Origin of the sequence: Micromonospora sp. SH-82 (assembly GCF_051132485.1) — a bacterium.
Taxonomy (GTDB): domain Bacteria; phylum Actinomycetota; class Actinomycetes; order Mycobacteriales; family Micromonosporaceae; genus Micromonospora.
The window spans coordinates 170,766-286,108 of sequence record NZ_CP148049.1 but is presented as its reverse complement, the minus strand read 5'-3'; the positions used below and the strand labels follow the sequence as shown (position 1 = coordinate 286,108).

At 71.9% G+C, this 115,343-nt stretch carries 94 protein-coding genes and 4 pseudogenes (2 of these 98 cut by a window edge); 60 read left to right on the top strand and 38 right to left on the bottom strand.

The window, feature by feature from the left end; translation table 11 throughout:
- Nucleotides 1–443, top strand: the 3' portion of a protein-coding gene (gene groL, locus WHN02_RS01230) for a chaperonin GroEL (RefSeq protein WP_434741683.1). It extends 1,204 nt beyond the left edge of the window; the window shows 443 of its 1,647 coding nt (coding positions 1,205–1,647); the start codon falls outside the window, past its left edge; the stop codon is at nucleotides 441–443.
- A 70-nt stretch (nucleotides 444–513) separates the two neighbouring features.
- Here the strand turns inward: groL and WHN02_RS01225 are convergent, their stop codons facing one another.
- Both WHN02_RS01225 and WHN02_RS01220 read right to left on the bottom strand, forming a co-directional pair.
- Nucleotides 514–1,749: a hypothetical protein gene (locus tag WHN02_RS01225; protein WP_434741682.1), complete on the bottom strand. Its 1,236-nt coding sequence runs from the start codon at nucleotides 1,747–1,749 to the stop codon at nucleotides 514–516.
- Nucleotides 1,750–2,007: 258 nt separating this feature from the next.
- A pseudogene (locus WHN02_RS01220) lies at nucleotides 2,008–2,367 on the bottom strand (WhiB family transcriptional regulator); the annotation flags it as partial.
- Between the two features lie 252 nt (nucleotides 2,368–2,619).
- On the opposite strand from WHN02_RS01220, the gene WHN02_RS01215 reads away from it, so the two are divergent.
- Nucleotides 2,620–3,471: a response regulator transcription factor gene (locus tag WHN02_RS01215; protein WP_434741681.1), complete on the top strand. Its 852-nt coding sequence runs from the start codon at nucleotides 2,620–2,622 to the stop codon at nucleotides 3,469–3,471.
- A gap of 135 nt (nucleotides 3,472–3,606) precedes the next feature.
- Here the strand turns inward: WHN02_RS01215 and WHN02_RS01210 are convergent, their stop codons facing one another.
- Complete coding sequence (locus WHN02_RS01210) at nucleotides 3,607–4,020, bottom strand: DUF5319 domain-containing protein (RefSeq protein ID WP_434741680.1); 414 nt, start codon at nucleotides 4,018–4,020, stop codon at nucleotides 3,607–3,609.
- A gap of 196 nt (nucleotides 4,021–4,216) precedes the next feature.
- On the opposite strand from WHN02_RS01210, the gene guaB reads away from it, so the two are divergent.
- Nucleotides 4,217–5,779 carry an IMP dehydrogenase gene (guaB, locus tag WHN02_RS01205; protein ID WP_434741679.1) on the top strand — a complete coding sequence of 521 codons (1,563 nt, stop codon included), beginning with the start codon at nucleotides 4,217–4,219 and terminating at the stop codon, nucleotides 5,777–5,779.
- 33 nt (nucleotides 5,780–5,812) lie between these two features.
- Nucleotides 5,813–6,931: a GuaB3 family IMP dehydrogenase-related protein gene (locus WHN02_RS01200; protein ID WP_350898444.1), complete on the top strand. Its 1,119-nt coding sequence runs from the start codon at nucleotides 5,813–5,815 to the stop codon at nucleotides 6,929–6,931.
- Nucleotides 6,932–7,077: 146 nt separating this feature from the next.
- Here the strand turns inward: WHN02_RS01200 and WHN02_RS01195 are convergent, their stop codons facing one another.
- Together WHN02_RS01195 and WHN02_RS01190 are read right to left on the bottom strand one after the other, a co-directional pair.
- Nucleotides 7,078–10,362: a ThuA domain-containing protein gene (locus WHN02_RS01195; RefSeq protein ID WP_434741678.1), complete on the bottom strand. Its 3,285-nt coding sequence runs from the start codon at nucleotides 10,360–10,362 to the stop codon at nucleotides 7,078–7,080.
- A 221-nt stretch (nucleotides 10,363–10,583) separates the two neighbouring features.
- Nucleotides 10,584–11,729 (bottom strand): sugar phosphate isomerase/epimerase family protein, encoded by a 1,146-nt coding sequence (locus WHN02_RS01190; protein ID WP_434741677.1) that lies wholly within the window; start codon nucleotides 11,727–11,729, stop codon nucleotides 10,584–10,586.
- A gap of 497 nt (nucleotides 11,730–12,226) precedes the next feature.
- Between WHN02_RS01190 and WHN02_RS01185 the strand changes: the two genes are divergently transcribed.
- Nucleotides 12,227–13,678: a M1 family metallopeptidase gene (locus WHN02_RS01185; protein ID WP_434741676.1), complete on the top strand. Its 1,452-nt coding sequence runs from the start codon at nucleotides 12,227–12,229 to the stop codon at nucleotides 13,676–13,678.
- Between the two features lie 164 nt (nucleotides 13,679–13,842).
- On the top strand, nucleotides 13,843–15,396 hold the full coding sequence (gene guaA / locus WHN02_RS01180; RefSeq protein WP_434741675.1) for a glutamine-hydrolyzing GMP synthase: 1,554 nt from the start codon (nucleotides 13,843–13,845) through the stop codon (nucleotides 15,394–15,396).
- 15 nt (nucleotides 15,397–15,411) lie between these two features.
- Here the strand turns inward: guaA and WHN02_RS01175 are convergent, their stop codons facing one another.
- The gene (locus WHN02_RS01175) at nucleotides 15,412–15,804 is read right to left on the bottom strand and encodes a PspC domain-containing protein (RefSeq protein ID WP_434741674.1); all 393 of its coding nucleotides are present in this window, start codon (nucleotides 15,802–15,804) and stop codon (nucleotides 15,412–15,414) included.
- Nucleotides 15,805–15,979: 175 nt separating this feature from the next.
- Here WHN02_RS01175 and WHN02_RS01170 point away from each other — a divergent pair, with 175 nt between their 5' ends.
- The 3 genes from WHN02_RS01170 to WHN02_RS01160 all read left to right on the top strand — a co-directional run bounded on the left by WHN02_RS01170 (nucleotide 15,980) and on the right by WHN02_RS01160 (nucleotide 19,374).
- Complete coding sequence (locus tag WHN02_RS01170; protein WP_350898450.1) at nucleotides 15,980–16,927, top strand: NUDIX hydrolase; 948 nt, start codon at nucleotides 15,980–15,982, stop codon at nucleotides 16,925–16,927.
- A gap of 131 nt (nucleotides 16,928–17,058) precedes the next feature.
- Nucleotides 17,059–17,949 (top strand): NUDIX hydrolase, encoded by an 891-nt coding sequence (locus WHN02_RS01165; RefSeq protein WP_434741673.1) that lies wholly within the window; start codon nucleotides 17,059–17,061, stop codon nucleotides 17,947–17,949.
- A 489-nt stretch (nucleotides 17,950–18,438) separates the two neighbouring features.
- The gene (locus WHN02_RS01160; protein ID WP_434744120.1) at nucleotides 18,439–19,374 is read left to right on the top strand and encodes a CDP-alcohol phosphatidyltransferase family protein; all 936 of its coding nucleotides are present in this window, start codon (nucleotides 18,439–18,441) and stop codon (nucleotides 19,372–19,374) included.
- A gap of 68 nt (nucleotides 19,375–19,442) precedes the next feature.
- On the opposite strand, the gene WHN02_RS01155 is transcribed toward WHN02_RS01160, so the two are convergent.
- The 3 genes and pseudogenes from WHN02_RS01155 to WHN02_RS01145 all read right to left on the bottom strand — a co-directional run bounded on the left by WHN02_RS01155 (nucleotide 19,443) and on the right by WHN02_RS01145 (nucleotide 22,902).
- Nucleotides 19,443–20,696, bottom strand: a complete 1,254-nt coding sequence (locus WHN02_RS01155; RefSeq protein WP_434741672.1) for a phosphatidylserine decarboxylase — start codon at nucleotides 20,694–20,696, stop codon at nucleotides 19,443–19,445.
- Between the two features lie 215 nt (nucleotides 20,697–20,911).
- Nucleotides 20,912–21,163: pseudogene (locus tag WHN02_RS01150) on the bottom strand (hypothetical protein); the annotation flags it as partial.
- Nucleotides 21,160–22,902: a PspC domain-containing protein gene (locus tag WHN02_RS01145; RefSeq protein WP_434741671.1), complete on the bottom strand. Its 1,743-nt coding sequence runs from the start codon at nucleotides 22,900–22,902 to the stop codon at nucleotides 21,160–21,162. The gene WHN02_RS01145 and the pseudogene WHN02_RS01150, both read right to left, overlap by 4 nt.
- A gap of 188 nt (nucleotides 22,903–23,090) precedes the next feature.
- On the opposite strand from WHN02_RS01145, the gene WHN02_RS01140 reads away from it, so the two are divergent.
- The 9 genes from WHN02_RS01140 to WHN02_RS01100 all read left to right on the top strand — a co-directional run bounded on the left by WHN02_RS01140 (nucleotide 23,091) and on the right by WHN02_RS01100 (nucleotide 33,123).
- Nucleotides 23,091–24,338, top strand: coding sequence for a PspC domain-containing protein (locus WHN02_RS01140; RefSeq protein WP_434744119.1), 1,248 nt, complete (start codon nucleotides 23,091–23,093; stop codon nucleotides 24,336–24,338).
- A 2-nt stretch (nucleotides 24,339–24,340) separates the two neighbouring features.
- A complete protein-coding gene (locus tag WHN02_RS01135; RefSeq protein WP_434741670.1) occupies nucleotides 24,341–25,027 on the top strand; it encodes a response regulator in 687 nt (228 codons plus the stop codon).
- A 186-nt stretch (nucleotides 25,028–25,213) separates the two neighbouring features.
- A complete protein-coding gene (locus WHN02_RS01130; protein WP_434741669.1) occupies nucleotides 25,214–26,425 on the top strand; it encodes a thioester domain-containing protein in 1,212 nt (403 codons plus the stop codon).
- An 806-nt stretch (nucleotides 26,426–27,231) separates the two neighbouring features.
- Entirely contained in the window at nucleotides 27,232–28,869 is a 1,638-nt protein-coding gene (locus tag WHN02_RS01125) for a peptide ABC transporter substrate-binding protein (RefSeq protein ID WP_434741668.1), read from the top strand.
- A gap of 145 nt (nucleotides 28,870–29,014) precedes the next feature.
- Nucleotides 29,015–29,941, top strand: a complete 927-nt coding sequence (locus WHN02_RS01120) for an ABC transporter permease (protein WP_434741667.1) — start codon at nucleotides 29,015–29,017, stop codon at nucleotides 29,939–29,941.
- Nucleotides 29,934–30,089, top strand: a complete 156-nt coding sequence (locus WHN02_RS01115; protein WP_434741666.1) for a hypothetical protein — start codon at nucleotides 29,934–29,936, stop codon at nucleotides 30,087–30,089. The genes WHN02_RS01120 and WHN02_RS01115 overlap by 8 nt, the downstream gene beginning before the upstream one ends.
- A complete protein-coding gene (locus WHN02_RS01110; protein ID WP_434741665.1) occupies nucleotides 30,086–31,069 on the top strand; it encodes an ABC transporter permease in 984 nt (327 codons plus the stop codon). Before WHN02_RS01115 ends, WHN02_RS01110 begins: the two co-directional genes overlap by 4 nt.
- Before the next feature lie 25 nt (nucleotides 31,070–31,094).
- Nucleotides 31,095–32,117 (top strand): ABC transporter ATP-binding protein, encoded by a 1,023-nt coding sequence (locus tag WHN02_RS01105; RefSeq protein ID WP_434744118.1) that lies wholly within the window; start codon nucleotides 31,095–31,097, stop codon nucleotides 32,115–32,117.
- Entirely contained in the window at nucleotides 32,110–33,123 is a 1,014-nt protein-coding gene (locus WHN02_RS01100; protein ID WP_350899596.1) for an ABC transporter ATP-binding protein, read from the top strand. The genes WHN02_RS01105 and WHN02_RS01100 overlap by 8 nt, the downstream gene beginning before the upstream one ends.
- A gap of 109 nt (nucleotides 33,124–33,232) precedes the next feature.
- On the opposite strand, the gene WHN02_RS01095 is transcribed toward WHN02_RS01100, so the two are convergent.
- Nucleotides 33,233–33,589 (bottom strand): chorismate mutase, encoded by a 357-nt coding sequence (locus WHN02_RS01095; protein WP_434741664.1) that lies wholly within the window; start codon nucleotides 33,587–33,589, stop codon nucleotides 33,233–33,235.
- Nucleotides 33,590–34,012: 423 nt separating this feature from the next.
- Between WHN02_RS01095 and pcrA the strand changes: the two genes are divergently transcribed.
- Nucleotides 34,013–36,409 carry a DNA helicase PcrA gene (pcrA, locus tag WHN02_RS01090; RefSeq protein WP_434741663.1) on the top strand — a complete coding sequence of 799 codons (2,397 nt, stop codon included), beginning with the start codon at nucleotides 34,013–34,015 and terminating at the stop codon, nucleotides 36,407–36,409.
- A gap of 43 nt (nucleotides 36,410–36,452) precedes the next feature.
- On the opposite strand, the gene WHN02_RS01085 is transcribed toward pcrA, so the two are convergent.
- Both WHN02_RS01085 and WHN02_RS01080 read right to left on the bottom strand, forming a co-directional pair.
- Nucleotides 36,453–37,244, bottom strand: coding sequence for a M23 family metallopeptidase (locus WHN02_RS01085; RefSeq protein ID WP_434744117.1), 792 nt, complete (start codon nucleotides 37,242–37,244; stop codon nucleotides 36,453–36,455).
- A 385-nt stretch (nucleotides 37,245–37,629) separates the two neighbouring features.
- Entirely contained in the window at nucleotides 37,630–38,346 is a 717-nt protein-coding gene (locus tag WHN02_RS01080; protein ID WP_434741662.1) for a M23 family metallopeptidase, read from the bottom strand.
- 411 nt (nucleotides 38,347–38,757) lie between these two features.
- On the opposite strand from WHN02_RS01080, the gene WHN02_RS01075 reads away from it, so the two are divergent.
- From WHN02_RS01075 to sucD, 3 genes are all read left to right on the top strand, one after another.
- Nucleotides 38,758–39,162: a cobalamin B12-binding domain-containing protein gene (locus WHN02_RS01075; RefSeq protein ID WP_434741661.1), complete on the top strand. Its 405-nt coding sequence runs from the start codon at nucleotides 38,758–38,760 to the stop codon at nucleotides 39,160–39,162.
- Between the two features lie 415 nt (nucleotides 39,163–39,577).
- Nucleotides 39,578–40,756, top strand: coding sequence for an ADP-forming succinate--CoA ligase subunit beta (sucC, locus tag WHN02_RS01070; RefSeq protein WP_350898351.1), 1,179 nt, complete (start codon nucleotides 39,578–39,580; stop codon nucleotides 40,754–40,756).
- 2 nt (nucleotides 40,757–40,758) lie between these two features.
- Nucleotides 40,759–41,646 carry a succinate--CoA ligase subunit alpha gene (sucD, locus tag WHN02_RS01065; RefSeq protein ID WP_434741660.1) on the top strand — a complete coding sequence of 296 codons (888 nt, stop codon included), beginning with the start codon at nucleotides 40,759–40,761 and terminating at the stop codon, nucleotides 41,644–41,646.
- 73 nt (nucleotides 41,647–41,719) lie between these two features.
- Here sucD and WHN02_RS01060 read toward each other — a convergent pair whose 3' ends face one another.
- Nucleotides 41,720–41,977, bottom strand: coding sequence for a hypothetical protein (locus tag WHN02_RS01060; protein ID WP_350898353.1), 258 nt, complete (start codon nucleotides 41,975–41,977; stop codon nucleotides 41,720–41,722).
- 450 nt (nucleotides 41,978–42,427) lie between these two features.
- On the opposite strand from WHN02_RS01060, the gene WHN02_RS01055 reads away from it, so the two are divergent.
- The gene (locus WHN02_RS01055; RefSeq protein WP_434741659.1) at nucleotides 42,428–43,672 is read left to right on the top strand and encodes a cell division protein PerM; all 1,245 of its coding nucleotides are present in this window, start codon (nucleotides 42,428–42,430) and stop codon (nucleotides 43,670–43,672) included.
- A gap of 187 nt (nucleotides 43,673–43,859) precedes the next feature.
- Here WHN02_RS01055 and WHN02_RS01050 read toward each other — a convergent pair whose 3' ends face one another.
- The gene (locus WHN02_RS01050; RefSeq protein WP_434741658.1) at nucleotides 43,860–44,489 is read right to left on the bottom strand and encodes a DUF4190 domain-containing protein; all 630 of its coding nucleotides are present in this window, start codon (nucleotides 44,487–44,489) and stop codon (nucleotides 43,860–43,862) included.
- 268 nt (nucleotides 44,490–44,757) lie between these two features.
- On the opposite strand from WHN02_RS01050, the gene purN reads away from it, so the two are divergent.
- The 5 genes from purN to WHN02_RS01025 all read left to right on the top strand — a co-directional run bounded on the left by purN (nucleotide 44,758) and on the right by WHN02_RS01025 (nucleotide 50,499).
- The gene (gene purN, locus WHN02_RS01045) at nucleotides 44,758–45,378 is read left to right on the top strand and encodes a phosphoribosylglycinamide formyltransferase (protein ID WP_434741657.1); all 621 of its coding nucleotides are present in this window, start codon (nucleotides 44,758–44,760) and stop codon (nucleotides 45,376–45,378) included.
- Nucleotides 45,375–46,946 (top strand): bifunctional phosphoribosylaminoimidazolecarboxamide formyltransferase/IMP cyclohydrolase, encoded by a 1,572-nt coding sequence (purH, locus tag WHN02_RS01040; RefSeq protein ID WP_434741656.1) that lies wholly within the window; start codon nucleotides 45,375–45,377, stop codon nucleotides 46,944–46,946. The genes purN and purH overlap by 4 nt, the downstream gene beginning before the upstream one ends.
- Nucleotides 46,947–47,061: 115 nt before the next feature.
- Entirely contained in the window at nucleotides 47,062–47,919 is an 858-nt protein-coding gene (locus WHN02_RS01035) for a bifunctional methylenetetrahydrofolate dehydrogenase/methenyltetrahydrofolate cyclohydrolase (protein ID WP_350898358.1), read from the top strand.
- Between the two features lie 113 nt (nucleotides 47,920–48,032).
- Nucleotides 48,033–48,983: a malate dehydrogenase gene (locus tag WHN02_RS01030; RefSeq protein ID WP_434741655.1), complete on the top strand. Its 951-nt coding sequence runs from the start codon at nucleotides 48,033–48,035 to the stop codon at nucleotides 48,981–48,983.
- A gap of 298 nt (nucleotides 48,984–49,281) precedes the next feature.
- Nucleotides 49,282–50,499 (top strand): NADP-dependent isocitrate dehydrogenase, encoded by a 1,218-nt coding sequence (locus tag WHN02_RS01025; RefSeq protein WP_350898360.1) that lies wholly within the window; start codon nucleotides 49,282–49,284, stop codon nucleotides 50,497–50,499.
- Between the two features lie 417 nt (nucleotides 50,500–50,916).
- On the opposite strand, the gene galT is transcribed toward WHN02_RS01025, so the two are convergent.
- Together galT and cysC are read right to left on the bottom strand one after the other, a co-directional pair.
- Nucleotides 50,917–51,993, bottom strand: a complete 1,077-nt coding sequence (galT, locus tag WHN02_RS01020; protein ID WP_434741654.1) for a galactose-1-phosphate uridylyltransferase — start codon at nucleotides 51,991–51,993, stop codon at nucleotides 50,917–50,919.
- Between the two features lie 78 nt (nucleotides 51,994–52,071).
- Nucleotides 52,072–53,598: an adenylyl-sulfate kinase gene (gene cysC / locus WHN02_RS01015; RefSeq protein WP_434741653.1), complete on the bottom strand. Its 1,527-nt coding sequence runs from the start codon at nucleotides 53,596–53,598 to the stop codon at nucleotides 52,072–52,074.
- Nucleotides 53,599–53,838: 240 nt separating this feature from the next.
- Here cysC and WHN02_RS01010 point away from each other — a divergent pair, with 240 nt between their 5' ends.
- The 4 genes from WHN02_RS01010 to WHN02_RS00995 are packed head-to-tail and all read left to right on the top strand — an operon-like array spanning nucleotide 53,839 to nucleotide 57,304.
- On the top strand, nucleotides 53,839–54,753 hold the full coding sequence (locus WHN02_RS01010; RefSeq protein ID WP_434741652.1) for an ABC transporter ATP-binding protein: 915 nt from the start codon (nucleotides 53,839–53,841) through the stop codon (nucleotides 54,751–54,753).
- A complete protein-coding gene (locus WHN02_RS01005; RefSeq protein ID WP_434741651.1) occupies nucleotides 54,746–55,627 on the top strand; it encodes an ABC transporter permease in 882 nt (293 codons plus the stop codon). Before WHN02_RS01010 ends, WHN02_RS01005 begins: the two co-directional genes overlap by 8 nt.
- Nucleotides 55,624–56,592: an ABC transporter ATP-binding protein gene (locus tag WHN02_RS01000; RefSeq protein WP_434741650.1), complete on the top strand. Its 969-nt coding sequence runs from the start codon at nucleotides 55,624–55,626 to the stop codon at nucleotides 56,590–56,592. Before WHN02_RS01005 ends, WHN02_RS01000 begins: the two co-directional genes overlap by 4 nt.
- Nucleotide 56,593: 1 nt before the next feature.
- Nucleotides 56,594–57,304 carry an ABC transporter permease subunit gene (locus WHN02_RS00995; protein ID WP_350898366.1) on the top strand — a complete coding sequence of 237 codons (711 nt, stop codon included), beginning with the start codon at nucleotides 56,594–56,596 and terminating at the stop codon, nucleotides 57,302–57,304.
- A gap of 6 nt (nucleotides 57,305–57,310) precedes the next feature.
- On the opposite strand, the gene WHN02_RS00990 is transcribed toward WHN02_RS00995, so the two are convergent.
- Genes WHN02_RS00990 through WHN02_RS00975 form a run of 4 tightly spaced genes read right to left on the bottom strand, consistent with a single transcriptional unit; the run spans nucleotide 57,311 to nucleotide 63,063 of the window.
- Complete coding sequence (locus WHN02_RS00990; protein ID WP_434741649.1) at nucleotides 57,311–59,194, bottom strand: ABC transporter ATP-binding protein; 1,884 nt, start codon at nucleotides 59,192–59,194, stop codon at nucleotides 57,311–57,313.
- On the bottom strand, nucleotides 59,191–61,095 hold the full coding sequence (locus tag WHN02_RS00985) for an ABC transporter ATP-binding protein (RefSeq protein WP_434741648.1): 1,905 nt from the start codon (nucleotides 61,093–61,095) through the stop codon (nucleotides 59,191–59,193). The genes WHN02_RS00990 and WHN02_RS00985 overlap by 4 nt, the downstream gene beginning before the upstream one ends.
- Nucleotides 61,096–61,132: 37 nt before the next feature.
- Nucleotides 61,133–61,651: a methylated-DNA--[protein]-cysteine S-methyltransferase gene (locus WHN02_RS00980; protein ID WP_434741647.1), complete on the bottom strand. Its 519-nt coding sequence runs from the start codon at nucleotides 61,649–61,651 to the stop codon at nucleotides 61,133–61,135.
- Nucleotides 61,648–63,063, bottom strand: a complete 1,416-nt coding sequence (locus WHN02_RS00975; RefSeq protein WP_434741646.1) for an AlkA N-terminal domain-containing protein — start codon at nucleotides 63,061–63,063, stop codon at nucleotides 61,648–61,650. The genes WHN02_RS00980 and WHN02_RS00975 overlap by 4 nt, the downstream gene beginning before the upstream one ends.
- A gap of 183 nt (nucleotides 63,064–63,246) precedes the next feature.
- Here WHN02_RS00975 and WHN02_RS00970 point away from each other — a divergent pair, with 183 nt between their 5' ends.
- Nucleotides 63,247–63,723: a hypothetical protein gene (locus WHN02_RS00970; protein WP_434741645.1), complete on the top strand. Its 477-nt coding sequence runs from the start codon at nucleotides 63,247–63,249 to the stop codon at nucleotides 63,721–63,723.
- A gap of 95 nt (nucleotides 63,724–63,818) precedes the next feature.
- On the opposite strand, the pseudogene WHN02_RS00965 reads toward WHN02_RS00970, so the two are convergent.
- Nucleotides 63,819–64,595, bottom strand: a pseudogene (locus WHN02_RS00965) (EamA family transporter); the annotation flags it as partial.
- A gap of 94 nt (nucleotides 64,596–64,689) precedes the next feature.
- On the opposite strand from WHN02_RS00965, the gene WHN02_RS00960 reads away from it, so the two are divergent.
- From WHN02_RS00960 to WHN02_RS00940, 5 genes are all read left to right on the top strand, one after another.
- Nucleotides 64,690–65,190: a MarR family winged helix-turn-helix transcriptional regulator gene (locus WHN02_RS00960; protein WP_434741644.1), complete on the top strand. Its 501-nt coding sequence runs from the start codon at nucleotides 64,690–64,692 to the stop codon at nucleotides 65,188–65,190.
- Between the two features lie 64 nt (nucleotides 65,191–65,254).
- Nucleotides 65,255–66,340, top strand: coding sequence for a redox-regulated ATPase YchF (ychF, locus tag WHN02_RS00955; protein ID WP_434741643.1), 1,086 nt, complete (start codon nucleotides 65,255–65,257; stop codon nucleotides 66,338–66,340).
- A 919-nt stretch (nucleotides 66,341–67,259) separates the two neighbouring features.
- Nucleotides 67,260–67,622, top strand: a complete 363-nt coding sequence (locus tag WHN02_RS00950; RefSeq protein ID WP_434741642.1) for a hypothetical protein — start codon at nucleotides 67,260–67,262, stop codon at nucleotides 67,620–67,622.
- A gap of 219 nt (nucleotides 67,623–67,841) precedes the next feature.
- The gene (locus tag WHN02_RS00945) at nucleotides 67,842–68,555 is read left to right on the top strand and encodes a D-Ala-D-Ala carboxypeptidase family metallohydrolase (protein WP_434741641.1); all 714 of its coding nucleotides are present in this window, start codon (nucleotides 67,842–67,844) and stop codon (nucleotides 68,553–68,555) included.
- Nucleotides 68,556–68,813: 258 nt separating this feature from the next.
- The gene (locus WHN02_RS00940; RefSeq protein ID WP_434741640.1) at nucleotides 68,814–69,071 is read left to right on the top strand and encodes a hypothetical protein; all 258 of its coding nucleotides are present in this window, start codon (nucleotides 68,814–68,816) and stop codon (nucleotides 69,069–69,071) included.
- A 31-nt stretch (nucleotides 69,072–69,102) separates the two neighbouring features.
- Here the strand turns inward: WHN02_RS00940 and WHN02_RS00935 are convergent, their stop codons facing one another.
- Nucleotides 69,103–69,813 (bottom strand): SanA/YdcF family protein, encoded by a 711-nt coding sequence (locus WHN02_RS00935; RefSeq protein WP_434744116.1) that lies wholly within the window; start codon nucleotides 69,811–69,813, stop codon nucleotides 69,103–69,105.
- 55 nt (nucleotides 69,814–69,868) lie between these two features.
- A complete protein-coding gene (locus WHN02_RS00930; RefSeq protein ID WP_434741639.1) occupies nucleotides 69,869–70,723 on the bottom strand; it encodes an SDR family oxidoreductase in 855 nt (284 codons plus the stop codon).
- Between the two features lie 120 nt (nucleotides 70,724–70,843).
- Between WHN02_RS00930 and WHN02_RS00925 the strand changes: the two genes are divergently transcribed.
- Together WHN02_RS00925 and WHN02_RS00920 are read left to right on the top strand one after the other, a co-directional pair.
- The gene (locus tag WHN02_RS00925) at nucleotides 70,844–71,272 is read left to right on the top strand and encodes a winged helix-turn-helix transcriptional regulator (protein WP_434741638.1); all 429 of its coding nucleotides are present in this window, start codon (nucleotides 70,844–70,846) and stop codon (nucleotides 71,270–71,272) included.
- 44 nt (nucleotides 71,273–71,316) lie between these two features.
- Nucleotides 71,317–71,736, top strand: coding sequence for a VOC family protein (locus tag WHN02_RS00920; RefSeq protein ID WP_434741637.1), 420 nt, complete (start codon nucleotides 71,317–71,319; stop codon nucleotides 71,734–71,736).
- Here WHN02_RS00920 and WHN02_RS00915 read toward each other — a convergent pair.
- Both WHN02_RS00915 and WHN02_RS00910 read right to left on the bottom strand, forming a co-directional pair.
- Complete coding sequence (locus WHN02_RS00915; RefSeq protein ID WP_350898247.1) at nucleotides 71,724–72,086, bottom strand: PH domain-containing protein; 363 nt, start codon at nucleotides 72,084–72,086, stop codon at nucleotides 71,724–71,726. The two genes, WHN02_RS00920 and WHN02_RS00915, sit on opposite strands and share 13 nt — an antisense overlap.
- A gap of 113 nt (nucleotides 72,087–72,199) precedes the next feature.
- Nucleotides 72,200–72,511, bottom strand: coding sequence for a 4a-hydroxytetrahydrobiopterin dehydratase (locus tag WHN02_RS00910; protein WP_350898246.1), 312 nt, complete (start codon nucleotides 72,509–72,511; stop codon nucleotides 72,200–72,202).
- A gap of 180 nt (nucleotides 72,512–72,691) precedes the next feature.
- Here WHN02_RS00910 and WHN02_RS00905 point away from each other — a divergent pair, with 180 nt between their 5' ends.
- On the top strand, nucleotides 72,692–73,135 hold the full coding sequence (locus tag WHN02_RS00905) for a (deoxy)nucleoside triphosphate pyrophosphohydrolase (RefSeq protein WP_434741636.1): 444 nt from the start codon (nucleotides 72,692–72,694) through the stop codon (nucleotides 73,133–73,135).
- A 168-nt stretch (nucleotides 73,136–73,303) separates the two neighbouring features.
- On the opposite strand, the gene WHN02_RS00900 is transcribed toward WHN02_RS00905, so the two are convergent.
- From WHN02_RS00900 to WHN02_RS00885, 4 genes are all read right to left on the bottom strand, one after another.
- A complete protein-coding gene (locus WHN02_RS00900) occupies nucleotides 73,304–74,374 on the bottom strand; it encodes a succinate dehydrogenase/fumarate reductase iron-sulfur subunit (protein WP_434741635.1) in 1,071 nt (356 codons plus the stop codon).
- Nucleotides 74,374–76,326, bottom strand: a complete 1,953-nt coding sequence (locus WHN02_RS00895) for a fumarate reductase/succinate dehydrogenase flavoprotein subunit (RefSeq protein WP_434741634.1) — start codon at nucleotides 76,324–76,326, stop codon at nucleotides 74,374–74,376. Before WHN02_RS00895 ends, WHN02_RS00900 begins: the two co-directional genes overlap by 1 nt.
- 10 nt (nucleotides 76,327–76,336) lie before the next feature.
- Nucleotides 76,337–77,143, bottom strand: a complete 807-nt coding sequence (locus tag WHN02_RS00890) for a hypothetical protein (RefSeq protein WP_434741633.1) — start codon at nucleotides 77,141–77,143, stop codon at nucleotides 76,337–76,339.
- Between the two features lie 283 nt (nucleotides 77,144–77,426).
- Complete coding sequence (locus WHN02_RS00885) at nucleotides 77,427–79,541, bottom strand: prolyl oligopeptidase family serine peptidase (protein WP_434741632.1); 2,115 nt, start codon at nucleotides 79,539–79,541, stop codon at nucleotides 77,427–77,429.
- An 85-nt stretch (nucleotides 79,542–79,626) separates the two neighbouring features.
- Here WHN02_RS00885 and mshB point away from each other — a divergent pair, with 85 nt between their 5' ends.
- The 3 genes from mshB (at nucleotide 79,627) to WHN02_RS00870 (ending at nucleotide 81,625) form a co-directional block, all read left to right on the top strand.
- A complete protein-coding gene (gene mshB / locus WHN02_RS00880; RefSeq protein ID WP_434741631.1) occupies nucleotides 79,627–80,628 on the top strand; it encodes an N-acetyl-1-D-myo-inositol-2-amino-2-deoxy-alpha-D-glucopyranoside deacetylase in 1,002 nt (333 codons plus the stop codon).
- A gap of 17 nt (nucleotides 80,629–80,645) precedes the next feature.
- Nucleotides 80,646–81,077, top strand: coding sequence for a hypothetical protein (locus WHN02_RS00875; RefSeq protein WP_434741630.1), 432 nt, complete (start codon nucleotides 80,646–80,648; stop codon nucleotides 81,075–81,077).
- A 77-nt stretch (nucleotides 81,078–81,154) separates the two neighbouring features.
- Nucleotides 81,155–81,625 carry a hypothetical protein gene (locus WHN02_RS00870; protein WP_434741629.1) on the top strand — a complete coding sequence of 157 codons (471 nt, stop codon included), beginning with the start codon at nucleotides 81,155–81,157 and terminating at the stop codon, nucleotides 81,623–81,625.
- A 61-nt stretch (nucleotides 81,626–81,686) separates the two neighbouring features.
- Here WHN02_RS00870 and WHN02_RS00865 read toward each other — a convergent pair whose 3' ends face one another.
- Entirely contained in the window at nucleotides 81,687–82,649 is a 963-nt protein-coding gene (locus WHN02_RS00865; RefSeq protein WP_434741628.1) for a GNAT family N-acetyltransferase, read from the bottom strand.
- 79 nt (nucleotides 82,650–82,728) lie between these two features.
- Here WHN02_RS00865 and fdxA point away from each other — a divergent pair, with 79 nt between their 5' ends.
- The gene (fdxA, locus tag WHN02_RS00860; protein WP_350898236.1) at nucleotides 82,729–83,055 is read left to right on the top strand and encodes a ferredoxin; all 327 of its coding nucleotides are present in this window, start codon (nucleotides 82,729–82,731) and stop codon (nucleotides 83,053–83,055) included.
- The gene (gene dapC / locus WHN02_RS00855; protein ID WP_434744115.1) at nucleotides 83,052–84,167 is read left to right on the top strand and encodes a succinyldiaminopimelate transaminase; all 1,116 of its coding nucleotides are present in this window, start codon (nucleotides 83,052–83,054) and stop codon (nucleotides 84,165–84,167) included. Before fdxA ends, dapC begins: the two co-directional genes overlap by 4 nt.
- 180 nt (nucleotides 84,168–84,347) lie before the next feature.
- On the opposite strand, the gene WHN02_RS00850 is transcribed toward dapC, so the two are convergent.
- Nucleotides 84,348–86,189: a M48 family metallopeptidase gene (locus tag WHN02_RS00850; RefSeq protein WP_434741627.1), complete on the bottom strand. Its 1,842-nt coding sequence runs from the start codon at nucleotides 86,187–86,189 to the stop codon at nucleotides 84,348–84,350.
- A 224-nt stretch (nucleotides 86,190–86,413) separates the two neighbouring features.
- Here WHN02_RS00850 and WHN02_RS00845 point away from each other — a divergent pair, with 224 nt between their 5' ends.
- From WHN02_RS00845 to WHN02_RS00835, 3 genes are read left to right on the top strand one after another with little or no spacing between them, the layout of a single operon-like run.
- Nucleotides 86,414–87,478 carry a prephenate dehydrogenase gene (locus WHN02_RS00845; protein ID WP_434741626.1) on the top strand — a complete coding sequence of 355 codons (1,065 nt, stop codon included), beginning with the start codon at nucleotides 86,414–86,416 and terminating at the stop codon, nucleotides 87,476–87,478.
- Between the two features lie 9 nt (nucleotides 87,479–87,487).
- Nucleotides 87,488–88,132, top strand: a complete 645-nt coding sequence (locus WHN02_RS00840) for an SIMPL domain-containing protein (protein WP_434741625.1) — start codon at nucleotides 87,488–87,490, stop codon at nucleotides 88,130–88,132.
- A complete protein-coding gene (locus WHN02_RS00835; RefSeq protein WP_434741624.1) occupies nucleotides 88,129–88,779 on the top strand; it encodes a nucleoside/nucleotide kinase family protein in 651 nt (216 codons plus the stop codon). The genes WHN02_RS00840 and WHN02_RS00835 overlap by 4 nt, the downstream gene beginning before the upstream one ends.
- Here the strand turns inward: WHN02_RS00835 and WHN02_RS00830 are convergent.
- Nucleotides 88,756–91,404 carry a hypothetical protein gene (locus tag WHN02_RS00830; protein WP_434741623.1) on the bottom strand — a complete coding sequence of 883 codons (2,649 nt, stop codon included), beginning with the start codon at nucleotides 91,402–91,404 and terminating at the stop codon, nucleotides 88,756–88,758. The two genes, WHN02_RS00835 and WHN02_RS00830, sit on opposite strands and share 24 nt — an antisense overlap.
- Before the next feature lie 323 nt (nucleotides 91,405–91,727).
- Here WHN02_RS00830 and WHN02_RS00825 point away from each other — a divergent pair, with 323 nt between their 5' ends.
- Entirely contained in the window at nucleotides 91,728–95,012 is a 3,285-nt protein-coding gene (locus tag WHN02_RS00825; protein WP_434741622.1) for a S8 family serine peptidase, read from the top strand.
- A 55-nt stretch (nucleotides 95,013–95,067) separates the two neighbouring features.
- Here WHN02_RS00825 and dapD read toward each other — a convergent pair whose 3' ends face one another.
- Nucleotides 95,068–96,027, bottom strand: a complete 960-nt coding sequence (gene dapD, locus WHN02_RS00820; RefSeq protein WP_434741621.1) for a 2,3,4,5-tetrahydropyridine-2,6-dicarboxylate N-succinyltransferase — start codon at nucleotides 96,025–96,027, stop codon at nucleotides 95,068–95,070.
- A gap of 146 nt (nucleotides 96,028–96,173) precedes the next feature.
- Here dapD and dapE point away from each other — a divergent pair, with 146 nt between their 5' ends.
- The gene (gene dapE / locus WHN02_RS00815) at nucleotides 96,174–97,247 is read left to right on the top strand and encodes a succinyl-diaminopimelate desuccinylase (RefSeq protein ID WP_434741620.1); all 1,074 of its coding nucleotides are present in this window, start codon (nucleotides 96,174–96,176) and stop codon (nucleotides 97,245–97,247) included.
- A gap of 66 nt (nucleotides 97,248–97,313) precedes the next feature.
- On the opposite strand, the gene WHN02_RS00810 is transcribed toward dapE, so the two are convergent.
- A complete protein-coding gene (locus WHN02_RS00810) occupies nucleotides 97,314–97,481 on the bottom strand; it encodes a hypothetical protein (protein ID WP_350896656.1) in 168 nt (55 codons plus the stop codon).
- 152 nt (nucleotides 97,482–97,633) lie between these two features.
- On the opposite strand from WHN02_RS00810, the gene WHN02_RS00805 reads away from it, so the two are divergent.
- The 6 genes and pseudogenes from WHN02_RS00805 to WHN02_RS00780 all read left to right on the top strand — a co-directional run bounded on the left by WHN02_RS00805 (nucleotide 97,634) and on the right by WHN02_RS00780 (nucleotide 108,563).
- Complete coding sequence (locus WHN02_RS00805; RefSeq protein WP_434741619.1) at nucleotides 97,634–98,497, top strand: TIGR00730 family Rossman fold protein; 864 nt, start codon at nucleotides 97,634–97,636, stop codon at nucleotides 98,495–98,497.
- A gap of 4 nt (nucleotides 98,498–98,501) precedes the next feature.
- Nucleotides 98,502–99,029: pseudogene (locus WHN02_RS00800) on the top strand (TIGR00730 family Rossman fold protein); the annotation flags it as partial.
- A gap of 265 nt (nucleotides 99,030–99,294) precedes the next feature.
- Complete coding sequence (locus tag WHN02_RS00795) at nucleotides 99,295–102,819, top strand: ATP-dependent helicase (RefSeq protein WP_434741618.1); 3,525 nt, start codon at nucleotides 99,295–99,297, stop codon at nucleotides 102,817–102,819.
- A 37-nt stretch (nucleotides 102,820–102,856) separates the two neighbouring features.
- Nucleotides 102,857–106,621 carry an ATP-dependent helicase gene (locus tag WHN02_RS00790; protein WP_434741617.1) on the top strand — a complete coding sequence of 1,255 codons (3,765 nt, stop codon included), beginning with the start codon at nucleotides 102,857–102,859 and terminating at the stop codon, nucleotides 106,619–106,621.
- 211 nt (nucleotides 106,622–106,832) lie between these two features.
- Complete coding sequence (cspE, locus tag WHN02_RS00785) at nucleotides 106,833–107,036, top strand: transcription antiterminator/RNA stability regulator CspE (RefSeq protein WP_007464836.1); 204 nt, start codon at nucleotides 106,833–106,835, stop codon at nucleotides 107,034–107,036.
- Between the two features lie 216 nt (nucleotides 107,037–107,252).
- Entirely contained in the window at nucleotides 107,253–108,563 is a 1,311-nt protein-coding gene (locus WHN02_RS00780) for a DEAD/DEAH box helicase (protein WP_434741616.1), read from the top strand.
- Between the two features lie 68 nt (nucleotides 108,564–108,631).
- Here WHN02_RS00780 and WHN02_RS00775 read toward each other — a convergent pair whose 3' ends face one another.
- From WHN02_RS00775 to WHN02_RS00760, 4 genes are read right to left on the bottom strand one after another with little or no spacing between them, the layout of a single operon-like run.
- The gene (locus tag WHN02_RS00775; protein ID WP_434741615.1) at nucleotides 108,632–109,561 is read right to left on the bottom strand and encodes an ABC transporter permease; all 930 of its coding nucleotides are present in this window, start codon (nucleotides 109,559–109,561) and stop codon (nucleotides 108,632–108,634) included.
- The gene (locus WHN02_RS00770; RefSeq protein WP_434741614.1) at nucleotides 109,551–110,345 is read right to left on the bottom strand and encodes an ABC transporter ATP-binding protein; all 795 of its coding nucleotides are present in this window, start codon (nucleotides 110,343–110,345) and stop codon (nucleotides 109,551–109,553) included. Before WHN02_RS00770 ends, WHN02_RS00775 begins: the two co-directional genes overlap by 11 nt.
- Nucleotides 110,342–111,430, bottom strand: a complete 1,089-nt coding sequence (locus WHN02_RS00765) for an ABC transporter substrate-binding protein (RefSeq protein WP_350896664.1) — start codon at nucleotides 111,428–111,430, stop codon at nucleotides 110,342–110,344. The genes WHN02_RS00770 and WHN02_RS00765 overlap by 4 nt, the downstream gene beginning before the upstream one ends.
- 38 nt (nucleotides 111,431–111,468) lie before the next feature.
- Nucleotides 111,469–111,957: an RrF2 family transcriptional regulator gene (locus tag WHN02_RS00760; RefSeq protein WP_434741613.1), complete on the bottom strand. Its 489-nt coding sequence runs from the start codon at nucleotides 111,955–111,957 to the stop codon at nucleotides 111,469–111,471.
- Between the two features lie 239 nt (nucleotides 111,958–112,196).
- Between WHN02_RS00760 and WHN02_RS00755 the strand changes: the two genes are divergently transcribed.
- The 3 genes in view from WHN02_RS00755 to nudC are tightly spaced (each overlapping or abutting the next) and all read left to right on the top strand, a layout consistent with a single transcriptional unit that may run on beyond the window.
- A complete protein-coding gene (locus WHN02_RS00755; RefSeq protein WP_434741612.1) occupies nucleotides 112,197–113,549 on the top strand; it encodes a M16 family metallopeptidase in 1,353 nt (450 codons plus the stop codon).
- Entirely contained in the window at nucleotides 113,546–114,877 is a 1,332-nt protein-coding gene (locus tag WHN02_RS00750) for a M16 family metallopeptidase (protein ID WP_434741611.1), read from the top strand. Before WHN02_RS00755 ends, WHN02_RS00750 begins: the two co-directional genes overlap by 4 nt.
- Nucleotides 114,874–115,343: the 5' portion of an NAD(+) diphosphatase gene (gene nudC / locus WHN02_RS00745; protein ID WP_434741610.1), read on the top strand. 499 nt of this gene lie beyond the right edge of the window; only the first 470 of its 969 coding nucleotides appear in the window; its start codon is at nucleotides 114,874–114,876; its stop codon lies beyond the right edge, outside the window. Before WHN02_RS00750 ends, nudC begins: the two co-directional genes overlap by 4 nt.

Genomic DNA, 115,343 nt, shown 5'->3' with positions numbered 1-115,343 from the left:
AGGCCGCTGTCGAGGAGGGTACGGTCCCCGGCGGCGGTGCCGCCCTGGCGCAGATCCTGCCGGTGCTCGCCGACGACCTCGGCTTCACCGGTGACGAGAAGGTCGGTGTCTCGATCCTGCGCTCCGCGCTCGTCGAGCCGCTGCGGTGGATCGCCTCGAACGCCGGTCACGACGGGTACGTCGTGGTCCAGAAGGTCGTCGGCCAGGAGTGGGGCAACGGCCTCGACGCCGCCACCGACTCCTGGGTCGACCTGGCCAAGAGCGGCATCATCGACCCGGTGAAGGTGACCCGCAACGCGGTCACCAACGCCGCTTCGATCGCCGGCCTGGTGCTCACCACCGAGAGCCTGGTGGTGGAGAAGCCGGAGAAGGCCGAGCCGGCCGCCGCCGGTGGCCACGGCCACTCGCACGGCCACGGCCACCAGCACGGGCCGGGCTTCTGACCCACCCGTACCTCGTGCAGTAGGAGAACCCCTTCTCGCCGGTCGAGGAGGGGTTCTTCCGTGCCGGAGGTCAGACCAGGTCGGTGAAGGGCGGCGGTGGCCCGAGGTAGGCGACCTCCGGGGCCAGCAGGACACCCCAGGCGGGCCGGAAGGCCGGACCCCGTCGGTCCAGCTCCTTCCGCAACTCGGTACGCCCCGGTCCGCCGTGCCTGTCGACAGGGAGTCCGGCGGGCCACGAGTCGTAGTGGCGTTCGACAGTGAAGTCGTCGGCGGTGGTCTCGACCCGGAGGAAGATCCACCGGCCGTGCTCCTGGTCCGCCTCCGCCCGGTGCAGTCGGCGTACCCGTTCCACTGCCTCCTCGAAGACCGCCCACCGGTCCTCGTCGGGCCGGGCGGCCGGGGGTGTGCCGCCGCTGTGCTGGCGCAGCGCCCCGTCGGTCACCGTGAACGTCACCGAGCACCGGCCGTCACCCGCCGGGGCGCGATCGCGGGCCCACCCGACGAGCGCGGCGAGCTCCGGGGTCTCGGCCGGGGCGGGACGCTCCGCCTCCACGGCCTGTCGCATCGCCGCCCAGACCAGTGCGTCGTGCCCGTCGTCGCTGAGGGCGCGGACCAGCCGGTCCGGGACCTCGGTGCCGGCGGCCACCGTCGGCGGCACCGTCGTGGGGGTGAGCCCGAAGCGGGCGGCCATCGCCGCTCCCGCACCCGGATCGACAGCGGCCCCGGGGCGGATCCGGCCGAGCAGCCGGTCCAGGGCGGACTCGTCGACGGTGGCGGCGGTGGCGGCGGCGAGCAGCCGGTCGGCCTCGACTGTCACCTCCGCCCGTTCGGTCGGCTCGTCGGTCGGGTGGTGTCCGCCCCACTCGAAGACCACCTCGCCGAGTTCCCGCCGGGCCTGCTCGGCGTCGAGGACGGCCCGGGCGCAGGCCCGCAGACCGTCGTCGAGGGACGGGTCCGGGTACGGCACCCGGGTCCACCCGTCGTCGTACCAGTAGACGTAGCCGAGCTCGTCGCTCTCGGCGTACCGGGTCAACTCGGGCCAGGGCAGCCAGGCGGGTGCCCCGGCGAGCAGGTCGAGCGGAGGGCTCGCCCAGGTGGTGTCGCTGTACTCGTGGTCGTAGCCGAAGAGCACCGCCCGGCCACCCTCGACGAGCACCAGCCGGGCCCAGTTGCCGCCGTGGTCGTCATGGTGGGCGCCGTTCGCGTCGCACCAGTACACGTCGTCGTTGCCGAGGGTGGTCAGGGCGGCGGCGAGGGCACCCCACCGGGCCCACAGCGTCGGGGGATCCGCGATGTCGATTCGCATCTGCCGGATCCTCGCAGAACCCTCCGACACCGGTGCCGGGCACCGGGCCGACACCGGTGTCGGGCACCGGGGCCGGTGACACGACGAAGCGCCCCGGGATCCGGGGCGCTTCGGTCGACGTGTGACGCCGGTGGCGTCGTGTGGTCAGACGGCGGTGGGCTGCGCGGGCACGTTCGCCGGGGCCGGCACGCTCGTCTGCACGGTGGCGGTCGGTCCGGCCGGGATCGCGGCGGTGGTGGGCACGGTGCCGGTCCCGGTCATCGCGGACTTGTGGCTGCCGCCCAGCCGGGCCTCCAGGCGGGTGACGTCGACCCGGGCCAGCCGCCGGTCGGCGGTGTCCTCCCAGCCGACGGCGAGCAGACGCAGCCGCTCGGACTCGCTGAACCCGCCCCAGACGCCGTACGGCTCGCGCACCGACAGGGCGTGGGCGGCGCACTCGGCCCGTACCGGGCAGGCGCGGCACACGGACTTGGCACCGGACTCGCGGCGCAGTCGGGAGGAGCCGCGTTCCCCGTCGGGGTGGAAGAACTGCGCGCTGTCGCGTCCCCGGCAGGAGCCGAGCCGCTGCCAGTCCCACAGGTCGACGATGGGTCCGGGCAGTCTGCGTACGTTCGACATCAGCACCCCTCCTCCCGCGCGGCATCGCGCGAATTCGTATCCGGCCGGCTCCGGTCGGCGGGCCGCGCTGGCGCACCGTCCCCGGCTCGACACTCCGGTACCCGGGCTGCTCACCGCTCACACGTGTCTGATCGAAAACCTCTCGCTACTCGCGGCATTTGTCCGAAAAGTCAGAAAAGTTCCGAGGATTGCCGGGAACCCCCTCCCGACGGGACGTCGCCGTGGTCTGCTCGTTCTCGGAGAGGAGACACAGTGCGTACTGTTCTCGTGTGCGTTCGGACACCGCTCGCCGCCCAGCACCTCGCGGCGGCCGCCGCCCGGCTCGGTCTGTCCTCCGTCGTCCGGACCGCAGTCTCCGATCCCGAGGTGATGCTGCGGCTCACCGAGCGACCGGCCGACGTGGTGCTGGCCGACACGGCGTTGACCCGGCCGGACAGTGCCGGGTTCGTCCGACGGGTGCTGGCCCGGGCCCCCCAGGCCGCCGTCCTGCTGCTCGGGGTGGAGGAGGGTGAGGCGGCGGCGGCCACCATCAGCGCCGGTGCCCGGGGCCTGATCCAGGGCGCCGACCACGACCTGACCAGCGCGGTGGCCAAGGCGCTGCTCCTGCTGGCCGTGCCCGGTCGCAGCGCCCGCCCCCGGGTGGGCGACCCGTCGCGGGACACCGCCGCCGTCGGCGGGTCGGCGGCGAGGGGTGGCCGGCCGCCGGCCGCCGGTGGCCCCGGATGGTCACCTGCCGCCCCGGAGGCGACGGCGGGAGCGCCGACGGTGGTGCCCGTGCAGCGTGGCGACGACGAGGCCGAGGCCGAGCCGACCCCACCCGGGGTCACCTCGTCGGGGACCACCTCGTCGGGGGTCACCGAGCCCACCCGCCCCCGCGCCGGCGTGCCCCCACGGGGCGGTCGCAACGCGGTGGGGCTCACCGAACGGGAACTCCAGGTGCTGCTCGGGATGGCCGAGGGCAAGAGCAACGCGGAGATCGGACGGGAGTTGTTCGTCTCCGAGGACACCGTCAAGACCCACGCCCGTCGGCTCTTCCGCAAGCTCGGTGCCCGGGACCGGGCGCACGCGGTGGCGGCCGGCTTCCGCGCCGGTCTGGTCGCCTGACCACCCCGTCGGCAGCCCGTCCGTGACCGGCCCGCTGTCCGTGACCGGCCCGTCCGTCCGTGACCGGCCTCCGTCCCTGGGCAGCCCGGTCGTCAGTGACCGGCCCGCCGTCCGTGGCGGTCCGCCCGTCGGTGGTCAGTCGGCGGACGTCGGCGGGTCCTCCTCGGTGCCCTCGGAGAGGGTGTCGTGTACGCCGTCGGCGTACCCCCGGGCGTAGTCCCAGGTCACGTAGTGGTCGGGATCCGGGTCGTAGGCCGGCTCGTGCACCCGGGGACGCCCCGAGTTGAGCAGGTGCCGCAGGTTGCCCCGGAGCAGGTCCCAGTCGAAGTAGTGCGGCTCACGACAGTCCTCACAGTCGATCACCAGCCCGCGTACCCCGATCGGCGTCAGCAGTGCCTGGTAGATCTCCAGGTCGGCCAGGTCCTCCAGTACGTCCTGTCGCTCGACCTCGGTCAGCGGGTCGAGGGGGGCGTCGTCGCCCGGATCGTGCAGGCCGGCTGCCGGATCCGCCGGGTCGCCGTTGAACGGGTCGATGGGCTCGTCTTGCACCCCCTCACCGTAGACCCAACGCCGACCGGACGCCCGCCCCCCGGCGGCGTCGACCCCCCGAGCCTCGGTGGACCCGCCGCCACAGGCGGTGGGCAGCTCACTGGGTACGATGAGGCGATGCGCGGGGTCCGGTGGCCCGGCGGACCACCTCACCACCCCTCGCTGAAGCCCGTTCGACCAGCTCAGGAGAGCAATCGTGGAGAATTCGCCCGGTCCCGACGTTGCCGCAGGTGCCGAGAGTGGCGAGCTGGGCGGTCACCTTCCGGAACTGCCTGCCGGCTCGGCGCGGGTGGTGCCGCTCGGTCTGACCTTCGACGACGTGCTCCTTCAGCCGGGCGAGTCGGACGTGGTGCCGAGCCGGGTGAACACCGTCACCCAGCTCACCCGTAACGTGCAGCTCACCGTCCCGCTGCTCTCCAGCGCGATGGACACGGTGACCGAGGCGCGGATGGCGATCGCGATGGCCCGGATGGGCGGCATCGGCGTGTTGCACCGCAACCTCTCCGTCGAGGACCAAGCCCTCCAGGTCGACCTGGTGAAGCGCTCCGAGTCCGGCATGATCACCAACCCGGTGACGGCCAGCCCGGACGACACCCTCCAGGAGGTCGACCAGCTCTGCGGGCGGTACCGGATCTCCGGGGTCCCGGTGGTCGACGGTGACGGGCAGCTCGTGGGCATCGTCACCAACCGGGACATGCGCTTCGTCTCCGAGCCGGCCACCCCGGTCCGCGAGATCATGACCCGGACGCCGCTGATCACCGCCCCGGTCGGGGTGAGCAAGGACGACGCGCTGAGCCTGCTCCGCCGGCACAAGGTGGAGAAGCTGCCGATCGTGGACGGCTCCGGCAAGCTGCGTGGCCTGATCACCGTGAAGGACTTCACCAAGAGCGAGCAGTACCCGAACGCCACCAAGGACGACGCAGGTCGGCTGCGGGTCGCCGCCGCCGTCGGGGTGGGGGAGGACTCGTACAAGCGGGCCCGGACCCTCGTCGACGCCGGTGTCGACGTGGTGATCGTCGACACCGCCCACGGCCACCAGCGGGCCGTCCTCGACATGGTCCGCCGGCTCAAGAAGGACGTCACCGTCGACGTCGTCGGCGGCAACATCGCCACGTACACCGGGGCGAAGGCCCTCGTCGACGCGGGCGTCGACGGGGTGAAGGTCGGAGTGGGGCCGGGCGCCATCTGCACCACCCGGATCGTGGCCGGGGTCGGGGTGCCGCAGATCACCGCGATCATGGAGGCGGCCCGGGCCGCCCGCCCGGCCGGGGTCCCGGTCATCGGCGACGGCGGCATCCAGTACTCCGGCGACATCGCCAAGGCCCTGGTGGCCGGGGCGAACACGGTGATGCTCGGCAGCCTGCTGGCCGGCTGCGAGGAGAGCCCCGGCGACCTGATCATCATCAACGGCAAGCAGTACAAGGCGTACCGGGGGATGGGGTCGCTCGGCGCGATGCAGTCCCGTGGTCAGGCCAAGTCGTACTCCAAGGACCGCTACTTCCAGCAGGACGTCCTGGCCGAGGACAAGCTGGTCCCGGAAGGCGTCGAGGGTCAGGTGCCCTACCGTGGCCCGCTGACCCAGGTCGCCCACCAGCTCATCGGCGGGCTGCGCGCCGCCATGGGATACGTCGGCGCGGAGAGCATCGCCGAGCTGCACCAGCGGGGCCAGCTCATCCGGATCACCGCGGCGGGGCTCAAGGAGAGCCACCCGCACGACATCCAGATGACCGTCGAGGCGCCCAACTACCACTCCCGCTGACCGCCACCCCGACGAACAACTGGAGCCCCCATCATGCGTGACGTGGTCGAGATCGGGCTGGGTAAGACCGCGCAGCGCGGTTACCACCTGGACGACATCGCCATCGTGCCGAGCCGGCGTACCCGGGACGTCGACGACGTCTCCACGGCGTGGCAGCTCGACGCGTACCCCTTCGCCATCCCCTGCGTCGGGCACCCCTCGGACGCCACCATGAGCCCGGCCTCGGCCGTCCGGCTCGGCGAGCTCGGTGGGCTCGGCGTGCTCAACGTCGAAGGGCTCTGGACCCGGTACGAGAACCCGGCGAAGGTCCTGGAGGAGTTGGCCGCCCTGGGCGAGGACGCCCGCGCCACCAAGCGCCTCCAGGAGGTGTACGCCGAGCCGATCCGCCCCGACCTGATCGCCGAGCGGGTACGCGAGCTGCGCGCCGGTGGGGGCACCGTGGCGGTCCGGGTCTCCCCCCAGCACACCCTGGCGCTGGCCCCGGTGATCCTCGACGCCGGGGTGGACATCCTGGTCATCCAGGGGACCATCGTCTCCGCCGAGCACGTCTCCACCACCGACGAGCCGCTGAACCTCAAGGAGTTCATCGCCGACCTGGACCTCCCGGTCATCGTCGGCGGGTGCACCGACTACAAGACCGCCCTGCACCTGATGCGGACCGGGGCGGCCGGCGTCATCATCGGCACCGGTGGGGACGAGTGGTCGACCACCGAGTCGGTGCTGGGCATCAGGGTGCCGATGGCCACCGCGATCGCCGACGCCGCGGCGGCCCGCCGGGACTACCTCGACGAGACCGGTGGCCGGTACGTGCACCTGATCGCCGACGGCGACCTGCGTACCTCGGGTGACATCGCCAAGGCGCTGGGGTGCGGGGCCGACGCGGTGATGTTGGGCGAGCCCCTCTCGCTCTGCGCGGAGGCCCCGGCCGGGGGTGCCTGGTGGCACTCGGCGGCCAGCCACCCGTCGCTGCCCCGGGGGGCGTTCGAGGTCGCCGGTGAGCCGATCGGTTCGATGGAGCAGCTGCTCTTCGGCCCGGCCGACGAGCCGGACGGCCAGCTCAACCTCTTCGGTGCGCTGCGCCGGGCGATGGCCAAGTGCGGCTACCGGGACCTCAAGGAGTTCCAGAAGGTCGGCCTGGTCCTGGACCGCTGACCTGCGGCTCGACCCGGACGGGGCCGTCGACCTCCGACGGTCCGCCTCGGGCGGGTCCGCCGACCTCCGGTCCGCCGACCAGGGAAGACGAACGGAACCGGCCCCCGCCACTGTGGCGGGGGCCGGTCCTCGTCGTACCTCGGGGGTCAGTCGGTGTTGAAGTTGACCCAGTTGAAGTTGAACAGGTTGCTGGTCGGCCCGCCCTCGACGCCCCGGAAGACGAAGTAGAGCTTGTGTGAGCCGGCCGGCTGGTTCACCGCGACGTCCGTGCTGGTGAACGCGTTGTTGCCGGTGGTGGCGTTCAGGTTCGCGGTGCCCACCAGAGGCCCGTCGGGTGCGTCGAGTCGCAGCTCGACCTGGGCCCGGGGCTGACCGGCGGTGGCGGCCGACCCGCCGGAGTGCCGCAGGGTGATCGAGGTGACCCCGCCCAGGTTGATCGGGTCCATCGCGATGTGGTCACCCGGGTCGATGCCGTTGACGTGCTGGCCGCCCCCGGCGTCGGCGGTGTTGCCCACTCCCACGCCCTGCTTGATCTGGGCGAACTCGGCCTGCTGACGGTAGAGCTGGATGATGGTCTGGCCGGTGCCGGTCAACGGTCCCTGACCGCCCCCACCGAGGTCGGTGTAGGAGGCGCTGAGCCCGCCGTAGAGGTAGCTGCCGGCGTGGTCGGCCCCGTCGGCCGGGGTCGGGATGGTGCCGGTGCATCCGGTCACCGAGCCGTCCGGGTGGCCGTGGTCGTCGTGGCCGAGGACGAAGGTGACGGTGACCCGGGAGCAGTCGATCGTCCCGTCCTCGGGGTCGGTCACGGTGACCACGTACGGGACGTCGTCACCCCAGTTGAACAGGCTGCCCGGGATGGGCGAGGTGACGGTCACCGTCGGGGCGGTGTTGCCGACGGTGATCTGTCGGGTCAGCACCGCGGTCTTCCCGCTGGAGTCGGTCACCGTCAACCGGGCGGTGTAGGTGCCGTTCTCGGTGTAGGTGAACGAGGTGACCGGGTCGGCCGAGTCGACAGTGCCGTCGCTGGTGAAGTCCCAGGCGAAGGAGATCGACTCACCCGGGTCCGGGTCGTAGCTGGCCGTCGCGTCGAAGTTGACGGTCAGCGGGGCCTGCCCCGAGGTCGGGCTGGCCTGGAGGTCGGCCACCGGGGCCCGGGTGCCCTTGACGTACCGGATCACCGAGAGCTGGGCCTCCGGGTTGGCCCGGAAGAAGCCCTTGCCGTACTCCAGGACGTAGAGGGACCCGTCCGGGCCGAACTCCATGTCCATCGGGCTGCTGAACGGGGTGTTCGGGACGAAGGACTCCACGTCGAAGAGCCGGTCCCGGCCGTTGGTCCGCATCATGAAGAACTTGTCGCGGGTGAACTCGCCGAAGACCACGGCGTTGTCGTAGTACTCGGGGAACTTGACCTCGGAGGTCGAGTCCCTGTCGTACTTGTAGATCGGGCCGCCCATCGGGCCGACCCCACCGGTGCCGATCACCGGCCACGTGAAGTCACAGGCCTGGGCCGGGTTCTGGAGGTACGCCTCGGGACACGGGGTGGTGGCGTTGAAGGTGTACCAGAACTGCACCGGCTCGACCTTCGGCAGCTCCCGCAGACCCGTGTTGCGCGGCGAGTCGTTGATCGGGGCGGCGCAGTCGAAGGCCCCCTTCGGCGTACGGGTGGCGAAGTCGAAGTCGATGTACGGCTGGTCCGGGGTGTTGCAGTACGGCCAGCCGTAGTTGCCCGCCTTGTTGGTGGCGATCCACCTGCCGGTGCCCTCCGGGCCACGGTCCGGGTGGGGGAGCCGGGCGTCGGGGGAGTAGTCACCGATGTAGACGAAGCCGTTGTCGGAGACGTCGAACCGGAAGGGGTTGCGCAGACCCATCAGGAAGATCTCCGGGCGGGTCTTCGCCGTACCCTCCGGGAAGAGGTTGCCGCGCGGGATGCTGTACGTCCCGTCGGCCTTCATCTTGATCCGGATGACCTTGCCCCGGAGGTCGTTGGTGTTGGCCGAGGAACGCTGGGCGTCGTAGGCCGGACCCTGGGTGGGCATCTCCAGGATCGGGGTGTACTGGTCCGACCCGGCGGCGTTGGTGTCGTCCCCGGTGACCAGGTAGAGCAGGCCCTTGCCGTCGAACCGGATCTCGCCGGCCACGTGGCAGCAGGCACCCCGGTCGACGTCCACCCGCAGGATCTGCTGTTCGGTGCTCAGGTCGAGGCGGGGGGTCGGCTCCTCCACGAACTTCACCCGGGAGAGCTGGTTCCAGCCCTTGTACGCGTCCCACGCGGTCGGGTCGTTCGAGGTGGCCGGAGCGGTGCCCTCGTTGGTGCCCGGGATCTTCGGGGAGTAGTAGATGTAGACCCACTTGTCCTTGGCGAAGTCCGGCCCGATGGTGACGTACTGGAGGCCGTCCTCGTCGTGGGTGTAGACCGGGATGGTGGTGATCACCGGGCTGGCGCCGGTGGCCGGGTCGTAGAGCCGGACCTCGCCGCCCCGGGTGCTGTGCAGGACCCGGCCGTCGGGAAGCACCGACAGGTTCATCGGCTCGCCGGGCTCGTCGTTGAGGGTGACCTTCTCGTAGTTGGCCCACACCGTGGCGCCGCAGTCGCCCTCGACCACTCCGGCCGCCCACCGGATGCCACCGAGGATCTGCTTGCGGAAGGGGTTGTACCGGAAGGTGTCCCCGGTGTGGCCCAGACCGGTGTAGAAGGACCGCCCGCCCTGGTAGTCCTGGCACCAGGTGATCGGGTGGTCGAAGCCCATCGTGCCACCGGTGTAGCTGGCCTCGTCGAGGGTGGCCAGGACGTGCGCCTTGCCCCGGACGTTGGTGGAGAAGTTGTACCACTGGTCGGTGTGCTGGAGCTGACGCGGCAGGGTCTCGGTGGCCGGGTGGGCCCGGTCCGCCACGTCGATGATCGCCTCGGTGACCGAGGACTTGCCGGTGGCCTTCGCCCCGATCAGGTCCTGGTAGAACTGCCAGTCCGGCTCGGTCTCGGCGGCGGAGTGGATGCCGACGAACCCGCCACCGGTCTTGATGTACTCCTCGAAGGCGGCCTCCTGGGCCGAGTTCAGGATGTCGCCGCTGGTGTTGAGGAAGACGATCGCCCGGTACTTCACCAGCTCGTCGGCGGTGAAGAGGCCGGCGTCCTCGCTGACAGTGACGTCGAAGCCGTTGTTCTTGCCGAGGTTGCGCAGCAGGAGCGAGCCGTCCCTGATGGAGGCCCGGCGCTCACCGGCGGTCTTGGTGAAGACCAGGACACCGAAGCTCTCCGGTGCCCTGACGTCGGAGCGGAGCGCGGCCGGGCCGTTCTCGGCGGCGACCATGTCCTCGGGCGGGGTGTCCGACTCCGGGTTGGCGGCGGCGGCGGTGGTGGCGGGTACGAGCGATACGGCGAGCATGAACCCAGCGGCGACGGCGAGCCATCGTCGGCCGGTCGAGACTTTCATGGTGCCTCCGGGGGTAGGCAGGCGCGCGGAAGTACCGGCGCGGGGGCCGGTGGCGCGGTTGCGAGGGGTGAACCTGGACTGACGACGCGGACCGCCGCCGTGCGGTACGTCGTCGGTGCCCGCGCGTGCCGCCGATCAGCGCGGGAACTGGAGGGGGCGCCTCGTCCGGAGACGGGCGGCCCGACCCGGGTGGGGGCCGGTGGACCGGCCCCCACCGGGGATCACTTGGGCAGGTAGATGGTGAGGTCCGAGAGGTTCTGGTAGCTCGTCGCGGCGATCGCCAGCGACTGGCCCTGGTTCTCGCTGCCGCCGGGGGCGGTGTCCATCTCCCAGTTGGCGCTGCGGAAGTGCCGCTCGCCGATGGTCTGGAAGAACTGCTGGAAGTTGATGTCGCCCTCGCCGAAGGGGGTCATCTCGTGTCCGTTGGCGAGGTCGGGGCGGCGGGCGCCGTCCTTGGCGTGGAACAGCGGGAACCGGCGGGACCGGTCGGCCACGGTCAGGATCGGGTCGAAGAGGCTGGTCTTCTCCACCCCGTTGGGGTTGATGAACTTCTGGTGCTTGAACCGGGCCACGTACGCCCAGTAGATGTCCATCTCGAAGAAGACGTACCGGGGGTCGGTCTGCCCGAAGAAGTACTCCAGCCGGCGGATGCCGGAGGAGCGGGTCTGCTGCCCGGCCGAGTTGCGGGGGCCGGAGTCGATGAGGAAGTTGTACTCGGCGTCGTGGTTGTGGGTGTAGAGCCGCATCCCCCGGGAGCGTGCCTGGCGGCCCAGCTCGTTCCAGATGTCGGCCTGGGCGTCCCAGTCGGCCTTGTAGGCGCTGTTGGTCGGGGCGCTGCCGGTGCCGAGGTTCTTCATCCCCAGCGTCTCGGCGATGTCGAGCTGCTGCTGGAAGGTGCTCGGGTTGATGGAGACGTGGCAGCCGTTGGCGACCAGGCCGTTGTCGTCCAGGATCTTGCGGATCTCGGCCGGGGTGATCTGTCGACCCAGGATGTTGGTGTTCTGGGTGAAACCGGCGAACTCGATCTCCTTGTAGCCGATCTCGGCGAGGCGGGCGAGGACCCGCTCGAAGCCGTACGGGACCCCGCTGTCGTCGGGGGCGGCGGAGATCCGGTCCCGGACCGAGTACAGGATGATGCCCCGGTTGTTGCCCGGGATCAGCGGGGCGGCCCGCAGGCCGCTGCTGCCGGTGTCCGGGTCGGTCTTGCGGGTCGCGCCGAGGGCGGGTGCGGCGGTGCCGAGCACCGGCATGCCGACGGCACCGATGGCGGCGGCGGCCCCGGCCGAGGCGGCGAGGAGCTTACGACGACTGAGCCGACCGTCGGAGTTCTGCGTGACGGGGTCGTGGGAGAGCTGGGGGTCCGGCATCGTTGCACCTTCCTAGACGGCGGGAGGCCGTCGAGCGTCCGTGACGGCGAGCCGCCGTCGGTGGAGAACACCAGGTGTGCGGCGGATCCGTCGGACGGCGCCGCCGAAGCGCCGTCGAGGTCCCCGGAGTGTCCGGTGGGGACCGTCGGTCCGCGAGGAGGAGAGGTTCGGGGGTATGAGTCCACTCGCCGCCACGGGTGGACGTGTGCCGCCCCTCGGGGGAAGGGGCGACCGGGCGCTGGCCAAGGTCGTCGTAGCGCGTGAGGAGTGTTGCGTCCGCGTTACATCTTGGGGTCAGACCTTAACTTCGGTGCCCCGCGAAAAGAAAGAACTCAGCAGGGCAAACTTTTGTATTTTTCGACGAAAGCCTGGTGGAGGGGGTCTGCTACGGCCTGTCCATCCCCGACCGACGTCCCGACCCCGCCTAGGCTGACCGGGAGGACCGGCCGGACTGCCCGCACGGGAGGATCGGCCGGACTGCTTTCACGGGAGGATCCATGGGTGTGACCCGACGCGGTACCCGACGGGCCGTCGGCCTGCTCCTGACCGGGGCGCTCCTGGTGGGCGGATGCCAGTCGGCACCCGAGCGCCGGGACGGGCCGTCCGGCGCACCCTCGTCCCCGGACTTCCGGCCCGGAGCCGCCGGGATCGGCGACGACTACTTCCCCACCTACGGCAACGGGGGGTACGACGTCGACAGGTACACGGTCCGGGTCCGCTACGACCCGGCCGACGAGCGGCTCACCGGTGCCACCACCATCGAGGCCACCGCCGTCGCCGACCTGTCGTCGTTCAACCTGGACCTGTCCGGGCTCACCGTCTCGAAGGTCACCGTGGACGGCGCCGACGCCCGGCACCGGCAGGAGGGCAGTGAACTGGTGGTCACCCCGGCCGCCGGACTCCGCACCGGCACCGGGTTCCGCACCGAGGTCACCTACGCGGGCAGGCCGCAGCCGATCGAGAACGAGACCCTCGGCGAGGGCGGCTGGCTGCACACCGTCGACGGGGCGATCGCCCTCGGCCAGCCCGAGTCGGCGAGCAGTTGGTTCCCTGTCAACGACCACCCCTCCGACAAGGCCACGTACGACTTCGAGATCACCGTCCCGGAGGGGCTCACCGCTGTCAGCAACGGCGTACCGCAGGGCCGCAGCAGTGCCGACGGCTGGACCACCTGGAAGTGGGCCGAGCGGGTCCCGATGGCCAGCTACCTGAGCACCGTGGTGATCGGCCGGTTCCGGGTGAGCACCGGCGAGCACAAGGGTCGGCCGGTCTACCACGCTGTCAGCACCGGCCTGCCGAAGGGGCCGGCCGACGAGTCGATCGCCGCCACCGTACGGGTCGCCGACTACCTGGAGACCCTCTTCGGCCCGTACCCGGTGCAGGCGTACGGCGGGGTGGCGATCGCCGACCACAGGATCCGGTACGCGCTGGAGACCCAGTCCCGCCCGGTCTACGGGCCGAGCTTCTTCGCCCAGGGCAGCAACGTCGAGGTCGTCGTCCACGAGCTGGCCCACCAGTGGTTCGGCAACAGCGTGGCGCTGACCAGGTGGTCCGACATCTGGCTCAACGAGGGCTTCGCCACCTACGCCGAATGGCTCTGGAGGGAACACGACGGCGGCCCCCGCGTGCAGCAGACCTTCGACGCCCGTTACGCCGAGGCGTCCCCGCAGCTGTGGAGCACCCCGCCCGGTCGGCCCGGCCCGGAGAACCTGTTCAGCGAGTCGGTCTACCAGCGGGGCGCGATGACCGTGCACGCGCTCCGGCTGGCCGTCGGTGACGACGCGTTCTTCCGGATCCTCAAGACCTGGGCGGCGGAGAAACGCGACGCCAACGCCACCACCGACGAGTTCGTGGCCCTCGCCGAACGGATCTCCGGCAAGCAGCTCGACGACGTCTTCGACCCCTGGCTGTACGGCACCCGCCGCCCCACCCACCCCCAACCCCGCTAGTGACGGAAGTGCCCCGGTCGCCGCCGACGGTATCGAGGGGCACCCTTCTCAACGAGCCCGTCGGGTCGGGTCGAACGGGCCCGCCGGGTCGGGTGGGTCGGGACGTGCCGAAAGCGGGGAGCCCGTGGTCGGTGCCGGGGTGACTGTCGGTAGGCTTCCTGCGCATGAGCACGCCTCGTCCCGTCCTCGTGGTGGACTTCGGAGCCCAGTACGCCCAACTCATCGCACGGCGGGTACGCGAGGCGAAGGTCTACTCGGAGATCGTCCCGCACACCATGCCGGTCGCCGAGATGCTGGCGAAGGACCCGGCGGCGATCATCCTGTCCGGGGGGCCGTCCAGCGTCTACGCGCCGGGCGCCCCGCAGGTCGACGCCGCGATGTTCACCGCCGACGTGCCGGTCTTCGGCATCTGCTACGGCTTCCAGGCGATGGCCCTGGCCCTCGGCGGCACCGTCGCGCGGACCGGCGGCCGGGAGTACGGCGGCACCCCGCTGCACCCCCGTGCCGAGGCCGGCGTCCTGCTCCGTGAGCTGCCTGCCGACCTCCCGGTCTGGATGAGCCACGGCGACTGCGTGACCGAGGCCCCCGACGGGTTCGTGGTGACCGCCGAGTCGGCCGGTGCGCCGGTCGCCGCCTTCGAGGACGTCGCCGGGCGTCGGGCCGGGGTCCAGTTCCACCCGGAGGTCGGGCACACCGCGTACGGCCAGGAGATGCTGACCCGCTTCCTGTACGGCATCGCGGGCATCGAGCCGACCTGGACGCCGGAGAACATCATCGACGACCAGGTCGCCCAGATCCGGGCGCAGGTCGGCGACAAGGAGGTCATCTGCGCCCTCTCCGGCGGGGTCGACTCCGCGGTCGCCGCCGCCCTGGTCCACAAGGCCATCGGTGACCAGCTCACCTGTGTCTTCGTCGACCACGGACTGCTGCGCGCGGGCGAGGCCGAGCAGGTCGAGAAGGACTACGTCGCGGCGACCGGGATCAAGCTGAAGGTGGTCGACGCGGCCGACCGGTTCCTCGACGCGTTGGCCGGGGTGACCGACCCGGAGCAGAAGCGGAAGATCATCGGCCGGGAGTTCATCAGGGTCTTCGAGGCCGCCGCCCGGGAGGTCGCCGCGCACGGTGACGTCGAGTTCCTGGTGCAGGGCACGCTCTACCCGGACGTGGTGGAGTCCGGCGGGGGCAGCGGTACCGCCAACATCAAGAGCCACCACAACGTCGGGGGCCTCCCGGAGGACCTGAAGTTCGCCCTGGTGGAGCCGTTGCGGACGCTGTTCAAGGACGAGGTCCGGGCGCTCGGCCTCCAGCTGGGGCTGCCCGAGGCGATGATCTGGCGGCACCCGTTCCCCGGCCCCGGGCTGGCCATCCGGATCATCGGCGCGGTGGACCAGGAACGGCTGGACCTGCTGCGTCGTGCCGACCTGATCGCCCGGGAGGAGCTGACCGCCGCCGGCCTGGACCGGGGGGTCTGGCAGTTCCCCGTGGTGCTCCTGGCCGACGTCCGCAGCGTCGGGGTGCAGGGTGACGGGCGCAGCTACGGGCATCCCGTGGTGCTGCGCCCGGTGTCGAGCGAGGACGCGATGACCGCCGACTGGTCCCGGCTGCCCTACGAGCTGGTGGCGAGGATCTCGACCCGGATCACCAACGAGGTCGCCGAGGTGAACCGGGTCGTCCTGGACGTGACCAGCAAGCCTCCGGGCACCATCGAGTGGGAGTGACCCTCCCCGGGCGGGTCAGGCCGTCCTAGCCGGTCCCTCGGGCGGTGCCGTGGTGGACGTGGCGTCAGCCGTGGCGGTCGGCGCGGATGCCGGGTCCGGCGGGGGCGTCGGCCAGGCGGGGTGGGGCTGCGGCGGGGGGAACCCCGGGGCCGATCCCGCCGGGTACGTCGAGTGCGGCCAGGCCGGCGCACCGGTCGGCTCCTCGGGCATCAGGAACCACAGGACCGGGTACGCGAGGGCGGCGAGGCCCCCGGTCAGGATCGTCGCCACCGCGAAGACCACCCGGACGAGGGTCGGGTCGACGGCGAAGTAGCGGCCGAGCCCACTGGCCACCCCGGCCACCATCCGGTCGGTGGTCGGGCGGCGGAGCTGCTTGTACGGGGCCTGAGCGGAGTGTGGAGAAGTCATGTCTCCACGGTGCCCCGCACGGGGCGTCACGACCTCGGTGACTGCCCGGATCCGTACCCTGAGCCGACCCGGAGTCGGGTGGGCCGTACCCTGATCTATTCCCTCTGACCAGCGTTACGTCAGGAATCCGACTCTTTTCCGCCGCGGTAACGCGGTCCGGGGAGAATTTCCCCTCGTGACCACCATGCTGGAGCCGCTCCGCAAGATCGCGGCATACGCAGTTTGTGCTGACTCAGTCGGCCGGGTGTTGCTGGTCCGCGCATCAGAGCGCTCCGGCACCCCCGGCACTTGGTCGTTGCCCGGCGGCGCCGTCGACCACGGCGAGGACCCGAACCACACCGTCGTCCGGGAGACCGCGGCAGAGACCGGGCTCTCGGTCGCCGTCTCCGGCCTCTCCGACGTCCTGGCCGACATGCGGGCGCTGCCCGAGCGGGCGATCACCATCCACACCGACCGGCTGATCTACCGGGTCTCGGTCCGTGGTGGCACCCTGACCGACCGGGTGGACCGGCCTACCGACCTGGCCCGTTGGTTCACCCTCGACGAGGCCCGGCTGTTGCCGCTGCGCTCGTTCACCGCCCGCGCCCTGGGCCTGTCGACCAGCTCGGTCGACGTGGTGCCCGACGAGGCTCCCGACTTCCCGTCCTTCTACGCGGTTCCCGGTCCGGACGGGCTGCACCGGGCGCAGCGGTTCGCCGCGTACGCGGTGGCGACCGACCCGGCGGGTCGGGTGCTGCTCACCCGGGTGGCCGACGGCTACCCCGGGGCGGGCTGCTGGCACCTGCCCGGCGGCGGCACCGACTACGGCGAGCAGCCGGGAGCGGCGCTGATCCGGGAGCTCGTCGAGGAGACCGGGCAGACCGGCCGCCTGGTCGAGCTGCTCGGGGTGGCCAGCCACCGGGACGCCGCCTCCCTCGGCCCGGAGGGCTACCCGATCGACTGGCACGGCGTCCGCGCCTTCTACCGGGTGATGGTCGACCAGCCGGCCCCACCCGTCGTGACCGATGTCGGCGGCTCCACCTGCGAGGCGCGCTGGTTCGGTCGGGAGGAGTTGGGGGCGCTGCCCTCCGACCGCCTCACCGAGGTCACCGCCGAGGCGGTGCAGGCGGCCCGGCTGACCTGACACCCTGGCCTCCCTCCCCGCCTGTCCCCTCCCTCCCCACTCGTTGGGTGTGGGGCCGACCGGGCGGCACGCCGGCCCATCTGTGGTTAGCCTCATGATCGACGAGGTGGGACGGGCGGGGAGGGTTCACTGTGGGTACGCGGGAACGACGGATCGGATCCTACGGACTGTGTCGTGACGGTGACCACGTGCTGTTGGTGCGCGGGGCCGACGACTCCCTCTTTCCCGGGGCGTGGGGCCTGCCCGGGGGAACCGTGCAGCACGCCGAGCACCCGTCGCACACCCTGGCACGCCGGTTCGTCGAACAGACCGGGCTTCCCGTCGAGGTCGGCGGGGTGCACGCCGCAGTGGCGGACGTGGCCCACGTGGCCGATCGCGCGGTGCACACCGACCGGGTGGTCTTCGAGGTGACGGTCCGGCCGGACGGATCCGGGGTCCCGTCCGACAGGCACCCGGACGTGGCCTGGTGCACCCCCGCCGAGGCGTCCCGTCTGCCGCTGATGCCGTTCGTCGTCGAGCTGTTCGACTTGCCTGTCGCTCCGGCGTCGCCGACGCCGGAGTCCTCTCCGGCGGCCGTGCCGGCCGGGGAGCACGACCGGGGGCAGCGGTTCGCCGCGTACGGGCTGGTCACCGACCCCGCCGGACGGATGCTGCTCACCATGATCGCCGATGGGTACCCGAGCGCGGGGCGGTGGCACCTGCCCGGTGGTGGCACCGACCACGGTGAGCAGCCGATCGCGGCCCTCCTGCGGGAGTTGGTGGAGGAGACCGGGCAGGTCGGTCGGGTGGTCGAGATGGTGGACGTGGACAACCTGCACAACCCGAGGGCGATGGGTCCGGAGGGGCGGCCGATGAACTGGCACAGTGTCCGGGTCGTGTACCGGATGGTCGTGGACGAGCCGACCGAGGCGGTGGTGACCGAAGCGGCGGGAGGTTCGACCGCGCGGGCCGCGTGGTTCGCCCCGAATCAGATCGCTACCCTCTCATTGACCGAGGTGGCAGCCCGACTAACCGGGCGTTAAGCCGCATAGCTGACACCCGATGCGCCGGCCGTGGTGCTCTCCGGTAGAGTCGGTAGGTGAAGTTAATGCGCGAAACGGCTATCCAGCGGCAAAGTGGTTGAACTCCGCCGACCTGGGTAACTATCCGTCAAGCCAGGAAGCGCACCACCGACGGATAGAAGTAGCAGGTGGGTCATCTGCCGCAGACCGAGGCAGCCCGCCCAAATGGATGATATCGCCATAGACGGGAACAAGAGGGCGGTCGGCGCGGTTTAAGGGAGATACAAGTACCGCCGGCAGCTATCGCCAACCCCCGTTCCCCTGTGCAATTGTGTACTCCGCGAAACGGCTGCCGGGCCAGCAAGCGGTCCGGCACGAGAAGAGCCGGACCATCCCGTCCTCGTGACGGTGAGTCGATCCGGTGATGGAGGAACCGTGCCGAGAGCCCCATGGCGCCGGCGTCGTACGACCGACAGTCCGCGTCCCGCAGGGCGTCGCTGGGCGGGCAGGTTGCGCCGCAGCGGCACGTTCGCCCGACAGGTACTCCTGGTCCGGGTGGGTCGCCAGAACGGCGACTCGTCCACCGGGACCGACCTGGTCCTGCCCGAGCACCGCCACGTCGACCGGCCACGCCGCCGATACAGCCTGGGCCGCACCGTCGGTGCCGAGGCGACGACGATCGCTCCGGTCAGCCCGGCGGTGCCCCCCACCGTCCGTCCGGTACCTGTCGACGAATCACCGACGGCGACCATCCCGTTGCTCCCCGGTGAGCGCACCGTCGGTCGGCGGCTGAAGTTCGCACTCGTCAACGCCTGCACCCTGGCCAGCCTGGTGCTCGGCATCAACGCCATCTTCGTCGCCATGCACGGCGAGGTGCGGCTCGCCGCGCTGCTGCTGATCGCCTGCGTGGCCTTCGACGGCCTCGACGGCCTGCTCGCCCGCCGGCTCGGTGTGGCCAGCCCGTTCGGCGCGCAGATGGACTCGCTGGCCGACATGTGCTCGTTCGGGCTCGCCGCCCCGGTGGTGGTCTACGCCTCGCTCGCCGGGTCGGCCCCCACGGCCGCCGCAGCGGTGGCCGCCGCACTCGTCGCCGCCTGCGCCGCGATCCGACTGGCCCGGTTCAACGTCTCGCCGAAGGACGGCCGGTTCTTCTGCGGCGTCCCCACCACGATGGCGGCCGCGGTGCTCGCCCTCGGTGTGGCCATCGGCCTGGAGGTGCCGGCGGTGCTCCAGGTCGCCGGGGTCGCCCTGCTGGCCTTCACCATGGTCTCCAGCTTCCCGTACGCCAAGCTCGCCCGCCTGGTCAAGCTGCCGCCGTGGGTGTGGCTGGTGCCGGTGACCGGTGCGCTGATCGACGTCCGGCTCACCTTCGCGCTGATCGTGGTGGGCTACCTGGCCAGTGGACCGCTGCTCTGGCTGCACCAGCGCCGGACCGCCGGCGTCTGATCGAACGAACCGACGAGAACGGGGTGCCGCGCGGACGCGGCACCCCGTTCTCGTCGTTCCCGCAGTGACTACTGCCAGCGGGCGATGACAGTGGATCCGCCGGCCACCCGGTCACCGGGACCCACGAGCGGCACCGCCGCGTCGGCCGGAAGGTAGACGTCGGTCCGCGAGCCGAACCGGATCAGTCCGAACCGCTCGCCCCGGGCCAGCAGCGACCCGATCGGCGCCCGCTGCACGATCCGCCGGGCGATCAGGCCGGTACGCTGCGCGACCACCACGGTTCCGTGGTCGGTGTCCAACACCGTGTACGCCGCGACGTTGTGCTCGGCCTCCGGCTTCATCGCGTTGGCGAACCCGCCGTCGGCGACGAAGTAGTCGGCCACCTTGCCGGCCACCGGGGAGCGGTTGACGTGCACGTCGAGCACTGACAGGAAGACCGCGACGCGGAGCCACTCGCCGTCGCCGAACCGCTCGTCGTAGAGCCGCTGGACCGACAGGACCTCACCGTCGGCGGCGGCGACCACCGCCGACGGGTCCTCCGGCACGTCCCGCTGCGGGTCGCGGAAGAAGGCGGCGACCGGGAGCGCGGCCAGCGCCGGCAGCAGCCACAGCTTCGACTTCGGGCGGGTCACCCGGGCCAGTCCGGCCAACCCGAGGGCGATGCCGGCCGCGGCCACCCCGTTGGAGTCGATGTGCATGCCCCGGGTCAGCGGGACGCTGGACGGCCGGTGGGCCGGGGCCAGCCGGGCGGCCCGAGCCACCTCCGCCACCGTCAACCGCAGCCGGTGGATCCGTACCGGAGGCTTGTTGCGCAGCACCAGGTCGGTGCCGACGCCGAACAGCGCGCTCTGGCGCTCCAGCTCCGCCGCCGCGCCCTCGGTCCGGCCCGGGAGGGCGGGCGTCGCCACGGTGATCACTCCACCCTCGGCGAGCAGCTTGCCCAGGCCCTCGATCGTGGCCCGGGCCTCGTCGGCGGTGCCGGTGAGCGGCTCGGCAACCATGATCACCTCGGCGGTGTCGGCCTCGCCGAGGGACTCCACGACGCGTACCCGGTCGGCGATCCACCGACCCTGAGTCTCGACGTGCAGGCGCAGGTCGGCGGCGGTCGACCCGGCAGCCGCGACGACGGTGAGCACGTCACCCGGCAGCAGCGCGTCGAACGCTGCGGCGAGCGCCGCGGACTCCGGGTCCGCGCCGACGAGCAGCGCGGGCTTGGGGTCGTTGTGGCGGGCGAGTTCGGTGACGAGGGTACGAGCGGCACGCTCGCCGATGCGGACCGGGCCGGGCCGGCCGGCGGCGGGCACGGCGGGGGACTGGGTCATCTCGAACGGGCTCCTGACGAGGTAGCGAACGGCAATCGCGGCGTGACGCGGTGACACGGACCCACGGGGCGGGGGAGATCTCCCCCGGCCAGCATAAGCGCCGTCCGGTGCCGACCACACCGCTGTGGTCAGTCGAGGGCCCGGTCCCGCCCGATCGGTGGGGCGTCCCGGCCGTCGACGAGAGACTGCCCCACGGTCACGTCCGGCAGGGCCGACCCGTCCAGCGGGGTCTCCCCGTCGGGGGTGGTCTGTCCGTCGGGTGCGGTACGCCCGGTCTTCGGCGACCGGGCCGCGCGTACCGCACCCGCCAGGCCGAGCAGACCGACCAGGAGCAACGCCCCGGCGACGAACCAGCCGACCGCCGGAGCGACGAACCCGACCAGCTGGGCGACAAGCCACCAGACCGCGATGCCCAGGAAGATCAGTCCGAAGGCGAGCGAGACGAGATCCGTACGGTGGGTCCTCATCGGGTCACCACCAGGTGTCCGGCCTTGACGTTGACGTACAGGGTCAGCGCCCCGCCGCCGGAGCCGTCCACGCCCGAGTCGAGGACCCTTCGGTCACGGTTGTCGACCCCGCTGGTGCGCTGGCCGAGGATGTCCGCCTCACCGGCGCGTACGTCGCTGATCACGGTGACGTCGACGTCCGAGGGCAGGTGCACGATGGCCTCCCCGAAATTGATCGAGACGGTTACCTGGCTGTCCTGGCCGTCGAAGTCGACGGCACGCAGGTCGAGTACGGCGCGTCCGAAGAAGTGCTCGTACCGGTCGGAGAGTTCGGTGTGGTCGGCTGGTGTCCAGGTGACGTTCCCGTCGTACGTGCGGACCCGCTGCCAGGACTCGCCCACCGTGACCACCCCGAGCGCCGCGGTGGCGACCAGGCCCAGGGCGATCAGCCACCGGGCGCGGCCGAACCACGTGCCGACCAGGAGCCCGACCCCGATGGTGGCCAGGGCCACCGCGAAGTACGCCGACGGCCGGGCCGACACGACGCCGAGCAGGTCGAGCACGGCGAGCACGCCGAGGGCGACGAAGATCAGGGAGAAGGTGACCGCCCCCAGCGGGGACCGCTCCCGGGGTCGCTTCGGTGGACGGGGTGCCGCCTGCGGCGGTCCGGGCGGGACCGGTGGTGGCGGAGGGCCGCCGTAGGGCCCGTGGGGTGCGAACGGCGGCCGGTAGCCGCCCGGCGGAACCGGCGGGTAACCGGCCCCGACGGCACCCGGACCCCACGAGGGTGCGGCCGACGCCGTGGTCGTCTCGGACCCGGGCGGCGGGGTCGGCGGTGCGGGAGCGGGCGACGCCACGGCCGGGGGTACGACGGGCCAGGCGGGGAGGGTCCCGCCACCCACCGGCCCGGCGAAGTGCTGCCCGGCGGTACGCGGCGGCACGCCGGGAGGCACCGCCCCCACCCCGGCAGCGGCGTGGGCGTCCGGCATCGCGTGGTGTGGGGGGACGGCCACCGGCACCGTCGCGTACGGCGGCACTGCGAACGGTGCCGTCCCGTCCGTCGGCGGAGCCCCGAACGGCGGCGGACCGCCTGGCGGGTGGGAGCGGCCCGGCGCACCGTTGCGTTCCCGGTTGAGCAGCAGCGCCCCGCCGACCAGGATCGCCACACCGAGGAGTACGGCGGTGAAGGCGTCGGTGACGATGTAGGTGAAGATCACCGCGACCACGATGCTCAGCACGATCACCGTCACCGGGGACATGCTCGACCGACCCCGCCCGAGCATCGACTCGACCGGGGAGGCGGTGTCCCCCTCACCCGGGATGATCAGCCAGGCGCTGAGGTAGACCAGGATGCCGATCCCGCCGAAGAACCCGAGCACGGCGAGCAGGACCCGCCACAGCACCGGATCCGTGTTGGTGGCCCTACCGATCGCCGCGCAGACCCCGGCCAGGTACCGCCCGTCGCGTGGCCGGACCAGGCCGTACCGCGAGGTGAAGGCGGCGCTGCCGAGCGGCGGCGGGGGACCGGCGGTGCCGGGTGGCGGACCGGCGGGGCCGGGTGTTGGTGGCGGACCGGCGGGGCCGGGTGGCGGTGGGGGGCCGGCGTTGCCGGGTGGCGGTGGCGGGGGACCGGGGAACCCGGTGGGGTCGGGCTCGGGCGGGGTGCCCGCCTGCGGCGGCGCGACCCGGGATCCGGTGTCCGGCTCCGGCCCGGTCGACGCCGACCCGGGACGGAACGACGGCGCAGCTTCCTCGGTCATACTCCCGATCCTGCTCCGCGACGGCGCGGACCACCTCCGGGACCGGACCCTGAGCCCACCCTGAGAAGAGGACCCGACAATGTCCGGGGCGTCCCCGTGGTCGACCGGGCTGACGACGTGTGACGATCGACCGGTCGGCCCCGTTCTCGACCGGCACCCGCTCGTCCCGCCCTGACCAGGGAGTTCCGATCAACGCCGTCAGCCAGCCACCCCGCCTCTACCGGGCACCGGAGCGCCGGTTGGCCGCCGGTGTGGCGGCCGGCATCGCCGATCATCTCGGTCTCCCGGTGGTCCGGGTACGGATCGCGTTCATGATCCTGCTCGGGCTCAACGGGTTCGGTCTCCTGCTGTACGCGGCGTTCTGGGCGGTGGTCCCGGTGCGGCCGGGGGACACCGCCGTACCGCCCCGGCGGGGATTCGGTCAGCTGCTGCCGTTCGTGGTGATCGGCCTCGGTGTCCTGCTCCTGCAGATGATGGTCTTCAACTCGGTCGGGGCGGCCGGTACCGCCGGTTGGCTGGTGGCGATCATCGCCGTCGGGGCCGGGGTGATCTGGCACCAGTCCGCACCGGAGCGCCGGTGGGAGTGGGGCGAGGCGATACCGGTGCCGTGGCTCAACGCCGTGGTGGAGGAGAGCGACCGTCGGGCGTTCGTGCTCCGGTTCATCGGCGGAGGGCTGCTGGTCGCGGTCGGCATCATCGGGGTGGCGGCGGTCTACTCGCCCGCCCAGAACTTCGAGGCGGTGCTCAACGGGGTCATCTTCGCCCTGGTCGGGCTCGCCGGGGTCGGGGTGGTCGCCGCCCCGATGCTGTGGCGGACGTTCAACCAGCTCCGCTCCGAGCGGGAGGGGCGGATCCGGGAGCAGGAGCGGGCCGAACTCGCGGCGATGATCCACGACCAGGTGCTGCACACCCTGGCGCTGATCCAACGCAACGCGGCCGACACGACCACCGTCCAGCGGCTGGCCCGGGGGCAGGAGCGCTCCCTGCGCAGCTGGCTGTACAAGCCCACCGCCTCCCCCCACGAGCGGTTCGCCGCAGCCCTGGAGGAGGCCGCCGCCGAGGTCGAGGACACCTTCGCGATCACCGTGGAGGTGGTGGTGGTCGGGGACCGGGAGACCGACGAACGGGTCTCCGCACTGGTGGCGGCGGCCCGGGAGGCGATGGTCAACGCGGCCCGCCACGCCGGCGTACGCACCGTCTCCCTGTACGCCGAGGTGGAACCCGAGCAGGCCAGCGTCTTCGTCCGGGACCGGGGTGCCGGGTTCGACCTGGATACCGTGGAGAATCACCGGCACGGGGTCCGGGGCTCGATCGTCGGGCGGATGAAGCGTCACGGCGGTCGGGCGGAGATCCGTACCGCTCCGGGAGAAGGAACCGAGGTCCGGCTGATCATGCCGATCGCCAAGGACTCGTCGACGGTGGAGAGGGACAGTTGACCATGGACCAGCAGCCGATGGAACCGGCCGGGCCGGCGAGCACCCAGGGCGAACGACTGCGCGTGTTCCTGGTCGACGACCACGCGATGTTCCGGGCCGGGGTCCGGGCCGAGCTGGGCGCCCACGTGGAGGTGGTCGGCGAGGCGAGCACCGTCGCCGAGGCGGTCGGCCGGATCCCGGTGACGGCGCCGGACGTGGTCCTGCTCGACGTCCACATGCCCGACGGCGGGGGGCGGGCGGTGTTGGAGACGTTGCGGCGTACCCACCCGCAGGTGCGGTTCCTCGCGCTGAGCGTGTCGGACGCGGCGGAGGACGTGATCGGGCTGATCCGGGCCGGTGCCCGGGGGTACGTCACCAAGACCATCGCACCCGACGAGTTGGCGGCGGCGATCCGTCGGGTGGCCGACGGCGACGCCGTGTTCAGCCCCCGGTTGGCCGGATTCGTACTCGACGCATTCGCGTCCCGGTCGGACACTCCCGTCACCGATCCGGAACTGGATCAGCTCACCAACCGTGAGCGTGAGGTTCTCCGATTGTTAGCGCGCGGGTACGCGTACAAGGAAATCGCCAAGGAACTTTTCATCTCCATCAAGACCGTGGAGACGCACGTCTCCAACGTGCTGCGGAAACTTCAGATGTCGAATCGCTACGAGCTGTCACGGTGGGCCGCCGACCGTCGACTGGTCTGACATTTTCCCGGCACCAATCAGGGCAAAGGTCGAATTCCTCTCCCGGCGGGGCTGACAACTGTACGGTCGTCGGCTGATAATTCCCCGTCACGTTTCTCGGACACGGGTGGTCCCATACCCGCGAGAACGCCTGGCTTCCGGTCACCCGCCCGACGGGTCACCCCTGGGGAAGAGGTACGCGATCTGATGTTCGGACGACGAGGACGGCGCTGGGCCCGGCTCGCGGTGGCGGGCGTGGTCGGCAGCGCACTCGCGCTCGGGGTGGCCGGTCCGGCCGCCGCCGAGGGACCGGTCACCGGCCGGGCCACGGAGAAGCCGGGGACGGAGGTCGTCCTCCAGCTCAACAGCCGGCCGGAGACCACCTCCGCCCTGGAGTTGGAGATCGAGGGCAGGAAGGTGCCGGTCTTCTGCATCGACTTCCACACCCCGGTCGCGCTCGACGGGGACTACCAGGAGGGCACCTGGGACGAGTCCCAGGTGAAGAACCTGGCCAAGGTGCAGTGGGTGCTCACCCACGGGTATCCGAACGTCGACGGCGACGCGTTGCTCGCCGCGGCCGGTGCCGAGGTCCCGGAGACCGGTTTCCGTAAGGAGACCGTCCTGTACTTCGGCACCCAGACCGCGATCTGGCACTTCAGTGACAACGTCCGGCTCGCCGACCGGGCGAACCGTCCGAATCTCACCAGGCCCGTCGAGTACCGGGCGATCAAGAAGCTGTACGACTACCTGATCGCCAACGCCACCGACGCGCCGGAGCCCGAGGCCGAACTGAGCGTCGACCCCCGGGCCGCCGAGGTGGCCGTCGGCGAGAAGGCGGGACCGTTCACGGTGCGGGGCCCCGCCGGTGAGATCGCGCTTCGGGTCGAGGGCGGCAGCGCTGTCGACGCCGAGGGGCAGCCGGTCACCACGACCGCCAACGAGGGGCGTTTCTGGCTGAACCGGGACGGCGTCGGGAAGGTGACGGTGACCCTCACCGCCGAGGACTCGGTCTCCTTCGGCCGGGTCTTCCTCTTCGCCGGTGGCAAGAACCGCTACCAGAAGCTGATCCTCGGTGGCAGCACCGGTTCGCAGCTCACCGCCGAGGCCGGCGCGGTCTTCACCCCCGCCCCCGAGCCGACGCCGTCCTCGCCGACCCCGAGCGAGCCGCCGCAGTCCCCGTCCCCCTCCCCGTCGCCGTCGGAGTCGACGACGACCCCGCCGGTGGAGAGCCCGGAGCCCTCCTCCTCCACCCCGCAGGAGAGCCCGGCCCCGTCGACCTCCCCGGTCAGCGGCGGCGGGAACCTCCCGCTCACCGGTTCGCCGATCGCGGTGGCCGCCAGCATCGGAGTCCTGCTGTTCGCAGTGGGTGCGATCACCGTGCTGGTGTTGCGCCGCCGGAAGGTCCGCTTCACCGCCTGACCGGTGGGGTGGCTCGGCCACCCGCTGCATCCGGCCCCGGCACCGCCACCGCGCGGTGCCGGGGCCGGACTGTTTCCACGTCCCGGGCGGTCCGGGTGACGTCGGCGACCGGCCCCGCCCGCTGTCCACCGGGCGGCATCCCTCGCCGACCGGCGCGCCCCATGCATCGGCGGTGGTCCCTGACCTGGTGAGGAAGCCCACGTTGTTGGCAGGATGTCCGGCGACCCGGGGTCACCGTTCGGTGCGCTGCCGGTCACCCTCCCGGCGCGGGTGCGATGTCCTGTCGGCGCGACAATCATCGTCCGTACGGTTGAACTTCGAGTCGGTCGGCCCCGATTGCCGTTGGCGACGCCTCAGGAGCCGGTGTGACCCGGAGGGGGTGCGAGGTGCCCGTCGAAGGCCCGTTCTGACCGAGTTTTGCCAGGTCAGGATGCTGGATCTGGGGTATTTCATGATCTTTTTTCAAGTATCGACGACGTGGCGGCCAACTAACGTCTTGATAACGGCGCCTTCACGGAACCCGTCGGTAGGTGTCACAGTTGCAGCACCTCGCCCCCTCGCGTGAGGCGCCCTGCCTGACCTGCCGGCCGCGGACGCTGCTGATCGAAGCGCTTCGTGGCCTGCTGTTCTGTGCGGCGTCGCATGCGACGGGGTCGGTGGCCCGGCGGATCGGTGCATCAGGGGGTGCCCCGATTTCCAGCGGTGATCCGGCGCTCGGTGTGGTAATGGGCCTACCGGACGCCAATCACCCCCACACGTGCGTGAAACCCACGCGGAACCAGGTGAGAAAGAGGAGGCCCCTCGTAATGAGAGTCTCGAAGCGGGCGAGCAGCGTCGTCGCGGTGGGCGCGGCGTTCGCGCTCGTCGCGTCCGGCTGCTCGAGCGACAGCGACAGCGGCGAAGGCGGTAACAGCGCCGACGGCGCGATCACCATCCACGGCGTCCAGCCGGAGAACCCGCTGGTTCCGGCGAACACCACCGAGACCGGTGGCGGCAAGGTCATCGACTGGATGTGGACCGGCCTGGTCGAGTACCCCAACGACGGCAGTGCCCCCCGGAACGCGGTGGCGGAGTCGATCGAGACCACCGACTCCAAGGTCTTCACCGTCAAGATCAAGCAGGACACCAAGTTCCACGACGGGACCGTCGTGAAGGCGAAGAACTTCGTCGACGCCTGGAACTGGGCCGCGTACTCGCCGAACGGCGCGCAGAACAGCAGCTTCTTCGCCGACATCCAGGGCTTCAGCGACGTGAACAAGCCCGACCCGGACGAGGACGGCCCGCAGAAGGCCCCCGAGCCGACCGCGGACAAGATGTCCGGCCTGAAGGTCGTTGACGACTGGACCTTCGAGGTCACCCTGAACGCGCCGACCGCCGTCTGGCCGACCAAGCTCGGCTACAGCGCCTACAGCCCGCTGCCGGACGCGTTCTTCACCCAGAAGCCCGAGGAGTTCGGACGCAGCCCGATCGGTAACGGTCCGGTCAAGTTCGTCTCCTGGGAGGACGACGTCCTCATCAAGCTGACGCGCTTCGACGACTACAACCTGCGCGACAAGATGAAGATCAAGGACGTCGACGTCAAGCTGTACCAGGACGAGTCGGCCGCCTACGCCGACCTGGTCTCGGGCAACCTCGACTGGGTCGAGCAGGTCCCGGTCTCCGCGCTGGCGGGCGACAGCTGGAAGAACGACCTCGGCGAGCGGGCGATCAGCACGACCACCCCGATCACCGGCATCATCGCCTTCCCGATCTACGACGAGCGCTTCCAGGACGTCAAGCTCCGTAAGGCCGTCTCGCTGTCGATCAACCGGCAGGAGGTCGTCGACAAGATCTTCTTCGGTACCCGGAAGCCGGCCACCAGCTGGGCCAACCCGCTCGCCCCGGGCACCGTGGACGGCAACTGCACCGTCTGCACGTACAACCCGGACGAGGCCAAGAAGCTGTTCGCCGAGGCCGGTGGCTTCGAGGGCGAGATGGTCTTCTACTACAACGCCGACTCCAGCCACAAGGAGTGGATGGAGGCCGTCGCCCAGCAGGTGAAGACCACCCTGGGGATCGAGGCCCGCGCCGAGGGCATGCCGACCTTCGCGGTCTTCCGTCAGGCGATCAACGCCGGCAAGATGACGGGTCCGTACCGCGCCGCGTGGCAGCAGGACTACCCGGACGTGGAGAACTGGATCAACCCGCTGTACGTGACCGGTGGTTCGTCCAACGACGGTGGCTACAGCAACCCGCAGGTGGACGCGCTGGCCAAGGACGCGGGTGGCCAGGCTGACCTGAACGCCTCGCACGCCAAGTTCGCCGAGGCCGTGAAGCTGATCGACCAGGACGTCCCGAGCCTGCCGATCTACTACTACGCCAACCAGGCCGGACACTCCGAGAAGATCAAGAAGCTCGAGGTGACGGCGGTCGGCGAGCTCGACATCACCAGCGTCGAGCTCTGATCCGAGGCGGTCAAAGCCCCGGGCCGGGCTCACACACCCGTGAGTCCGGCCCGGGGCCGTTCCGCGCGGAGCACCACCGCGGCACCGCGCGTAGTCACCACCGTGTCGGGTATACCCGACACCCCCCTGTCTGGGAGGACCACCCATGGGCCGTTACCTGTTGAGGCGGTTGCTTCAACTAGTGCCCGTCTTCATCGGGACGACGTTCCTGATCTACTGGCTCGTCTGGGCGGTGCCCGGTGACCCGTTCGCCGGCAAGTGTGGCGAGCGGCGCTGCCCGGAGCAGTACGTCGCCTTCATGACCGAGAAGTACCAGCTCGACCAGCCGCTGCTGGTGCAGTACGCGAACTACATGCGCAACCTGCTCCAGGGCGACTTCGGAGAGACGTTCGGCGGCAGGTCGGTGAACGACATCATCGTCGCGGCGTACCCGAACACGCTGAAGCTGGCGCTCGTCGCCCTGGCCATCGAGGCGATCATCGGCCTCACCGCCGGCGTGCTGACCGGTCTGCGGCGCAACGGCTTCCTGGACAACCTGGTCCTGGTCTCCACGATGTTCCTGATCGCCCTGCCGATCTTCGTCATCGGTTTCGTCCTGCAGTGGCTGCTCGGCGTGCAGTGGGGCATCGTCCGACCGACGGTCTCCAGCAGCATGCCACTGAGCGAACTACTCCTACCCGGGTTCGTGCTCGGTAGCGCCTCCATGGCGTACATCGCCCGGCTGGCCCGGACCAGCATCGCGGAGAACCGCCGGGCCGACTACGTCCGGACCGCCATCGCCAAGGGTCTGCCGATGCGCCGGGTGGTCGGCGTGCACCTGCTGCGCAACTCCCTCATCCCGGTGGTCACCCTGCTCGGCACCGACCTCGGCGCCCTGATGGGCGGCGCGATCGTCACCGAGGGCATCTTCGGGATCAACGGCATCGGCCAGGTCGTCTACCGGTCGATCACCACCAAGGAGAGCTCCACCGTGGTCTCCATCGTGGTGGTCCTGGTGGTCATCTACCTGTTGATGAACCTGCTGGTCGACCTGCTGTACGCCGCCCTGGACCCGAGGATCCGCTATGAGTGAGCGCAACCACGTGGCACCCGGCACCACAGCGCGCCGCGCCGCCCCGACCGGGGTCGACGGCGGCGAGGTGGCGGGTCCGACCGAGCGCAGTGAGCACACCGGTGTCGTCGGCGTCCGCGCCGACCTGGTCAGCGAGGTGACGGCATGAGCGACCCGACCTCCGCATCCATCGTCTCCACACCTCCGTCGCACCAGCCGACGGAGGCTGGCTCCGGCGCGCCCACGAACGCCGGGCTGCCCGAGAACGCCCGCAAGGAGAAGCCGCGCGGCCTGCTCGGGGACGCCTGGATGGACCTGCGCCGCAAGCCGCTGTTCTGGATCTCCGCCGCCCTGATCCTGGTCTTCCTGCTGATGGCGGCGTTCCCCTGGTTGTTCACCTCGAAGGACGCGGTGAACGGCGCGCTGAGCAACAGCCAGGTCAAGCCCTCCGCCGACGCCTGGTTCGGCTACGACGTGCAGGGCCGCGACGTCTACGCCCGGGTGATCTACGGTGCCCGTGCCTCGATCATCGTGGCGCTGACCGCTGTGGCCGGGACCCTGCTCTTCGGCGGGATGATGGGGGTCATCGCCGGCTACGTCGGCGGGTGGGTGGACGCCCTGCTCTCCCGGATCGCCGACGTCTTCTTCGGGTTGCCGTTCGTGCTCGGTGCGATCGTCATCCTGACCACGTTCAACGGTGTCGGGTCGAACAACAACGAGTGGCAGATCATGGGGTTGGTGGTCCTTTCCCTCATGGTCCTGAGCTGGCCGGTCTCCATGCGGCTGATGCGCTCCTCGGTGTTGGCCACCAAGGAGGCCGACTACATCGTGGCGGCGCGGGCGCTCGGGGCGAGCACCTCCCGGATCATCTTCAAGCACCTGCTGCCGAACTGTCTGGCGCCGCTGCTGGTCTACGGGACGATCCTGGTCGGGTCCTTCATCGGCGCCGAGGCGACCCTGTCCTTCCTCGGTGTCGGTCTGCGGAGCCCGGTCGTCTCCTGGGGAATCATGATCAGTGAGGCGCAGAACTACATCCGCGTCTCGCCGTATCTGCTCTTCTTCCCCGCCGGGTTCCTCGTGATGGCCGTCCTGAGCTTCGTGATGCTCGGCGAGGCGGTCCGCGAGGCCCTCGATCCGAAACTCCGCTAGGGGAGATCCAGTGTCCGACATTCTCGTGTCCGAGCAGTCCACGCCGGGGGCCGGCGACCGCCCGTCGGGGCGTCTCCTGGAGGTCGACGACCTTCGGGTGGAGTTCCGTACCCGGGACGGGATCGCCAAGGTCATCAACGGGGTGACGTACCACGTCGACGCGGGGGAGACCCTCGCCGTGCTCGGCGAGTCCGGCTCCGGCAAGAGCGTCACCGCGCAGACCGTCATGGGCATCCTCGACACGCCCCCCGGGTTCGTCACCGGCGGCCAGGTCCGCTTCCACGGCAGGGACATGCTCGCGATGTCCTTCGAGGAGCGCCGCAAGCTCCGCGGCGAGGGCATCGCGATGATCTTCCAGGACGCGCTCTCCGCGCTGAACCCGGTCTTCACCGTCGGGTTCCAGATCGCCGAGCAGTTCCGGTTCCGGCGGGGGATGAGCCGCCGCGACGCCAAGAAGCGCGCCATCGAGATGCTCGACCAGGTCAAGATCCCCAACGCCAAGAGCAGGTTCAACCAGTACCCGCACCAGTTCTCCGGCGGTATGCGCCAGCGGGCGATGATCGCCATGTCGCTGGCGCTGGACCCCGAGGTGCTGATCGCCGACGAGCCGACCACCGCGTTGGACGTGACGGTGCAGGCCCAGATCATGGACCTGCTCGCCGAACTCCAGCGGGAACGGCAGATGGGGATGATCCTGATCACCCACGACCTCGGGGTGGTCGCCGACGTGGCGGACCGGATCGCTGTCATGTACGCCGGCCGGATCGTCGAGGAAGCCGACGTGTACGACCTGTACGCCAAGCCGTCGCACCCGTACACCCTGGGGTTGCTCGACTCGATTCCCCGGATGGACGAGAAGGGGCAGGAACTCCGGACGATCAAGGGCCTGCCGCCGAACCTGATGGCGATCCCGCCGGGCTGTCCGTTCAACCCGCGCTGCCCGATGGCCCAGCCGGTCTGCCGGGAGGAACTCCCGCCGTTGCTGCAGATCGCCCCGGGCCGGGCCAGCGCATGCCACTTCGCCGAGGAGCTGGTGAACCGTGACTGAGAACATTCTCGAGATCCGGGACCTGGTCAAGCACTACCCGGTGACCCGGGGGGTGGTCTTCAAGAAGACCATCGGTCAGGTCAAGGCCGTCGACGGTGTCTCGTTCGAGCTGAAGGCCGGGGAGACCCTGGGCCTGGTCGGCGAGTCGGGCTGCGGCAAGTCCACGCTGGCCCGGGTCCTGATGAACCTGGAGCGGCCGACCTCCGGCAGCGTCCTCTACAAGGGCCAGGACATCTCCAAGCTCTCCGGACCGGCGCTGCGTCGGCTGCGTCGCCAGATCCAACTGGTGATGCAGGACCCGTACACCTCGCTGAACCCCCGGATGACCGTCGGTGACCTGATCGGGGAGCCGTTCGAGATCCACTCCGACGTGGCACCCAAGGGCAGCCGGCGGGACAAGGTCCGGGAACTGCTGGACCTGGTCGGCCTGAACCCGGAGCACATCAACCGGTACCCGCACCAGTTCTCCGGCGGTCAGCGGCAGCGCATCGGCATCGCCCGGGCGCTCGCCCTGCGCCCCGAGGTCATCGTCTGCGACGAGCCGGTCTCCGCCCTGGACGTGTCGATCCAGGCCCAGGTCATGAACCTGCTGGAGAAGCTGCAGGGCGAGCTCGGCCTGTCGTACGTCTTCATCGCCCACGACCTGTCGGTGGTGCGTCACCTCTCCGACCGGGTGGCGGTGATGTACCTCGGCAAGATCGTGGAGATCGGGACCGAGGACGAGATCTACGAGCGGCCGACCCACCCGTACACCCAGGCGCTGCTCTCCGCGGTGCCGGTGCCGGACCCGACGCTGCGGTCGAGCAAGGCGATCATCCGGCTGACCGGGGACGTCCCCTCGCCGATCAGCCCGCCCTCGGGCTGCCGGTTCCGGACCCGGTGCTGGAAGGCGCAGGACGTCTGCGCCGAGCAGGTCCCGTTACTGCAGGTGCGGGACGGGTCGGATCACCCGAGCGCCTGCCACTTCGCCGAGAAGCGCGAGATCGTCGCCACCCACGAGGCCTGAGGCGCCGTCCGCCGCCACCCACGAGGCCTGAGCGGCGACCGAGCCGCCGTCCGCCGTCACCCGTGACGCCGGACGGCGGCTCGTCTGCCGTGTCGGGTCGGGGCCGGGATCAGAGCGGTCCCCGCCCGGCGCGCAGCAGCAGGAGGGCCACCTGAGCGCCGTCGGCACCGAGTTCACGCCGGAACCGCTCCAGGATCTCCCGCTCCCGGGACAGCACCAGCCGGGTTCCGCCGGAGGCCATCCGGGTCGCGCCGACCTGCTGGGAGAGCCCGGCCCGCTCCTGCCACAGCTCGATGAGGGCCTTGTCGATCTCGTCGATCCGTTCCCGGATCGCGGTGATCCGCGCGGCGGCCTCCGGCTCGTCGGTGCCGGTCGTGGGACGGTCCGGCGTCGGCTCGGTCCCCGCCGCGTCCCCGGCCTCCGGACCTGCCGCGCCACCGTTCTGCTCCATCACGTCTGTCATCATCGTCTTACCCCTTGGATGTCGGGACCGGGTGCCGGGATCCCGGAACGAAAAGCCCCGGGCTCCTGGGGAGCCCGGGGCTTTCGTAGGTCTGATCGATCAGGCGCGACCCACGGCTGCCGGACTCCCGGTGCCGTAGTAAAAGTAGTCACGCTGACGGAACACGCCGTCGAGTATGCAACCCGTCCGGCGTCCCGCGCAACCCACCACCCACCTGGGCCTGCGTCCGAGGGGACGACCCGGGCACCCGCCGCCCTCCGCCCGCCGCCCTCCGCCCGCCGCCCTCCGCCCGCCGGGCACCGTGCCGCATCGCTGCCGGGCACCGTGCCGTCGCGGCGGAGGGAGCGCAGGGAGTCGCCGTCGCCCACCGCGTCGCCGGACGCCTTGCCGGGAAGTGTCCGACGGTCGGCATAGACTCGCCGTGCGATGCATCCTCTCTTCGACATCCCCGCCGCCCCGTCCGCGCCCGACCCCGTGCCGACCGTGCCGCACCGGCCCGGCGCCCGACTCGACCCCGGACAGTTGGTCGAGGGCCTCAACGGCCCCCAACGCGACGCGGTCACCCACGCCGGGTCCCCCCTGCTGATCGTGGCCGGCGCCGGATCCGGCAAGACCCGGGTCCTCACCCACCGGATCGCGTACCTGCTGGCGGCCCGGGACGTGCACCCGGGGGAGATCATCGCGATCACCTTCACCAACAAGGCCGCCGGCGAGATGAAGGAACGGGTGACCGACCTGGTCGGCCCGCGCGCCCGGCTGATGTGGGTGTCCACGTTCCACTCCGCCTGCGTACGCATCCTGCGCGCCGAGCACGAGCACGCCGGGCTGAAGTCCACCTTCTCGATCTACGACGCGGACGACTCGCGGCGGTTGATGCAGCTTGTCGCCCGGGAACTCGACCTCGACCCGAAGCGCTACCCGGCCCGGGGGCTCGCCGCCCAGGTCTCCAACCTGAAGAACGAGCTGACCGATCCGGAGGAGTTCGCCGCCCGGGCCAAGGGACCCAACGAGCGGGCCCTCGCCGAGGCGTACACGCTCTACCAGCGGCGGCTGCGCGAGGCGCACGCCCTGGACTTCGACGACCTGATCATGACGACGGTGCACCTGCTCCAGGCCCACCCGCACGTCGCGGAGAGCTACCGTCGCCGGTTCCGCCACGTCCTGGTCGACGAGTACCAGGACACCAACCGCGCCCAGTACGTCCTGATCAAGGAGCTGGTCTCGGGCACCGAGGGGATCGAACCGGCCGAACTCTGCGTCGTCGGCGACGCCGACCAGTCGATCTACGCCTTCCGGGGTGCGACGATCCGCAACATCCTGGAGTTCGAGCGGGACTTCACCGACGCCCGGACGATCCTGTTGGAGCAGAACTACCGCTCCACCCAGACGATCCTGAGCGCGGCCAACGCGGTGATCGACCGGAACACCTCCCGCAAACCGAAGCGGCTCTGGAGCGACGCCGGCCCCGGCGAGCAGATCGTCGGGTACGTCGCCGACACCGAGCACGCCGAGGCGGACTGGGTCGCCCGGGAGATCGACCGGCTGGTGGACGAGGACGCGGCCCGCCCCGGTGACGTGGCCGTCTTCTACCGCACCAACGCCCAGTCCCGGGTCTTCGAGGAGGTGTTCATCCGGGTCGGCCTGCCGTACAAGGTGGTCGGTGGGGTGCGCTTCTACGAGCGCAAGGAGGTCCGGGACGCGCTGGCGTACCTGCGGGCGGTGGTCAACGACGACGACACGGTGAGCCTGCGTCGGATCCTCAACACCCCCCGGCGGGGGATCGGGGACCGGGCCGAGGCCTGCGTCGAGGCGCTGTCGTCGCGGGACCGGATCTCCTTCGGCGCGGCACTGCGCCGGGCCCGGGAGGCCCCGGGGATCTCCAGCCGCGCGGCCAACGGGATCGGCGACTTCGTGGCGCTGCTCGACGGTGCGCGGGAACTGGCCGAGACCGGTACCCCGGAGGAGGTGCTGGAGGCGCTGCTCACCCGTTCCGGGTACCTGACCGAGCTGGAGGAGAGCCTCGACCCGCAGGACGCCGGCCGGGTGGACAACCTCCAGGAACTGGTGAGCGTGGCCCGGGAGTACACCGAACGGATCGAGGCGACCGGTGACGATGGGGAACGCGCCACGCTGGCCGGGTTCCTGGAGCAGGTCGCCCTGGTCGCCGACGCCGACCAGATCCCGAGCGACGACCCCGACCACCAGGGGGTGGTCACCCTGATGACCCTGCACACCGCCAAGGGGCTCGAGTTCCCGGTGGTGTTCCTGACCGGGCTGGAGGACGGGGTCTTCCCGCACCTGCGCTCCCTGGGCGACACTCGTGAGCTGGAGGAGGAGCGCCGGCTCGCGTACGTGGGGATCACCCGGGCCCGGCAGCGGCTCTACCTGTCCCGGGCGGTGACCCGCTCCGCCTGGGGGCAGCCGGCGTACAACCCCCCGTCCCGGTTCCTGGAGGAGCTTCCGGCGGAGCTGGTCCGCTGGGAGCGCACCGAGGGGTCGTACACCTCGTGGGCGGGCGGGGGCGGCGGCGTCGGCGGCCGGGCGGACCGGGTCCCCGGCGGGCGGTCCGGCTTCACCGGCGGCACGCCGAAGGCGGCCCAGCTGGCCAAGCGGCTCGGGGTCGACGGGAGTCGGCTGACCACCGCCAGCGAGCTACCCCAGGGACCGAAGGTCGCGGCCGGGGATCGGGTCAACCACCAGCGGTACGGACTGGGCCGGGTACTCGCCGTCGAGGGTCACGGCGCCGGGGCGCGGGCGCAGATCGACTTCGGTGACCAGACCATGTGGTTGGTACTGCGGCACGCCCCGGTCGAGAAGCTCTGACCCCGGTCGGCCGACGGGGGCCGACCGGGGGCGTGAGCCGGGTTCAGCAGCCCAGGTCGACACCGCGTTCCCGCATGAACGGGCCCGGGTCGATCTGGTTCCACATGCCGCCCTGGTGGACCTCGAAGTGCAGGTGCGGTCCGGTGGAGTCGCCGGTGGAGCCCTCGCTGCCGATCCGCTGACCGGCGGTGACCTTCGCACCGACAGCGACACTGGCCACGCTGAGGTGGGCGTAGTGGGTGAGGTAGCCGTTGCCGTGGTCGACGAAGACGGAGATGCCGTAGCCGTCGCCGACGTCACCGGCCTTGACCACGGTGCCGGCGGCGGCCGCGCGGATCGGGGTGCCGGCGGGCAGGGCGAGGTCGATGCCGGCGTGCAGCGTTCCCCACCGGGGGCCGTAGCAGCTGGTGACCGCCGCGCCGGGCATCGGGTTGACCCAGGCGGCCTTCGGCGTGCCGGCGCTCTTCGTCGGCGTCTTCTTCGGGGTGGCCGTCGCGGTGGTCTTCTTCGGGGCGGCCTTCGGGGTGGCCGGGCGGGTGGCCGTCCTGGTCGGAGCCGGGGTGGTGGCGCTGGGCGACGGGTCGGCCGTCGACGCACCGGGCTCGGGCGTGGGGGTGGCCGACTCGCGGACCGACCGGTCCGCCCTGTCGTCGTCGGCGGAGCGTTCGGCCGCCAGCCGGTCGTCGAGGGCGACGGCACTGGTCTCGGGCTCGGAGCGCTCGGTGGCGACCGAGGCGCCGGCCACACCGAGGCCGGCCAGGGCCACCGCTCCCGCGACCACCCAGGCGGTACGGCCGCTCAGCCGGGGCCTGCGCCGGTGGCGGACCGGGGCGATGCCGTTTGGGTTGCCGCTGTCCGGATCGCTGCCGTGCGTGGTGCTGCCGTTCGGTCCGTCGCCGTTCGGGTTGCTGTCGTTCGGTTCGCTGGGGGTGAGGCTGTCGTGCACGGGTGACCTTCCCAGTCGGGGACGCTGCTGACCCGGAAATACTGGTGTCGGCCGACGACGGGGTGGGTACCTGGTCCGGAGGGCGCACCACGCCGACCCGTGGTCGGCGTCCGGGTATCTCCTCCTTCGGGAGGGAACATCCGGAAAAGTGATCATGCTGGGCGGTGGCGGTGCTCACATTCTTCGCCGTGACCCGGGTCACCTTCGCCTCGAACCGGGACAAGAAAACCGCCCGGATCGACTGATCCGGGCGGCAACTGTGTGTTACGGAGCGTCAGGAGGCGGACACGTCGCTGTAAAATGCCTCGACTTGCAGCTTGATGTCCACTCCGCGCTCCTGGAGGAACGGCACCGGGTCCAGCGGCTCCCCGTTGACATGCAGCTCAAGGTGCAGGTGGGAACCGTAGGAGTGGCCGGTGTTGCCGACCAGTCCGAGCTGGTCGCCCGCCTTGACCTGCTGGCCCTCCTGGACGCTGACCGCCGAGGAGTGGCCGTAGATCGCCTCGCTGCCATCCGCGTGCTGGACGATGACGGCGTAGCCGTACCCGCCGAACCACCCGGCCTTGGTGACCTTCCCGGCGTGGATCGCGACGTACGGCGTGCCCTCCGGGGCGACGAGGTCGACGCCGGTGTGCAGCTTCCCCCAGCGCATTCCGTACGGCGAGGTGAAGTCGTACCCCTGCAGGGGCAGCAGCCAGACCTCTTCGGCGCTGATCTCGTCGGCGCCGCCCCGGCCGCTGTCGCGGGAGGCGCGCTCGGCGGACTCGCCACGGGAGGCCAGGTCGTCGCTGAGGGCGGCGGACGCGCGCAGCTCGTCGAGGACCGATGGGCTGACGCTCTTGGCGTCGGGCAGGGCGCCGGCACCGAGGGCCACCACACCGGCTCCGACGAACGCCGTGGTGACCACGGCTGCGTAGCGGCTACGTGGGGGGGTGGGAACGCGGCGACGACCGCGATATCGATCGGGCTCAGACGACAGGCGCTGGCGCACGCACACCCTCCGTTGTCGGGGATCCGAGGCGACCCGACCCACTGCGTTCGGGTGAACCTTGGCGTTCGGGTGAACCTCGGTGTTCCGCGTTGTCGCCCGGCCCAGGACCTGATGACAACCGTGGACACGGTAGCCAACCGTCACAGGAGTCACAAGCGCAAGCGCCGAACTCCCCGCCGGATTTTGTCCCAATTCGCCCCTGAGTGTGGTATCTCGTCACCTTTACCGGGGGGCCTCGTTACCGCCTGGCTGCTGCGTACAGTGACCGTCACCACCCAGATGTCTGATTGGCCGACGCGGGGCGGCCGGGGCCGGGATTCCCCGCCATGAGCCGTCCGGGTTACCGTTCGTTAAGGTCAGACTGCGGAGTTCGATGACGAGTACCGCAGAGCCGGTGAAAGGTGTGCGCTGATGAGCTCTCGTGTCCGGGTCGTCGTCGCCAAGCCGGGTCTGGACGGCCACGATCGAGGCGCAAAGGTCGTCGCCCGCGCCCTACGGGACGCCGGCATGGAGGTCATCTACACCGGCCTGCACCAGACCCCGGAGCAGATCGTCGAGACGGCGATCCAGGAGGACGCCGACGCGATCGGCCTCTCCGTGCTCTCCGGCGCGCACATGACGCTCTTTCGGCGGGTGCTGGAACTCCTCGACGAGCGCGAGGCCCGGGACATCGTCGTCTTCGGCGGCGGCATCATCCCGCAGACCGACCTGGCCGAGCTGGAGCGGATCGGGGTGGCCAAGATCTTCACCCCGGGGGCGACCACCGCGTCGATCGTCGAATGGGTACGGGAGAACGTCGCCCAACCGGTCGGCTGACCACACCCCGGTGTGGGGACGTAGGAAGTAATGAGGTGCGGGGAGTATGCGGACAGGGGGAGGGGCCGGACGCACCCCTCACACGTCCGGCCCCTCTATGCACGATGCCCCGCCGCCACCCCTCGACCGACAGGGCATCGGCCGCTCCCGTCTTCGCGCTGGTATCAGCGCTCCGACACCTGACTCAACGACGCCTCTGCCCGGTGGTTACGCACCTGCCGGGGAACAATCCGCCGGTGGCGGCGGGTGGGGTGTGTAGTAGGGCACACCGCGTACCCGCTGGGTCGCCGTCCGCGCCGCTCTCGCTAGGCTGCGCCAATGGCCTGCGTCAACAGATGACAGGCGTCAAGATGTTTTCCACAACGCTGGTGGCGGCGCGACGGCGCGCCGCGGAGACGGGACGGGACGCGCAATCGTGGACCTGTACGAGTACCAGGGGCGGGACCTGTTCGAGCGGCACGGGTTGCCCGTGCTCGCCGGCGGCGTCGCAACGACCCCGGAAGAGGCCCGCGCGATCGCCGAACGCCTCGGCGGTCGGGTGGTCGTCAAGGCCCAGGTGAAGGTCGGCGGCCGGGGCAAGGCCGGCGGCGTCAAGCTGGCCGAGGGCGCGGAGGAGACGGTGGCCCGGGCCACCGACATCCTCGGCATGGACATCAAGGGCCACACGGTCCACAAGGTCATGATCACGGTGACCGCCGACGTGGCCGAGGAGTACTACTTCTCGTACCTGCTCGACCGGGCGAACCGCACCTTCCTCTGCATCGCCAGCGTCGCCGGCGGCATGGACATCGAGCAGGTCGCAGCCGAGACCCCTGACAAGGTCGTCAAGGCTCCGATCGACGCGGTCGCCGGGGTGGACGAGGCCAAGGCCCGCGAGATCGTCGACGCGGCCGGTTTCCCCGCCGAGGTCGCCGACCAGGTGGTGGAGACCGCCGTCAAGCTCTGGCAGGCCTTCGTCGCCGAGGACGCCACGCTGGTCGAGGTGAACCCGCTGGCCAAGACCAAGGACGGCACCCTCCTGCTGCTCGACGCCAAGGTCACCCTCGACGAGAACGCCGGTTTCCGGCACCCGGACCACGAGGACCTGGTCGACCAGGCTGCCGTGGACCCGCTGGAGCAGGCGGCCAAGGAGAAGGACCTCAACTACGTCAAGCTCGACGGCGAGGTCGGCATCATCGGCAACGGCGCGGGTCTGGTCATGAGCACTCTCGACGTGGTCGCGTACGCCGGTGAGCGGCACGGCAACGTCAAGCCGGCGAACTTCCTCGACATCGGCGGTGGCGCGAGCGCCGCGGTGATGGCCAACGGGCTGGAGATCGTGCTCTCCGACCCGGCGGTACGCAGCGTCTTCGTCAACGTCTTCGGCGGAATCACCGCCTGCGACGCGGTCGCCAACGGTATCGTCCAGGCGCTGGCACTGCTGGAGCAGCGGGGCGAGAAGGTCACCAAGCCGCTTGTGGTCCGCCTCGACGGCAACAACGCCGAGGCCGGTCGGGCGATCCTCGACGGCGCGAACAACCCGCTGATCGAGCGGGTGGACACCATGGACGGCGCGGCCGATCGGGCCGCCGAGCTGGCAGCTGCGGGGGTCTGACGATGGCTATCTGGCTGACCAAGGAATCCAAGGTCATCGTTCAGGGGATGACCGGCTCCGAGGGTTCCAAGCACACCCGGCGGATGCTCGCCGCCGGCACCAACGTGGTCGGCGGGGTCAACCCGCGCAAGGCCGGCACCACCGTCGACTTCGACGGCACCGAGCTGCCGGTCTTCGCCTCCGTCGCGGACGCCATGGCCCAGACCGGGGCCGACGTCACAGTCATCTTCGTACCGCCGAAGTTCACCAAGGGCGCGGTGGTCGAGGCGATCGACGCCGGGATCCCGCTGGCCGTGGTGATCACCGAGGGCGTGCCGGTGCACGACACCGCCTCGTTTTGGGCGTACAACAAGTCCAAGGGCGAGCAGACCCGCATCGTCGGTCCGAACTGCCCCGGCATCGCCTCCCCGGGTGCCTCCAACGCCGGCATCATCCCGGCCGACATCACCGGCTCGGGCCGGATCGGCCTGGTCAGCAAGAGCGGCACGCTGACCTACCAGATGATGTACGAGCTGCGTGACATCGGCTTCTCGACCTGCGTGGGCATCGGCGGTGACCCGATCATCGGGACCACCCACATCGACGCCCTCGCCGCGTTCGAGGCCGACCCCGACACCGACGCCATCGTGATGATCGGTGAGATCGGTGGCGACGCCGAGGAGCGGGCTGCCGAGTTCATCAGGGACAACGTGACCAAGCCGGTGGTCGGCTACATCGCCGGCTTCACCGCGCCCCCCGGCAAGACCATGGGGCACGCCGGCGCGATCATCTCCGGCTCGGCGGGTACCGCCGAGGCGAAGAAGGAGGCGCTGGAGGCGGTCGGCGTCAAGGTCGGCAAGACGCCGACCGAGACCGCCAAGCTGATGCGGGAGATCATGTCGGCGGGTTGAGCCGGCTGACGGACGTCACCGAGGGAGTCGACCTGACCGGTCGGCTCCCTCGGTCCGTTGCGGGACGGTCGGTTCAGTCGTTCCAGAACGGATAGTTACCTGTCGCTCGCAGGATCGAGCTGCCCACGATGTTCAGGACGCCGAAGGCGATCGCCAGGTAGCCCAGGACCGGCGACTGTCCGTATCGTTTGGCGTCCCGGATCGACAGGTAACCGAAGACGATGCCGAGGATGCCACAGCAGATGAGGCCGAGGATGATCCCCAGGATTCCCCAGAGCGTCGTACGATCCCGGCCGGCGGCGGGTGGCGGCGGCGGATACGGAGCGTTCACGGCTTCCTCCGAGCGGTCGGTGCCGCGACGGCGACGGTCGCGTCTTGGCCCGAGGCTAGACCGGATCGAGCACACCCGGCCCGAAGATCGCCGAAGTCGCCACCGTCGGGCGGCGATACCGGACTGCCGACCGGGGCTCGGCATGCCAGAGTAGGACCGATGTCCTCCGTCCCCCCTGACCAGCCCCGCCGCCCCGGTGGCCGCGGTGGCGGCACCCGGCCGGAAGGTCCCGCCGACCGGCCCGGCCCGTCGCGTCGGACCGACCGGTCCGATCGGGCTGACCGGGCTGGCCGAGTCGACCGGGTTGAACGGTCCGACCGGGCCGGCCGAGCCGAGCGGGCTGATCGGGCTGATCGAGCCGACCGGGCTGATCGGGGCGAACGGGTTGGCCGGGGCGACCGGGCCGGTCCGGGCGGCCCGGACGCGCGGGCTGCGGCCGGGCGGGGCCGTATGGTGCCCAGGCCCCGGTCCGGCGCACGCCCCCGGCGTGCCCCGATCGTGGTGGCCGCCGCAGTGGCCGCCGGCTGGGCGGCGCTCACGTCGTACCTCCCCGTCGCGGTGGTGCTCGGGTTGGCGCAGCTCAGCGAGGAGGCTGCCTCACTCGGCGGCGCGCTGCTCGCCGGGTTCGCCGGCTGGCTGCTCGGTCACTGGGTTCCGTTGCAGACCCCCGCCGGGCCACTACACCTGGCTCCCCTCGTCCTGACCGGGCTCGCGGTCTGGCGGCTGGCCCGGGCCGGAGTGCACGCCACCCGGGCCATCGGCGCCCGGAACAGCCGCTCACCCCGCCAGACGGCCGTCGCTGCGGCTGCCGTCGGCGTCGGGTACGGCGTGATCGGCACGCTCGTCGCGGGCCTGGCCGGCACCGGTGGGCTGCACGCCTCGCCGGTCCGGGCGGGGCTCACCCTCACCGTCGTCGGCACCCTCGGGGCGCTGATCGGGGCGGCGCAGACCACCGGCGTCGCCGCCGACCTGGCGCAGCGGGTGCCGTCGATCCTGCGGGACGGGGTCCGGACCGGCCTGGTCGCCGGGCTGCTGCTCTTCGCCGCGGGTGCGGGTGCGGCCGGACTGGCGGTGGCCACCGGGGGCGGGGACGCCGCCGACATGATCGGGGCCTACCGGACCGGAGTCGCCGGGCAGGCGGGGGTGACCCTGGTCAGCTTCGCGTACGCGCCGAACGCCACGGTCTGGTCCATCAGCTACCTGCTCGGCCCCGGGTTCGCCGTCGGCACCGACACCGCCGTACGGACCAGTGAGGTCTCCGTGGGGGCGCTTCCCGCCGTACCGCTGCTCGCCGGACTGCCGCGTGGGCCGCTGGACGGGGGGTTCGGTGCCGCCCTGCTCGCGGTGCCGGTCCTGGTGGCGATGGCCGCCGGTTGGTTGTTGGCGCGGCGGATGCTCCGGTCGGCCCGGGAGTACACCGGTCGAGGTCGGGCCGCCTCCGACCGGGCCCCGGTCGGCTGGCCCACGTTCCTCGCCCCGGCGGCGGTCGCCGGGCCGGTGGCAGGACTGATGGTGGGGATCGCCGCGGCGGCGTCCGGTGGCTCGCTGGGGGCCGGTCGGCTATCCGAGATCGGCCCGGTCGCCTGGCAGGTGGCCGCCGTCGCCACGGCCGTGGTCGGGGCTGGTGCCCTGCTCGGTGCAGCCGCCACCCGCGCCCTCACCCCCGGCCACGCCCCCGACCGACGCCCCCGCTAGACCGATCACCGCCCACCCCCTTCGGGGATCTTGGAAGGCTTCGGCCCTTGCAGGGGCCATACCCTCCCGAGATCTGTTGAGGATGCGACAGATCTCTTGAGGATGCGACGAGGGGCGCCCCCGAAGGGACGCCCCTCGACGTCGTCGCTGCGATCGGTCGTCGGCCGTTACCGGTCCTGGGCGGCGGTCAGAAGGAGCCGGTCGGGTTCACGTTCACGAACACGACCAGGATGAGCTGGAGGATGCCCAGCAGGATGCCGATGCCGCCGCAGATCAGACCGGTGAGCGCCTGGCTGCCGTTGTTGGCCTCGCCCTGGGCGGCCTTCTGACGGCCGAGGAAGCCGGTCACCGCGCCCGCGATACCCAGCGGGATGCCCAGGTAGCAGCAGGCCAGCGGGATGGAGGCGATACCGAGGATCATCGCGACCAGGCCGAGGGTGTTGTTCTGCCCGCCGGGCTGGGGGTATCCGGCGTTCGGGTAGGTCGGCCCGGGGCCGTACGGGGGCTGCTGGCCGTACGGGTCGGACTGGCCGTACGGGGCCTGCGGCGGCGGGGCGTACGGGTCGGGCTGGCCGTAGGGCTGCCCGGAGGTGGGCTGCTGCCCGTACGGCTGTCCCGAGGTGGGCTGCTGGCCGTAGGGCTGGTCCGAGGAGGAAGGCTGCCCGTAAGGCTGGCCGGAGGTGGGCTGCTGGCCGTACGGCTGGCCGGAGGTGGGCTGCTGGCCGTACGGCTGGCCGGAGGTGGGCTGCTGACCGTAGGGCTGGCCCGAGCCGGGCTGCTGGCCGTACGGGTCCTGACCTGGGTTGCCGGGCTGCATGTCGGACGCTCCTTGGCTGGTCATGTCGGTACGTGGGTTCTCATGAACCATGATCGCGCCAGTACACCGAGCGCGCAGCGCGGAAACGAAACCGCAGGACGTCGGGACCGAGCGACCGGCAGCGTACCCGCCGGATGCGACATTGCGCGGTGACGAACCTGACCTGTCCCATCAGGTCAGACTCCGTCCGTGGCGGGAGGGAGAGCCTGGCGGGGGCTTGTCCTCGCCCACCGGTCGGGTCACGTCGGCCGCCCGATATGGTGACCGCGTGACCGACCCCGCGTCCGCCGCCCGTCTCGTCGTCCTGGTCTCCGGCTCCGGGAGCAACCTCCAGTCCCTGCTCGACGCGGGCGCCGACCCGGCGTACGGCGCCCGGGTGGTGGCCGTGGGGGCCGACCGCGACGGGATCGCCGGTCTGGACCGGGCGGAGGCGGCCGGGGTGCCGACCTTCGTCGAGCGGCTCAAGGACCACCCGACCCGCGAGGACTGGGACGAGGCGCTCACCGCCCGGGTCGCCGAGCACCGACCGGACCTGGTCATCTCGGCGGGCTTCCTGAAGCTCGTCGGTCCGAGGTTCCTGGCCGCGTTCGGCGACAGGTACCTGAACACGCACAACACGCTCCTGCCGGCGTTCCCCGGTATCCACGGCCCGCGTGACGCCCTCGCCTACGGGGTCAAGGTCACGGGGGCCACCCTGTTCTTCGTCGACGCCGGGATGGACACCGGTCCGATCGTCGCGCAGGTCGCGGTGCCGGTGCTGACCGACGACGACGAGGAGACGCTCACCGAGCGGATCAAGGAAGCCGAACGGCGCCAGCTCGTCGAGCAGGTCGGGCGGCTGGTCCGGCAAGGTTGGACGATCACCGGAAGAAAGGTCACCGTACCGTGAGTGCCACTGCGGACCAGCGCCGCCCGATTCGGCGGGCGCTGGTCAGCGTCTATGACAAGACCGGCCTGGCCGACCTGGCCAAGGCCCTGCACGAGGCCGGTGTGGAGATCGTCTCGACCGGCAGCACGGCGGGCACGATCGCGGCGGCTGGCGTTCCGGTGACCGCCGTGGAGACGGTGACCGGTTCCCCGGAGATCCTCGACGGGCGGGTGAAGACCCTGCACCCGAAGATCCACGGCGGGCTCCTGGCCGACCTGCGGAAGTCCAGCCACGTCACCCAGCTCGACGAGCACGACATCGTCGGGATCGACCTGCTGGTCTCCAACCTCTACCCGTTCCAGGCGACTGTCGCCTCCGGCGCGAGCCCCGACGAGTGCGTGGAGCAGATCGACATCGGGGGACCGGCGATGGTCCGGGCCGCCGCGAAGAACCACGCCTCGGTGGCGGTGGTGACCGACCCGGCCGCGTACCCGACGGTCCTGGCCGCCCTCGCCGACGGTGGCTTCACGTTCGCCCAGCGCCGGGCGCTGGCCGCGCGGGCGTTCGCCGACATCGCCGAGTACGACGTGGCGGTCGCCGACTGGTTCGCCGGGTCCCTGGACCTGCCGCAGGACGGTTGGCCGAACTTCGTCGGTCTGGCCCTGCGCCGCCAGGCGGTCCTGCGGTACGGCGAGAACCCCCACCAGGGAGCCGCCGTGTACGCCGACCCGGACGGCCCTCCCGGGCTGGCCCAGGCCGAGCAGCTGCACGGCAAGGAGATGTCCTACAACAACTACGTCGACGCGGATGCCGCCTGGCGGGCCGCCAACGACTTCCCGGACCAGCCGGCGGTGGCGATCATCAAGCACGCCAACCCGTGCGGCATCGCCGTCGGGGCGGACGTCGCCGAGGCGCACCGCCGGGCGCACGCCTGTGACCCGACCTCGGCCTTCGGCGGGGTCATCGCTGTCAACCGTCCGGTCAGCGTCGAGTTGGCCCGGCAGGTCGCCGAGATCTTCACCGAGGTCGTGGTGGCCCCCGGGTACGACGACGGGGCGGTGGAGGTCCTCCAGGGCAAGAAGCACATCAGGCTGCTGCGCGCCCCGGCGTTCGACCCGCAGCCCGCGGAGTGGCGGCCGGTCACCGGCGGGGTCCTGGTGCAGATGCGCGACGCGATCGACGCCGAGGGGGACGACCCGACCACCTGGCAGCTCGCCACCGGTGAGGCGGCCGACCCCGACACCCTCAGGGATCTCGTCCTGGCCTGGCGGGCGGTGCGTGCGGTGAAGAGCAACGGGATCCTCCTGGCCAAGGACGGTGCCTCCGTCGGCGTCGGCATGGGCCAGGTCAACCGGGTCGACTCGGCACGGTTGGCGGTCAGCCGGGCCGGTGAGGACCGGGCCCGGGGGGCGGTGGCGGCCTCGGACGCGTTCTTCCCGTTCGCCGACGGTCCGCAGATCCTCATCGACGCCGGGGTGAAGGCGATCGTGCAGCCCGGCGGTTCGGTCCGGGACGCCGAGACCATCGCGGCCTGCAAGGAGGCCGGGGTGACCATGTACCTCACCGGAACCCGGCACTTCTTCCACTGACGACGACGCGGACCCGGGGCCGAGACAGGACCCCGGGTCGGCGTGGGTCGACGCCGGTCGGTCGGGTCCCCGGGCCGACGGCGTGCCGCCCGTCGGGCGTGAGACGATCTGAGGCGTGACGGCGACGGTACTGGACGGCAAGGCGACCGCAGCGCAGATCAAGGACGAGCTGCGGGCGCGGGTCAAGGCACTGGCGGAGCGCGGCATCACCCCCGGACTGGGTACGGTCCTGGTCGGCGTCGATCCCGGTTCCCAGGCGTACGTCAACGGCAAGCACCGTGACTGCGCCGAGGTGGGCATCGCCTCGATCCGTCGGGAGCTGCCCGCCGACGCCACCCAGGAGCAGGTCGAGGCGGTCCTGGCCGAGCTGAACGCCGATCCGGCCTGCCACGGGTACATCGTCCAGTTGCCGCTTCCCGGTCACCTGGACACCCAGCGGGTGCTGGAGCTGATCGACCCGGACAAGGACGCCGACGGGCTGCACCCGATCAATCTGGGTCGGCTGGTCCTCGGGTACGACGCCCCGCTGCCGTGCACCCCGCGCGGGATCGTCGAGCTGCTCCGCCGCTACGACGTACCGCTGCGCGGCGCGAAGGTGGCGGTGGTCGGCCGGGGCAACACCGTCGGGCGCCCGCTCGGGCTCCTGCTGACCCGGCGCAGCGAGAACGCCACGGTCACCCTCTGCCACACCGGCACCCTCGACCTCGGCTCGCACACCCGGGAGGCGGACATCGTCATCGTCGCCGCCGGGGTTCCGGGTCTGCTCACCGCGGACCTGATCCGACCGGGGGCGGCGGTGGTCGACGTCGGGATCACCCGGGTGATCGGCCCGGACGGCAAGGGTCGCTACACCGGCGACGTGGACCCGGAGGTCGCCGAGGTCGCCGGGGCGTTGGCCCCGATGCCCGGCGGTGTCGGCCCGATGACCAGGGCGATGCTGCTCACCAACGTGGTGGAGCGGGCCGAGGGCTAGTCCTGTTCCTGCCGGGGGCGGAGCAGGTCATATCCGTCCGCCCCTGGCCTGCCCGATGCCAGGATGACTGATACGGTCCGGAAAACCGACTGGCATCAGGGAGTGGGACGTCCATGGGTAAGAAGGTCACTGTCGTCGGGGCCGGCTTCTACGGCTCCACCACCGCGCAGCGCCTGGCCGAGTACGACGTCTTCGACACCGTCGTCATCACCGACATCGTGGAGGGCAAGCCCGCCGGTCTCGCACTGGACCTGAACCAGTCGCGGGCGATCGAGGGCTTCGAGACCAAGCTCGTCGGCGCGACCACCGGCCCCAACGGCGAGGGGTACGAGGCCATCGAGGGCTCCGACGTCGTGGTGATCACCGCCGGCCTGCCGCGTAAGCCGGGGATGAGCCGGATGGACCTGCTGGCGACCAACGCCAAGATCGTCCGTCAGGTCTCCGAGAACGTGGCCAAGTACGCCCCGAACGCCGTGGTGATCGTGGTCTCCAACCCGCTCGACGAGATGACGGCGCTGGCCCAGCTCGCCACCCAGTTCCCCCGCAACCGGGTCCTGGGCCAGGCCGGGATGCTGGACACCGCCCGGTTCACCAACTTCGTCGCCGAGGCGCTGAGCGTACCGGTGAAGTCGGTGAAGACCCTCACCCTCGGCTCGCACGGTGACACCATGGTTCCGGTGCCGTCGCAGAGCACCGTGAACGGCAAGCCGCTGCGCGACGCGATGCCCGCCGAGCAGATCGAGGAACTGGTCGTCAAGACCCGCAACGGTGGCGCCGAGGTGGTGGCGCTGCTCAAGACCGGGTCGGCCTACTACGCCCCGTCGGCCGCCGCCGCCCGGATGGCCAAGGCTGTCGCCGAGGACTCCGGCGAGGTCATGCCGGTCTGCGCCTGGGTCGACGGCGAGTACGGCATCTCCGGGGTCTACCTGGGTGTCGAGGCGGCGATCGGGGCCGAGGGCGTCAAGCGGGTCGTCGAGACCGACCTGGACGCCGACGAGCTGGCCGGTCTGAAGGAGGCCGCCGAGGCGGTCCGCGCCAAGCAGTCCGACGTCGCCAACATGTGACCTGAGTCGACCGCCGGGGGCGGGCCGGCAACCGCCGCCCCGCCCCCGCCGCATTCCCCCACCCCACCCCACCCCACCGCCCCCCGGTCGTCCCCACCGCCCCCCGGTCGTCCCCGCCCACCCCGGTGATCAAGGGATTTGCGTCAGAAGAACTCGATCCCGTGACGCAAATCCCTTGATCACCGAGGCGGGGAAGGGGGTGCGAGGAAGGGGTGGTGAGGGTGGGTGGGGGGTGCGGGGCACTTTCCAGTACGCTCGTACTGCTTGAGCATGTGTCCCCTGAGAGGAGCGCCGGCCGATGGCGAAGATCAAGGTAAACAACCCGGTCGTAGAGCTCGACGGCGACGAGATGACCCGGATCATCTGGAAGCAGATCCGGGAGCAGCTGATCCTGCCCTACCTCGACGTCGACCTGCACTACTACGACCTTTCGATCCAGCACCGTGACGAGACCGACGACCAGGTCACCGTGGACGCCGCCAACGCCATCAAGGAGCACGGCGTCGGCGTCAAGTGCGCCACCATCACCCCGGACGAGGCCCGGGTCGAGGAGTTCGGCCTGAAGAAGATGTGGCGGTCGCCGAACGGCACGATCCGTAACATCCTCGGCGGCGTCGTCTTCCGCGAGCCGATCATCATGTCCAACGTCCCCCGGCTGGTGCCGGGCTGGACCAAGCCGATCATCATCGGCCGGCACGCCCACGGCGACCAGTACAAGGCCAGCGACTTCGTCGTTCCCGGCCCGGGCACGGTCACCATCACCTACACCCCGGCCGACGGCTCCAAGCCGGTCGAGCTGGAGGTCGCCAACTTCCCCGGCGGCGGCATCGCGATGGGGATGTACAACTACGACGAGTCGATCCGGGACTTCGCCCGGGCCTCGTTCCGGTACGGCCTGGACCGCGGCTACCCGGTCTACCTGTCGACCAAGAACACCATCCTCAAGGCGTACGACGGCCGGTTCAAGGACATCTTCGCCGAGGTCTTCGAGGCCGAGTTCAAGAGCGAGTTCGACGCCGCCGGGATCACCTACGAGCACCGGCTGATCGACGACATGGTCGCCGCCGCGCTCAAGTGGGAGGGTGGCTACGTCTGGGCCTGCAAGAACTACGACGGTGACGTGCAGTCCGACACCGTCGCGCAGGGCTTCGGGTCGCTCGGCCTGATGACCTCGGTTCTGCTCTCCCCGGACGGCCGGACCGTCGAGGCGGAGGCCGCCCACGGCACCGTCACCCGGCACTACCGGCAGTACCAGAAGGGCGAGAAGACCTCGACCAACCCGATCGCCTCGATCTACGCCTGGACCCGGGGCCTGGCCCACCGGGGCAAGCTGGACGGCACCCCGGCGGTCACCGAGTTCGCCAACACCCTGGAGCAGGTCATCGTCGACACCGTCGAGAGCGGCCAGATGACCAAGGACCTGGCGCTGCTCATCTCGCGGGACGCCCCGTGGCAGACCACCGACGAGTTCATGAACACCCTGGACGAGAACCTGGCCCGCAAGCTCTCGGCCTGATTCTCCGAGTCGTACCGACCGAGCCCGCCGGCCCTCCGTGGCCCGGCGGGCTCCGTCGTGCCGACCGCCCGACCGGACGCCACCTGGGCTCCGACCGGGCTCCGACCGGGCTCCGACCGGACGCCGCCCGGGCGGTGGGGGCGCGGCGTCACCGGTGGGAACGTGGCTCGTTGCAAGAGGTGGACGCGGTGCCAGTCGTGTCCAAGGGGGTTGACACGGTCGCCTCGCGGACGTGAGTGCCGACCAGCCAGCCTTCCCGGCTGTCGTGCACAGCCGACCGTCCCTTCCCTGCGGGGGGCCCTGTCCCGGGCCCCCCGCGCCCCGTTTCCCCTGCGAACCAGAGCGGTCAGGCGACGCGGGCGGCCGGATGGGCGCGGGCCGGCAGGCGGCACCGGGCGGTCAGGCGGCACCGGGCGGTCAGGCGGTGCGGAGCAGGTCGGCGGCGTGCTCCGGGGCGACGTCGTTGATGAAGACTCCCATCGCCGACTCCGACCCGGCCAGGTACTTGAGTTTGTCCACCGCCCGCCGGGTGCTGAACAGGTGCAGGTGCAGGTGGGCCAGTTCCCGGTCGAGTCGGACCGGGGCCTGGTGCCAGGCCGAGATGTAGGGCATGGGCATGTCGAAGAGCCTGTCGAAGCGGCCCAACAGGTCCAGGTAGAGGGGGCCGAAGGCGTCCCGTTCGACGTCGGTGAGGGCGGGCAGGTCCGGCACCGGGCGGTGCGGCGCGAGGTGGACCTCGAACGGCCAGCGTGCGGCGGCCGGGACGTACGCGGTCCAGTGGTCGTTGGCGGCGACCACCCGATCCCCGGCGGCGCGTTCCGCGGCGAACACGTCGGCGTAGAGGTTCCGTCCTCCGGTCCGCTCGGCGTGCCGACGGGCGGCGGCCAGCATGGCCCGGGTCCGAGGGGTCACGAAGGGGTACGCGTAGATCTGCCCGTGCGGGTGGTGCAGGGTGACCCCGATCTCCACGCCCCGGTTCTCGAAGCAGAACACCTGCTCCACGCCGGGCAGCTCGCCGAGGGCGGCGGTGCGGTCGGCGAGGGCGTCCAGCACGGTGCGGACCCGGGTCGGCGGCAGGTCGGCGAAGGATGTGGTGTGCTCGTCGGTGAAGCAGACCACCTCGCAGCGGCCCTGCCCCGGCTGGACCGGCGTGAACGGTGTGATCTCCCCGGGGTCGTCGGCGACGCGTGCGCTCAGTGCGGGGAACCGGTTCTCGAAGACCGCGACGTCGTACGCCGGGGCCGGGATCTCGCTCGACCTGTCGGCCGTCGACGGGCAGAGCGGACACTCGTCGGCGGAGGGCAGGAAGATGCGGCTCTGCCGGTGGACGGCGACAGCCACCCACTCGTCGGTCAGCGGGTCGTACCGCAGTTGCGAGGCGGGCGGCGGTGGTGGCAGTTCCCGCCGGTCCGGATGGTCGTGGAGCACGTCGTCGCGCTCGTCGAAGTAGAACAGGTCGCGGCCGTCGGCCAACGTGATCCTGGTACGCCTCACGGCGCCGTTCCCTCCCCGGCACGGCTCCCCAGCGGAAGCACGATGGTCAGTCCAGCCCGGTCGCGGTCCCGGCCCCGTTCAGGCCGGTTGCAGTCGTGGTTCCACCCAGCCGGTCTCGGTCAACAGGTGCATCACCGCGTCGACCGCCTTCTCGACGGTGCCCTTGGAGGTGTCCAGGACCAGTTCGGCGTCGGCGGGCTCTTCGTACGGGTCGTCGATGCCGGTCATCCCGGTGATCAGACCGGCTCGGGCGCGGGCGTACAGACCCTTGCGGTCACGCTGCTCGCAGACTTCGAGCGGGGTGGCCACGTGGATCAGCAGGAACCCGGCCCCGGCGGTCGCCGCCATCTCCCGGGCGGTCGCGCGTGCCTGTGCGTACGGGGCGATCGGACAGCAGATCGCCACCCCCCGGTGTCGGCCGATCTCGGCGGCCACCCAGCCGATCCGGCGGACGTTGAGATCCCGGTCGGCCTTGCTGAAGGTCAACCCGGCGGAGAGTTCCCGACGGACCACGTCCCCGTCGAGCAGTGTCACGGTCCGGTCGCCCTGCTCCCGCAGCACGTCTGCCAGCCCCCGGGCGACGGTGGACTTCCCGGAGCCGGAGAGCCCGGTGAAGAAGACCACCAGCCCCCGGTGACGTCGGGGCGGACGGGCCCGGACCAGCTCCTTGGCCACCGCCGGGGGAGTGTGCCACTCGGGGAGCGGGAAGCCCCTGTCGAGCAGGTCGTCGATCTCCTGCTGGCTCAGCGCCAGCCGACGGTTGCGGGGCGGGATGTCGTCGCGCCACCGCCACTGCCCGTCCCGGTTGTCGTAGGCCAGTTCCCGGGGCACCAGCACCCGCAGCCCGGCACCGGAGAGCGACTCGCCGGTGGAGAGCAGGTGGGTGACGCCGTACGCGGCGGCGACCCGGGCCCGCAGGAGGGCGTCGCTGATCTCGTCCCGGCGGCGGGCCAACGGCACCGTGATGATCGTGGCCGTCGGCATCCGGTCCCGGGCGGCGAAGACGCTGCGCACCAGGAACTCCGGGGGGAGCCCGCCGGGCTGCTCGTTGATCGGGATCATGACGAGCAGGTGCGACCCGAGGGTCCGGGCCGCGTGCGCGATCTGGGCGAGCTGGGGCCGGTGCAGCGGCCGGTCGGCGATCACCCCGAGGACCCGGCCCTGGGGCATCAGCTCGCGTACCTCTGCCGGGTCGCGGCGCAGCCGTTGGAACGGGCCGTGTCCACCGTCGCCGAGCCGCTGGACCCGCCCACCGGCACCGGCGGTGCCCTCGCGTACCGGCCAGACGTCGGCCACGTCGAGCGCCGCCACCGGGGCGCCCTCCGCGTCGGTGAGCACCAGCACCCGCCGGGCGGGGTCGGTGACCTCCAGCGTCTGGGCGAGCGAGGTCGGGATCTGGAGGGCCACCGGGACCGGCCACGGAGTGTCGTCGGCGAGTCGCCCCCGACGGCTGATCGAGACCAGGTCGGCCCGGGTCATGAACCCGGTCAGCGGCGCGTACGCCCCGGTCAGCAGCAACTCCAGATCGGCCAGTTCCGTGGGGCGCGGCGTGTATGCCGGCGCGTCCCGAAGAACCTCGTCGGGCAGCACCCACCCGTTGCTCATCCGCAACCTCCACTCCCTGGCCGGCCCACAGTTTCTCAGTCGTCCGCCGATCGGTCGAGAGCGCCACTCCCCCGTGCGGGCGCAGCGGACCCGGCTCGGGAAGGGTGCCCTGGTGGGGGCAGGTGTACGCGGCGAAGGTCACGGGGGATCGCCCGGAGGACACGGGGGAACGGATCTCAGGGGATCCCCGGAGCCGTTTCCTGATACCCGGGTGGGCGTCGATTCCCTACGCTGGGCCACGTGACACTCATCGCGACCGAGTCGCTGACCAAGACGTACGGGGGCAGGGTCACCGCACTGGCCGACCTGACCGTCGCGGTCGAGCCGGGGGTCATCGGTCTGGTCGGTGCCAACGGCGCCGGCAAGTCGACCCTCATCAAGATCCTGCTCGGCCTGCTCGAACCGACAAGCGGGCGGGTCCGGGTGCTCGGCCTCGACCCGACCACCGATCCCGCCGCCGTGCGGGCACGGGTGGGGTACATGCCCGAGCACGACGCACTCCCCCCGGACCTCTCCGCCGCCGAACTGGTCACCCACCTGGGTCGGATCAGCGGGCTGCCGCGCACCGTCGCCCGGGAGCGGGCCTCCGAGGCGCTGCGCCACGTCGGGCTGCACGAGGAGCGACACCGGGCCGTCGGGGGCTACTCCACCGGGATGAAGCAGCGGGTGAAGCTGGCCCAGGCCCTGGTGCACGACCCGGACCTGCTGCTGCTCGACGAGCCGACCAACGGCCTCGACCCGGCCGGTCGGGACGCCATGCTCGCCCTGATCCACCGGATCGGCACCGAGTTCGGCATCTCGGTGGTGGTCTGCTCGCACCTGCTCGGCGAGGTGGAGCGGATCTGCGACACCCTCGTCGCCATCGACGGTGGGCGGCTGTTGCGGGCCGACCGGATCACCGCCATGACCACCGCCACCGACGTCCTCGCCGTGGAGGTGAGCGAGGGGACCGAGCAGCTGGCCGGTCGACTCGCCGCCCTGGACCTGCCGGTGACCCGGGACGGGCGGATGCTGCTCGTTCCGCTCGCCGACGACGGCACGTACGACCTGATCCTCGGCGCGGTCGCCGAGCTGGACCTGCCGTTGCACCGGCTGGACCAGCGGCGGCACCGGGTGGCCGAGCTGTTCGCCCCGAGGGAGCCGAGCAATGTCTGAGCCGACCGGCGTCATCCACGACATCGGCTATCAGCGCTACACCGGTCCCCGGTTGGGTCGCCGACACGTCTTCGGTGCGCTGTACCTGCACGGTCTGCGTACCTCGTTCGGCCTGGGGCGCAGCGCCAAGGCCAAGATCTTCCCCTGGCTGGTGGTGGGCGTGGTGGCCATCACCGCGGCCGGGTTGACAGCGGTGCGTACCCAGCTGGGTCAGGTGGTGATGACCTACGCCCAGTTCGCCGACTCGATGAGTTGGCTGGTGATCTTCTTCGTCGCGGTGGCCGCGCCGGAGCTGGTCTCCCGGGACCTGCACAGCGGGGTCCTGCCGCTGTACTTCTCCCGGCCCCTGCCCCGGGGGGACTACGCGTTGGCCAAGCTGGCGGCTCTGGTGACGGCGCTCTGGCTGCTGCTCGGCGGCCCTCAGCTGGTGATGTTCCTCGGCGCGGCGTTCACTGTCGACGACGGGGTACGCGGGGTCTGGAACGAGTTCTCGGACCTGGTCCCGGGGCTGCTCTACGCCGGGCTCTGGGCCGTGGTGTTCGCCTCGATCGGGCTGCTGGTCGCCTCGCTCACCGGGAAGCGGGCCTTCGCCGCCGGTGGGATCGTGGCGGTCTTCCTGATGACCACCCCGATCGTCGGGTTCCTCATGATCGTGCCGTCCCGGACGGTCAACGAGCTGGCCCTGATCGCCTCCCCGTCGACCCTGGTCGGTGGGACCGGCGCGTGGGCCCTGGGTGACCTCCTGGTTCCCGAGGGGGCGGGCGGGCCGCCGATCGGCGGGTTCGGGCCGCTCTACGCGGCGGCCACCGTCGCCCTGGTGGCCACCGCCGTGCTGTTGCTGCTGCTGCGATACCGGAAGGTGGCCACCCGATGAGCGTGACCGACCAGGTGGACGCGACCGGGGCCGCCACCGGGCCGGCCCCCGCGACGAGCGCGCTGGACCTCGCCGGGGTCTCCAGGTGGTACGGCAACGTGGTCGCCGTCAACGACGTCACGATGGCCCTCGGTCCGGGGGTGACCGGACTGCTCGGCCCGAACGGGGCGGGCAAGACCACCCTGCTGCACATGATGGCCGGGTTCCTGGCCCCGTCCCGGGGCACCGTGACCCTCGGCGGCGAGCGGATCTGGCGCAACCCCGAGGTGTACCGGCGACTCGGGCTGGTCACCGAGCGGGAGGCGGTGCACAGCTACCTCACCGCGTACGAGTTCGTGCTGGCCAGTGCGAAACTGCACGGGCTGACCGACCCGGCTGCCGCCGCCCGTCGGGCGATCGGCCTGGTCGAGATGGAGCCCGCCCAGGACCGGCGGATCGGGACGTACTCCAAGGGCATGCGGCAGCGCACCCGGGTGGCCGCCGCGCTGGTCCACGACCCGCAGGTGCTGCTGCTCGACGAGCCGTTCAACGGGATGGACCCGCGGCAGCGGCTGCACATGATGAACCTGCTGCACTCCCTCGGTGACGCGGGCCGGACGATCCTGTTCAGTTCGCACATCCTGGAGGAGGTCGAGCAGATCTCCGGGACGGTCCAGGTGATGGTGGCCGGTCGGCTCGCCGCCTCCGGTGACTTCCGGACCATCCGGCGGCTGATGACCAACAGGCCGCACGTGTTCGTGATCCGCTCCACCGACGACCGGGCCCTGGCGGTCGCCCTGATGGCCGAGTCGTCGGTGACCGGGGTGGAACTGGACCGGACCGGGCTGACCGTCCGGGCCGGGGACTACGGCTCGTTCACCCGGGCGTTGCCCAAGGTGGCGTTGGGCCGGGGGATCCGGGTGACGGCCCTGGTGCCCGAGGACGAATCCCTGGAGAGCGTGTTCTCCTACCTGGTGGAGGCCTGACGTGTCGACAGTTTCCTGGATCACCGCGCGGGGGCTGTTCGGCCGACGTCGGTTCCTGCTGCTCCTGCCGCTTCCGTTGCTGGTGGTGGTGCTCGCCGTGACCGCCCGGGTGCTCAAGGTGGACCCCGGGCAGTGGGGGCCGGCGGTCCTCGTCGGCCTGGGACTGGCAGTGGTCCTGCCGGTGGTCGCGCTGATCGTCGGCACCGGCGTGCTGGGTGCCGAGATCGACGACGGCACCGTCGTGCACATCCTCACCAAGCCCCTGCCCCGGTGGCAGATCGTGCTGCCGAAGCTCGCGGTGGCCGCCGGGGTCACCGCTGTCACCGTCGCGGTGCCGCTCTACGTCGCGGGGGTGCTCGCCCACTCGGTCCGTCTCGGCCTGGGACTGGCCGTCGCGGCGGCGCTCGGGGCGCTGGCGTACTCGGCGCTGTTCCTGGCGCTGAGCCTGGTCACCCGACGTCCGGTCCTGCTCGGCCTGGTCTACGTGCTGATCTGGGAGGGTCTGCTCGGCAACGTGGTCACCGGCACCCGGGTGCTCTCCATCCAGCAGTGGGTGATCGCGTTGGCCGACCGGATCGCCCCCACCGCCCTGCTCTCCACCACCGTCTCGGTGCCGGTGGCGGCGGTGATGACAGCGCTGGTCAGCGTCGGCTTCACAGTCCTGGCGATCGACCGGCTCCGCTCCTTCGGGGTGGCCGGCGAGACCAGCTGACGGGGTTCAGCGCAGCGAGTCGCGCCACTGCCGGTGCAGGTCGGCGTAGCGACCGCCGGTGGTGACCAGCCGACCGGGTGGGCCGTCCTCGACGATCAGACCGTCGTCGAGGACCAGCACCCGGTCGGCCGTCTCGACAGTGGAGAGCCGATGGGCGATCACCAGGGCGGTCCGGTCGGCCAGGATGGTGCCGAGGGCGTGCTGGACGGTCCGTTCGGTGGGTACGTCGAGCGACGAGGTCGCCTCGTCCAGGATCAGCACCGCCGGGTCGGCCAGGAAGGCCCGGGCGAAGGCGACGAGCTGCCGCTGACCGGCGGAGAGCCGTCCGCCGCGCCGGTGCACCTCGGTGTCGTACCCGTCGGGGAGGGCGGCGATGAAGTCGTGGGCGCCGATGGTCCGGGCGGCGTGCCGGACCGCCGCGTCGTCGGCGTCCGGGCGGCCGAACCGGATGTTCTCCGCCACGGTGCCGGTGAAGAGGTGGTTCTCCTGGGTGACCAGGACCACGGCGGCCCGGAGGTCGGCGTCGGCCAGGTCGCGCAGGTCCACCCCGTCGAGGTGGACCGACCCGGTGGTCGGGTCGTGGAACCGGGCCAGCAGCTTGGCCAGTGTCGACTTGCCCGCCCCGGTCGGGCCGACCAGGGCGACCGTCTGCCCGGCGGGCACCGTGAGATCCAGCCCCGTCAGGATCGGCGCGTCGGTGCGGTACCCGAAGCCCACCGACCGGAACGTCACGGTGCCGCGTCCCGGGCCGGTCGGCAGCGGCACCGGTCGGGCCGGTTCGGGGACCGAGGGGCGTTCGTCGAGGACCCCGGCCAGCTTCTCCAGGGCCGCCGTGGCCGACTGCAACGAGTTGTAGAACTGGCTCAGCTCCTGCATCGGGTCGAAGAACCGGCGCAGGTAGAGCAGGAACGCGGCGAGGACCCCGACACCGGTCTGCCCGTCCAGCACCCGTAGGCCGCCGTAGCAGAGCACCACGGCGACGGTGACGTTGCCGATCACCTTGATGCCCGGCGAGTACGTGGCGATCAGCCGGAACGCCTGTCGGCTCGACACCCGGTAGTCGTCGTTGACGACAGCGAAGATCTCCTCGTTGCGCCGCTCCCGGCGGTACGCCTGCACCGCCCGGATGCCCCGCAACGACTCCACGAAGTGCACGATGACCAGGGCCACCGCCTCCCGGGTCCGGCGGTATGCGGAGGCCGACGAACGGGCGAACCACCGCGACAGCCAGATCAGCGGCGGGAAGGCGAGCAGCGTCACCGCCGCCAGCGGCAGGTCCAGCCAGAGCAGGATCCCGGCGATCGAGACGACGGAGAGCCCGGCCAGGACCAGGCTGTCGATGCCCCCGTCAACGAGTTCGGCGATCGAGTCGAGGTCGCTGGTCAGTCGGGAGACCATCCGCCCCGACGTGTACCGCTCGTGGAACGCCACGGAGAGGCGCAGGAAGTGCCCGTACACCCGTCGGCGCAGGTCGAGCAGGATGGCCTGGCCGATCCGGCTGGAGAGGGTGAGGAAACTGCGGCGGGCCGCGTACTCGACGGCGGCGGCGACGACGAAGGCGGTGGCCACCGCCACCAGCGGGGCCACGTCACCGGCCCGCAGCGGCCCCACCGCCCGGTCGATGCCGAGCATCACCAGGTACGGCCCGGCCATCGCGGCACCGTTCTGGGCCAGCAGCAGGGCCACAGCCAACCCGAGCCGGGACCGGTGTGGACGCAGCAGGTCGCGGAGCAGGACCCGGCTGCGGCTCCTCAGCCGGGCCACGGCCTGCGGGGAGGTGTCCTCGGCGGTGCTGCGTTCGGCGTCCGGCCCGACGGCGACCCCCCGCCACCGGTCCGCCGTCGCCGCTTCCTCCCGGCCGCTGTCCCGTCGCGGGACGGCGGCGGTCACGACGCCACCAGACCCCGTCCGACCGGCTGCGTCCCGGCCGGTGGCTGTGGGTCCACCGGCTCCCGCACCGGGGTCGGGTCGGCGGTGAGCAGCGTCCGGTACGCGGGCACCGTGGCGAGCAGCTCCGAGTGGGTGCCGACGGCGGTGATCCGCCCCCGCTCCAGCAGGGCCACCCGGTCGGCCAGGGCGATCGTCGACGGGCGGTGCACCACCAACAGTGCGCTGGTGTCCCGCAGCACCCGCCGTAGGGCCGCCTCGACCTGCGCCTCGGTGTGCACGTCGAGGGCGGAGAGCGGATCGTCGAGGACCAGCAGCGACGGTCGACCGAGGACCGCCCGGGCCAGGGCCAGTCGCTGCCGTTGCCCGCCGGACAGCGTCAACCCCTGCTCGCCGACCCGGGTGGCCAGGCCCCACGGCAGGTCGTACGCGAACTCCGCCCGGGCCAGGGCGAGGGCACCCCGGATCGTCTCCTCGTCGGCGTCCGGCCGCCCCAGGGTGAGGTTCTCCCGTACCGACATGGAGAACAGGGTCGGCTCCTCGAAGGCCACCCCGACCAGTCGGCGCAGGCAGGCCAGGCGCAGGTCCCGCAGGTCGTGGCCGTCCAGGGTGATCCGCCCGCCGGTCACCTCCTGCAACCTCGGCACCAGGGAGAGCAGTGTGCTCTTGCCGCACCCGGTCGCCCCCACCAGGGCGAGGGTCTCGCCGGGTTCCACCGTCAGGTCCACCCCGCGCAGCACCGGGGCGGGGGCTCCCGGGTAGCCGAAGGTGACCTCCTCGAAGACCAGTCGACCGGCGACCTCGGCCCGGGTCCGCCGGATCGCGCGGGGGCGGTCGGTGATCGCCGGTCGGGTGTCCAGGACCTCCTGGATCCGGTCGGCGGCGGTCGCCGCCTCCTGCCCGTTGGCGATGATCCACCCGAGTGACTGGACCGGCCAGATCAGCATCAGTTGCAGGGTGACGAAGGCGACCAGCTGGCCGACGGTGAGCCGGTCCCGGGCGACCAGGGCCACCCCGGTGACCAGCACGGTGGCCAGGGTCAGGTTGGGCACCAGGTCGAACAGGGCTGAGGTACGGGCCAACAGCCGGGCCTTGTCGACGCCGGTGTCGTGCAGCGCCCTGGCACCGTCGGCGAACCGTCTCGACAGCTGCGGCCCCCGCCCGTACGCCTTCATGGTGTGCAGTCCGAGGGCGGTCTCCTCGACCAGGGTGGCCACGTCGCCCTGCTGGTCCTGCATCCGACGGGACGCCGCGTGGTAGTGCCTGGCGAACCGGCGACTGATCAGGAACAGCGGCACCGCGCTGGCCGCCACCAGCAGCCCCAGCGCGGGGTGCAGCCGGATCAGCAGGACCACCACCGCCACGTAGGTGACCAGGTTGAGGATCAGGAAGAACAGCCCGAAGGAGAGGAACCGGCGTAGCACCGACAGGTCGCTGGTGGCCCGGGAGAGGAGCTGACCGGAGCGCCACCGGTCGTGGAAGCTCGTCGGCAGGCGCAGGAGGTGGGCGTAGAGGTCGGCACGCAGCGTGGCCTCCATCCCGACCGAGGAGGCGGCCTGCATCCACCGGCGGACGAAGATCAGGAGCGCCTCGACCAGCCCGAGCAGCAGGACCAGGGCACCGAGGCCGAGCAGCCCGCCCGGTTCGCGGCGGGCCACCGGCCCGTCCACCACCCGCTGCACCAGCAAAGGTACGGCGAGACTCGCCCCGGTCGCCGCGAGGGCCGCGACCAGGAGCCACCCGAACTCGGCGGCGTACGGACGCAGGTAGGTGCGCAGCCGCCACAGGTTCGCCAGCCGTCCCCGGCCGCCCGGTGTGGGATCGTCCCGGATGGAGCCCGCCCTCGGAGCGGGCGGGTGCGGGCCGGCACTCGCCCCCGGGACGCCGTCGCGCTCCGCAGGCACACGATGACGGTATCGGCAAATCCCGTCGGTCCGGTTGTCAGCTTGTTGTCATCGGCCGCTCATGCCCGAGAAGCCACTTCTTCACCGGCAGACCCCACCGGTACCCGCCGAGTGTCCCGTCGGTGCGCAGGACCCGGTGGCAGGGGACGAAGAGAGCGGCCGCGTTGCGGGCACAGGCCGCCGCTGCGGCCCGGACCGCGAGGGGTCGCCCGGCCAGGGCGGCGTACCCGGTGTAGGTGACCGGTTCGCCCGGCCCCACGTCGCGGAGCACCTCCCAGGCGTGGGCGGTGAAGGGACCGTCGGTGTGCTGCTGCACCGGCACGGCGTCGACGGCGGTCAGGTCCCCGGCGAGGTACGCGTCGACGGCGGCGGTGACCGGGCCGAGGTCGGGCCGATGCCGCAGCGGCCCCCGCAGACTCGGGTGCACCAACGGCACCAGCTCCTGCGGTTCGGCGGTGAATCCGGCCGCCCGGACGGCCCCGGTCGGTCCGACCAGGACTGTCAACGGCCCGGTCGGGGTGGTGTGTACGGCGTAGTCGATCTGTTCGGTGGTCATGCCGCTCTCCAGAGTCGGACGGTCGCGTACGACCGCCAGGGGCGCCAACCGTCGGCGTACGGGTCGAGGGTCGACGGGGTGTGGGGCAGGCCGAGCGCGGCGGCCCCCCGGCGTACCGTCGGGTCGGTGCCGAGGAGGACGTCCGGGTCACCGAGGGCGCGCATCGCCACGTACCCGACGGTCTTCGGGCCGATCCCCGGTATCGCGGCGAGCCGCCGGAGGGTCTCCGCCCGGTCGCCCCCCGGCCGCAGGTCGAGGGTCCCGTCGGCGACCGCCCGCGCCACCGCCCGGACCGTCTCCCGTCCCCGGACCGGCGTCCGGAACGCCTCGTCGGGCAGACCCAGCACCTCGTCCGCCGACGGGAACCCCCGCAGCCTCCCATCCGGCCGCTGTCGGTCTCGCAGGCGGGTGAGGGTCCGGTGGGGGACGAGGGCGCGGACCAGCAGTTCGAACCCGTCCACGCTGCGCGGGACGCGGACCCCCGGTTCGGCGGCGACGGCAGGGGCCAGCGCCGGGTCGGCGGCGAGCGTGGCGTCCACGGCTGTCGGGTCGGCGTCCAGGTCGAGCAGGTGTCGGCACCGGGCCGCCGCCGGGGCCAGGTCGCGCAGGTCGGCCAGGCGCAGCGTCGCCACCACGTGCCCGTCGACGGGACGCAGGCCGACCTCGGCCGGCCCGTGCGGCAGTGACAACCCCCTGTGGTACGCCCCGTCGACGACCCGTTCCACCCCGGGCAGCGCCCGCCGGGCGAGGAAGTCCAGCAGGGCGACGGCGTGCAACGGCGGCCGGTACGCCAACCGCAGCGAGATGGTCTGCGCGCCGTCGGCGTCCACCTCCCCGCCCGGCGCCGTGGCCCGAGGGTCGGCGCGCAACTGCGACGGGGTGAGCCCGTACACCTCGCGGACCGTGTCGTTGAACTGCCGTACGCTGCCGAACCCGGCGGCGAACGCGACCTCCGCCAGGTGCAGCCCGGTCGTGGTGATCAGGATCCGGGCGGTCTGTGCCCGCTGTGCCCGGGCCAGGGCGATCGGTCCGGCCCCTACCTGCGCCCGCAGCATCCGGTGCAGGTGCCGTTCGGTGTACCCGAGTCGGGCGGCCAGCCCGGACACCCCGGCCCGGTCCACCACCCCGTCGGCGATCAGCCGCATCGCCCGCCCCACCACGTCGGCCCGCAGGTCCCACTCCGGGGACCCGGGGGTGGCGTCCGGGCGGCACCGACGGCAGGCCCGGAGCCCGGCCTGCTGGGCGGCGGCGGTCGAGGTGAAGAACCGGACGTTGCGCCGTTTCGGGGTGATCGCCGGGCAGGACGGTCGACAGTAGATCCCGGTCGAGGTCACCCCGGTGTAGAACCAGCCGTCGAACCGCTGGTCACGGCTGTCCACGGCCCGGTAACACCGCTCGAAGTCCAACTCCACCCCCCGATCCTGCCCCGCCGCACCACCCGACCGCTCGCGGCTTTCGGACCTGGCCCGCTCGCCGCCCTCACCTCGGGAAACGGAATCCGGGCCAGGAAAGCGTCGGTAGGGGACGGTACGGTCGGCCCCCAACTCAAGAAGGGGTGCGGTGATGGCGAGCGTGGCCGGGCGGGGTGTCCGCTGATGTGGTCGGAACGGGCTCTGATCGACGCAGCGGTGGTCCAGGGCTTCTACGACCGGATGCGGGCGGTGGCCCCGGCGGCGTACGGGGCGATCGAGCGGGACCGCACCGACGGGCGGGGAACCGGTCGGGTGGCGAGGGAGCCGGACCCGCCGTTCGCCGAGACCGCCTGCGGTCGGCTCGCCGACTCCCTGGACGCCGCCGGAGTGCGGGCGCTCGGCATGTGGGTGCACCACTGGTGCATGCGGTTCTACGACGACGACACCCGGGCGGGGCGACGTCTGCTGCGCGAGGTCGCCGACCGCCGTGGCCTCGGGTGGACGGCCGACGAGGTGCGTTGGATGCTCGGCGAGTCGACGGCGGCCGGGGCGGACGCGCCGGACCGGTTCACCCTCCCGGCTGCGGCGGCCACCGAGTTGCCGCCCGCCGTCCGGCGGGAGCTGTCGACCACTGACGGCCCCTGGTCGATGACGGGCTGACCGGTGTCAGGTCGGGTCCGGGCCGGTAGCTGGGCGATCGCCAGGGCGCCGACCGCGACGGCGAACCCGGCGAGCTGCACCGGCCCCAGGGACTGCCCGAGGACGAGCCAGCCCAGGGCGGCGGCGGTGAGTGGGCTCACCACCGCCAGGAGGGCGACCTGGGTCACCGGCAGGCGGGTGACACCCCGGAACCAGAGCGCGTACGCCCCGGCGGTGCCGAGGAGCCCGAGCCAGGCGTACCCGATGAGGTTCGTGTGGTCCGGGACCGGGGGGACCCCCTCGGTCAGGGCCGCTACCGGGACGATCAGCAGCCCGCCCGCGACGAGTTGCCAGCTCGTCGCGGTGCCCACCCCGACCCCGGGTGGGGTGCCCCACCGCCGGGTGAGGACCAGCCCGGTCGCCATCGCGACGGTGGCGACCAGGCCGGCGGCGACCCCGACGAGGTCCACTGCGGCGTCCGGTCGCAGCACCACCAGGGCGATGCCGGCCGGCGCGAGCACTGCGGCGACGAGCACGGGTGGCCGGGGGCGCAGGCCGAGGACGAGCAGGGACAGCCCGGCGACCAGCAGGGGTTGGATCGCGCCGAGCACTGCGGCGGTGCCTCCCGGCAGCCGGTACGCGGCCACGAAGAGCAGCGGGAAGAGGGCGCCGATGTTGAGCAGCCCGAGGAGGACGGAGCGCCACCACCAGTGGCCGGACGGTCGACGGCCCCGGGTGAGGGCGACCATGAGCAGACCGGCGGGCAGGGCGCGGTAGACCCCCGACCACAGCGGCCGGTCCGGCGGCAGGAACTCCGTGGTGACCAGGTACGTGGTGCCCCAGAGGGTCGGGGCGACCGCGGTGAGCAGCAGGTCGCCGGTTCGTCGACGCATCGGGACACCAATCACTAGTGGCTAAGTAGCTTAGAGCTAAGCTAATCACTGGTGAGCTGAACCCGCCAGTGCGAGGTACGGCACAATGCCGAAGGTGACCCAGCGGGACGACGTGGACGCCATCGTCGAGCAGTGGCGTCGGGAACGCACCGAGATGAACCCCGAGCCGATGGCCGTCTTCGGACGGATCTACCGGCTGGCCCGGCTCGTCGGGGACCGGCAGGAGAAGGTGTACGCCGCCTGGGGCATCAGCCGGGGTGAGTTCGACGTGCTGGCCACCCTGCGCCGCAGCGGCCGGCCGTACACCCTCGCCCCGAAGGCGCTGGCCGCCAGCCTGATGCTCACCTCCGGCGGGATGACCGGCCGACTGGACCGGCTGGAACGGGCCGGGCTGGTCCGGCGTACCCCCGACCCCGCCGACCGGCGCGGCCTCCAGGTGACCCTCACCGACGACGGACGGCGGGCGGCCGAGGAGGCCGCCGACGCCGGCCTGGCCGTCCAGCGGGACCTGCTGGACGCCCTCCCCGCTGCGGACCGCGACCGCCTGGCCGACCTGCTGCGCGACCTCCTCGCCGCCGCGGAGGCCGGGGACTGACGGCCGTCACCTCGGCGACCGGCTGGACGGGCCGGGCGGGCGGCGACGCGTAGACTGACCCGTCGTGAGTCTCACCATCGGCATCGTCGGCCTGCCCAACGTCGGCAAGAGCACCCTGTTCAATGCGTTGACCAAGAACGACGTGCTCGCGGCGAACTATCCGTTCGCCACGATCGAGCCCAACGTCGGCGTGGTCGGGCTGCCGGACGACCGGCTGGCCAAGCTGGCCGAGATCTTCTCCTCGCAGAAGGTGCTCCCCGCGCCGGTGTCGTTCGTCGACATCGCCGGCCTGGTCCGGGGCGCGTCGAAGGGGCAGGGTCGGGGCAACGCCTTCCTGGCCAACATCCGTGACGCCTCGGCGATCTGCCAGGTGGTCCGCGCCTTCTCCGACCCGAACGTGGTCCACGTCGACGGCAAGGTCTCCCCGTCCGACGACATCGAGACGATCAACACCGAGCTGATCCTCGCCGACCTCCAGACCCTGGAGAAGGCGCTGCCCCGGTTGGAGAAGGAGGCCAAGCTCCGCAAGGACCGGGCCGCCGCCGTCACCGCGGCGAAGGCGGCGGTCGAGGTCCTCGACGGCGGCACCACCCTGTACGCGGGGGCCGCCGCCGCCAAGGTCGAGCTTGAGCACCTGCGGGAACTGCACCTGCTGACCACCAAGCCGTTCCTCTACGTCTTCAACGTCGACGAGGAGGAGTTGGGCAACGCCGAGTTCCTCGACGAGCTGCGTGCCCTGGTCGCCCCGGCCGAGGCGGTCTTCATGGACGCCAAGATCGAGTCCGAGTTGGTGGACCTCCCCGAGGATGAGGCCCGCGAGCTGCTGGAGTCGATCGGCCAGTCCGAGCCTGGCCTCGACCAGCTCGTCCGGGTCGGTTTCCGGACCCTCGGGCTCCAGACGTACCTGACCGCCGGGCCGAAGGAGGCGCGGGCCTGGACCGTCCCGGTCGGGGCGACCGCCCCCGAGGCCGCCGGCGTGATCCACTCCGACTTCCAGCGCGGGTTCATCAAGGCCGAGGTGGTCTCCTACGCCGACCTGGTCTCGGCCGGTTCGATGGCGGCGGCCAAGGCCGCCGGCAAGGTCCGCATCGAAGGCAAGGAGTACGTCATGCAGGACGGCGACGTCGTCGAGTTCCGCTTCAACGTCTGAGCGCAGGCGGAGCCGGGTTGTGGCGGAGGCGAGCACAGACCCTCCGCTTCCACATCTGACCCCCTCCAGCTTGTCGATCAAGGGATTTGCGTCACGATTCGGGCCGCCCCTGACACGAATCCCTTGATCGACGGGTATCCCCCGGGGTGAACCGCAGCTTGCCTCGGTCCGTAGGTCAGGGGTGCCCGGTCGCTTGGACCGGGTACCCCGACCAGAATGAGACGGATCGAATGGAATGCAGTGACCCGACGAAACACGAGACCTACGGAGACTTCCGCGATGCACAGCGGTGGGACCGGTACTCGAATGATCTCGAACAATGGCAAGGTGAGCTGCAGCACGCGCGCGACCGGCACAGGTCGGCGGGTACCGACTGGCGTGATGAGCCGGAGCTGTGGGACCTGAGCCACAAGATCCAGGGGCTGAAGACCGCGATGGAGGCGGCTTCGAAGGTCTTCGCGGCTGAGCAGGACGCCGAGCAGCAAGCGCAAGCCGTGCAGTCTTCCGCACCTGTACGAGATTTCAATGCGAATCTGGCTGATCTGTACAGGGGTAATCAGGAGCGGGCGCAGAGGTCTGGTATCCACTTCCGGATCTGGCCGCCGGCCCGGTGGCGTACGCCTCGGCGGGTCCTGTATCGCAGCCCGGGTCCGTCGATACGCAGAACCCGGTGTCGACAGGAGGCGCCCAGGTCGCTGCCGCTGAACTGCGTCACTCCTCCCACGGGGAAGCACCCGGGGGTAATGGCCACGGCTACCGGCCTCCGCCCGGAGGAGCGGGGTCTGCCCAGCAGATGGGAGGCGCAGGCCGGACCCTCTAGTTCGTGACAACGCCGACCCGGGGCAGGGCGGGATCGGGTCGGGCGGTCCGTGTGCAGGGCGGGGCAGCGCGGTCGATCGACGACAGTCACAATCGGCGTGTGTCGTTCTTCGTGCCGAAGGGTCCGTGGCGGACGAACCCCGGGCTCGCCCTGCTGCACCTGGTCGTGTGGTACGCCGCTGTCGTCGGCGTCTACCTGGCGGTCGCCTACTCGGCCTCCGACACACCCCCGCCCGACTGCGAGGCCGGCTTCTGTCTCTCCGACCGGGAGCAGATGCTCTATCTCGCGCTGTTCGGCTACCCGGTTCTCGGCGTCACCTTCCTGGTGAGCCTCGTGATCCTGGGCGTACGCAGTTCCCGCGACCCGACGCGTCCCGCCTCGTCGGTGGGGTTCGTGGCCGCCGTACCCGGGTTCGTCGTGCTCGCCGTCCTGCTCTGCCTCGGGGTCACCCGGTTGGGGTAGCCCCGGGGGTCAGGGGTGGGTGGGCACCCGGGGCAGGGTGGCCGACGTGGCGTCACCGTTGCGTCAAAATCGTGCTCGCCGTGCAGGGTACGAAATTGGTGGTAGCGCGGAGAAATCGGGTGCACGCTTGACTGGAGTCGCCCCCGAAAACCCGCGATCGACAATTTAACGAATGGGGGCTGCTCGGCTTTCTTCGCCCACTGAGAATGGGAGCGCCTCATGTTCAGTGACTTCTTGGGAATGCTGGCCCTGAACGTCGCCCCGGATTCGGCGGCCACCGCGAGCAACGCCTGTTTCACCTGGACCCGGACCCTGGCTCCGGGGGCCACCGGAAACGACGTCACCCAGTTGCAGATCCGGGTCTCCGGGTGGGTGGACACCGGGGAGACCCTGGACGTGGACGGGATCTACGGCCCGGCCACGGCGGCGGCGGTCCGCCGGTTCAAGGCGGGGTACGGACTCCAGAACACCACCGGGACCGCCGGCCCCGAGACGTTCGCCCTCATCTACTCCCTCCAGGACGACGACTGCACCCCGGCCCACTTCTCGTACGCGGAGTTCACCGGTGGCTGCGGCCAGACGGGGTTCTCGGGAGGGGCGGTTCCGGCGGCGACCGTACGCCAGAACCTGTTGCTGGTGATGTGGCAGTTGGAGGCGTTGCGGCACAAGCTCGGCGACCGCCCGATCGTCGTCACGTCCGGCTTTCGGAGTGTGTCCTGCAACCGGCAGGTGGGGGGTGCCCCGGACAGCCTGCACCTCTACGGCAGGGCGGCCGACCTGGGCCTGTCCAGCCGACCGACCCAGTGCCAACTGTGGCGTACCGCCCGGACCTGCGGGTTCAAGGAACTGCTCGGCCCTGGATATCCCGGTCACGACGACCACGTCCACGTCGGCAACCGGGAGACCCAGTTCTGGCGCGCCCCGAGCTGCTGACCGCCTCCCGGAGCTACCTTCACTCGTCCGTAGAGGGCAGTGGCAGCGGTCACCAGGAGGCGCGATGATGGTGATTTCCTGGGTCGCCATGATCGTTTCTCATTGAACTACACGACACGCCGAGATGAGTGTCGCAAAACAGCCAATGATCATAAGCGCCGTGAGCTGTTGCGGTCGACGGGGCGAGCGACACCGGGTCGGAGTCGCGTCACCCGGGATGAGTTCGACGTCGGCACGACGCGGCGTCTCCCCGGTGCGGTGAACGTCGCCGTCCCGGCAGGCGTGCAGGTGTCGCTCGCCGTACCCCAGGTGCCGTTGCCGGAGCCGTCGCAGGGTGCCGTCGATCCGGCGGTGGCGTTGCTGCGGCTGGCCCGGCAGTACCCGGACCAGTTCGTCCGGGTCCGGTTCCGGGCCGACGGCTGCGTGGTCGGGCGCTTCGACCGCGACGGGTGGACCGCGATCGTCCGAGCGGCCGGGCTCACCGCCGCCCTCACCGCCCTCGGACTGCGCCCCTGAGCCGGGTGGGGAAGTGGGCGGGCCGGTGGGGTCAGCTGGTGCGCAGGGCGTCGTCGACTCCGGTCTCGCGGGGGCCGAGACGGGTGGGGTTGCGGCCGGAGAGGACGTCGAAGGTGGCTTTGACGCCGGCGCCGTACTCGCGACTGGAACTGATCCGCCAGGTGCGCTCGTACACCCGGGCGCTCTCGTCGCCGACCCCGGCCGTGTCGATGCCGAGGCGACGGCAGACGGCCACCGCGCGGGGCAGGTGGAACGACTGGGTGACCACCGTGGCCCGGTCCACCCCGAAGATCCGCTTGGCTCGGGCACAGGAGTCGTACGTGTCGTACCCGGCATGGTCGAGGACCACCCGGTCGGCGGGTACGCCCTGCTCCACCAGCCATCGGCGCATCGCCTCCGGCTCGTTGTAGTCGGCGTTCATGTTGTCCCCGGAGACCAGGATCGCCCGGACCTTGCCGGTGTCGAGCAGCCGCTGGGCGACGGCCAGCCGACCACTGAGAAACGGCGACGGGGTGCCGTCCGGATTCACCCTCGTGCCGAGCACCAGGGCGACCGGGGCCTCGGGCACGCCCGCCTCGGTGTAGAGGTGCCCGTCGGCCCCGTGCCGGATCCAGGCGACGCTGGCGACCGCGGTACCGGCCAGGAGCGCGGCGGCCACCGCGCAGGCGAGGCCGGCCCGGAGGAGACGACGCCGTACGGGATGCCCGGCGGACCGCCAGAACTTCGCCACCTCGGATGACATCCGTACTATCCGCTTGCGCACGCAGCGATTGTCCCAGAGATCCGCCAGGGGAGTCTCAGCCCTTGAGGGCGGTGGCGACGGCGTCGGCCAGGGGGGTCGCGGGGCGGCCGAGGAGGCGGGCCAGGTCCTCCCGGTCGGTGTCCAGTGCCCCTTCGGCGGCGGCGGCGTCCGAGTCGGCGAGTAGCCGGGCGAAGGGCTCGGGGAGCCCAGCCCCGACCAGCGCAGCCTGGTACTCCTGGACCGGGAGGTCCCGGTACGCCACCGGGGTGCCGCTTTGCCGGGTGATCTCGGCGGCCAGGTCGGCCATGGTGAAGGGCTCCCCGCCCAGCTCGTACACGGTGTCGGTGTGCCCCGACCCGGTCAGGACGGCGGCTGCGGCGGCGGCCAGGTCGGCGCGGGTGGCGGCGGCGATCCGACCCTGCCGGGCGGCGCCGAGCACGGCACCGTGGGTCAGGGCGGCGGCCAGGTTGCCGGTGTAGTTCTCGGTGTACCACCCGTTGCGCAGCAGGGCGAAGGGCAGCCCGGAGCCCCGGATCAGCTCCTCGGTGGCCCGGTGGTCGGGGGCGACCGGGAGGGCGGAGGTGTCGGCCCGCAGGACGCTGGTGTACGCCAGCAGCCCCACCCCGACCCGGGTGGCGGCCTCGATCACGGCCCGGTGCTGCGCCAGCCGCTGACCCACCGCGTTGGAGGAGATCAGCAGGACCCGCTCCGCCCCGTGCAGGGCGGTCTCCAGGGTGTCGGGGCGGTCGTAGTCGGCCTCCCGGACATCGACCCCCCGGGCGGCCAGGTCGGCAGCCTTCTCCGGGGTGCGGACCGCCGCCACGATCCGGCCCGGCTCCACCCCCCGCTCCAGCAGGTCGGTGACGACGATTCGGCCGAGCTGGCCGGTGGCCCCGGTGACGACGATCATGACTTCCTCCTCGGTGGTCGGTTCGACCCGTCCGATACTGCACTAACTTTTAGAAAGCGCAAGCCATGAGTTAGTACAGTCACTGTCGAAGGTGTGGCCGGTCCGGGTACCGTCGGGGCCATGAGCCTCCCCGTCGACCTCCCGGAAGGGGTCGAGCCGACCGACCCCGACGGGCGGTTCGTCGCGGACGTCTTCGCCCGCAACTGCGACTCCCGCCGAACTCTGGAGCACGTCGCCAGCAAGTGGGGCATCCTCTCCCTGGCCGCTCTGCGGGAGGGGGACTACCGGTTCAACGCCCTGCGTCGCCGGGTGGACGGGGTCAGCGAGAAGATGCTCGCCCAGACCCTTCAGGCCCTGGAGCGGGACGGCCTGGTGCGGCGGGAGGTGCAGACCAGCATCCCGCCGCACGTCGAGTACAGCCTCACCCCGCTCGGGGTCCGGGTCGCCGACCGGCTGGTCGGGCTGATCGAGCTGGTGGAGGGGGAACTCGACACGGTGCTCGCCGCCCGGGCCGAGTACGACAGGCAGCGCACCGACGGCCCGCGCTGACCCCGCAGGACCACCGACCGGGGTCGTCCCGTCGAGGAGGAAGCATGTCGAGCGTCCAGCCCACCGTCATCACCCCCGACCCGTACCGGCTCGGTCGCTTCTACGCGGCCGTTGCAGGGGCGGTGGAGAGCCGGCGGGTTCCCGAGCAGGGGCCGGTCTTCTATCTCGGGCTCCGGGTCGGGGACACCGAACTCGGCCTGGTCGCCGAGGCCGGCCTGGAACTCGGGACCCCGCAGCGGATCCTGCTCACCGTCGAGGTCCCGAACGTGGACGCGGTGCTCGACCGGGTGACGGAGACCGGCGGCCGGGTCCTGGGTCCGCCGAACGACATGCCCTGGGGGCAGCGGGTCGCCCACGTCGAGGACCCGGACGGCAACCGGGTCAACCTGGTGCACCCCGTCGAGGTCCCCACCGGCTCCGCGGCTGCCGGGGAGCCGGGGACCCCAGGGGATCAGGAGATGTAGTGCAGGATCACGTTGTGCACGTGGTGGCTCTTCTGGTCACCCCGGAACTCGACCTCGTAGGTGTGCGTACCGACGTGGATGGCGATCGAGCCGCTGGAGAAGAAGCTCCCGCCCCAGGACTTGTTGCTGACCACGCTCACGCTGGTGATCTTCGAGTACGGGATGCTGGTGATGGCGTACCGCTTGCCGATGAACGAACGGTCCTGGATGATCACGCGCCGGTCGGTCAGGCCGATGAAGCCGGTACCGGTGCCCACCGCGTCGTACACGGCGATGATCTGTTCACCGTCGAGCAGGCCGCTCTGGATCTGCTGGTACTGCTCTTTGCGGTCGTACGTCGCGTTCGCCATGTCCTCGACGGTACGACGCGGTCGCCACCGGGCCGACGGGCAGCGCCGCCGACCGAGCGGTGGGGCGGCGGAGCGTGACGGGAGGGTCTAACCTGACGACGGAGTCGGTTCGGTCAGGGGTTGGTGACGGCGCGGTACGCGTCCTCGATCCGGGCGGCCAACAGGACTTCGCCCTCGGACAACGGCTGGTCGTCGGGGTGCCCGAGCAGGATCTGGGTCTCGTCGGCCCGGCGGCTGATCTCGGGTCGCAGGTGCAACGCGTCGGCGACGACCTTGACCCGCTCGGTCAACGCCGCGTGCTGCGCGTCGTCGATGACGAGGGTACGCCGGATCTGCTCACCCTCCCGGGTCCACCCGGACAGCAGGGTGAGCGCATCGCTGAGATAGTCGCGCTTCGCCCGGCCGCTGAACAACACTCGCCTCACCGCGCCCCCCAGACGTCGTTGCCGGCTTGTGGCCAAATCGTCGCCGTCCCGTGTCTTGTCGGTGTTACCTAGTCTGTCGTCGCATGGACGGTGTGTCCACGCCCACACTTCTCTGATCTCCTGACCTAGCGGTGATCGAAGGTACCCAAACCGCCGATTGATCTGGCACGCTGGACGCCCGTGCGGACCGAACAGATCAGTGGGAGTGGCCGACCCGAGCGGCGGGGTCCGAAGGTCGTCGTCGGGGCGGCGATCATCTCCGGGGCGCGGGTGCTGGCCTGCGCCCGGACCGCCCCACCCGAGGTGGCCGGCCGGTGGGAGTTCCCCGGTGGCAAGGTCGAACCGGGCGAGAGCGAGTCAGCGGCGCTGGTCCGCGAGTGCGCCGAGGAACTCGCCGTCCGGATCGAGGTCGGCGACCGGGTGGGCGGGGACTCCCCGATGGCCCACGGCCGATCCGTCCTCAAAGTGTACGCGGCTCGCCTGCTGTACGGCGACGAACCGAAGGCGCTGGAGCACTCCGCCCTGCGCTGGCTCACCGCCGCCGAGCTGGACACAGTGACCTGGCTCCCCGCCGACGTGCCCATCGTCGAGGCGCTCCGGCCGGTCCTGCGGGCCGCCGACTGACCTCCTGAGGCGCTCGGGAGGCCGCGGGCCGCCGACCGACCCCCTGAGGCGCTCCAGCCGGCGTCGGCGGCCGGCGTCGGCGGCCGGCGTCGGAAGGGGGCGATGGAGGGCGGCAAAGGCGTCGGGGGCCGGCGGCGATGCCGCGGCCCCCGATGGGTCCTGCCTGGATCAGTACTGTTCGTCCTGCTTCGGGTGGGCGAAGTTCAGGTGCTCCGGCGGGAGCGGGAACGTCACGTCGTCACCGAACGGCGACGGTGCGGCCGGCCGGTCGAAGGTGAGTTCGGTCAGTGGCATCTTGCCCTTGGCGTCCAACGCCGGGGCGGTGGGATGCGGCACCTCCCGATCCCAGTTGACGCCCTGCTGCGCCTGCACCTCGGCGGCCTGGTCGTGCGAGCCACCGGCGTGCGAGTGGAAACCGCCGTCGTGCGAAGCCCTGGAGTGGACGGCACCGCTGTCGTGAGAACCGGTCACGCTGGTCTGAGGCACCTGACCCCTCCGGAAGATCTTGTTACCGAGCCATACGAGGGGATCGTACCTGCGATCGACCACCCGTTCCTTCATGGGGATGATCGCATTGTCAGTGATCTTGATGTGCTCGGGGCAGACCTCGGTGCAGCACTTGGTGATGTTGCAGAACCCCAGGCCCTGCTCGGCCTGTGCGTACTCCTTGCGGTCGGTGTGGGTGTCCAGGGGGTGCATGTCCAGTTCGGCGGCCCGGATGAAGTACCGGGGACCGGCGAAGGCCTGCTTGTTCTCCTCGTGGTCCCGCACCACGTGGCAGACGGTCTGGCAGAGGAAGCACTCGATGCACTTGCGGAACTCCTGCGACCGCTCCACGTCGATCTGCTGCATCCGGTAGTCGCCCGGCGACACGTCCCCCGGCGGGGAGAAGGCCGGTGTCTCCCGGGCCTTCGCGTAGTTGAACGACACGTCGGTGACCAGGTCCCGGATGATCGGGAACGTCCGCAGGGGGGTGACCGTGACGGTCTCTGCCTCCTCGAACGTCGACATCCGGGTCATGCAGCTCAACCGGGGCTTGCCGTTGATCTCCACCGAGCAGGAGCCGCACTTGCCGGCCTTGCAGTTCCACCGGCAGGCCAGGTCGGGGGTCTCGGTGGCCTGCAACCGGTGGATGACGTCCAGGACGACCTCCCCCTCGTTCACCTCGACCTGGTAGTCGGTCAACGCGCCACCGTCGGCGTCACCCCGCCAGATCCGGAACGCCCTCTTGGTCCCCATCAGCTACCCGCCTCCTCGGTGACGGCGTCGACATCGACGAGTTCCTCGTCGGTCAGGTACTTGGCCAGCTCTCCCCGGTCGAAGAGCCGGATCAGGTCGGGGCGCATCGTCGACAGCGGCTTGCGGGTCAGGCGTACGGCGTCGCCGTCGAGCGAGCAGACCAGGTTGACCCGGCGCCACTGCGGATCCATCGTGGGGAAGTCCTCACGGGTGTGCCCACCGCGCGACTCCCGCCGCTCCAACGCCGCCAGCGCCGTGCACTCCGAGACCACCAGCATGTTGCGCAGGTCCAGAGCCAGATGCCAGCCGGGGTTGTAGCGCCGGTCACCGGCCGCGCTCACCTTCGCCACCCGTTCGCGCAGCTCGGCCAGCCGACCCAGGGCGTCGACCAACTCGCCCTCCCGACGGATGATCCCCACCAGATCCCCCATCACCGCCTGGAGATCCTGCTGGAGGGCGTACGGGTTCTCCCCGGTGTCCCGCTGCAACGGGGCCAGGGCGGTCTCCACCGCAGCCTCCACGGCGGCCACCGCCACCCTCGGTCGAGCGGTCAGCCCGTCGGCGTACGACGCCGCGTGGCCGCCCGCCCGTTTGCCGAAGACCAGCAGGTCGGAGAGGGAGTTGCCGCCGAGCCGGTTCGACCCGTGCATCCCCCCGGAGACCTCACCGGCGGCGAAGAGACCCCGGACCCCGCCGTGGGCGGCCCCGGAGTCGGGATCCACCTCCACCCCGCCCATCACGTAGTGGCAGGTCGGCCCGACCTCCATCGGCTCGGCGGTGATGTCGACGTCGGCCAGCTCCTTGAACTGGTGGTACATCGAGGGCAGGCGACGACGGATCTCCTCGGCCGACCGCCGGGAGGCGATGTCCAGCAGGACCCCGCCGGCGGGCGTACCCCGACCGGCCTTGACCTCGCTGTTGATCGCCCGGGCGACCTCGTCGCGGGGGAGCAGCTCCGGGGGACGTCGGTTGTTGTCCGGGTCGGCGTACCAGCGGTCCGCCTCCTCCTCGGTCTGCGCGTACTGGGAGCGGAAGACGTCGGGGACGTAGTCGAACATGAAACGACGGCCCTCGGAGTTCTTCAGGACCCCGCCGTCGCCGCGCACCGACTCGGTGACCAGGATTCCCTTGACCGAGGGCGGCCAGACCATCCCGGTCGGGTGGAACTGGAGGAACTCCATGTTGACGAGCGTCGCCCCGGCGCGCAGCGCGAGGGCGTGCCCGTCCCCGGTGTACTCCCACGAGTTCGAGGTGACCTTGTAGGACCGGCCGACACCACCTGTCGCCAGGACCACTGCCGGGGCTTCGAGGAGGATGAACTCCCCGGACTCCCGGTAGTACCCGAACGCCCCGGCGATCCGGGCGGCCCCGGGGGTGGCGGAGTCCAACAGCAGGTCGGTGATGGTGGTCTCGGCGAAGACCCGGATCCGGGCGTCGTAGCTGCCGTACCGCTGCCGGTCCTCCTGCTGGAGGGAGACGATCTTCTGCTGGAGGGTACGGATCAGTTCCAGGCCGGTCCGGTCGCCCACGTGCGCCAACCGGGGGTACTCGTGACCGCCGAAGTTGCGCTGGGAGATCCGGCCGTCCGGGGTCCGGTCGAAGAGGGCGCCGTACGTCTCCAGCTCCCAGATCCGTTGCGGGGCCTCCTTGGCGTGCAGCTCGGCCATCCGGACGTTGTTGAGGAACTTGCCGCCGCGCATGGTGTCGCGGAAGTGCACCTGCCAGTTGTCCCGGCTGTTCACGTTCCCCATCGCGGCGGCGGCCCCACCCTCGGCCATCACCGTGTGCGCCTTGCCGAACAGCGACTTGGAGATGATCGCGGTGCGCTTCCCGGCCAGCCGGGCCTCGATCGCCGCCCGTAGCCCGGCCCCGCCGGCCCCGATGACGACGACGTCGTAGTGGTGTCGTTCGATTCTCGTGGTGACTTCTTCGCTGCTCGTGGTGGTGGTCATGTCGCGCCCTCTAGTTGATGAACCGCAGGTCGGGGAACCAGCCTGCGGCCAGTGCCATGACGTAGAAGTCGGTCAGCGCCAGCGTCCCGAGGGTGATCCAGGCCAACTGCATGTGCCGGACGTTCAACCAGGACACCGCGGTCCACGCCCGGTACCGCATCGGGTGCTTCGAGAAGTGCTTCAACCGTCCGCCGACGATGTGCCGGCAGGAGTGGCAGGAGATGGTGTACGCCCAGAGCATGATCACGTTGCCCAGCAGGATCAGGTTGCCCAGACCGAACCCGAAACCCTCGGGGGACCGGAAGGCCAGGATCGCGTCCCAGGTGTTGATCAGCGAGATGATCGCGGCGGCGTAGAAGAAGTACCTGTGGAGGTTCTGGCCGAGCAGCGGAAGCCGGGTCTCCCCGGAGTAGCTCCGGTGCCCGTCCGGCACCGCGCAGGCGGGCGGGGAGAGCCAGAACGACCTGTAGTAGGCCTTGCGGTAGTAGTAGCAGGTGAGCCTGAACAACAGCAGGAACGGCAGGGTGAGCGCGGCGTCCGGAATGATCCACCAGCCGGGCAGGAACTGTCCGAAGTGCGAGGCCTCCGGAATGCACCGGTCGGTGACGCAGGGGGAGTAGAACGGGGTCAGGTAGTGGTACTCCTCGACCCAGTACCACCGGTGCATGAAGACCCGGACCGTCGCGTACGCGACCCAGGCACCGAGCCCGACCACCGTGACCAGCGGCGCGAGCCACCAGCGGTCGGTGCGCAACGTCTTCGCGTCGATGGCGGCCCGTGGCCGTCCACCCCGCGGTGGCGTTGTCGTGGAAGTCATGGCATTCGTCTTCCTGACGGGGCCCTCACGGGCGACGGACCGAACTGGCGACCGGCGGCCGGACCCGAGCAGCCCGCACCCGCCACCACGTTTCTGCGCACACCACAGCTGCGCCGGGCGTGCGTCGGCGCCGCCGAGTGATGACCTACGTTACGCCGATTGATGCCGCCCGCACGTCCAGACGCATTGTCCGGTGTGTTCATGTGATCCGGAAGCCCGTCAATGTGAAAAGTTCTTTCACAGGGCTCTTCTGTGCCGGATGCCCTGCGAAGGGGTCCCTTCCTTACATCCAGGTGCGGAGGAAGGCGAGTTCCTGGGCGAGGAGGCGTTCGGCCAGGCCCCCGGCGGCCTGGTGGGCGGCACCGGTCAGCGGGAGGACCGAGTGCGGACGTCCGGCGGCGAGCAGCGCGGCGGACAGGCGCAGGGTGTGCGCGGCCACCACCGTCGCGTCGACCAGCCCGTGCACCAGCAGGAGCGGTCGGGCCTCGGCCGGGTCCGTGACCGGCTCGGCGGCCAACTCCAGCAGCGAGTGGTGGGCGTAGACGTCCGGGCCGTCCTCCGGCAGACCCAGGTACCGCTCCGTGTACGCGGTGTCGTACAGACTCCAGTCGGTGACCGGAGCGCCGACGATCGCGCACCGGAACAGCTCCGGATGCCGTAGCACCGCCAGCCCGGCCAACCAGCCGCCGAACGACCAGCCCCGGACGGCCACCCGGTCCAGGGCCAGGTCGGGATGCTTCTCGGCGAGGGCGGTGAGCGCGTCGACCTGGTCGGCGAGGACCACGTCGGCGACCCGCCGGTGGATCGACTTCTCGAACGAGGGGGCGACACCGGGGGTGCCCCGGTTGTCCACGGTGACCACCGCGAACCCGGCCTCGCAGAACCACTGCCGCTCCAGCCAGGCCGTCCGGGCGGCGACGACCTCCTGGTGCCCCGGCCCGCCGTAGACGTCGAGCAGCACCGGCAGCCGACGGCCGGTGACGTGGGTGGTGGGGTAGAGGACGGCCGTGGGCAGCCGCCGGTCGGTGACCCGTTCCAGCATCGGCCGGGGCGCGTACGGCGGGGTCGCGGCCACCGACCCCAGGGTCGCCACCTCCCGGTCGTCCCGGTGGACGGTCCACCGGGTGCCCGGTCGGTCGAGGGAGGCGGCGCCGACGACGAGGGTGCCCCCGCCGACGGCGGCGGTGTACCAGCCGGGGTCGGCGGTGATCCGGCGGACGTCCACCCCACCACCGATCACCGTCCGGACCCGGAACAGGTGCCGCTGGCTCGGCTCCCCGTCGCTCGCCTCCACCAGCAGGTCGGCCGGGCCGGAGGCGGCGGGCAGCCGGCCGAGGACCCGGCGTACGTACAGCGACGGCGGGGTGAGCAGCGTGCCGTCGGCGAACAGGCACCGGGCGTCGTACCCGTCGTGGGCCAGTTCGCCGCCGACCAGGACCCGCCCGTCGGGCAGGTGTGCCGGGGTCCCCGGGATCGGTTCGACCCAGCGCGGATCCGCCAGCTCCGCGTGCACCTGGGTCTCCCCGGTGCGCGGATCGACGGCGAGCACCAGACCGTGCTGCTGGGACCGACGCAGGACGGTGATCAACGGGCCGCCTTCGGCCCAGTTCACCGAGGCCAGGTACGGGTAGGTCTCCCGGTCCCAGTGCACGTCCACCCAGCCGCCGTCGAGGTCGAGCAGGTGCAGGCTGACCTCGGCGTTCGGCCCTCCCGCCTGGGGGTAGGCGACGGTGGTCGGGGCGCTGGTCGGGTCGGCGGCGTCGTGCAGGAACCAGCGGGGCAGCCGGGACTCGTCCACCCGGGCGGCGAGCACCGACCGGCCGTCGGGAGCCCACCAGTAGCCCCGGTGGCGGCCGAACTCCTCGACGGCGACGTGCTCGGCCAGCCCCCAGGTGACCCCGGAGTCCTCACCGGCGAGCAGGTTGTCGGTGCCGTCCGGCTCGACCACCCGGAGTTGTCCGCGCCGCCCGCCGTCGGTGGTGTCGGTGACGTAGGCCAGCCGCTCCCCGGTCGGGTCGGGACGGGGGTCGAGCACACCTGCGGCGGCCAGGACCTCCACCACGTCCCCGTGCACCAGGTCGGCCCGGAACAGCCGACCGGCGAGGGCGAACGCGGCGACCCGTCCGGCGGCGTCCAGCGCGTACGAGCCGATCGTGGGGGTGCCGGGCCGGGTCGGGCGGGACCGCGCGGCGGGGTCGGCGTCGAGCAGGGCAGTCGGCTCGGCGATCAACCGTTCCGTGCCGGAGGCGACGTCGAGTAGCCAGAGGGCGTCGGCGGGGTCCTGCGGCCCGGCCGAGCGCAGGAAGACCACCCGGGACCCGTCCCCGGCCACGGTGACCTCCCGCGGCGCCCCGTGGCTGAACCTGCGGGTACGGGCGGCCAGCTCGGGATACTCCACACGGCAGATCGTAGAGCGGCGCAGGGGCGTTGTGGTCGAGCTGGACGGGACGCGTACCGCTTCGGCGGCACAACCGCCGGTTAGAGTGACCGTCGTGACGACCCTGCCCGACCGCCGCCTTCTGCTGGTCCACGCCCACCCCGACGACGAGGCCATCGGCACCGGTTCGACGATGGCTCACTATGCCGCGTCCGGCGCCCACGTGACGCTCGTGACCTGCACCCTCGGGGAGGAAGGCGAGATCCACGTACCGGAGTTGGCGGAGCTCGCGGCCGGTCGGGGCGACCAGCTCGGCGGGTACCGCATCGTCGAGCTGGCGGCGGCGTGCGCCGCGCTCGGCGTCACCGACCACCGGTTCCTCGGTGGTGCGGGCCGCTACCGGGACTCCGGGATGATGGGGATGACGACGAACGACCACCCCCGGGCCTTCTGGCGGGCCGACCTGGACGAGGCCGCCGGGCACCTGCTGGAGGTCATCCGGGAGGTCCGCCCCCAGGTCATGATCACGTACGACGAGAACGGCTTCTACGGGCACCCGGACCACATCCAGGCGCACCGGGTGGCGATGCGGGCGCACGAGCTGGCCGCCGCCGAGGGGGTGGCCCCAGCCAAGATCTACTGGACGGCGATGCCGCTCAGCGTCCTGGAGGCCGGGCTGAACCACTTCGTCGACTCGTCGGACAATCCCTTCGCCGGCATCACCGACACCTCGGAACTCCCCTTCGGTACGCCTGACGCCGAGATCGCGGCGTGCGTGGACGCCACCGAGCAGCACGCCGCCAAGGAGCGGGCGATGCGGGCGCACGCCACCCAGATCCCGGCCAACTCCTGGCTCTACTCGATCGCGGGCAACTTCGGGGCCGAGTTCATGGGCGTGGAGTACTTCACCCTGGCGGTCGGGGATAAGGGCCCGGGCCGGGGCCGCTACGGCTGGGAGTCGGACCTGTTCGCCGGAGTCCTCCCGACCGACCCGACCTCGACCGGCGCGGCCACCGTCGACGCGGTGGCGGCGGGCGGAGGCGACCGGGAGGTACCGCCGGCGGACGACCCGGGCCGGTCCCCGGTCCCGGCTGCCGGGCAACGGTGACCCTGCCGACCGCGCCGATGTCGACGGTGGAGGACGAGACCACGCCGAGCCCGCCCGGTCGGGGCGCGGTCCTGGCCGACCACGCCCTGCGGGTCGTCGGTGGGGTGGTCGCCGTGATCGGCGGGGTGATGAGCGCGGTGCTGGAGCTGCTGCTCTCCACGGTCCGGGTCGGCGGTCACCTGATCGGTGTGTCGGTGCTCGTCGCCGTCGGGGCGAACATCGCGTTGAGCTGGTTCGCCCACGAGGCGGTCGGCTCACGGTGGGCGGTGGCGCTGCCCGCCGTGCCGTGGTTCGTCCTCATGACGGCGGCGTCGATCCGGACCGACGAGGGTGACCTGCTCCTGGCCGGCGGTTGGGTCGGCCTGGCGATGATCGTGGCCGGTGCGATGACGTTCACCGTGATGGCGTTCCGGCAGATCCTGGCCCCACCGACGCCGTCGAGGTACTGACGACACACCCGCCCGGATGGTAGAAATTCCTGCCAGAGACCCGTCTCCGGGACGGGCGGTACGGCGGGAGAGATCTGATGAACGAGCGGTGGCGCGCTGTCGGTGCGCTCGCGGGAGCCCTGTTCGCGGTCAACGTGGTCGCCCGGTTGGTGATCAGGTTCGGCTTCGGCGGTGGTGACGACGAGACCGCCGCCGGCTGGGTCTCGCTCGCCATGTTCGCGGTGATCGGGGTGGTCCTCGCGACGCTCGCGTTCCGTTGGGGCCGGGACCGGCCGGTGGAGCGGTGGGGCACCGACCTCGGTGCGGCACTGCTGGTGGCGCTGCTGCTGACGATCTTCGTCGGGCCGCTGCTGGTCGGGCGTAACCCGTTCGCCGACGGCGCGGGTGCCTTCTTCGCCCAGATCTGGCTCTACCTGGCCGCCGCCGGCGTCGGGGTGCTGGTCGGGTTCCTGGGGCTCACCGCCCTCGGCCGGGACCACCGGTCGCAGCAGCTCGCCAGGTACGCCGCCCAGCGCACCACCCGACCGCGTCGGGTCGTCGGCCGCTGACCGACACCGCCGGGGAAGGGCCGTCCGCCGGTGCGCCGGCCCTGCCCCCGGGACGGGTCGGTCAGTGTTGTGGGGCGACCCGGGTGAGGTAGGTGTGGTGGGTGACGAAGCCGAGTTTGCGGTAGAGCCCCACGGCGGCCGCGTTGCGCTGCTCGACCTGGAGGAACGCCTGCTCCGCCCCGGTGTCCCGGCCCCAGGCCGCCAGTTCCCGGACCACCAGTTCGGCCAGCCCCTGACGGCGCAGTGGCGGCAGCACCTCGATCAGCCCGAGTCCGAGCCACCGCCCGTCTCCGGTGACGGTGCCCCGGCCGATCGCGACGAGCGTCCCGCCGACGTGCACCTGGGCGAAGCGGACCTGGTCCACTGCGGTGAGGACGTGGCGGGCCGCCTCCGGCAGCCCGCCCTTGCGGTCGGCGGCGACGGCCAGCCAGTCCGGCGAGGGGGCCGTCACCAGATCCACCACCGGTGACTGCTGCTGCGCGACGTGGGGTCGGGCGAGTGCGGCCACGCTCGTGGTCTGGACCAGCACCGGGGGACGGGAGGTCCATCCCCGGCTGTCCAGTTCGGCACCGACCGGGGCCGCGAGCGGTATCGGGGTGTTGACCATCGCCGGGAGGCCCTGTTCGGCGTACCACTGCTCGACGGCGTCGACGGCGGCCGGTAGGGGGCGGTCCGGGTCGCCGACCGGCAGGGCGGAGTTGGCCCGCCCGGTCCACCCGTCGGCGGCCCGCAGCACCCAGTCGCCGAGCCGGTCCCGTCGCGGTGCCGGCCAGGCCTGGTCGGCGGCGAGTTCGAGGGCGACCACCGCGGCGGCGGTCGGCCGTCGGGTCGGCGGTACCCGTTTGGCCCGGTGCACCTCGTCGCGGGCGATGCGTACGGGACCTTTCGAGGTGACCACCGTGAGATGGGTCTCGTCGAGTTCCACCAGTTCGCCGAGGGCGTCTGAGAACAGGGGGCGGCCCTCGCGAATCCCCACAATCCGGCGGACCACGATCCGGTGTCCCACATCCTGCTGTCGGAGCACGATCGACCCCCTCCCCGGCGAGATACTAGGCTCTAACCGTCGCGGGTGATCGCGGCGTGTCTTGCGGAGGAGAAGACCGGTGACCTACATCATCGCCGAACCCTGCGTGGATGTGCTCGACAAGGCGTGCATCGAAGAGTGCCCGGTCGACTGCATCTACGAGGGCAACCGGATGCTCTACATCCACCCCGACGAATGTGTCGACTGCGGTGCCTGTGAGCCGGTGTGTCCGGTCGAGGCGATCTTCTACGAGGACGACGTCCCGGAGCAGTGGAAGGACTACACCGGGGCGAACTACGAGTTCTTCGAGGATCTCGGCTCGCCCGGTGGAGCGTCGAAGGTCGGCAAGGTGGAGAAGGACGCCACCTTCGTCGCCGGCCAGCCGCCACGCGGAGAAGGCCACTGAACGCCCCGGCGCCGCTGTCGGCGCGCCTGCCGGAGTTCACCTGGGACACCCTGGAGGCGGCGGCCGCCCTGGCCGCCGCGCACCCGGGCGGGTTGATCAACCTCTCCATCGGTACGCCGGTGGACCCGGTGCCCCCGGTGATCCGGCAGGCCCTCGCCGACGCCTCCGACTCCCCGGGGTACCCGTTGACCGCCGGCACCCCCGAGCTGCGTCGGGCGATGTCGGCGTGGGTGTCGCGGGCCTGCGGGGCGGGCGTCGACGGGTTGGGTGTCCTGCCCACCATCGGCTCGAAGGAGCTGGTGGCCTGGCTACCCACCCTGCTCGGCATCGGTGCCGGTGACGTGGTGGTGATCCCGTCGGTCTGCTACCCGACCTACGAGGACGGCGTACGGCTCGTCGGGGCGACAGCCGTACGCACCGACTCGCTGACCGCCGTCGGCCCCACCTCCCGGGTACGCCTGGTCTGGCTGAACTCGCCGGGGAACCCGACCGGTCGGGTGCTGCCCCCGGCGCACCTGCGCAAGGTGGTCGACTGGGCCCGGGAACGGGGCGCGGTGGTGGCCAGCGACGAGTGCTACCTGCCGTTGGGTTGGACGCCGGGGTCGGAGCCGGTCTCGGTGCTCTCCCCGGAGGTCTGCGGCGGCTCCTACGACGGGGTGCTGGCGGTGCACTCGCTGTCCAAGCGCTCCAACCTGGCCGGCTACCGGGCCGGTCTGGTGGCCGGTGACCCGAAACTGGTCGACGAGCTGTTGAAGGTCCGCAAACACGCCGGCATGATCGTGCCGAAGCCGGTGCAGGCCGCCATGATCGCCGCCCTCGGTGACCAGACGCACGCCGACGAGCAGCGGGAACGTTACCGGGTTCGACGGGAGACGTTGGCCGGGGCGTTCACCGCCGCCGGGTTCACCATCGAGCACTCCGAGGCCGGCCTCTACCTCTGGCTGACCCGGGGCGAGGACTGCTGGGAGACCGTCGACTGGCTGGCCCGGCGCGGCATCCTGGCCGCTGCGGGGGCCCTCTACGGACCGGCCGGCGACCGGCACGTACGGGTGGCGCTCACCGCGTCCGACGAGCGGATCGCGGCGGTCGCCGACCGGCTCGCCGAGGTCTGACCCGGACCGTACGCCCGGCAGGCCCCGGTCACCGCATCCGGTGGCGAGGGGCCTGCCCGGCACCGGTCCGGTCGGGCGGCCGACGACCGTCCCGGGCAGGGCGACGACCGTCGCGGGCGATGACCGGACCGGGCCGGGCGGCCGACGGCCGGAGTAGCAGGGCCGTCGAGTCGACCCGGCTCAGTCGCCGATCGACGTGAACACGTCGAGCAGGGTGTCTCGACTCTGGGCGTCCAACAGGTCACCGGTGAACGACTCGTGCAGGGCGACCCGTCGCCCGTCGGGCATCGTCAGGATCGCCCTCAGCGGCACCTCCCGGGTGACCTCCACCGATTCGACCTCCTCGAACGCGACGAAGGGGTGCCTGTCGGCCAACTCCTCCAGCGACGTCGAGCTGACCAGCTTGCGGAGCCGCTCCTCGCCCTCCCCGGCCGGTCCGGGGTCACCGACGAGCACCAGCCCCCGGTCCAGGACCAGCAGGTCGCAGGGGACCCCGTCGACCTTCACGTTCGCCATCCCGCCGATCAGCCCGGCCCTGCACCCGGTCACCCGGCCCGGTGTCGCGGTGGCGTCGGCGGGGTCGATGCCGAGTTCGGCGAGGCGGGTGAGCGCCTCGTCGAGGGTCTGCGGGTGGACCGCGAGCTTCGCGATGTCGGCCAGGTCCAGCGGCTCACCGGCGGGGCCGACCAACTGGGCCGGTCGACTCCAGGACAGTTCCCAGTGCGCCCGACCGGACCGGATCGCGGCGTCGACGAGCATCAGCTCCACCGGCTCGGCGAAGCGCTGGACGGCCTCCCTCCGGGTGGCGGCCTCGAAGAACTGTTCGGCGAACTCACCGAGCCGGTTGCGCCGGACCAGTTCCACCACGCTCGGCAGGCCGGGCTGCGGATCGTCGGTGAACCGGCCGGCGGCCCGGTAGTAGCGGTCGGCCCGCCTGCGTACCGAGGCGGCGGTCGCGGTGGCGACGAACGCGGGCCAGGGCAGTACGGTCCGGTCGCCGGGGTCGGCGGTCAGCGCCTGGAGCGCCCGACCGACCCGGTCGGCGTCGGCGAGCAGGACCTCGGCCGGTCGATCGTCGGGGTCAGCGGTACCGGTGGGGGCGGCACCCATGGCGGTGATCCGTACCCCGGTCGGAGGGTGGGTGTCCCACCGGGAACCGACCTCGTCGCCGGTCTCCTGGCTCAGCCGGGTGATCTCGTCGGCGCGGGCGAGGAGCAGCCGGCCGAACCCGCCGTACAGGTCGTCGGGGGCGAGCCCGACCGACCAGCCCGGGTCGACGTACCGCCGCAGGTAGAACGACCAGGCCCGGTCGACGGCGGGCAGGGCACGCAGCGCGGAGACCGCAGCCGACCGTCCGGCGAGGCGGACCGACGCCCGGTCGGCCTCCGACTCCTGGCGGCGGGAGGCGGCCCGGTCGACGAGGAGGTACAGCCGGGCGTAGCCACGGAAGACCAGGCCGACCGGGTTCCACCGGCCGATCCGCCCGATGGTGGTGCCGATCTCCAGCCGTCCCCGGTACGCCACCTCGCCCAGCCGGGTGTGCCGTCCCGAGAAGTGGCCCAACTCGTGCGCCAACACCGACCGGAGCTGGTCGACCCGGAGCGCCTGGAGCAGCGGCAACCCGACCAGCAGGGTCCGCCGCCCGCCGACCAGGCCGAGGAACCGGGTCCGCTCGGTGACCGTCGCGTTCACCTCCGACACCAGCCTGATCTCGTCGGGGGCTCGGGTGGCGACGCCGACTGCCAGCTCGCGTACCGTCGCCCACAGCTGGGGCGCCTCCCGCTCGGTGAGGACCAGCCCGGTCGGTGGCGCGTCCCCGGTCCGCAGCGACCGCCACACACCGACGACCACCACCCCGAGGGCGGCGACCAGCGGCAACCCGACGTCGGCGGCGACGTACCCGGACCGGGTGGGGGCGAGCCAGGCGAACCCGGCGGCGAACGCCCCGAGCTGCACCAGCGCGACCAGGTAGAAACCGGCCAGCATCAGTACGGACGCGAGCGCACGGTACGTCGCAGCCATCGAGTGGTCCCTCCCCGTTGCCCGCCGGGTGGCGGGCGGCGCAGGGACAGTACGGTGTGGACCTTCCACCGGCAACCTCCGATCGGCGCATCGGAGCCCTCCGATCACACTCCGGCGCCGGTGGCCTGCGGAGACGACCGGAGGGCGGCGACGGCCGAAGGGATATCCTCTGCCGCAGACGAGCGGGGCGTCCCCCCGCGCCGAGCGGAACCCGGGGTGCGCAGATGGGGGAGAGGACCGACGGGCGGATCCGTGCCGCCGTGGTCGGCACCGGGCTGATCGGTGGTTCGGTCCTGCTCGGGCTCCGCAGGGCAGGGCTGGACGTGTCCGGCTGGGACCCCGACCCGACGACCCGGGCGCAGGCCCGGGATCAGGGCCTGACCAGCCCGGAGCAGCTGGACGAGGCGGTCGCCGACCGGGACGTCGTCTTCCTCTGCGGTCCCCTGCCCACGCTCGGCGACACCCTGCTGCGGGTCGCGGGCGCCACCGGGGACGACTGCGTGCTGACCGACGTGGGCAGCACCAAGGCCGGGTTGGCCGAGTTCGCCGGGCGGCACCGGCTCGACCACCGGTTCGTCGCCGGACATCCGATGGCCGGCACCGACCGGGCCGGGCTCACCTCGGCCGTGCCGGGGCTGTTCGACGCCGCCCCGTGGGTGCTCTGCCCGACCGGGGCGGGGTTGCCGGCGTTCCGGTGGCTGGCCGGGCTGCTCCTGGACCTGTTCGACTCCCGGGTGGTGCCGATGTCGGCGACCGCGCACGACGCGGCGGTGGCGCTCGCGTCGCACGTGCCGCACCTGCTGGCGGGGGCGCTGGCGGGGGCGGTGCACCGGGCCGACCTCTCCGACGCGGTCCTCGGCCTGGCCGCCGGGAGTTTCCGCGACGGGACCAGGGTCGCCGGCAGCCCACCCGCCCGGACGGCGAACATGCTGCTCGCCAACCGGGAGCAGGCGTTGCGCCAACTGGACGAGGTACGGGCCCACCTGGACCGGCTGGCCACCGCCCTGGCCGCCGCCGACCCGACCCGCCTGGTCGGGCTCCTGCAGGGGGCCGAGTCCGCCCGTACCGCCCTGACCGGCCGGACCGTACGGGTCGAGGAGCGCCGGTTCCCCCTCGCCGACGCCGCCGACGCCGAGGTGGCGTACCTGTTGGGGCTCGGTGAGCGGGGCGGCCACCTGACCGGGTGCCTGGTCGTCGACGGCGAGGTCCACTACACCTGCCGTCTTCCGGAGCGCTCCACCCCGGGAGCCGAGAGCATTTCGGGCTCGGGCATCGGCCCTTCCTTATAGGATGGTCCGATGGTGGATGGACCGGTGGTGTCGGTGCGCGGCGAGGCGTACCGAGAGGTGGAGCCCGAAGTCGCCCGTTTCCGGGTCACCGCGATGGCGCGGGACAAGGACCGGGAGGCGACGCTCACCCGGCTCGCCGAGCGGGCCGCCGCCATCCGGGTGCTGCTCGAGTCGTACGGCCCGGTGGTCGAGCGGCGGGAGACCGGTGACCTCCAGGTCCGCCCGGAGACGAAGCGCTCCGGTGAGCGGGTGGTGGCCTACCACGGCAGTGTGACCACCACCGTGACCGTCACCGACTTCACCGCCCTGGGCGAGATGATGCTCCGCCTCGCCGACCAGGACCAGGTCGAGGTCGCCGGGCCGTGGTGGGCGTTGCGGCCGGACAGTCCGGCGCACCGGGAGGCGCGGCGGGCCGCCATCGCCGACGCGGTGGCCCGCGCCCGGGAGTACGCCGAGGCGCTCGGCGCGCAGGTGACCGCCCTGATCGAGCTGGCCGACACCGGGATGGGCACCCAGCCGATGATGAGGATGGCGTACGCCGCCGGTGGGCTGGCCCAGGAGGGACGGCCGGAGCTGGACCTCGACCCCCAGGCGCAGTCGGTGCAGGCCAGCGTCGAGGCGCGGTTCACGATCACTGACCCGGTTCTCGCGTGACGACTGTCGTCCGGCACTTCACCCTCGACGGGTTGGTGGCCCGGGCGAAACGGCTCGCCGAGACCGGGGACCGTCAACTGCTCGGCATCGCCGGGTCCCCCGGGGCGGGCAAGTCCACTCTGGGTGAGCGGCTGGTGGCCGAGGTCGGGCCGACCGCCAGGCTGGTTCCCATGGACGGGTTCCACCTGGCCCAGGCCGAGCTGGTCCGGCTGGGGCGGGCCGACCGCAAGGGTGCGCCGCACACCTTCGACGCCAACGGCTTCGTCTCGCTGCTGCGCCGGGTGCGTCGGCTCGAACCCACCTCCGTCTACGCCCCGGAGTTCCGGCGGGACCTGGAGGAGCCGATCGCCGGGGCGATCGAGGTGCCACCGTCGGTCCGGCTGGTGGTGGTCGAGGGCAACTACCTGTTGTTGCCGGACCCGCCCTGGGACGAGGTACGCACCCTGCTGCACGAGGCGTGGTACCTCGACGTCGACGCGGAGCTGCGGATGCGTCGACTGATCGCCCGGCACGAGGCGTACGGCCGTACGCCGGAGGAGGCCCGGGGCCGGGCGACGGGCAGCGACGAGATCAACGCCCGGCGGATCGCCCGGACCGCAGACCGGGCCGACCTGGTGGTGCGGTTAGCCGATCCGTTGCCTGGGTGACGGGATGTCCCGGCGGAGCAGCCGGGCGACCCGGGCCCGTTCCACACCGAACTCCGGTGACTCGGGGTACCCGCTGTGGCTGCGGATCGGGGGGTCCCGTACCTCCCCGTCGCTGGGATACAACGCTTCCGGGTCGCGTACCGGCAGGTCCCGGCCACCGGCGGCGACGGCCCAGCCGAGGGGATCGGTGGCCCGCCAGAAGTTGGTCCACCCGGCCGGTCGGCACAACGGCTTGGTGAGCAGCGGCAACTGCTCCGGGCCGAAGTACGACGGGAACACCCGTCCGTAGAGCCGGGTGAACTGGCAGCCGTAGGAGAAGAACCAGATCCGGGCCCGGCAGCTGGCCGGGAGTTGCAGCAGGACGGCGGCGCAGATGACGGTGCCCTGGCTGTGCCCGGAGAGGATGATCCCGTCGATCCGACGCGGGTCGTGCTGGGGCAGGGCGAGCAGACCGGCCATCCGGGTCTGCAATTCGGGTACCGCTCGTTCGGCGTAGCAGGGCGGGGCGAGGGGGTGCGCCCCCCGGGGCCAGAAGGTGGCGACGTCCCAGATCACGCCGACGGTGCGGCGGACCGTCTCGTTGCGGTACACCAGCAGCCCGAGGGCGGCGGTGGCGGCCGGGAGCCAGCCGAGGAGGGAGTCCCCGACGTCGGCGACCACCTTCACGGCGACGTGCCAACCGGTCACCGTCATCGGGTGGGGACGCTCGTGGGACAGGGCGGCGGCGCAGGCGAGGACGGCGATCAGCGCGGACATCACCCCGTACCGGCCGATGAGCCCGAGCACCTCCTCCCCGACCAGCCGGTGCAGGGCCCGGTAGGTGCTGACGTCGCGGCTGCGCCGCAGCTCGTGGGCGGAGAGCCGGTTCCCGGGGGGAGCCAGGCGGGCGTACTCCCGGCGGCGGAGCCGAACGAAGATCACCAGGGCGTTGGCGATGGTGACCAGCACCATCACCAGGGCCGTCATGAACGCCAGCCCGGCCCACATCACCGGGATCGGCGGGGTGACGGCGGACTCCCCGCTGGGGGTCGCCCCGTTGTTGAGCCGGTCGGTGGCCCAGTAGAGCGCCCCCGCGCAGTACGCGACGAGCAGCAGCCAGCCGAAGCCGGCGAGGACGGCGGGGCCGCGTCCGCCCCAGGAGACGTCCGAGTGGGCGGCGAGCGGTCGGGCCGGGGCGGCGGACCGGGTACGGGGCAGGACCAGGCCGACGCCGGCGAGCAGGCAGGCGGGGACGACGAGGGTCCAGACGGCCAACCCGGTTGGGGCCGGGGGGACCCCGGGTAGCCCACCGGCGATCCAGATCCCCCCGGCCGTGATCAGGAGCGTCGCCACGACCGGCGGGATCAGCGCTCGGCGACCGGCCCGGGTGATCGCGCCGATGGCGATCAGGAGCAGCACCTGTCCGGTGCCGAACCAGGCGAGGATCCAGTCGTACCAGGGCAGCGAGCAGTCCTTCGCACAGCCGGGCAGGTCGGGGTCGTCGGCGCAGCCGACCGGGGGGCGGAGTGCGGAGAGCTGGTCCCCGTTGGTTCCGCTCGGCAGGAGCAGGAACAGCACCGTACCGGCGAGCCCGAGACCGGTCAGCGCGAGGACCGCGAGGCTCCACCGGCCGAGCGGGGTGGCCCCGGCGCGGCGGCTCAGCCAGGGTCGCCCGAGCGCCACCACGGCGATGACCAGGACGGCGACGAAGCAGGTCACAGTGGCCCAGGCGACGAGGGCCCGTGCCGCTCGGGGCGGGTCCAGGGCCATCACCACGCCCAGCGGTACCGCGGCGGCGGCCACCGTCCCGACGCACAGGTGCAGCACCGCCGAGCGTCGCAGCTGCCCCTCACCACCCCAGAAGGTCCGGTCCTGCAACGGGCTCTCCGGCGGGCAGGCGGCCGAGCCGGCCGAGCCCTCGTCGTCGTCGAACCCGTCGGTGCGGGGGTCGAGGCCGTCGTCGGTCGGGTCGGTCTCGGCCGGGTCGTCCGGGTCGACGTCGGGATCCTCCGAGGTGGCGGGTCGAGCCGGCATCTCCGCCTCGTACTGGTAGGTGCGCCAGCTGAGCAGCCCGAGGAAGGCCATCAGGCCGAGCGGGACCAGCAGGCCGACGGCGAGCGGTCGGGAACCCGACTGCCACCAGCCCTGCCCGAGGAACTCCCACGGCCCGGGAATCCGGCTCAGACAGGCCTCGTCGACGCACTGCCAGCCGATCAGGTCGACGCCGACTCCGGTGGCGGCCAGGGAGAGGGCCGCGGTCATGCTCAGACAGAAGACCCGGATCAGCCAGGCGGCGAGGCCGGAGCGGCTGCCCCAGCGTTCCCGGTCCGGGTCCGGCGGGATTCCGGGCCGGGCGTGCAGGGCCACGTTGGCCAGGGCGAAGGGGAGGAGCAGCGTCCACAGGGCCCGGTAGATGTCGCGTGCGGTCCGCGCCCCGGAGGTCAACTGCCCCCAGCTGTACGCCTCGACCGTCAGCGGCGCCCCTTCCCGGAACGGGGTGGGCCGGTAGAAGCCGGTGACCTCGCTCCCGGCGACCAGCCACGGTCGTGGCCCGTCACCGCCGGGCTCCGGACGCAGCCCGAGGATCTGGTCCGGCGGAGTGTTCGACACCCCGTGGACGCGAAGTTCGAGAACCCGACCGGCCATCACACCCTCCAGTGAAGGAGTCACTACCCAGAGTGCTCTCATTTCGGGGGGTCCGCCACCCCCGATCGGGTGCTTTGTGGCAGCTCAGCGGGGTGATGGGTGGTTCAGGTCGTGGAGGTCCTCCGCTGTGGAGGTCACTGAGGATCGCGGACCGCGCGACTCCACTTTGTGCTGAGTTCGTCACTCTGCGGCCTTCTTTGTTGGCTGTCCGTCATGAAATTCTGACTGGCGTCGATGCGAATTCCGTCAGTGACGATGCGTCAGGAGGGAAACCGTTGCACCGAGGTAGGAGAACATCAGCGTTCGGTCTCGCACTCGCTCTGGTGGTGGGAGTTCCGGCGGCGGCGTCAGCCGCTCCCGCGCGACCGACGGTCGGTCCGGCGGCCACCGTCGCCACCCCACCGAAGCAGCCCAACCAGCCCCGGGCGGCCACCGTCACCCTGATCACCGGGGACCGGATCACTGTGGACGCGTCCGGCGGGCTCAGCGTCCGTCGGGGCCAGGACCGGTCCGGGGTACGGTTCCTGGTCCAGCGGGACGAGGGGAACGTGACGGTCCTGCCGTCCGACGCCCTGCCGCTGGTCAGGTCCGGGAAGGTGGACCGGCGACTGTTCGACGTCACCGGGCTGATCGAGGCCGGCCTCGACGACGCCCGCCGGGGCGACCTGCCGTTGCTCGTCGGATACCGGTCGCAGGCCGGTCGGCGGGGCGGCGGCGTCGACCTCGGCGGGGCCCGGGTCACCCGGGAACTGCCCGTCATCGGGGGTGCCGCCGTCAGCGCGCGCAAGGACCGGGCGCAGGCGGTCTGGGCGGCCGTCACCACCGGCTCGGTCATGGCCCGTACCGACACGGCTGGGGGTGTCGGTCGAATCTGGCTGGACGGTCGGCGGCAGCTCACCCTCGAACACAGCGTGCCGCAGATCGGGGCTCCCGCCGCCCACCTGGCCGGGTGGACCGGACGCGGCGTCACGGTGGCAGTCCTGGACACCGGGGTCGACGTCGAGCACCCCGACCTCGTCGGTCGGGTCGCCGACAACCGCAACTTCACCGAGGCGTCCGGGCCGGGCGACGAGGTGGGGCACGGGACCCACGTCGCCTCGACCATCGCCGGCAGTGGGGCGGCCTCCGACGGGCGCAACCGGGGAGTGGCCCCGGACGCGACCCTGATCAGCGGCAAGGTCTGCGAGACCAACTCCTGCACCGAGTCGGCGATCCTGGCCGGGATGCAGTGGGCCGCGCAGGAGAAGCGCGCCACAGTGGTCAACATGAGCCTCGGCGGCCGGGACACCCCGGAGCTCGACCCGTTGGAGGAGGCGGTCGAGACCCTGACCGCGAGCACCGGGACGCTCTTCGTGATCGCTGCGGGCAACGACGGCAGTGACGGCTCGGTCGGCTCACCCGGATCGGCGGACTCGGCCCTCACCGTCGGTGCCGTGGACCGCGACGACGAACTTGCCGACTTCTCCAGCAGGGGTCCCCGGGTCGGCGACGACGCCCTGAAGCCCGACGTGACAGCCCCCGGGGTGGACATCGTCGCCGCCCAGGCGAGCGGCACCACGATGGGAGAGGTGGTCGGCGAGGGGTACGTCTCGGCCTCCGGCACCTCGATGGCCACCCCGCACGTGGCCGGTACCGTGGCACTGCTCGCCCAGCGGCACCCCGACTGGCAGGCCGGGCAGCTCAAGGCGGCCGTCACCGCCTCGGCCGAGCCCAACCCGGAGTTGACCGCGTACCAGCAGGGAGCCGGTCGGGTCGACGCGGCGCGCGCCGTCGACCAGCTCCTCACCAGCGAACCGGGCGGGGTGTCATTCGGCCGGACGCAGTGGCCGCACGACGACGACGAGCCGATCACCAAGACGGTGACCTGGCGCAACGGCGGCACCACCCCGCTCACCCTCGACCTGACGCTGACCGCCACCGACCCCGACGGGGAACCGGCTCCGGCCGGGGTGTTCACCCTCGGGGCGCAGCAGGTGACAGTGCCGGCGGGCGGGGAGGCCTCGGCGTCCGTCACCGTCGACACCAGCGTCGACGGGCCGGACGGCTACTACACCGGGCGGATCGTCGCCACCTCCGGCGACGTCCGGGCGGTCACCCCGATCGCCGTGCACCGCGAGGTGGAGAGCTACCCGGTGACCTTCCGGTACCTGGACTCCACCGGGGCCACGACCGACGAGGCGGTGTCCTACCTGGTCGGGCTGGACAGCGTCAGCTGGACGGACGTCGGCGCGGGTGTGTACCGGCTCCCGAAGGGCCGGTACGGGCTGGTCACGTACGTCCTGGAGCGCGAGGGCGACAAGGTGGACCGGTTCTCCGCCCTGGTGTGGCCGGAGTTGACAGTCACCAGGCCGACGACGGTGACCGCTGACGCCCGCAGTGCCGAGCCGGTCCGCACCTCGGTCCCGGAGCCCTCGGCGGCACCCGCCCTGATCGACCTCAGCGCCGAGTTCACCGTCGGCGAGGACAGCGGGTACGGCTTCGGCCTCTGGGCCGACGACTTCGACGGGCTGTACAGCGCCCAGGTGGGTCGGCGGGCACCGGCCGAGCACTTCGTCGGTTCGGTGAGCAGCCAGTGGATCAAGCCCGGCGTGCCGAGCAGCCCCTACCTGTACGCGGTCGCCGAGGCCTTCCCCGGACGGTTCCCGACCGGGTACGTCAAGGACTTCCGGCGGCAGGACCTGGCCAAGGCCGTCCACCAGTTCCGGGGGCCCACTCCGGGGCTGGAGTTCGAACGGACCGTCTTCCCCCGGTTCCCGAGGCTCGACACCGGGGCGTCGGCGGCCGTGCTGCCCACCGCGGTCCCCGGACAGCGGGTCGAGTGGCACAACACGAAGAACGTCCAGTGGCAGGGCTCGCTCTACTCCGGCAAGCGCACGGAGGAGGACTGGCTGGACTTCTACACCGCACTCGACGCCGACCCGAAGGCGTACCGGGCCGGTAAGACCTACCGGGACACCTGGAACGTCGCACCGTACGGGCCGTCGGTGAACGAGAGGTGGCCGATCGTCGGGCGGTTCGGGGACACCATCCTCGTCTCCGCGGCGCTCTACGACGACCAGGCCGGGCACTACGGGGCCTCGATCACCGACGAGGGACGGACCGCGCTCTACCGCGACGGGGAACTGGTCGGGGAGACCGACTACACGGGCTTCGGCGAGTTCGAAGTCCCGCCCGGCGGGGCGAAGTACCGGGTCGAGGTCACCGCCGGACGGACTTTCACCGACCTGGCCAGCCGGATCGAGGCGACCTGGACGTTCCGGTCCCGGCACGTCCCCGACACGGAATTCGTCCCGGTGCCGGCGATGGCGGTCCGGTTCACCCCGGAGCTGCGCCCGGACAACAGCGCCCCGGCCGGGCAGCGGTTCCTGATCCCGTTCGACATCCAACGGCAGGGGGCCACCGCCGAGGTGACGGCGGTGACGGTGGAGGTGTCGTACGACGGTGGGCAGACCTGGCGGCGGTCTCAGGTACAGCAGGTCGGCGACCGGTGGGTGGCCGCCACCCGGCACCCGGCCGGGAAGGGACTCGCGTCGCTGCGGGCCACCGTCCGCGACGCCGACGGCAACATCCTGACCCAGGAGACGATCGGGGCGTACCGCCTACGGTGAGCCGTCGACGCACCGACGGACCCGGCGGTCGCCGCCGGGTCCGTCGGTCGGTACGTCAGTCGTTGGCGTGCAGGGCGGCGTTGAGCGCCACGCCCTGGCCGGTACGCGGCTTCGCCTCCAGCGCGCCGGTCACCGAGTTGCGCCAGAACAGCAGCCCGTCCACCCCGGAGAGCTGCTTGGCCTTGACCACCGCGCCGTCCGGGAGGGTGATCTTGGAGGGGGCGGTGATGTAGCACCCGGCCTCCACCACACAGTCGTCACCCAGCGAGATCCCCACCCCGGCGTTGGCGCCGATCAGGCTCCGCTCACCGATGCGGACCCGGTCGGTGCCGCCACCGGAGAGGGTCCCCATGATCGAGGCGCCGCCGCCGATGTCGGAGCCGTCCCCGACCACCACGCCCTGCGCGATCCGACCCTCGACCATCGAGGTGCCGAGCGTGCCGCCGTTGAAGTTGACGAAGCCCTCGTGCATGACGGTGGTACCGGCGGACAGGTGCGCGCCGAGACGGACCCGGTCGGCGTCGGCGATCCGTACGCCGGAGGGGACCACGTAGTCGGTCATCCGGGGGAACTTGTCCACCCCGTACACGGCCAGGTGGCGGCCGGCCGCCCGCTCGATCACCCGCAGCTCGTCCACCCGCTCCGGCGGGCACGGCCCGGCCGAGGTCCAGGCGACGTTCGCCAGCTTGCCGAAGATTCCGTCGAGGTTGATCTCGTTGGGCCGGACCAGGCGGTGGGAGAGCAGGTGCAACCGCAGGTACGCGTCGGAGGCGTCGGCGACCGGGTCGGCCAGGGAGCCGATCACGGTGACCACCTCGACGGTACGCAGACCGGGCAGCGCCCGGTCGCCGATCGCACCCGGCGGCAGGTCGAGGACGTCGGCCTGCTCCTCGCCGGGAACCAGTGGCAGGTCCCCCAGTCCCAGCTTGCCGGTCGGGTACCAGGTGTCGAGCACCTGCCCCTCGGCGGTGGTGGTGGCCAGACCGATACCCCAGGCGGGTTGTGCGGACGTCACTGCTTCACCTTTCTCCGTCACGGCTGCGGGACGCGTCGCCACGATCACCGGGCGGCGTGCCGCCGCGCGTGATCTCCAGCGCGGCGGAGCGCCTGCGGGCAGGCTCACCCCTCGCGTGTACCGGAACTGACGGTACCGTGCGAATCATGGAGAACCCGCTTACCCCCGAGGTCCTCGCCGATCCGGTGGCCCTCACCCGCGCGCTGGTCGACATCGAGTCCGTTTCGCTCAACGAGAAGGCGATCGCCGACTGCGTGGAGGAGGTGTTGCGGAAGGTTCCGCACCTGACCACCCACCGGTTCGGCAACACCGTGATGGCCCGGACCGACCTCGGTCGGGACTCCCGGGTCGTGCTCGCCGGACACCTGGACACGGTGCCGCTGAACAACAACCTCCCGGCCACGATGCGGGGGGACCTGATGTACGGCTGCGGCACCTCGGACATGAAGTCCGGGGTGGCGTTCGCGCTGCACCTTGCGGTCACCCTGCCCGAGCCGAGGTACGACGTGACGTACTTCTTCTACGAGGCGGAGGAGATCGAGCAGCGGTACAACGGGCTGTTCCTGGTCGCCGAGGCGCACCCGGAGTGGCTCACCGCCGACTTCGCGGTGCTGTTGGAGCCGACGTACGGGGTGGTCGAGGCGGGGTGCCAGGGCACCATGCGGGCGGTGGTGACCCTCACCGGCGTACGGGCCCACTCGGCGCGCTCCTGGCACGGGGTGAACGCCATCCACCGCGCCGGTGAGCTGCTGCGTCGGTTGGAGGAGTACCAGTCCCGGCGGGTCACCATCGACGGCTGCGACTACCGGGAGGGGTTGAACGCGGTCCGGATCAACGGCGGGGTGGCCGGGAACGTGGTCCCGGACCTCTGCGAGATCGAGGTGAACTTCCGGTTCGCGCCGGACCGGACCCCGGCCGAGGCGGAGGCGCACCTGCGGGAGCTGCTCTCCGGGTACGACCTGCGGATCACCGACTGCGCGGCCGGTGCCCGGCCGGGGCTGGGGGCCGACGTGGCCAAGGAGTTCCTGGACGCGGTGGGGGAGGCGCCGATCGGCAAGTTGGGCTGGACCGACGTGGCCCGGTTCGCCGCCATGGGGATTCCGGCGCTGAACTTCGGCCCGGGGGACCCGAACTTCGCCCACCACCCGGACGAGCACGTCGAGCTGTCGAAGATCCGTGACGGGGCCGCCACTCTGCACCGCTGGCTGGCTCGGCCCTGACCGGCCGTTCTCCTGTTCCACGGACCGCCCTGGCCGGTCCGGCCTGAGCCGGTCCGGCCGGGGTCGTCAGTGGGTGGGGGTCAGGCTGGCCGGATCGGTGGGGCGGTCGGCCGCCTCGCCCACCGGATCGGTGACCTCCTCGGCCAGGCGGGTCCGCCGACGTTCGGCCACCACGTCCTGGATCCGCCGTTGCATCTGTCGTCGAATCCGGATCATCTCGCTGTTACTGATCACGCTCTGCTCCTCCCCCGAAGCGCGCCGAGGCATACCCGGTATGTGAATAGTAAGACGTACGCGCGACCGAATTAGTTGCCCATGATCACGAAATTCCTACGGACGGGCTGGTCGGCGTACCCGAAAGGTGCCGCTCCATTACGGTTGCTCCCATGAGTCAGAGTCACGGCAGCGACACCCCACGGGCACCAGGGCGGGAACGACACCGGGGGGCCGTGACCCTGCGTCGCGGTGCCATCCCGGACAGCACCGCCGACCAGCGGCTGCTGGACTCGCGGGGACGCAGCGACTGGAAGACCCGGGACGCGTGGCGGGCGCTGCGTATCCTCTCCGAGTTCGTCGAGGGGTTCGACACCCTCGCCGACCTGCCTCCCGCGGTCAGCGTCTTCGGCTCCGCCCGGAGCAGCCCGGACAGCCCGGAGTGTCGGCTCGCCGAGGCGCTCGGCGCGGCCCTGGCCCGAGCCGGGTACGCGGTGATCACCGGCGGTGGACCGGGCGTGATGGAGGCGGCGAACCGGGGGGCCAGCGAGGCGGGCGGGCTCTCCGTCGGCCTCGGCATCGAACTCCCCTTCGAGCAGGGCATCAACGACTGGGTCGACCTCGCCATCGACTTCCGCTACTTCTTCGCCCGCAAGACCATGTTCGTCAAGTACGCCCAGGCGTTCGTCGTCCTGCCCGGCGGGTTCGGCACCATGGACGAACTCTTCGAGGCGCTCACCCTGGTCCAGACCGGGAAGGTGACCCGGTTCCCGGTGGTCCTGATGGGCACCGAGTACTGGCGGGGTCTGCTCGACTGGCTGCGGGACACCATGGCGGTCGGCGGCAAGATCGGGCCGGTGGACCTGGACCTCATCTGCCTGACCGACGACGTCGACGCGGCGGTACGCCACATCGTGGAGGCCGAGGCCGCACTCTCCGTCGAGCAGGAGGCGGTCCGGCAGGAGAGCGTCGCCCGTACCGCCGCCGACCAGCAGGCCGCCGCCCGGGGCGACGCCGCCGACGGGGCGGAGGGCTGACCGGGTGGCGGCGATCTGCGTGTTCTGCGCCTCCTCCCGTACCCTCGACCAGCGCTGGCTGGACCTCGCCGCCGAGACCGGCGCGGAGATCGCCCGTCGGGGACACACCCTGGTCAGCGGGGGTGGATCGGTCGGGATGATGGGCGCGCTGACCGAGGGTGCCCGGGCCGCCGGGGGTACGACGGTCGGGGTGATCCCGCAGTCCCTGGTGGACCTGGAGGTCGCCGACCTGGCCTCCGACGAACTGCTCGTCACCGACAGCATGGCCGCCCGCAAGATCCTCATGATCGAACGGTCGGACGCCTTCCTGACCCTTCCCGGCGGCCTCGGCACGCTGGACGAGCTCTTCGAGGTCTGGACGACGGCGACCCTGGCCATGCACTCCAAGCCGATGGTCCTGGTGGACACCGACGGCTTCTACAGTCCCCTGCTCGACTGGCTCGCCGCCCGCACCGACGAGAGCTTCCTCAAACCCGCCGGCCTGGACCTCCTGGCCGTCGCCCCCACCCCGCAGGAAGCACTCGACCTCCTAGCCCTCCCCCCGTCCGTGCGATCCGACCGCCCGGCCCCCGGTGGCCGGGCCGACCGCCCGAACCCTGGCGGCCGGATCGGCACCGACCCGACCCGGTGATCAAGGGGTTTGCGTCACCCTGGAGATCGAACCTGACCGAAACCCCTTGATCACGCCACCGGCGGACGGGGACGCCGGGCGGGGGGTGGGCTGGGGTCGGCCGGGTGGGTGGGGGTCGGGTGGGCGCCGGTGGGGGAGTGTCGGTGGGCAGTGGTGGGATGAGGAGATGCAGGTGTATCGGCTGGTGCGGCGCACCGGTGCCGCTGTTCGGGGAACGGTGCGTGGGCCGAGCCCGCTCCCGGAGGGTGCCGACGGGTCAGTCGGATCGGATGTGCCCGCCGGGGTGGACGACTCGGCGGGTCCGGTCGGGTCCGAGGGGCACGCAGGCACGCCGGGCCGGGACCGGTCGGTGGACGGGGGTCGGCGGGCCGACCCGGTGCAGGCCGAGGTCGTCGGGCACACCGACGGGCCGATGCTGGTGGTCGGCGGGCCGGGCACCGGCAAGACCAGCACCCTGATCGAGGCGGTCGCCGCCCGGGTGGCCGAGGGTGTCGACCCGGAACGTGTCCTGGTGCTCACCTTCAGTCGGCGACAGGCCACCGAACTGCGCCGACAGATCGAGGCCCGGATCGCCCTCGACGGACACCGGGTGATCCGGGAGCCGCTGGTCCGCACCTTCGCGGCGTACGCCTTCGGGTTGTTGCGTCGGGCCGCCACCGACCGGGGTGAGCCGTCGCCCCGGCTCCTCACCGGACCCGAGCAGGATCTGATCATCCGCGAGCTGCTCGACGTGGTGGGCGTGGAGGGCGAGGACGACCCGGTGGGGTGGCCGGAGGACCTCCGCCCGGCGCTGCGTACCCGGGCCTTCGCGGCCCAACTGCGCGACCTGCTGATGCGGGCCGCCGAGCGTGGGGTGGGCCCGGTCGAGCTGGCCCGGCTGGGTGACGGACTCGGCCGCTCCGACTGGTCGGCCGCCGCCCGGTTCCTCCGGGAGTACGTCGCGGTGCTCGCCCTGCGTGACGTCGCCAACCGTGGTTCGGTCGGTTACGACCCGGCCGAACTGGTCCGGGCGGCCCGGGGACTGCTGCTCGACGATCCGGACCTGCTCGCCGCCGAGCGCCGTCGCCTGGCGTACGTGTACGTCGACGAGTTGGCCGACACCGACCCCGCCCAGGTGGACCTGCTGGAGGTGATCGCCGGCGGGGGGAAGACACTCGTCGCCTTCGGCGACCCGGACTCCTCGACGTACGCGTTCCGGGGCGCGGATCCGCAGGTGGTGAACACCTTCGGACACCGGTTCCGGACCTGGTCGGGTGCCCCGGCGGCGAAGGTCGTGCTCGGCACGTCGTACCGGGCGGGGTCCCGGCTGTTGGCCGTCACCGGGCGACTGGGTCGTCGGCTGCGCGGCCCCTCCGCGCACCGTCACCTGACCCCGCTGCCGGAGACGGAGAGCGGGTCGGTGACGGTACGGACGTTCCGTTCCGCCACCAGCGAGGCGGCCTGGCTGGCCCACGCCCTGCGGACGGCGCACCTGATGGACGGGGTGCCCTGGTCCCGGATGGCGGTGCTGGTGCGCTCCACGGCACGGCAGCTTCCCTACCTGCAACGGGCCCTGCACGCGGCCGGGGTGCCGGCTGTGGTCAACGGCGAGGACCTGCCGCTGCACCTGCAACCAGCCGTCGCACCCCTGCTGCTCCTGCTGCGCTGCGCGCTCGAACCGGACCGGCTCGACGAGGAGTCGGCGGTGGCGCTGCTGCACTCTCCGCTCGGCGGAGCCGATCCGCTGGCCGAGCGGCGGCTCCGGCAGGGGCTGCGGGTCATCGCCCTGGCCCGGGGCGACCGTCGACCCTCCGGTGAGCTGATCGTCGAGGCGTTGCGCGACCCGGAGGAGATCGGTGAGATCGACCGCCGGTGGGCGGAGCCGGCGCAGGCCGTGGCCGGGCTGCTGGCTGTCGCCCGGGAGACCGCCGACCAGCCCGGCGCGACCGCCGAGGACGTGCTCTGGGCGGTGTGGGACGGCAGCGGCCTGGCCGAACGATGGGCCGGGGCGATAGTCAGGGGATGGGCTGCCACCGGGGAGCACGAGAGCGCGCAACGGTGGCGGGCGGAGGCCGCCGACCGGGACCTCGACGCTGTCCTGGTGCTCTTCGACGCCGCAGCCCGGTTCACCGACCGGCTGCCCGGTGCCCGGGCCGAGGTCTTCCTCGACCACGTCCTCGGGCAGGACCTCCCGGCGGACACCCTGGCCGCCAGCGCCGACCGGGGTGAGGCGGTCCGACTGCTCACCGCGCACGCCGCCAAGGGCGGGGAGTGGGACCTGGTCGCGGTCGCCGGGGTGCAGGAGGGGGTCTGGCCCGATCTCCGGTTGCGCGGCAGTCTGCTCGGCTCGGAGCGACTGGTCGACGTGCTCGCCGGGCGGGCCGAGGCCGGTGGCCGGGTCGCCGGCCTGGTCGGGCAGACCTCGGCCCTGCTCGACGAGGAGCGTCGGCTCTTCCACGTGGCGGTCACCCGGGCCCGCCGTCGGCTGCTGGTCAGTGCGGTCGCCTCGGCCTCGGTGGGTGGGGACGACCACGAGGAGCAACCCAGCCGGTTCCTGTACGAACTGGGCCCGACCGAGCCGACCGAGCCGACCGAGCCGACCGAGCCGACCGAGCCGACCGAGGCGACCGAGCCGACCGAGGCGACCGAATCGACCGAGGCGACCCGATCCGCCGAAGGTCGGGTGTCGGTGCTGCCGGTGGGACGGCCACCCCGGGCGCTGACCCTGTCGGCACTCGTGGCCGAGTTGCGTACCGCGGTGACCGACCCCGATGCGGCACCGGCCCGGCGGCGTGCGGCGGCGGGTGAACTGGCCCGGCTCGCCGCAGCCGGGGTGCCCGGCGCGCACCCTGACGACTGGTGGGGGCTGCGGGGGCTCTCCGACGACCGGCCCCTGGTCGCCGACGGTGACCCGGTCCGGGTGACCCCGTCGGGCATGGAGAGCGCGCTGCGGTGCAGCCTGCGATGGCTCCTGGAACGGCACGGGGGCAGTTCGTCGACGAGCGCCGCGCAGGGCGTCGGGAACCTGGTCCACGCCGCCGCGATGCTCGCCGAGGACGCCAGCGTCGACAGGTCGGCCCTGCTGGAGTACGTCACCGCCCGGTTCGACGCGATCGAGCTGGCCGCCCGGTGGATGGCCGGGCCGGAACAGGACCGCGCCGAGGCCATGGTGGACAAACTGCTGCGGTGGCTGGCCGGGAACCCGCGTCGCCTGCTCGCCATCGAACACGAGTTCGCGGTCCGCCTGGACGATCCGCACCGGCCGGTGCAGCTGACCGGCCGGGTGGACCGGCTGGAGGTCGACGCCGACGGCCGCCTCGTCGTGATCGACCTGAAGACCGGACGCTCCACCGCCGTCAGCACCACCGACGTCGCCGAACACCCGCAGCTCGGCGCGTACCAGGCGGCGGTGGAGGCGGGGGCGTTCGCCGAGTACGGCGACACCTCCGGCGGGGCGGCGCTGGTGCAGCTCGGTACCGGTGGTCGGGACGCCCGCGAGCAGGGTCAGGCCCCGGCCGGGGAGGGGCCGACGGCGGGCTGGGCGACCGCCCTGGTCAGGCGGACCGCCGATACGATGGCGGCGGCCACCTTCGCCGCCGTGGCCAATTCCAAGTGCCGGGTCTGTCCGGTCCGGACCAGCTGCCCCGTCTCCGGTCAGGGTCGCCAGGTGGTGGAGCCGCCGGTCCCCCGTCGCCGTGATCGCGAGGAGTGACAGTGCCGACCTCGCCCCAGCGCCGGGAGGGGAGCCCGTGACGCAGCCCGCGCTCTTCGACTCCGGCACCGCCCCGGCCCCCCGGCGGGCCGACTCCGGTCCCCGCTACACCCCTGTCGAGCTGGCGAAGCTGCTCCGGCTCCCGGCGCCGACCCGGGAACAGGCGGAGATCATCTCCGCGCCGGTGGATCCGGTCCTGGTGGTCGCCGGGGCCGGTTCGGGCAAGACCGAGACGATGGCCGCCCGGGTGGTCTGGCTGGTCGCCAACTCGTACGTCCGACCGGAGCAGATCCTCGGGCTCACCTTCACCCGCAAGGCCGCCGGGGAGCTGTCCCACCGGGTGCGTACCCGGTTGGACCAGCTGATCCGCCGGTTGGGGCGGCACGGGCGGGACCCGGCCGACGACCCGTTCGCCGGTGAGCCGACGATCTCGACGTACCACTCGTACGCCGCCCGGATCGTCACCGAGCACGGGCTGCGCGCCGGGTACGAACCGGCCACCCGGCTGCTCACCGAGGCGTCCCGTTGGCAGCTGGTGGACCTGCTGGTCCGCAACTACGACGGGGACATGTCCGAGGTGAACCGGATGCCCAGCACCATCACCGACGCGGTGTTGGCGCTCGCCGGGGAGCTGGACGAGCACCTGGTCTCCCCGGACACCCTCGCCGCCTGGACCGGTCGGTTCTTCGCCGAGGTGCAGTCCCGCCCCGGTCGGATCTACGCCGACGTCCGCCGGGCGCTCCAGCTCCAGCAGATCAGGCTGAAGCTGCTGCCGCTGGTGCGGGCGTACGGCCGCCGGAAGGCTGACTTCGAGGCGATGGACTTCGCCGACCAGTTGGCCCGGGCGGCCGGGGTGGCCCGGGACCACCCGGGGGTCGGGACGATCGAACGGGACCGGTTCCGGGTGGTCCTGCTCGACGAGTACCAGGACACCAGTCACGCGCAGGTGGTGCTGCTCAACGCGCTCTTCGGCGGTGGGCACCCGGTCACCGCTGTCGGCGACCCCTGCCAGTCGATCTACGGTTGGCGGGGGGCGAGCGCCGGCACCCTGGACCGGTTCCCCGTCGACTTCGCCCGCACCGACGGCGGGTCGGCCCAGGTGCTCGGCCTGACCACCAGTTGGCGCAACCGCCCGGAGATCCTCGCGGTGGCCAACGCGCTGGCCACCCCGCTGCGGGCCGCCGGTGCCCGGGTGCCCGAACTGCGGGCCGCGTTCAGCGTGGCCGAGCCGATCCCGCACCGTACGCCGAGGGGCAACGCCGCCGCGACAGTGCACTGTGCCCTGCTCGACACGTACGCCGAGGAGGCCGACTGGATCGCCGACAGCGTGCTGGCGTCCTGGCGGGGGGCTGCCGGGACGCCGGGGGCGCTGCCGGAGCAGATCCCGGTGGACCGGCGTCCGACCACCGCCGTGCTGGTCCGGTTGCGCAGCCAGATCCCGGTCATCGAGTCGGCGCTGCGCGAGCGGGGCCTGCCGGTGGAGGTGGTCGGGTTGGGTGGGCTGTTGGACACCCCTGAGGTCCGGGACGTGGTGTGCACCCTGCGGGTGCTCGCCGACCCCACCGACGGTGCGGCGCTGCTGCGGTTGTTGACCGGTGCCCGGTGGCGGATCGGCCCCCGTGATCTGGTGGCCCTGCACCGCCGGGCCAGGGCGATCGCCGTGGCCCGCCGTGAGCTGGCCGGTCGACGCGCCCCGGAACACCCCGGTGACACCCGGACGGACCGCTCAGGTGACGCCCGCCAGGACCGCCCCGGTGACGTCCGACAGGACCGCTCCGGTGACGTCCGACAGGACCGCTCCGGTGACGTCCGCCAGGACCGGCCCGGGGTGGACGAGCCGGAGATCACCGTCGACGTCCTGGATGAGGCGACGCTCGTCGAGGCGTTGGCCGACCTCGGTCCGGCGCAGGCGTACTCGGCGGAGGGGTACGCGCGACTTCGTGCGTACGCCCAGGAGTTGGCGCTGCTGCGCTACCGCCTGGACCAGACGATGCCGGAGCTGATCGCGGACGTGGAACGGACCATCGGCCTGGACGTGGAGGTGGCGGTCCGGGCGGGTCGGGAGGGCGCGGGCGACGCCGGTCTGGCCCGGGGGCACCTGGATGCCCTCGCCGACGTGGCGGCCCGGTTCAGCGGGGAGACCCCGGGGGCGACCCTCGCCGGGTTCCTCGCGTTCCTCGCCGCCGCCGAGGACTCGGAGCGGGGGTTGACCCCGGGCGAGGTGGAGGTGGTGGAGGGGGCGGTGCAGGTGCTCACCGCGCACGCCGCCAAGGGCCTGGAGTGGGACGTGGTGGCGGTTGCCGGGCTGACCCGGGGTGGGTGGCCGGGGCCGTCCCGCAACTCCGACCACTGGCTGGGCGGGCTCGGGGTGCTGCCGTTCCCGCTGCGCGGGGACGCTGACGGCCTGCCCGACCTGGCCCTCGCCGACACGGTCGACCAGCGTGGGGTGGCTCGGGCGGTGGCCGACTTCACCGACGCCTGGCGGGCGCACGACGAGCGGGAGGAACGTCGGCTGGCGTACGTCGGGGTGACCCGACCGCGGCGGCTGCTGCTCTGCTCGGGGTACTGGTGGGGGGAGGGGACGAAACGTCCCCGGGGGCCGTCGGTCCTGCTGCGCGAGGTGCACGACGCCTGCCTGGACGGCGGGGACGGGTACGTCGTCGACGAGTGGGCGTCGGAGCCGGGCGGCGACGCTGTCAACCCGACCACCGAGGTGGTGCTGCGCGCGGAGTGGCCGGCCGATCCGCTGGGTGCCCGTCGCCCGGCGTTGACCGAGGCCGCCGCCCTGGTGCGACGGCTGCTCACCGACGACCGGCGGACGGTACCGGAGGTCGACGGCCCCGTACCGACCGCGGGACCGCCGGCCGGTGCCGTCTCGGGTGGGGGCGCGGGAGGTGCCGCCCCGGATGGCGACGCGGAAGGTGCCGACCCGGGTGGCGACGCGGGTGAGGCCGACCCGGGTGGCGACGCGGGAGGTGCCGACCCGGGTGTCGACGCGGGTGAGGCCGACCCGGGTGTCGACGCGGGTGAGGCCGACCCGGGTGGCGACGCGGGTGAGGCCGACCCGGGTGGCGACGCGGGAGGGGCCGATCCGGAGGTGGACCGGTGGCGGCGGGAGGTGGATCTGCTCCTGGCCGAGCGGGCCGAGCTGCTGCGCCGGGCCGACGCGGTGGAGGTGGCCCTCCCCGACCAGCTCTCGGTCACCCAACTGGTGGCGTTGCGTCGTGACCCGGCCGACCTGGCCAGGTCGTTGCGTCGCCCGATGCCCACCCGGCCGAACCCGTACGCCCGGCGGGGCACGACCTTCCACGCCTGGCTGGAGCAGCGGTTCGGGGCGGACCGGCTGCTCGACGTGGACGAGTTGCCCGGTGCCGCCGACGCCGAGGCCGCCCCCGACGAGGCCCTCGTCGAGTTGCAGGAACGCTTCCTGGCCAGTGAGTGGGCCGACCGGGTGCCGACCGAGGTGGAGGTGCCGTTCGCCACGGTGCTCGGCGGGGTGGTGGTCCGGGGCCGGATGGACGCGGTCTTCAGCCGTCCCGGGGGGCGGTTCGACGTGGTGGACTGGAAGACCGGCCGACAGCCGACCGGCGACGAGGCGCAGACGGTGGCGGTGCAGTTGGCGGTCTACCGGCTCGCCTGGGCGGAGCTGGCCGGGGTGCCGGTGGAGCGGGTCGGAGCGGCGTTCCACTACGTACGCTCCGGGGTGACCGTCCGGCCCGCGGACCTGCTCGACGCCGACGGGCTCACCGGGCTGATCACGGGGGTGCCGGAAAGTCCAGCCGATCCACCCCGCGTCGGTTGATCCCGTGGTACGTTGGCTGCGTTGCAGTTTTGGTTACCAGAGGCTCTGTGTGCGCCTGGCGGATTGTGGCCCCAGGCGCACTTTGTTGTGTCCGGAGTTCTCCGGGCGGGGCGACCAGCAGCGACACCGCGACCCGCGCGTCAAGCGTGGGCGCTCAGACTCGACCCGCAGCAGGTGCGGGTGAGACCGTTCCGTCAAGGAGACGAAACAAATGGCAATTGGCACCGTCAAGTGGTTCAACGCTGACAAGGGCTTCGGCTTCATCACCCCGGACGGCGGCGGCGCCGACGTCTTCGCCCACTTCTCGGCCATCCAGTCCTCGGGCTACCGGTCGCTGGACGAGAACCAGCGGGTCGAGTTCGAGGTGACCCAGGGCCAGAAGGGCCCGCAGGCGGAGAACATCCGCCCGCTCTGACGAGCAGCGACACCGCGCAACACCCACCGTGTCCGTCCCGGACGCGGTGACGCGGTCGACCCGCCCCGTCGCGCCCCGTACCTTCGGGCACGCGGCGGGGCGGTTCCCCGCATCCAACCTGGTTCGTGCTTGTGACCGCCGGTGGCCCGCCCCGGTGACCGCGCCGCTCTGGTGCGCGCCTCCTCGACACGTGCCGTTTCGAGGAAGGCTCCTGCCATGACCCCGCACGCCACCACGTCGGCGCAAGCGCCGACGTTCGCCGCCACCGGGCTCGCCCCGGCGCTGCTCGCCGCCCTGTCGGCCCAGGGCATCGACCGGCCGTTCCCGATCCAGGCGGCCACCCTGCCGGACGCCCTCGCCGGCCGTGACGTCCTCGGCCGGGGCCGTACCGGCTCCGGCAAGACCCTCGCCTTCGGGCTGGCGGTGCTGCACCGTACCGCCGGACGCCGGGCCCGCTCCGGCCGTCCCCTGGCTCTCGTCCTGGTGCCGACCCGGGAACTCGCCCAGCAGGTCACCACCGCGCTCGACCCGTACGCCCGGGCTGTCGGCCTGCGGACCGCGACGGTCGTCGGGGGGCTCTCCCTCAGCCGACAGGCGGAGGCGCTGCGGGCCGGGGCCGAGGTGGTCGTGGCCACCCCCGGCCGGCTGCACGACCTGATCGACCGGGGCGACGTCCGCCTCGGCGAGGTCGGGATCACGGTGCTGGACGAGGCGGACCAGATGGCCGACATGGGCTTCCTGCCGCAGGTGACGAAGCTGCTGGAGCAGGTCGCCCCCCGTGGGCAGCGACTGCTCTTCTCCGCGACCCTCGACGGCGGGGTGGATCGACTGGTCCGCCGGTTCCTCGTCTCGCCGGTGTCGCACTCCGTCGACCCGGGCACCGCGACGGTGACCGCGATGGCCCACCACGTACTGCACGTCGAGACGGCCGACAAGCCGACCATGCTGGCCCGGATCGCGGCCCGGGACGGGCGGACGATCATGTTCATCGGGACCAAGCACCGCGCCGACCGGGTGGCCCGACAGCTGCTCACCCGTGGGGTCCGTGCCGCCGCACTGCACGGGGGCAAGTCCCAGCCGCAGCGCACCCGGATCCTGGAGCAGTTCCGCACCGGCCAGGTGACCGCGTTGGTCGCCACCGACGTGGCGGCCCGGGGCATCCACGTCGACGGGCTCGACCTGGTGGTCAACATCGACCCGCCCGCCGAGGCGAAGGACTACCTGCACCGGGGCGGCCGGACCGCTCGGGCCGGGGAGTCCGGCGCGGTGGTCACGCTGGTCCTGCCCGAGCAGCGCCGGGACGTCTCCCGGCTGTTCAACGCCGCCGGGATCCAGCCGCAGACGCTGTCGGCCCGTCCCGGCGACGACGCCGTGGCCCGGGTCACCGGCGCCCGTGAGCCCTCCGGCGTGCCGGTGACCATCAACGGCTCGTCGCCGGCTCGGCGCGGTGCCCCCGCCTCCGGGTCCGGTGGCGGTACGGGTGCCCCGCGTCGCCCCCGGCGGCCCCGCCGCCCGCGTACCGCCTGAGTCGTCGGTTCCGCCTGGAACGGCCGCAGCCCCCGTCTGACAGACGGGGGCTGCGGCCGTTCGTCGGGTCACGACTGCTGGAGACCCCATCGCCGGCGCAGGGCGTTGTCGACGGCGTTGAACAGGATGTCCACCAGGATCCCGAGCAGCAGCACGATGATGATCCAGGAGAGCAGCCGGGGAGCGTTGTTGAACTCCCGGGCCCCCTGCAACAGTGAGCCGATCGAGCCCTGACCGGCCACGATCACCAGCAGCTCACCGGCCATCAGGCTGCGCCAGGCGAACGCCCAGCCCTGCTTGAGGCCGGAGATGAACGACGGCAACGAGGCCGGCAGGATCAGCAGCCGGTACAGCGACAGGCCGCGCATGCCGAGCACCTTGCCGACCCGCAGCCAGGTGGGCGGCACGTAGTCGATCCCGCTGATCAGACCGTTGGCGACCGAGGGGGCCGCCCCGAGGATCACCACGAACAGGATCGCCGTCTCGCTGATCTGGAACAGCAGGATCGCGAACGGGAACCAGATGATCGACGGCATGGTCTGCAGTCCGGTGATCAGCGACCCGATCGCCGCGCGGAGCGGCCGGAACCGGGCGACGGCAGCGCCGATCACCGTACCGATGGCCACCGCCAGCAGGAAGCCGGTGACCGCCCGCTGCGCGGTGATCGCGATGGCGGAGGGGAACTCCGGGCTGACGACGAGGTCCGCGAGGTCCTCGAAGACCGTCAGCGGGGCGGGCAGGGCGAAGGGCGGCTTCCACTCGGCGAGGAAGACGATCTGCCAGACCACGATCACCAGGGCGATGGCGAGCAGCTTCGGCCAGGCGCTGCTCCACACCGCCCGACCGAGGTCGGCGGCCCGTCCCTCGGTCCGCTTCGGGCCGAGTTCCAGTGCGTCGAGACCGGTCACCTCGTCGGCGCTGGTCGTCCGGGTGGGCGTGGGCGGGGAGGCCTCCGGATCGGCCAGGGCCGGACCGCCGGTGGGCTTCTCACTGGGCATGGCGGGACACCTCCGCACGGAGCCGGTCGGTGATGGTGGCGGCGAGCCCGGCGACCTCGGTGGAGTCGATCCGGCGGGGGCGGGGCTGTTCCACCCCGAACTCCTCGATGATCCGGCCCGGTCGGCTGCTGAGCAGGACCACCCGGTCGCCGAGACGGACCGCCTCCCGGACGTTGTGGGTGACGAAGAGCACGGTCAGGGAGCGCTCTCGCCAGATGCGCTCCAGTTCGTCGTGCAGGATGTCCCGGGTCATCGCGTCCAGCGCGCCGAACGGCTCGTCCATCAGCAGCAGGTCGGCGTCGGCGGCCAGGGCCCGGGCCAACGCCACCCGCTGGCGCATCCCACCGGAGAGTTCGTGCGGGCGCTTGTGCCCGAACCCGGAGAGCCGGACGGTCTCCAACAGCGCGGCGGCCCGTTCCCGTCGCTCCTCACGCCGCACACCGCGCAGCCGCATCGCGATCTCCACGTTCCGGGAGACGGTCAGCCAGGGGAAGAGCGCCGGTTCCTGGAACATCATCGAGACCCGGTGACCGCCCAGCTCGATGCTGCCCGCGCTGGCCGGGTCGAGCCCGGCGACCAGGGAGAGCAGGGTGCTCTTGCCGCACCCGGAGGCTCCCAGGAGGCAGACGAACTCGCCGGGCCGTACGGTCAGCGACAGCCTGTCGAGTGCGAGGAGTGCGCTGTTGCCGCGCCCGTACGCCTTGGACACGCCGTCGAGGCGAACCGGACCGGGACCCTTCCCGGCACCGGTCGCCCCGACGGCGTCGTGGTCGAGCAGACTCACGAGCTACCACCCTCACCGCTGACCTCGGGCTTGCCGGCCGCCTTGAGGAGTTCGTTGAGCGGGCCGAGGTGGTAGATGCCGTTCAGGTCGACCGGGTCGAGCAGGCCGACCTCCTCGGCGTGCTTGGCGCTGCCGTACAGCGACGGCGCGACGGGGTCGACGGTGAAGGTCAGGTTGGCGAAGGACGCCTTCAGGATGTCCTCCTTCAGGGTGTTGCCGCTGAGCGCCTGGAGCTGGTCGTTGGCGGCCTTGGCGGCCTCCTCCGGGTTGCTGTTGACCACGTCGACAGCGGCGATGTGCCCCTCCAGGAGCTTGCTGACCAGCCCCGGGTTCTTGTCGAGGAACTCCTTGCGGACGATCAGGTGGGTGGTGACGAACTCCCCACCGGGCCACTCGTCCTTCTCGTCGAGCAGCACCTTCGCGCCGTGTTCGAGGACGAGTCGGCTCAGGTGCGGCTCGGGCACCCAGGCACCGTCCAGCGCGCCGCTGCCGAACGCGGTGATGATCTCCGAGTTCGGGGTGGGCAGGACGGAGACGTCGCCGCCGCCGTTGGTGTCGGTGTTCAGGCCGTTCTTCTTCAGCCAGTAGCGCAGCGCCACGTCCTGCGTGTTGCCCAGCTGGGGGGTGGCGATCTTCTTGCCCCGCAGGTCCTGGACGCCGTTGATGCCCGGCTTGACGACCAGGGCGGCCCCACCGGAGGTGCTGCCGGCGATGACGTGCAGCGCCGTGCCCTTGGACTGTGCCCAGCCGTTGATCGCCGGGTTGGGCCCGATGTAGGTGGCGTCGATCGCGCCGTTGAAGAGCGCCTCGATCGCCGACGGCCCGGCGTTGAACGGGGTGGTGGTGAGGTTGATGCCGTCGCCCAGCTTCTCGGCGAAGATCCCGTTCTGCACACCGACCAGGGCGGGGGCGTGGGTGATGTTCGGGAAGAGACCGAGGCGCAGTTCGGTGGCCTCGCCGCCACCGGCGCCGTCCCCGTCGCCGCCGCAGGCGGTGAGGGCACTGACCGCCAGCAGTGCCGCGGCGGTCGCCGCGAGGGCGCGGGTACCGCGTCCCCGGAGGGTGCGGAGGGTGCGCGAGTTCATTCGTTCTCCAGTCGTACCGGGTCGGCCCCGGGTCGGCGTCATGCGGATGTGGGAGGTGCCGGCTCGCGGACCGGTGCGGCGTCGTTGCCGTCAGGTTCGGCCCGCGATGAGGATCGCGAGGGGGTGCCGCCCCGGGTGAGCAGGTCGGCGAGGCTGGTGCGGTCGACGACGTCGCCGATCGCCCGGTGCACGGCGAGCCACACCGTGCCCAGACCGGCGGCGGGACCGTGGTATCGGGTGGTCTCGGCGGGGAGGCCGCGGACCACGGTGAGGACACCGCTGACCGCGCGCAGGACGTCCCCGACGGAGATGTCGGCGGCGGAGCGGGCGAGGCCGTAGCCGCCCTCGACGCCCCGGTGGCTGTGCAGCAGGTCGGCCCGGCGCAGCTCCAGCAGGATGTCCTGGAGGAAGCTGGGTGGGATCTTCTGGTCGGTGGCGAGGGTGCCCGCTTTGACCAGCCCGCCGTGCGCGGCGGCGATGGTCAGCATCGCGCGTACCGCGTAGTCACCACGGGCCAGGACGTACATCGTCTGTCGTTTCCCATCGCTGTTCCGGTCGGCCGGCGAACCCCGCCGGGTACGGCAAAGTGGAGTTCTCCTACCTGATTGATAGGGATACTGGAACACGTGGTCGGCTCAGGTCAAGCACCGATCCGGATCGTGGAAGAGGACGCAGATCACAGCGAGCAGGTCAAAGCACCCGGACCAGTACGAACGTACGGAGGGAGGGCGCCGCGCCAGGACGCCGACGCGCTAGGGTCGTCATCGTGGCGGCGCGGAGATCGCAAGAGCGGACGGGACCGACGAGCAACACCGACCAGCGGGCCGGGATCCCGCCGACGCGATATCCGGTCGAGCGTTTCACCCTCGACAACGGCCTGCGGGTGGTGCTCACCCCGGACCGCAGCGCGCCGGTCGTCGGGGTGGCGGTCCTCTACGACGTGGGCATCCGCTCCGAACCCGAGGGGCGCACCGGCTTCGCCCACCTCTTCGAACACCTGATGTTCCAGGGCTCGGAGAACCTGGAGAAGCTGGCCCACTTCCGGCACGTCCAGGGCGCCGGCGGCAGCTTCAACGGCTCCACCCACCTGGACTACACCGACTACTACGAGACCCTGCCGAGCAACGCCCTGGAACGGGCGCTGTTCCTGGAGGCCGACCGGATGCGCGGCCCCCGACTGACCGAGGAGAACCTGCGCAACCAGGTCGACGTGGTCAAGGAGGAGATCCGGGTCAACGTCCTGAACCGGCCGTACGGCGGGTTCCCCTGGCTGACCCTGCCGCCGGTCATGTTCGACACCTTCCCCAACGCGCACGACGGCTACGGCTCCTTCACCGACCTGGAGTCGGCCACCGTCGCCGACGCCACCGACTTCTTCCGCCGCTACTACGCCAGCGGCAACGCCGTCCTGGCGGTCAGCGGTGACCTCGACGTCGACGAGGCCGTCACGCTGGTGCAACGGCACTTCGGCGACGTACCGCACCGCCCGGCCCCGTCCCGTCCCGACTTCACCGAGCCGGACCTGACCGCCGAGCGCCGGGAGACGTACGCCGACCGGCTGGCCCCCCTGCCGGCGGTGGCCGCCGCCTGGCGGGTCCCCGACCCGATCGCCGACTTCGCCGCCTACCTGCCCTACGTGGTGCTGGCCGAGGTCCTCACCGACGGCGAGGCGTCCCGGCTGGTCGAGCGGCTGGTCCAGCGGGACCGGACGGCCACCGGGCTCAGCGGTTACCTCGGCTTCATGGGTGACCCGTTCGACGTCCGTGACCCCACCGCCCTGCTGCTGGAGGCCCACCTGCCGCCCGGCGGGGACGTCGACAAGGTGCTGCGCACCGTCGACGAGGAGGTGGACCGGTTGGCCACCGACGGGCTGCCCGCCGAGGAACTCGCCCGGACCCAGGCCCGGATGGCCACCCACCTGCTGCGCGACACCGACGCCGTGCTCGGTCGGGCGTTGCGGATGGCCGTCCTCGAACAGCAACGGGACGACCCGGGGCTGCTCAACGATCTGCCCCGGCTGGTCGGCGAGGTGACCGAGGAGCAGGTCCGGGCCGCTGCCGCCACCTTGCGGCCGGAGCGCCGCGCATCGATCGAGGTCGTACCGGGAGGGGCCAAGTGACCGCCGAAACCGTCCGGACGCTGCCCCCGCTGGGTCCCAACCGCCCCCTCTCTGTGCCCCCGCAGGCCGAGCGGCGACTGACCAACGGGTTGACGGTGATCGCGGTACGCCGACCGGCGGTCCCGCTGGTGGAGCTGCGGCTCTGGATGCCGTTCGGTCGGGCGGACCTGGCCCGGGGGGCGCTGCTGTCGCAGACCCTGCTCTCGGGCACCGCCACCATGACCAGTGTGCAGATCGCCGCCGAACTGCAGCGGGTCGGCGGCGGGTTCTCCGCCGGACTCGACCCGGACCGGCTGATGGTCTCCGGCGCCGGGCTGGTCACCGGTCTGGACCGGATGCTGGAGCTGCTCGCCGAGGTGCTCACCGGGGCGACCTACCCGGACACGGAGGTGGCCACCGAGGCCGACCGGCTGGTCGACCGGGTGCAGGTGGCCCAGAGTCAACCCGCCCACCTGGCCCGGGCCGCCCTGCTCCGGCGGATCTACGGCCGACACCCGTACGCGGTGCAGACCCCGGAGGTCGAGCAGATCCGCTCGGTCACCGCGGCCTCCCTGCGCCGGTTGCACGCCGACCGGGTGCACCCCGCCGGGGCGGTGCTGGTGCTCGTCGGCGACGTCCACCCGGACCGGGCCCTGGACACGGCCGAGCGGATGCTGGGCGGGTGGAAGGGGGACGGTCACCCGGTGGAGCTGCCCGACGCCCCACCCCTGCGGCCGGGGTCGCTGCTGCTGGTGGACCGCCCGGACTCGGTGCAGTCGTCGCTGCGGGTCGCCCTGCCGGCGGTGGGGCGCACCCACCCCGACCATGCCGCCCTGCAACTGGCCAACCTGCTCTTCGGCGGCTACTTCTCCTCCCGGTGGGTGGAGAACATCCGCGAGGACAAGGGCTACACGTACGGCCCCCACTCGGTGGTCGAGCACTCCGTCGCCGGTTCGGTGCTGGTCGCCGCCGCCGAGGTGGCCACCGAGGTGACCGGCCCGGCGCTGCTGGAGACGACGTACGAACTGGGGCGGCTGGCCTCGGTGCCCCCGAAGCCCGACGAGCTGGAGCAGGCCCGCCGGTACGCCCTGGGCAGCCTCCAGCTCGGCACCTCCACCCAGGCCGGACTGGCCTCGCTGACCAGCGCGTACGCCGGGAACGGCTTGCGTCTGGACTTCCTCGCCGAGTATTCGGCCCAGCTGACCAAGGTCACTGTGGAGGACGTGGCACAGGTGGCGGCCCGCTACCTGGCTCCCGCCCGTGGGGTCGTCGTGGTCCTCGGTGACGCCGCCCGGATCGCCGACCAGCTCGCCGTGCTCACCCCGGTCGAGACAGCAGAGTCGACATGACCGGCCTCGGTCCGGGGGCGGGGGCGACGAGCGGGCCACCGTTGGCGCGTACCACCCTGGACCGGGCGGCTCACCGCCGTACCGACCGGGAGTGGATCGCCGAAGCCTGGCTCCGGTCCCGGGTGGTGGTGCTCGACTCGACCGCCGACGGTCGGGCCCTGGTCTGCGGTGAACCACCGCACCTGGTCCTGCTGGCCCCGGACGACCTGCCCCACCCGCCGGAGCGGCAGCCGGGGCCGATCTTCCTGGGCGTCGAGCCGGACGGGGTGCCGGTCTTCGCTGTGGACGCCGCGTTGCCGACGGTGCCCGGGGCGCGGGCGGTCAACCTGCGGGACGTCGGCCACCTCCTCGACGACCGGGACTCCGGCATCCTCACCACCGCCGTGGCCCTGACCAACTGGCACCTGCGGCACGGGTACTCCTCGACCACGGGTGAGCCCACCGAGCCGGACGAGGCGGGGTGGTC

Excerpts from the sequence above, each read along its gene's own strand:
- WHN02_RS00930 (WP_434741639.1), bottom strand. The coding sequence starts at position 70,723 with ATGATCGTCGTCACCGGGGCCACCGGCCAGCTCGGCCGAATCGTCGTC.
- WHN02_RS01135 (WP_434741670.1), top strand. The coding sequence starts at position 24,341 with ATGGACCAGCAGCCGATGGAACCGGCCGGGCCGGCGAGCACCCAGGGC.
- WHN02_RS01225 (WP_434741682.1), bottom strand. The coding sequence starts at position 1,749 with ATGCGAATCGACATCGCGGATCCCCCGACGCTGTGGGCCCGGTGGGGT.
- WHN02_RS01155 (WP_434741672.1), bottom strand. The coding sequence starts at position 20,696 with ATGACCCAGTCCCCCGCCGTGCCCGCCGCCGGCCGGCCCGGCCCGGTC.
- WHN02_RS00765 (WP_350896664.1), bottom strand. The coding sequence starts at position 111,430 with ATGAACTCGCGCACCCTCCGCACCCTCCGGGGACGCGGTACCCGCGCC.
- WHN02_RS01185 (WP_434741676.1), top strand. The coding sequence starts at position 12,227 with ATGGGTGTGACCCGACGCGGTACCCGACGGGCCGTCGGCCTGCTCCTG.
- guaA (WP_434741675.1), top strand. The coding sequence starts at position 13,843 with ATGAGCACGCCTCGTCCCGTCCTCGTGGTGGACTTCGGAGCCCAGTAC.
- WHN02_RS01115 (WP_434741666.1), top strand. The coding sequence starts at position 29,934 with ATGAGTGAGCGCAACCACGTGGCACCCGGCACCACAGCGCGCCGCGCC.
- WHN02_RS00875 (WP_434741630.1), top strand. The coding sequence starts at position 80,646 with ATGTCGACGGTGGAGGACGAGACCACGCCGAGCCCGCCCGGTCGGGGC.
- WHN02_RS01175 (WP_434741674.1), bottom strand. The coding sequence starts at position 15,804 with ATGACTTCTCCACACTCCGCTCAGGCCCCGTACAAGCAGCTCCGCCGC.
- WHN02_RS00840 (WP_434741625.1), top strand. The coding sequence starts at position 87,488 with ATGGTGGATGGACCGGTGGTGTCGGTGCGCGGCGAGGCGTACCGAGAG.
- WHN02_RS00980 (WP_434741647.1), bottom strand. The coding sequence starts at position 61,651 with ATGACCACCGAACAGATCGACTACGCCGTACACACCACCCCGACCGGG.
- WHN02_RS00970 (WP_434741645.1), top strand. The coding sequence starts at position 63,247 with ATGTGGTCGGAACGGGCTCTGATCGACGCAGCGGTGGTCCAGGGCTTC.
- WHN02_RS00890 (WP_434741633.1), bottom strand. The coding sequence starts at position 77,143 with ATGACTTCCACGACAACGCCACCGCGGGGTGGACGGCCACGGGCCGCC.
- WHN02_RS00845 (WP_434741626.1), top strand. The coding sequence starts at position 86,414 with ATGGGGGAGAGGACCGACGGGCGGATCCGTGCCGCCGTGGTCGGCACC.
- WHN02_RS01145 (WP_434741671.1), bottom strand. The coding sequence starts at position 22,902 with ATGACCGAGGAAGCTGCGCCGTCGTTCCGTCCCGGGTCGGCGTCGACC.
- WHN02_RS00780 (WP_434741616.1), top strand. The coding sequence starts at position 107,253 with ATGACCCCGCACGCCACCACGTCGGCGCAAGCGCCGACGTTCGCCGCC.
- WHN02_RS01130 (WP_434741669.1), top strand. The coding sequence starts at position 25,214 with ATGTTCGGACGACGAGGACGGCGCTGGGCCCGGCTCGCGGTGGCGGGC.
- cspE (WP_007464836.1), top strand. The coding sequence starts at position 106,833 with ATGGCAATTGGCACCGTCAAGTGGTTCAACGCTGACAAGGGCTTCGGC.
- WHN02_RS00895 (WP_434741634.1), bottom strand. The coding sequence starts at position 76,326 with ATGACCACCACCACGAGCAGCGAAGAAGTCACCACGAGAATCGAACGA.
- WHN02_RS01000 (WP_434741650.1), top strand. The coding sequence starts at position 55,624 with ATGAGCGTGACCGACCAGGTGGACGCGACCGGGGCCGCCACCGGGCCG.
- WHN02_RS00925 (WP_434741638.1), top strand. The coding sequence starts at position 70,844 with ATGAGCCTCCCCGTCGACCTCCCGGAAGGGGTCGAGCCGACCGACCCC.
- cysC (WP_434741653.1), bottom strand. The coding sequence starts at position 53,598 with ATGAGCAACGGGTGGGTGCTGCCCGACGAGGTTCTTCGGGACGCGCCG.
- WHN02_RS00870 (WP_434741629.1), top strand. The coding sequence starts at position 81,155 with ATGAACGAGCGGTGGCGCGCTGTCGGTGCGCTCGCGGGAGCCCTGTTC.
- sucD (WP_434741660.1), top strand. The coding sequence starts at position 40,759 with ATGGCTATCTGGCTGACCAAGGAATCCAAGGTCATCGTTCAGGGGATG.
- WHN02_RS01030 (WP_434741655.1), top strand. The coding sequence starts at position 48,033 with ATGGGTAAGAAGGTCACTGTCGTCGGGGCCGGCTTCTACGGCTCCACC.
- WHN02_RS01190 (WP_434741677.1), bottom strand. The coding sequence starts at position 11,729 with ATGCCGGACCCCCAGCTCTCCCACGACCCCGTCACGCAGAACTCCGAC.
- pcrA (WP_434741663.1), top strand. The coding sequence starts at position 34,013 with ATGCATCCTCTCTTCGACATCCCCGCCGCCCCGTCCGCGCCCGACCCC.
- WHN02_RS01025 (WP_350898360.1), top strand. The coding sequence starts at position 49,282 with ATGGCGAAGATCAAGGTAAACAACCCGGTCGTAGAGCTCGACGGCGAC.
- WHN02_RS00805 (WP_434741619.1), top strand. The coding sequence starts at position 97,634 with ATGAGTCAGAGTCACGGCAGCGACACCCCACGGGCACCAGGGCGGGAA.
- WHN02_RS00900 (WP_434741635.1), bottom strand. The coding sequence starts at position 74,374 with ATGGGGACCAAGAGGGCGTTCCGGATCTGGCGGGGTGACGCCGACGGT.
- WHN02_RS00760 (WP_434741613.1), bottom strand. The coding sequence starts at position 111,957 with ATGTACGTCCTGGCCCGTGGTGACTACGCGGTACGCGCGATGCTGACC.
- WHN02_RS01075 (WP_434741661.1), top strand. The coding sequence starts at position 38,758 with ATGAGCTCTCGTGTCCGGGTCGTCGTCGCCAAGCCGGGTCTGGACGGC.
- WHN02_RS00915 (WP_350898247.1), bottom strand. The coding sequence starts at position 72,086 with ATGGCGAACGCGACGTACGACCGCAAAGAGCAGTACCAGCAGATCCAG.
- WHN02_RS01120 (WP_434741667.1), top strand. The coding sequence starts at position 29,015 with ATGGGCCGTTACCTGTTGAGGCGGTTGCTTCAACTAGTGCCCGTCTTC.
- WHN02_RS01005 (WP_434741651.1), top strand. The coding sequence starts at position 54,746 with ATGTCTGAGCCGACCGGCGTCATCCACGACATCGGCTATCAGCGCTAC.
- WHN02_RS01200 (WP_350898444.1), top strand. The coding sequence starts at position 5,813 with ATGCGTGACGTGGTCGAGATCGGGCTGGGTAAGACCGCGCAGCGCGGT.
- WHN02_RS00775 (WP_434741615.1), bottom strand. The coding sequence starts at position 109,561 with ATGCCCAGTGAGAAGCCCACCGGCGGTCCGGCCCTGGCCGATCCGGAG.
- WHN02_RS01055 (WP_434741659.1), top strand. The coding sequence starts at position 42,428 with ATGGTGCCCAGGCCCCGGTCCGGCGCACGCCCCCGGCGTGCCCCGATC.
- WHN02_RS00920 (WP_434741637.1), top strand. The coding sequence starts at position 71,317 with ATGTCGAGCGTCCAGCCCACCGTCATCACCCCCGACCCGTACCGGCTC.
- WHN02_RS00935 (WP_434744116.1), bottom strand. The coding sequence starts at position 69,813 with ATGTCATCCGAGGTGGCGAAGTTCTGGCGGTCCGCCGGGCATCCCGTA.
- WHN02_RS00945 (WP_434741641.1), top strand. The coding sequence starts at position 67,842 with ATGTTCAGTGACTTCTTGGGAATGCTGGCCCTGAACGTCGCCCCGGAT.
- WHN02_RS00795 (WP_434741618.1), top strand. The coding sequence starts at position 99,295 with ATGCAGGTGTATCGGCTGGTGCGGCGCACCGGTGCCGCTGTTCGGGGA.
- WHN02_RS01195 (WP_434741678.1), bottom strand. The coding sequence starts at position 10,362 with ATGAAAGTCTCGACCGGCCGACGATGGCTCGCCGTCGCCGCTGGGTTC.
- dapE (WP_434741620.1), top strand. The coding sequence starts at position 96,174 with ATGGAGAACCCGCTTACCCCCGAGGTCCTCGCCGATCCGGTGGCCCTC.
- WHN02_RS00830 (WP_434741623.1), bottom strand. The coding sequence starts at position 91,404 with ATGGCCGGTCGGGTTCTCGAACTTCGCGTCCACGGGGTGTCGAACACT.
- WHN02_RS00850 (WP_434741627.1), bottom strand. The coding sequence starts at position 86,189 with ATGGCTGCGACGTACCGTGCGCTCGCGTCCGTACTGATGCTGGCCGGT.
- WHN02_RS01050 (WP_434741658.1), bottom strand. The coding sequence starts at position 44,489 with ATGCAGCCCGGCAACCCAGGTCAGGACCCGTACGGCCAGCAGCCCGGC.
- WHN02_RS01110 (WP_434741665.1), top strand. The coding sequence starts at position 30,086 with ATGAGCGACCCGACCTCCGCATCCATCGTCTCCACACCTCCGTCGCAC.
- WHN02_RS01095 (WP_434741664.1), bottom strand. The coding sequence starts at position 33,589 with ATGATGACAGACGTGATGGAGCAGAACGGTGGCGCGGCAGGTCCGGAG.
- WHN02_RS01125 (WP_434741668.1), top strand. The coding sequence starts at position 27,232 with ATGAGAGTCTCGAAGCGGGCGAGCAGCGTCGTCGCGGTGGGCGCGGCG.